This is a genomic window from Gilliamella bombicola (genome assembly GCF_900094945.1).
In the GTDB taxonomy this organism is placed as follows: Bacteria; Pseudomonadota; Gammaproteobacteria; order Enterobacterales; family Orbaceae; genus Gilliamella; species Gilliamella bombicola.
The window spans coordinates 123,231-238,573 of sequence record NZ_FMAQ01000002.1 but is presented as its reverse complement, the minus strand read 5'-3'; the positions used below and the strand labels follow the sequence as shown (position 1 = coordinate 238,573).

The following is a 115,343-nucleotide window of genomic DNA, read 5'->3' as shown; positions in this document are numbered from 1 at the left end:
GGCTACTTTACATTGATTCGTAACTATTATCGCTTTGGGTGGGTTATTCCTTATTTGTTTGGATCATCACCATCGATGTGCTCCTCATTTATTCAAGATCCACAAAAAGCAAAAGCCTTTATTGAACAAACAAATGGTAACTGTTATTTGCCTTACGCAACCTCTTTAAGGTTAAGCGATATTGGGTATACTAATAATGCACAAAAACAACTAGGCATTACTTTTAATCATTTAGATAGTTATGTTGAAGGATTAAAACGAGCAACGCATACAAAATCAGCGGAATTTGCTAAACTGGGTATTAAAGTTGATGGTCATTATCGTCAATTAAACGATAATGTATTGCAGATTGAAAATGAATTTTATGGGCCAATTCGACCTAAAAGAGTCACAATGACTGGGGAGTCGCCGTCGGATGCACTTTTACGTGGCGGTATTGAATATATTGAAGTACGCGCATTAGATGTTAATCCATTTTCACCGGTGGGGATTACTGAAGAACAGATACGATTTATCGATCTATTTTTAATTTGGTGTGCACTAGCACCTGCGCCTGAAATGAGCAGTCAAGAACTTGAGTGTGCCAAGTTAAATTGGAATAGGGTAATAATGGAAGGACGAAAACCAGGGCTTGAGATCGGTATAGGTTGCAATAGCTATCGAGAACCTTTGGCCAAAGTTGGACACCAATTATTCAAAGATTTATTACGTGTTGCTGATGTTTTAGATCATCAAGATGACAAGCAGGGGTACCGTAATGTTTGTGAGCGTTTAGACTTAATGTTTGATCAACCTGAATTAACTTTATCAGCAAGAACACTACAAGCAATAAGTGATTTAGGTACAGCAAAATTTGGTTTAGCTTTAGCAAGCCAATATAAAAAACAGCTTATGGCAGAGCCCTTAGCATTATTAACAGAAGGTGATTTTGTTCAACAACGCAATTTATCTATTGAAAAACAGAAGAAGAAGGAGCAGAGTGATACTTTAACTTTTGATGAATATTTGCGGAAAATTGAACGATAAAAATGTTTAAAAAACGATATTATACGTTACGATATCAGGCAAGCAGCGAAGTTGAGTTGATCTTGCCTAATCAACCAATAATAGGTAATAAACCGTTAATTGAACATACATCATTTTCGATTTTAGTTTGGAATATTTTTAAACAAAAAAGATCTGATTGTATTGATATACTTCAACAATATGCTGATAAAGCCAAACTGATATTGTTGCAAGAAGCCCAAACAACACCACCATTACTTAATTTTATTTCACAATATAATAAAATTGCGGATCATGTCCCAGCATATTGTTTTAACGATATCTATGCAGGCGTAATGACAATTTCTGATTCATTACCCACTTCACTTTTTTCTTTTAGAGAAAAGGAACCACTTATCCGAGTTCCTAAATCTGCTTTGATTACTATTTATCCTATTAATCATTCCAAGCAACAATTATTAGTTGCGAATATTCATGCTGTAAATTTTAGCATTGGTATAAAAATATACCGGCAACAAATACGTATGCTATTAACTCGAATAAAAGAGCATAATGGCCCAGTTATTTTGGCTGGGGATTTTAATGCATGGAGCAAACAGCGAGTTGATTTGTTGTATAATCTTGTTCGTTCAATTGAACTTAAGCCTGTTAGTTTTTCTGTTGATATTCGAAAAAAATTTATGGGTAGGCCACTTGATTTTGTTTTTTATCGAGGATTACGACTTGATACAGCAGAAATTATTAGCACAACCACATCAGATCATAATCCTCTATTAGTAAGTTTTAGATTGGATTTGCATCCACAATATTAATCGTCAAAATATCACCTTCTTGGACACGAGCGTTTTTCAGATTATTCCATTGAAGTATGTCTGTTATTTTAACCCGATAATTTTGTGCAATAGAATATAAATTATCGCCAACTTTAACCTGGTAGGTTATCTGTTTTTTACCATTAGATTTTGCATTAGCTGTTAAAATAGAGTTTGTTTTTCTATTATCAATTGCACTATATTGAATGCTTGTCGTTGATTTAACTTCAAATGGCATATTGGTATGCGGTACATCTTGTAAAAGCTCGGTAACTTGATTTACCACTAAGTTTTCTGCTTTCAGTTTTTTAAATAACTCTTGAGCATGAATATATGGTACTAGTAAATGAAACGGACCATTGACTTTTTGCTGAACATAACCAGCGTTATATGTCATTAAATCATTCAACGGTAGGCCCGTATACTTAGCTACCTTAGCTAATGAGATATTTTTTGACATATCAATACGAACAAGCGAATTTTCATAATTACAATCAGGCAACTTAATACCATATCGTTTGTTATTTTTTACAACATCAATAATGGCTAAAATTTTAGGCACGTAGTGCATTGTTTCAGTTGGTAAATCAAGTGACCAATAGTTTGTCGGTAAACCATTCGCTTGGTTTTTTTCGATAGCTTTTCTGACTCGACCCTCACCAGCGTTGTAAGCCGCTAATGTTAATAGCCAATCGCCATTAAAACGATTGTTCAAGTTTTGCAATAACGAAATAGCTGAACTTGTTGAAGCAATAAGATCTCGTCGTCCGTCAAAATAACTATTTTGTTTAATTCCATACTCTTTAGCGGTAATTGGTACAAATTGCCACAAACCAGCCGCTTGCGCAGGTGAAGTTGCCAATGGATCGTAAGCACTTTCAATCAATGGAATTAATGCTAATTCAACAGGTAAATCGTTTTTTCTTAATTGATTAATAATGTAATAAACGTAAGGTTCCGAACGTAATGCAACAGTTTCAAATCCTTGTGGATTACGTAACAACCGCTCTCTTTCTGCTTTGATGCGATTATTTTCAGGTACTTTCACATCGATTTGAGTTAGCATGAATTGCCAAGGGTTTTGCGTGACAGAAGTGTGACTAATGCCACCACTCTTAATGCTACTAGTAACTATTGATTTTGAGTTAGATTTTTTATAGACGCTATTATTGTATTGATAGCCATGGTTCTGACAGGCGCTCAAAGATAAACATAACACTGTAAATATTAATAACTTTTTCATTAGTTTGTGATTTTTACTCAAATTAAGCTTGGCATTATACCTAAAAAATGTCTTTTTGGCTTCTAAAAAAAAGCAAAGAAATATAATTAATTGTTAAATTTAAATCTATTTTTTACTAATATTTATGCATTGTAAAAATAAGCTTATTTCTTTTCTTTAGACAAAATAGACAGTAATGTTACTGATTTTGTTGAAACCAAATCTAAATAGTCTTTAATGTTTTTATCATAGGGTAGCATTTGAGTTGCAAATGCTAAATTTAATAAGATATATTCATTAACTATGTAAATTAAAATATCGCCAGAAAAAATAAGCACGACTAAAAGCGTTGTGCTTAGGTACCGCTATTACGTCAAAGTTAAAATTACCAATAGAGGCTTTATCTTAATTAGTAAAATAATTAATCGGTATCATTGGGGGCGAAAATATCGGTGTTTAGATATTGTACTTTTTATTCACATTCCCCGTTTGTGGAATCAATATGGTGATAGTCAGTAAAATTTCAAGGGGAATATTTTATGTTTGTTAATATGATTAATCTTATTTCTGGCTTCTCAAAATTCAATAATATTAGCTAAATTGGTTAAAATTCAAATATAATTATCTTTAAAGCTAAAATGCAATAGATACATATTACGTTTTAGCTTTATTTAGGAAGAACCTACTTTAGAAGTAGATAAACTTATAAAAGTTGCATAAAAAAATTTTTTCATTAATTAATCTTGTATAGATTGTTCAAATACTGTGTCTTGCAAAGTAGGGGATTGAGCTTGTGTTTTTGCCATAATATCACAACGTTCATTTTCAATATGGCCGGCATGACCTTTAACCCAAATCCACTTAATTTTGTGAATTTGTACTAATTCATCAAGCTTTTTCCATAAATCGATATTTTTTACTGGTTGTTTGCTAGCTGTTTTCCAACCATTTTTTTTCCAACCGTTTATCCAATTGATAATTCCATTTCGCAAATACTGACTATCGGAATAGAGTTCAATTTGACAAGGTTGTTTTAATTGTTCTAAAGCAACAATGGCAGCTAATAATTCCATACGATTATTTGTTGTTTTAAAAAAGCCTTTCGATAATACTTTTTCGGTTTGCTTATATTTTAATATAGCAGCATAACCACCAGGACCAGGATTACCAAGACATGAACCATCAGTATATATTTCGATTTTTTTTAACATTTTTTATTTCTTTTATAACTATTTTAATTTATTTCGTATTCCAATTAAACGATAAATAGTATCACTCTAATTTATTTATAATTACTCTATAAATAAGTAAAATTGGTTGCTACTTTCACTTATGTAGGTATCAACATTAAAAGATTTTAGTGCTAGACTATATCATTAAAAACGTTTTTCCCCAATTGTTGATATAAAAAGAGAAGAAAGTGATACATAATTCTGCGCGACAAATTGTCTTAGATACTGAAACAACAGGTATGAATCAAAGTGGCAATAATCACTATGAAGGACATAAGATTATTGAAATTGGTGCCGTTGAAGTCATTAATCGTCGTTTAACTGGTAACCATTTTCATGTCTACATTAATCCAGAACGCTTAATTGATGAAGGTGCTTTTAAAGTTCATGGTATCAGTGATGAATTTGTTAAGGATAAGCCAATATTCAAAAATATAGCACATGATTTTATCAAATTTATTGATGGTGCTGAATTAATTATTCACAATGCCTCGTTTGATGTGGGATTTATGGATTATGAGTTTCGTCTTTGTGGACTGGATTTTAAAACTTCGGATCATTGTCTTGTTACTGATACCTTAGCTATGGCAAGGCGTCTGTTTCCAGGAAAACGTAATAACTTAGATGTATTATGTGAACGCTACCAGATTGATAACTCTCACCGAACATTGCATGGCGCATTATTAGATGCCGAAATTTTAGCCGAAGTTTATTTAGCAATGACTGGTGGGCAGACAACTTTATCTTTTAGTTCAGAGGATAATAACTCATCTACATCCGAATCTAATGTAATAAAAAGAGTTGAACGCCATGGTGTGCCTTTAAAAGTAATTAAGGCAACAGAATATGAACTTTCTGAACATGAATCGGTTTTAAAAAAAATTGATAAAAAATGTGGTGGAGCATTGTGGAATTTGAATTAATGATTGTTTTATATTCAGTTGAACATTTATTTATAGAATTTTATTGACGTGAATAAAAATAATCTTTAATATCATGCCTACTTTAATGCTCTAACATTAAAGCTATCAAAAAAGCGGAGCGGTAGTTCAGTTGGTTAGAATACCTGCCTGTCACGCAGGGGGTCGCGGGTTCGAGCCCCGTCCGTTCCGCCAATTCATTAAGAATATCAATCAATTAAAGCACTCCGTGAAAGTGCTTTTTTTATTGTAATACTCTTTGTGTCAAATTTGTGGCACTTTCTGATAACGCATTTTCCGAAGCTACTAGTAAATGCCTAGAAGATAAGTGGGCATATCTTCTAACTGTATCAGCTTTACTCCACGCCCCTAAATCCTGTAGCGCGTGTGGATGAGTGCCATTCATTGAGTGTCTGCTTGCCCAAACATGCCTTAAATCGTGAAATCTAAGATGGGATAGGCCAGCTCTTTTACGAGCGTTTCTCCATGCTTTTGAATTAGCACGTTTTATTGGATTACCTTTGTAAGTAAAAACATTGGTTGGGTGTTTGCCTTGCAAATTTTCTAAAACATACAATGCAACGCTGTTTAATGGAATACCAATCCCTTTAGTTTTTACTTTACCGCTACCGATGTTAACCCATGCATGACGATTTTTAATATCGACATTTTCCCACAAAAGACCTGTGATATTACTCATCCTTAAACCTGTTGCTAGTGCAAAAATAACAATAGGTATTAAATGATCAGGTAATTCATCAACAAGCCTTTTTTCCTGATTCGGTGTTAGCATAACTTGTCTTGGTGGTGGTTCTGGTAACATTTTTATAGCGGGTACTTTATCAAGCATATCATTCTCATATGCGCAATTAAGTACGCCTCTAATTTGTTGCAGTACGCCGTTAACAGTTCTGTTTTTTACACCTGTTTCCTGTTTTTCTTTTTTGATAAAGTTTATTAAATTGCGATCAATTTCTGAAATACATTTATTAGCTAAATATTTATCCAGCCAAATTAGATCGTAATTTTTATTTTCCTTTCTTTCTGGTTTCTCGTTTAACCAGACAACAACAGCTTCTATCCAAGTATATTCTGGTCGTTCCCCTAATTTTGCCACTCGCCAGCTTGTATCATATTCACGAGCAGCTAGCTCTAATGCTTTTTGCTGATCGCTAGTCCCAGAGCTTTTGCGTACTCTTCCGGTACCATTCGGTGAGCTGTACGCGTAGTGCCAGATTTCGCCCCGTTTGTATAATTTAATTGGTTGCTTTGACATTTTTTTAACTCCTCAAACTCATTATGTCGCAGCACCTCTTGCGAGGTGTCATTTTGATTTCTTTTTATGTAATTATCAAGATCTTCTTTCTCAAAAAGCCAGTGTCCTTTTTTACCGCTACGTTTGTATCCCTTGATAATTCCTTTTGATGCTTTAGCTCTTACATTAGTTGGATGTTCTTTTAAATAACTCGCAGCTTCTTTTGTTGTGTAATACATAATTTTTTATCTAAATTTAATATTTTCACCAAATTTGGCGTTAATTCATTAGAGTTATCCCCCATTGGAGGGGGATATTGCCTAACATTCTTCTATTTTTACGTCATTTGGGCATTCAATTGTTAAAGCAGGGCTGTAATTGTGCCCATTAATTAACTGAATATTCCAAGATGGAATTGGTATACCCTCATTTACTGGGGCAACTCCAATCATCCAAACACAGGGAGTAACGTACTCACCGATGACGTAAAGCTGATTTTCGCCAGAACTAACTTTATATCGCGCTAGTTTATCGAAACAGTCGATTTCTTCGACAGGTTTTCCGTCGATTGATACACTAAAAATATCGTCGCTGTGACCGATGAAAGTTAATTGTTTAGTCATAATTATTCTCCTCATTTAACTGTTACTATCACGCCGTTTTTTATTACAGCACGCAAACCAATACATTTAACTGGTATAGTTCCGTCCCCCAGTTTTGTATAAACTGGCAAAATCTCAGCAATTATTTGCTCGTGTATTTCACTCAAATTTACGCAAAACATGCGCTCTAATATTCTAATTGTTGCGTGTTCGCTAACTATTAGTTTGTTATTGCGTGATAGCTCATTTATCTTTGTTTGTACGTCGAGTATTTCATTTTTGATTGAGTTGTAGCGTTGCTGACAATCTGTTAATTCTGTTTTGATTACATTCTGCTTTGCTTTTAATTTTTGTAATTGAGTTTGATATTTTTTCAGTGTGTTACTGTTCATCACTCGTCGCCTCATTCTGTAATACAAACATAGACATTACCCCAATACTCAACATTACATACCCATCACGCAAATACTCCGCATCATCTAAAATATGAGAGATAATAACGTCACATTGATTACCTGTTCGATTGCCGTGCCCATCAATTTCATGCAAAACAAGGAAATCTCCAACTTTGTAATTTCGGTCGTTGTAACGAATTTCAGCCTTTTTTATGCCTTTTACAACATTCATAAAATGCTCTGATTTAATTTTTAGTTCGTGTTTTGCCATGATTATTTCCTTTAAACATTAGTTATCGCACGCCAATAATCAGCGTGAGAATATTTGTAAAATTAATAGAATAGGGTGGTTGTTCAGTGAGTTATTAACAGATATCAGGTATAAACCGCTTATATAGCGGTTAACGATTAAACTAAAATGGTATATCGTCCGGCTCAATTTCTTCATGCTGAGCCTGAGCAGTCGTTTGCGGTTTAGGTTGTTGATGACTATCGCTATCACGACTGCCTAAAATTTGTAAAGTGCCACCAATTGGGTTGATCACAACTTCTGTCGTGTAACGATCCTGCCCTGATTGATCTTGCCATTTTCGCGTTTGTAGTTGTCCTTCAAGGTAAACTTGTGAACCTTTTTTACAGTATTCGCCTGCAATTTCAGCTAATTTACCAAATATAATAACGCGATGCCATTCAGTACGATCACGGGTTTCATTCGTTTGTTTATCTTTCCATGATTCTGATGTTGCAATACTAAAATTAGCAACAACGTTACCATTTTGCATATAACGAACCTCTGGGTCTTGCCCCAAATGCCCTACTAAAATCACTTTGTTTATTCCTCTATTTGCCATTTTCTAACTCCTGTTTCTCGATAAATTTTTTCAAATATTTAATAACACAATCATCACAAATAATTGCGTTTGTCACCCATTCGTAAGAAAAATTTATTTTTAGGTCCAATTTAATTGAATCTGGATGCTGGAAATGGAAAATATTTAAAATATCAGACGGGGCTTTGTTTGACTTTTTTTGACACATGTCACATTGATATGTGTATTCAGTATGAGTGTGTATCACCATTTTCTTGCTCCAGTTGTTTTAAATTCTCATCAATTTGATGCTGTATTTTTTCAATGTGTACTTTTAATCTAAAATTCACGGCTTGCGTTGCGTTGTTCAAATTCGAATGCAATAAATAGCTCTTTTTATCAATTTTTTTCTTGTCACAATAAACACTATTTTCGGTTATTTTTGCAATTATGAGGTTTTGTGGTTTTAATGCATGTTGATCTGCATACCAAATAACATCCCCAGACTTTAAATTTTTCCATTCTTCATCTGTAATCATAATTACTCCGTTTTTTTCGCTTTAGTGACATCGAAATTTTTATGCATAAACTCAAAAATGGACGCTAAAACAATTTTTTCCATGTCAGTTGATGTGCCTATTTCATTAAATTTAAAACTGACTTCTTTGTTTTCTTTTTCTTCTATTTTTAAAATGATCATAATCATTCCTCTGGTAGAGGTATTTCACTTAAATAAACCCAATATTTAACCGTGTCGTCACCATGTGCCCATTTTTTTGTAGCACTACTAATCCAATCTTTTCCAAAGATTGGTCTGCCTTTATAAAACAATAATGTCAAGCACATCACGGGGAGACCATCTTCATCAGCACCGGCAGGTAATTCTTTGCTAGCATCACGCCAATTTAATTTAGCCATTCTTATCAACCCGCATTATTTCAATCGTTTCGTCTCCTCCAACAGATAGATACATATAACTACCACTATTAATTAATTCCTTCGCTTTTAACTTAGCTTCTGATTTAGAGTTTGCTTCAATTTCAATTTTCTGACGTGATTCTGTAACTACTTTTGCTAACACATAATATTTATTCATTAGTTAAGCTCCTCTGGGCATAAGTTAATTATTGTGCCACTCTGTCGCCAACGGCGTGTCTACCGTCTGGAAATGGGTTTAGGCTTGTATATTTCAAATTAGTGGGCTAACTGCAATTGCGGACAGTGTCTCTGCTAACACTAATCATCAACGCATATACCAGACGTTATTTTTAGCTTGCTGTTATGCTTCGACTACAGAAAAATCAGCATCTAAAATCATTTCATTATCTTGACTTATGCCAGCTTCCGCTTTTTCATCCAAAATTACAGCTTGTTGGATTTCAATTGAAACAGGTAAATACTTAAATAATCGTCGAATGACTGTTTTCTTTGCCATTTCTTCCCAGTGAGTTATCCAAGGTCCTTTATCACCAGCTTTACTTTGTTTGCGAACCGATTCGATTTGGTTGAATGTCATTACTTCAAATTGAGAACCGCCATCTTTCAAGCGGGCAACAGCATAAACATAGGTGATTTGTGCTGATTCGTCGGCTTTGGGAGTGTGTTTTAAATCTTCATTTAAACCATACTCATAATGAAAATCATCGCCTTCTCGAACGGTTCTTGCTGATATGCTGATGATTTGCCCTGAACGTCTGGCAAGATCAATCATGCCTCTATAGCCAATAATTAACTGTACGTTAGATTTTCCATCCTTTGCTTTACCGTTACCAAATGGGAGTAGGTAGGCATGCCCAAGAGCTCCTCCTGGTTCTAAACCTAGTTGCGAGCATTGAACAACTGCTCCTAAAAAACTTTGAATGTTTGAGTCTGCTAATGCTGGCGTTTTCCGAATTTCTGTTGTAACGATTCTTGCCATTCTGTCAGGGTTCATGTGTTTTGGTAGTGCCATGGCAAGTTGGTTTTTAATTTTTTGCGAGTTAACTAATTCAGCTAATGTTGCTGGTTTTTTTTCTTGATTTGTTAGTTGAGTTTTTTCTAAGTCAGATTTAGCAATAGGAGGTTGATTTTGTTCACTCATTTTTTAATTCCTTAGCCCAATAAGGCAACGATAATGTTTGAAGTGCTGGAAAATTGTTATCTTCTGTGCATTGTTTGAATCTAAATAAATTAGCTTTATAAGCTTGACGACCAATGTTTTTAGCGGCCTCATCTAACATGAAAGTTTTTACAGGGTATCTACCACAATTGATTGTTGTGCTAACTACCAAGAAAACAAAAGTAGGTTTTTCTCCAGTGATAGATTGAACACCGTCGCTATAAAACGAGTCTTGCACATGATAACGATAGTCATATGAATGAGCATAAAAGCGATCAATATCAGCAGATGTTTTTATATCCGCTACCCAGTTAAATTTTTCTATAAATTTATCAGGTCGGCATCGGCATAAAATATGTGTATCAATATCATTCCAATATATAGATGATTCTGTATGCCCTTGTTCTTCAATAATCCATTTCGCTAATGGATGAGCCATTGCACTATCACGCATTAGAAGCAATTTTTTATAATCCTCACTGGTTATAATTGTTTGATTAGATTCTTCTGCCTGTTTAAGTAACTCTTGGTACTCAGATTTTCCTGCATTTGTTCTTAAATTGATTGGTTTAGGTATTATGAAGCGATTTTTAAATTCATCTGGCTCTAATAGTAGACAATGAAAAGCTGTCCCCATATCCAGTGATGACATTTTACTTTTATCAACTGGCGCATTTTTTACCCACTGATAAAGAGCGGGACTTTCTTCAATAAAATCTAGTTGCGATTTACTAACACCCTCGCCACCATGATAATCTTCGTTAGATATATCGTAATAAATACCTTGCTTCATTAGCTTTACTCCGTCGCCACTTCTAACATCCAGCGAATCAACATAAACAACCCACCAAATGTCACAATTAAGACACAAAAAAGGGCGTATATTTGCTCGCCCTTGTTTAGTTTGTAATTAATATTAAATCGGTCTGTGTCATGTACATTACAGCCGACATAATCAATCGGTATTGTGTTCATGCTATTTCCTCAATTCTTCGAAAAACCAATCTGTTATGTTTTCTAAATCAGAAGCTCTCAGCGTCAAAATACATTAGGTCATCCCAAAAAAGCCCTCAAAAGAGGGCAAACGGATGTAGTATGTGCTCGTCTTTCCGAGCTGTCAGAATCTCTTGCTATACTCAGTTTTTGCTTGTGAATAACATATGTCGGTTATAAATTGGTCATAGATTTTTTTGTCGATTGTTTTGCTTTCTAGCTTTATTTTTAGTAGCTCTACAATTTGCCAATCATTGTCGTTACCGAAATTTTTGATTAATTCTTCTGCTCTAGTTTCAATCCAATTATCTTTAGCGTCTTGCATTTCGACATCGTTCATCATTTTGCAATATGCTTTTTCGTAACCGCTCTCTACAGCTCTATCTAATTGCATAATTCACCTCGAAATTTGGCTGTTTCAATTCATAAATTCACTCGTAAAGTGCTTATGAATGTTAAAAAGATTTATCAATAGGTAATAAAAAACCGCTATAGAAGCGGTTAGGTTTTGGTGGGATTAAAGAGAATTAATCTTTATTTATTAATTTAAGACAATTAATCAAATCATTTTTATTAATTGGTTTATAATGAATGCACATAAGCGCCCAAAAGATACTATAAAACAAAAAACATGGAATATATAACGAAGATATTTTAAATAGTGATATATCACTAATTGTATATCTATAATAAAGGGCACTAACAATAATTATTGTTCCGAAAAAATATGCCAACAAACCAATAAACCATCCAATGTGATAAGAACGATTAGCTCGTTTATAAAATTCTTTCAAGTCATTTCTAAATATTTTAATGGAATTATTATGAATGTAAGATGATTGAATTAATTTTCTCAACAAAAATGAGTTAACCTTTTCTTTGTGTTCACAAAGAATATTGAAGTAAATATTTTGTTGTTCAACATTTTGAATCTTTGTTAATTTAGCTAATGATAATTTTTTTATCTCGCCATCAATATGATTATTAATTTTGTCTGAATAAAACTTGGAATATTTTTCTTTATATGTAAGATATTTTTTTAGCTTTATATTTGATGGTGTAGCTTCAATAAAAAAAAGAAAAACCTTTTTTATTGCAACAATAATTGCTGTAATTGCAGTGATTGTTGCAACAGCATATTCAAAATATTCTATTTTCATTTTGAACCAAAAAGTATTAATAAGTAATTAGTTGAAATTACAATAAGAAAATAAAATATTCAACTTTTAATTAAAAATAAAAAAAACAAATTTAAAAAAGTACAGATTGCGCCAAAGCGAATTGCTTCATAATCACTAATACTGATCCCCAATATAATTAGAACAGAACTGAACACTATCCCTATCAGAGATAGTACTAATACTAGTCTTTTCATTTTTTATTTCCTTGCTTCAAACTAGATAGCTCTCATTGAAAGACATTTAGTTTGAATGTTAGGCGCAGACCTCTCAGCCTGCTTGGTGGTTTACCTGCACAATTCATCCAGTCACCCACTAGGCGGAATCAGCAACCAGTAGCCGCCTCTAATCTCTGGTTACTATATAAAATTAAGCAATCTTCTTACTAAAGAACTTGATGGCCAGTCGGTCTCTGTCGAGGCTGGGAGTGATTAAGTCGCTCACCCGATGCATACTGCTGTGATTGCTTTCAAAACCGCTGTACTTTCATATGCTCCAGCTAGCTACTTGAATCTCGCTTAACTAATTAAGTAACTCGTGGTATTGCTTAATTGTTTTGTTAAGTTGATTTGTTTTGATGTGTATATACTACTGCAAGTAGTTTAAAAATGCAACTAAAAGTAGTATTTATTTTTAATAAAACACTACTTAAAGTAGTATGTTTATGTTTTTTAATTGGTTTATTGTTATTCGTTTGCTTGTTTTTTAATCAATAAGGTGTTTTAAAGTTGTGGGATTTTAGGTGTGAAAAAGCCCCGAAAGGGGCTTGTTATTTTGGGGATATATTAAGCGACTTTAGCTATGCTTAATGCAAATTTATATCCGTCATTGTATGCGGTAAAAGCATCTTTATGCCTGACGCTACCTGCTTGACTGTACGGAATGCTATCTAAAACTGAATCATCAATCGCTTTAGGTATCCCATTTACTGCATGAAAATACCCTAACTCAAATGCACAGCCTGCGCATTTATGTCGGCTAAATGTACCTTGATATTCAGGCAGTGACTCGAAGTGAGCATCGTAACGGTGTGCCTTATGGCATATAGGTGAATAACCCATTTTTAATACCTCTTTAAATGGTAAGCATTAAATAGGGCTTTACTTAAAAAGAAAACGAATATAGAATAACTATCGAGATCTCGCAATAAAGCCCATAATGCTTTATTTTTTTGTATTAGCCCGATATTAGCGTATCGGGCTTTCCCATATCTAGTAGTTTATTATGTTGCCAACCACTAAATATAGATCAAATTATACCCAATAAAATAAAAAGCTTCAATAAAAAGATCAGCTTAAAGCAGTCTATTATCAATAATAAGGCTATTTTTTATTTTTTGCTGAAAATGGTGTGGAAAATAAGAGACATCCTTAGAATGCGATTGATGAATGATTAGCGGTATGTAAAAAAGTACAGTTAATTTTTAGATAAGTATGAAAAAACCCGCATAAGCGGGTTAATTGGGTTTTAATAATTTTAATTACCAAGAACATGGTAATTCCAGTAATAAATATTTTTTTGGTCTATCTTCGATCTGAGAGGTTTTGAAAGAAGCGTTAACGTAAGAATTTAAATGTTTATTTATGAGTTCTGGATCTTTAATTTTTTTGTCTATACTTGCTACATAAACATTATCATCTCCTACAAGTTTAAATTCACATTTTCTTTTATTCGGTAAAACCCCTAAAAACATTACATTTAATATTTCATCTATATCTGATTTTTTTGCTATATCTAGATGAGATAATGCTGTTTTAACTTGATTGTTGTTTTGGAATGAGAATGAATGCTCATTAAAATTAATTGCACATACAGCTTTATTTTTATCCAAGATTTCAACAAAATCTTTAATTTTATTTATTGAATTAAGATCGAGTTCAATTATATTTTCAATTAATTCGTTTGAATCAGAGTTACTTGCGAAACCTAGAATTTCTTGAAGTTTATTAATAGCTATATTTGAGGATTTGTCATCTTCAGGCAATAAAGAAAAAGATTGATTTCCAATATCCTCAAGAACAAAACCGAATGATCCTTTAGCTATATCTGTAATCATTAAATTGGCATTTTCACTTTTACCCACATTAAGAGATTTAAGAATACAATTTATTGCATCAGTTAAAGCTTTTATAGCAATAGTACCGAAGTTGCTTGAAATACCTGTTGTACCTAATACAGGAGCACCTCGAAAAGTTATCTTTAATTTTGAGGGAAAGTGCAAGAAATCTTTATCAACTCTTTTTAATTTATTTTCTACTTCCTCCAATCTTGAATTTAAACTCATTTTCTCTAATTTAAATTGAAAATCATCTGGAGTTTTTGATATTAAATTAATTAATGTATTTTTTTCACTCATAAGAGAGAAATATTCATTTCTATTCATTTATTTCACCTCTCTTATTTGCGATTAATTCTTTGGCGTTATTATAATTAACAACATCAAAATTGTCTAATTCTATAAAACCTTTCCAGTCACAATCTCTTGTATGTGACCAGAAGCTACTCCAATAGACTATTTTTTCTATAAATGCATATTGATGTTCTAAATTTGCGTAGCTAGGTGGGATTAACACAAAATAAGAATCAGTTTTGAATGCGTTTTTAACATTATTTTTATTTAATATTAAGTCAAAATTATTCTTTAGTAAATTTTCATCAATAACTGTATAGAATATGACTGCATCTATATCGTTTGGGGGTCTTTTTCTTAAAGTCTCACAATTCTCACAAAAACTACCATCTATCCATATTTTATGAATTTGCACCCCTGATTCTTTTACTATTTTTGTATAATCAACAAATTTATCCAATATATCCAATCTTTGAGTATTAAAACCAAAAATATTAATAAAATTAATGATATCAGTTTTATATGGATATCTATTTTCTATTTCTAAACCATTTGCGCCGAAAGGCGGTAATAACCCTCTACTATCCCAAATCTCAGAAGCCATTCTTTAGCCTTATTTAGCTTATCTGTTTTGTTATATTCAAAACCGCTGAAGCGGTTAGCCGTGTTTTCTTAATAACATTGATTGACTTAGCATTACTTTGCCGTGTATGTATAGCTGATCAAACTCATCTTCATGTATTTCCCACGAGTCGTACAGTTTATTGTCGGATTTTACTCTAATAATATTTTTGATTATCTGTAATCTTTTGACATATAAATTACGTCCAAATGTGAACACATAAATACCATCCCCCTCAAACGCTCGCTTTGACACATCAACATATATAGCATCACCACTTTCAAAGGTTCCTTGCATACTATCCCCGCTTACATTGATAACTTTTAAATTATTTGCATTAACCCCTTTAAATAATGTCTTTGCTTGCTCTGAATCATATTCCACTAATTTAATCACTTCCATCACATCCGAATTTAGATAACCAGCACCTGCACTAGCAGTAATATCTAATACTTCAATGTAGAATGAGTTTTCATTTTTATTAGTGATAGTTTCTTTTACGTTGCTATCTCCATTACCAAAAAGCAACCAACTTTTATCAACTTTCAAAAATTTAGAAATCTTATCTAAATTAGAGTTTCTCGGTATAGCAGTACCCTGCGCATATCTGCGAATCATTTCGTAGTTTATGCCTGTCCCTTTACTCACGTCACCCATTCCCAAGCCTTTTTCCATCATTACTGAATGCAGCCTGTCTTTGAATTTATTATTTATAGTCTCGTTCATGTTTCTTTCCTTTTACTACTTTTAGTAGATTTTAATGCTAAAAAAAATTTGCGCAACACTATTTAAAGTAGTATTATTTTAATAAAAATACTACTTAAAGTTGTTTGGAGGTTGAATGTTACCAGTTCAAAGAGCATTTAAAATTTTAGGAAATGAAAAAGGGCGAGGTGGAATATCAAGGTTAGCTAAGCATTTTGGCATAACCCCTTGGGCTGTTTCGCGGTGGCAGGAGCTTGGTGTTCCCGCTGATAGATGTCCAGATATAGAATTTTTGACAAATGGAGCAGTTAAATGCGAAGAACTCCGCCCAGACGTAAATTGGTCCGTCATTCGAGGTCGCGCATGAGTACATTGAACAATGAAAATCTATTAAAGCCAAAATCACAACAAGAGCGTGTTATAGCTGTTTGTAGTGACGGTAAATATCGAACATTAGACGATATCCAGCGTGAGATTAAGAAGCGTTTTAACCAGTTTGATACAACACCAGCGATTAGCGCAAAACTTCGGGAGACTGGTCGATTATTCAAATATGGCTATGTGAAAGATAAGTATCACAAAATCAATGAGAAGACTAAGAAAGCTTGTTATTACTACACGTTAAAGAGGGTAAGCAATGAACGCAGTTGAAACATTAAAACTAATAGGGCGTCCGAATGCCTATTACCCTAAGCTGGCTAAGCCACTGGGGGGTGTGAGTCCTGCTGTTTTATTCTCACAATTATTTTATTGGCAAGATAAGGCTACATCTGATTTGGGTGTGTATAAAACACGTGATGAGCTTGAAGAAGAAACTGGTTTATCTCATAACGAACAAAGAACGGCTATTAAAAAACTAAAAGAAAAAGGCGTGTTAATTGTTACAGAAAAGAGGTTAGAGCATAAGACTTTTTACAAGATTGATAATGAAAAAGTTAATCAAGTTTTGAGCGATTTCGCCAACTCTATAACTAAATCATCACGACAAATGAAAAGTAGTTGCCCCGATCTCTACAATGTAGATGTCGAGACGACTACAAAATCAAGTTCGTTATATCAAGAGAATACTACAAAGACTACTACAGAGAATACTACAAATAATATTGCGGATAAATCGCAACAGCCAAAGCGACCTTGTCAGTTTCCTGATGAATTTAAACCGAACGATCATCATCGAGATATAGCGATGAATGAAAACATCAATCTGGATAATGAGTTTGTTAAATTCAGGGATTATTGCTTGGCGAATGGCAAAAAATATATTGATTGGAATGCGGCTTTTAACAACTGGTTACGCAATGCTAACGGTTATAAAAAATCAAATAAACCACCAGCTAAATTCATGACCCTTGCCGAGCGTAACAGGGCAGTTTTAGAGAGTATGAGGGCTTAACCATGGCAAAGATTACAGATGAATTTTTAGCGGTTATTGGTGGGTTTCTTGAAGTTTACGGGCAGCAAGCAAGCACTGTCAAGGTCAATATTTACTGGTCAACACTTGGGCAATATCCGATTCAATCGTTAAGAGCTGCCGCTAATGCTTGGGTACGTAAAAGCCAGTTTATGCCGAAACCTGCGGATTTAATCAAGCTAATGGGCGGTTCAAGTAATCATTTATCACCAGATGAAGCATGGTCGATTGCAATACTTGCTAGCGATGAAACCAATACCGTTGTTTGGACTAATGAAATAGCAAAAGCATGGTCACAAGCTGAGATTGTCTACCGAAATGGCGACAAAATTGGAGCAAGACGAACGTTTATTGATGCATATGAGCGAATGGTTGATGAATCGATGATGTATGGGCGTACCGTTGAAGTGTTTGTTTCGCTAGGTAGCGATAAAGAAAAACGTACTGACGCTATAAACCATGCTGTTTTTACAGGACTATTAACGCAAGAGCGAGCTAATCATTATCTACCAAAACCAGAGAATACGTTTGAAATGTTGGAATGTAAAACCGAGCAGGGAGTATCAAATAACAGCATGATGCATATTGCTAGCATTAAACAGATGTTAAAAACGGGTAGAGCTTGTGTTGCGGAGAGTTAACCACTGCCCACTCGGTCTTAATCACATGCTCGACAAAATAGCGTATGACTTGATTCAACAATTCAAGCGTCGGCAGATAACAAGGCAAGCAATAGAAGCAGAGATAGAAAAGCAAAGCGACAAAGAGAAGTTTAAGGAGTATTTGAACAAATGGCTAGTGGTGAAATAAAACAAGTATGGTGCGTTAGAAATGATGTAATTAAGAATAATTTAATCAAACAGATTTTAGATTTACCAACTGACGATATTAACTATTGTGAAGTTGTTATCAAAAACAAAACCAGAACTCTTCCTCAAAATAATAAATTTCACGCCATTTGTAGTGATGTTGCTAAATCAGGGTTTGAATGGGCAGAGAAACCACGTAATAGCAAAGAATGGAAAGTGCTATTTGTTAGTGGGCATTCTATTGCCACAGATGAACCAACAGAACTTGTAAAAGGTTTAGAGAGTGAATTAATTAATATCAGAGAATCCACTGCACTTATGAGCGTTAAAAGGGCAAATAGCCTTATTGAGTATTCCGTAGCCTTTTGTGCAGAAAATGGCATAAAGCTAAACGACACTTATGGCAAATATGGTTGGTGAGATGAATAACAAGCACAATGTTAAGATGAAAAAATGCAAGGCGTGCGGTAATAAATTTACTCCATTTAACTCGCTCGCTCAAGTGTGTTCGGTTGATTGTGCTATTCAGTATGCAAAAGATAATAAAGTTCAAGAGCGAGTTAGAAGAAAGTTAACACAGATAGCAAAAGAACGCATAAAAACTCGCTCAGAGCATTTAAGAGAAGCGCAAACAGCATTTAATGCATTTATTCGAGAAAGAGATAAAAACGAGCCGTGCATTAGCTGTGAGCGATATCATAACGGGCAATATCACGCAGGGCATTATCGAAGTGTCGGAGCTTGTCCAGAGTTACGATTTTGTGAGTTAAATGTGCACAAGCAATGTTCAGCGTGTAACAACCACAAATCAGGGAACATCATTGAGTACAGAATTAATTTAGTGAAAAAAATAGGTGCAGAAAAAGTTGATTGGCTAGAGGGTCATCACGAACAAAAAAAATACACGATAGAGCAAATAAAACAGATTAAAGCTGAATATAAGCAAAAATTAAAAGAGTTAAAAAGGGTAGGTAACAAATGCTAGCAGAATATGTATACATTGATGATGAGCCAGATGTTAAGCAATTTGAAAATTATCTCAATAGTAAAAAATTATTTATTGAGAGAGCTAATGAGAACAATTTATTAGCCAAAGCTATTGATTTACTAAAAATGTGGGGTAAATGTAATTCATATTCTAGTAAGTGCGGCTATAAAAATGTTAGCTCAATGTTTTCTGAGTTATACCCGAAAAAAAATTATGTATATGTTGAAAATGAGCTTGAGTTTATTGATGAATGCATGAAAGAGGCGAAAAACTCAAAAGATGCAGCAATGAGAGAGAAGCAAGAGCTGGCCGAGCTGTATTATCGAGGTGTTGATGTTGTTGCTGGGGGTACAGATTGGAGCGAAAGACTAACATTAAGAGATATCGCACACATGAAAGATATGTCTAAAAATTCAGTTGATAGAAGACTAAAATCTTTTGAAAGTTTTATTGTTGCTAAATTATCAAAAAGAAATGATATTTTTTATTAAAATGTGTTGACGTGGGACAGAAACTGTACTAAATTAACCATGATAGGATTTTTGTATATAAAGCTCGCAAATGCGGGCTTTTTTATTATCTGCTAGAAGTTAAATATGTTTAGAGATGGAATTATTTAATTATAGCAAAAAAATCTTGATTTCTTAAGAGAGCGCTGGTATAAAGTACTCAGACTGGAATTTTTGTATCTAAACTGTATTTAGATAGAAGCCCGACTTTAATAAGTTGGGCTTTTTTGTTTTCATTTTGTAATTTTTTATATTAAACTGCGTAATTTTTAAACGCAGGTAATATTAAATTATGAAAAAAATTGCTTTAATTTTAGTTTTATTTTTATTATTTCCATCGATTTCAAATGCTAAGAATTGCAGAAAAGGCATACCGTGCGGCAATTCGTGCATATCAGCGTCTAAAACGTGTCGGATCGGAACATATTCAGTAACACCGACGATACCACAGCCCAAACCAAAACAGTCTCCGACACCAGCTCAAATTGCAATTAGTAAGCAAAATTTTGACAATGCGAAAACTCAGCTTACTAAATTGTATAAATCAAATTCAACACAAACAGAATTTTACTGCGGGTGTGATATTTCATGGGCAGGTAAAAAAGGTGTTGTCGATTTTGGTAAATGCGGATATGAGCCAAGAAAAAATAAAGATAAGGCGTCTCGTATTGAGTGGGAACATGTTATGCCTGCCGAGAATTTTGGACGTCACTTGCAGTGCTGGCGTGATGGTGGGCGTAAAGCGTGCAAAAAAGATGTTACTTTCAATCAAATGGAAGGCGACATGCACAACTTGCAACCGGCTATTGGTGAAGTCAATGGCGACCGCTCTAACTATCGTTATTCTCAGTTTGCGGATAAATTTAATCAATATGGGCAATGTAAAACGGCTGTAGATTTCAAAGAAAGAAAATTTCAGCCGCGCGATGAAATTCGCGGGATGATAGCGCGTACATATCTCTATATGTCTGATAAATACAAAATTAATTTATCTAATCAAGAAGAAAAGCTGATGACGGCATGGGATAAAATGTTTCCACCTGAAAAATGGGAATGCGAACGCAATCAACAAATTAAACAAATTCAGGGTAATGATAATAGATTCATTACTTCACAATGTAATTAATTTAAGCCGACGAAAGTCGGTTTTTTTATAAAGTCAAAATTCTTCCTTTAAAGCAACTGAATACTACGGGTTGGCTAAGATTGATGAAAAGACAAATGTAGTTTTATAAATATATTTTTTTGTATTATACTGAAAGGAAAATTAATAATTAAGGTTAATATGTGTCTAATTGAGGTAAAAAGAGAATTTCATCCTGTTGGTCAAGGTGCTTTTTATTCAGAAACATTCACGAATGTTTATGATAAAGAAGAAACTTTTAGAATGGTTTTTGATTGTGGTAACGATTTAAAACATAATGATAATGATAATGATAATAAAGTTTCCGTTGATGATTATGTAAAAAAAGAGCTAAAAGGTGAAATAGATTTATTATTTATATCTCATTTTCATAAAGATCATATTAGATATCTAGTAAAATACAAAGGACACTATAAAGTCAAAAATGTTGTTATTCCTACTATTAATGATCATGAAATATCTTTATTATTATTAGGTTTTAAACTTGAAAAGAGTGATATCAATTATAATTCATACATCCAACTTGTGACGAAACCAAAGCGATTTTTTAAAGATGCCAATATTATTCGTATAGGAAGTAATGAGAATAACATTCCAGAAAATGTTTTAAAGACATCTAACGAATCTTATAAGTTGACATATGAAAAAGAATGTTTTTCTTTATCGTATCATGATAAACCAATATGGCAGTATATTCCTTTTAATTTTATAAATAGTAAGAAGAAAGTAAAAGCATATGAAAAATTTTCAGATTACTTTAAAAAAAATGGCTTAACAGGAAAAGAGCCAATTGAAGATGTAAAAGATATGTGCAATAACAAGATAGGAAGTATCTCCTTCAAAGATTTAACTTCAATTTATAAAAAAATATCTTATGATTTAAATAAACTTTGTATTGGTGTTTTATCTCTTCCTACTAAATCTGTCTATAATTTCCTTTGCCGCCACCATTATTGCCACCATTACTGCCACCATTACTGCCACCATTATCAATATTTTTTCAGTTGTTTATATACTGGAGATATGCCTTTTGAGCCAGAACATATATCAAAAATTAAAAAGATTATAAGTGGAAATGAATTTTCTAAAGGCGTAAGTATAGATACTGTGCAAATTCCTCATCATGGGAGTGGGGGAGAATATTTTGATGAATCTTTTTTTGAATTGAATTTTAAAAATGCTGTTATGTGTTTTGGTTCAAAAAACAAATATGATCATCCTAGCAAAGATTTATTGATAACTTTAGCATTAAAAGAAAAAAACATAAAAATTATTACTGAGGATAATAAAACAAAATTGTTATATGAATTTATATTTTATGTTTAGTGTAGCAATTCTTGATTGTCGCAACATATAAAATGCTTATATTGCCGTTTTTACATCTAAATTAAACCCTGACCTAATAAGTCGGGTTTTTTATACCCAAATTTTGAGTATTCACTCAACATCGCATCGACAGCAAAGCTAGACACACACATAACTAACATTTAGCTAGTACGCTGTCACATCATTAACTAACAAGAATATTCATTATGGAAAAATACACTTCACCGATTTCGTATTTCTGGGGAGCTATATGCACTTTATTTGGTGCGCTCAGTTTGAATGATATTGCTATTGTTGTTGGTATTATTTTATCAATAGCGACGTTTATTATTAACTGGGTATATAAACGCCGAGATTTTCATCATAAAAAGAATTTGAGAGAGCAATACTATGAAAAACACAACAAGAATAGCGACGAGTGCGATTTGTAGTGTTTCAGTAATCATCGGTATTGTTATTGCTAATTACTCAGATGAAATCAGAACGAGCAAAGCAGGGCTTGAAATAATCGGTAACGCTGAATCATGCGTACGAGAGCCATACTATTGTCCTGCTAATGTATTAACAGTAGGTATCGGCTCAACGGGTAACATTCAACAAAAGGTCTATTCAGACGAGGTAATAGCTCAGCGTTGGGTTAGTGATATCAAAACTGCGGAGCGGTGTGTCAATCGCTACGCTAATGGTTTTCATCTGCCGCAACCTGTTTTTGATTCCGTTACTTCGATTACTTTTAACGTTGGATGTTCAAAAGTGCGCACTTCAACAATGTATAAACATCTGAACAACGGTGATTATAAAGCGGCTTGTAATGAGTTTCCAAAATGGAATAAAGCAGGCGGTAAAGTACTGAATGGCTTAGTAATCAGACGAGAAAAGGAGAAGGCGTTATGTCTATCTTATGCTTTATTATCGCTTCAATAATGGCGGTTAATGATGTCAACGGTTGGGGTTGGTTTTTATTTGTATCGTTATTATTGAGTGATTTATCATGTTCAAATTGTCTAAGGTAAATATATCAAGCATAGCATTAATCATTATCGGCTTTGTTTTTACTATCTATTTCGGTTACAACAATTATCAAAATAAGAAACAGCTACAAAAAGATAACGCTGAACTATCTGAAAAAATCGAACAGTTGAACCAGAGCATCGCTAAAAACAATCAAATCATAGCTGATAACGAGCAAAGTAAGCGCGAGTTAGAAAATCAATCACTAGAACGTCAGGAGCAAATCAATGAGCAACTCAAGAATAATGACTGTGCTAATCAGTTTGTGCCTGTGTCTGTTTCTAACAGCTTGTACAACAGAGCGAAAGGTTTACGTCAATCGACCGATACCAGCCAATCTATTAAGTGATTGCCTACCAAATTTACCGCCTCAATCAATGACATTCGGCTATAGTCTCAGGTATAACGAGCATTTGCTAAATGTTATTGAGAGGTGTAATGGCGATAAAAGGGCGATAAGGGAAATTAATATATCAGATAAGTGACAATATATAGAAATAATTGGAGAAAAAATGAATATAAATCATTCTAAAATTCAAAATAACATTTTATTATTTCTAGCGAAAAAGAATAAGTTACAGGTTAACATTTCTGATATTTCAGCTATACTTGGAATTCGTTATCTTGCTGTAAAGCATGAAATAATTAATAGTGAACATTTTCCAAAACCAATTGTAGATGATGAGATTCCTCTATTAAAGAAATGGCTTCTTTATGATATTTTGGTGTGGGTGTTTAATAAAGAGTAAGAGGCCTGTATGGTTGTTAGTGCTAGTGCTTTGAAATCAAATATTACCAAGCTTAAGTCTAAAATTGTTGATATAGATCGAGATGAAATAATATGCATTCAAGCTCTCAATGATTTATATGGATTAGTGGAAAGGTTAAATAATTTAGACGCCGACATTCTGAAAGAACAAGAAATTATTTTAGCGCAAGGGTTTGCTAACAGATTTATAACAAAAACAAATAGAAACAAATTAAGTGCTAATGAATTAAGTAACCTTGGTTTATTAAAAGATATTTTGATGGCAACTTATATCATTAAGATTACTTATCAAAATATAGTTGAACCAAGTTTTAGAACTGAAGCAGAATTAACACATCTTTCGGAGGATATTGATAATTTAAAAAGGCAAAAAAATGAATATGAAGACTTGTTAAAAAAGGCTGATCGACTTTTAGCTTTAGAGAGTGTAATTGTTCATGCTGAAGATACTATTGAAAAAATATCAGAAATAAGTTCTGAAGTTGAAAGTTATAATAGTAAAATTTCGTCTCACTCACAAGAGGTGGAAGATATTATTGATAAAATATCAAATAATAAAAATTTATCAGATAAATATATTGCAGAAATAAATGCTACTAATGAGAAAATTGATGCTCAAATTGAACTGATTGAACAAAATGAACGAAAGTATCGGGAAACATTTAATGATTTAAATCTATTTATTAATGATACTAAAAATCAATTTCAAGAACAAAAAAACGAAATCCAAAAAATTATTGAAGATGCCAATAGGGCTAGTATGGCAGGCTCATTTCAAAAGAGAAAAACAGAAATAACAAATTCAATACGATTTTTAGATTTATGCACTTTTGTGTTTTTAGGAGCAATTGTATGTATTTTATGGTATATTTTTTCTAGTAGTTACAACCAAGAGATATTTTCTCCAACCCTATTTTTTTCGAGAACACCAATAACTTTACCGTTAATTTGGTTGGCTTGGTTGGCAAGCAGGAGAAGTACATACTTAACCAGAATAAGAGAAGATTACGCTTATAAATACTCTTCAGCAATGGCATTTGAAGGTTATAAGAAACAAGTACAAGAAATATCTCCAGAATTGCAAGAAAAGTTACTTGAAATTGCTGTCAATAATTTAGGTGATAATCCAACAAGATTATATAAAGATAAAATAAAACATACTCCAATTGATCTTGAATATTTCCTTGATCTAATAAAGTCATTACCGAAAGAAAAGATAGAGGAATTATTGAAATTAATTTCTAATTGGAAAAAATAAAGTACAATCTTTCTCCATTTATTAATACTATGAGAGGAAGAAAATGAAACAAGAAAATAATTTTTTATTTAATTTAGCTGAAAATGTTATTAATATTTTTAATAAATTATTTAATTTATCTTTTATATTAGCTCTATTCATTTCGTTGTCGGAAATTCTGGATAATAAAAAATTATACGTTTTAGCTATATTAATCTATGTTTTAATTGCATTTTATATAATCCATTCTAGCTATTGTTTATACGCAATAAAAGAAAAGAAATTAAACTTTAAAGGTTTTATCAAAAGCGTGAGAGAACATTTTAGAGAGTTTTGTGGTTTTCTTTTATGCACATTTTTCAGCATATCTCTTTTAAGTTTAACCTTTTCTGCAACAGCTTTTCTCAATATGCTATCTTTTAACTCATAGCGTTTTAATGTTGCTAATATAAAATTTACTAAACCGCCTCGTGCGGTTTTTTTATGTCTATTTCTTTGAAACACAACAAACCCAATTCAATTTTTAATTACTCATAATTATCCCTAGTTGTAAATCTTAGTTTTACAAGTCGAATAAATTCAAATCAATTTTCAATCAATCATAATGCCATCACACGGCGAATATTAACCAAGAGCTTTACAGAATGAGCCTGAGAGAATGACAGCTAATGTCTTAACTCTTGGGGCTGTTTATTCTGTGTGACTTAGGCTCATTCTATAAAGGACATAATATGAATATTATTAAATTTGACTTTAAAGGTCATCAAGTTGGTTTCAATGATGATGGATGGATTAATGCAACAGAAGCAGCATCAAGATTTGGTAAACGTCCAAATGACTGGCTAATTCTTCCTGATACAGTTAATTATATCAATGCTTTAGAATCTACATACCAGAAAATCCCGTATGTAAAAACTAGCCGAGCCAGAAAGGATCGCGGTGGTGGTACTTGGATTCATCCTAAATTAGCGGTTAGGTTTGCACGTTGGTTATCTGTTGACTTTGAGATATGGTGTGATGAGCAAATTGATAAGCTTATTCGTTCTCGAGTTGTTACTTATACTGATGAACAAGTATTAGCAATACTAACTTATAGTCAACCGCAAACGTGGGAAAAACGATTCCAACAACCTTTTTATCAAGCATTATCAAAGATGACTAACTTGCCATTCAATAATCATGTTGGCGGTTGTCCATCATTATTTGGACTGATAACTCAAAAGTGGGTTTATGGTGTCGTACTACCTAAAAAGGTTTATCAAAGTATCAAAGAGTGCACTAAGAAAGGTGAAAAAATTCACCAGTTCTTAAAGCCAGATGCACTAAAAGCAGTAGAAGACCAGTTAATAGCAATAACAACCATTGCGAAAGGTTGTATTGATTACAAAGATTTTGAAGCTAGGTGCTCGACAATATTTAATACAAAAGGTCAGATTAAATTTATTCTGGCTGCATAAAAGGAAAGATTATGAAAAAGGGCGAAAAGAAAAAAGTGGGTCGCCCAAGCGAACTAGCCGAGTGTTTAATTAGGGCTAAAGAATACTTACTTGGGGGCTACGAAACATTTGGGGATGTAGTGCCAAGTGTTGCAGGCTTAGCTTGTTATCTCGGTAAGCACAAGTCATCAATGTATGAATACGCAAAACAAAACAAAGAGTTTTCCGACACGCTAGAAGCAATTAAAACACTACAAGAGAATAAACTAATAAATGGTGGGCTAACTAGCTCATTCAATCCAACTATTACAAAGCTGATGCTATCTAATCATGGCTATAGCGAAAAACAAGAAATAGACCATCAATCATCCGACGGCTCGATGTCACCAAAACCAACACGAATAGAGTTAGTCACACCCGCAGAGTAAACGTTATGACCACAGCACAAATACAGTTACCCAAAAAATTGATATCTGTTTTTGTAGCCGAAAATGTCAGGTATCGAGGAGCGTACGGCGGTCGAGGTAGTGCTAAAACTCGTTCATTTGCATTAATGACAGCAATTAAGGGCTATCAGTTTGCAGAAGCCGGTGTAAGTGGTGTAATACTGTGCGCACGTGAGTTTATGAACTCGTTGGCTGATTCTTCAATGGAAGAAGTGAAGCAGGCTATTCGCTCAGTTGACTGGTTAGCTGATTATTACGACATCGGTCAAAACTACATCAGAACCAGAAATGGATTGGTTAGTTATGTGTTTTGTGGTTTACGTCACAACCTCGACAGCATTAAATCAAAAGCACGCATATTGCTATGCTGGGTTGACGAAGCAGAAAACGTATCAGAAATTGCATGGCGAAAGTTAACCCCGACAGTTCGTGAGACCAATTCCGAAATATGGGTGACGTGGAACCCTGAAACCGAGGGCAGCCCAACAGATATAAGATTTAGGAAAAACACACCAGATAACGCTATTATCGTTGAGATGAATTATAACGATAACCCTTTTTTCCCAGACGTTTTAGAGCAAGAACGATTAAACGACTTAGCCCGATTGGATTACGCATCATACGCTTGGGTGTGGGAGGGTGCTTATCTTGAAAACTCAGATAAACAAGTTTTAAGTGGCCGATATGTTGTTGAGGAATTTGATGACAACCTGCACAAACAAGCAGACCGTTTATTGTTCGGTGCTGACTTCGGCTTTGCTAATGACCCGAACACATTAATTCGCTCATTTATTCTTAATGATTGTCTGTACATCGAATATGAAGCGTACGGCGTTAATATCGAACTCGACGAAATGTCAACTTTTTATGATTCAGTACCAGAAGCGAGAAAATGGCCAATCAAGGGTGACTGCTCACGACCTGAAACTATTAGCCATATCAAGCGCAAGGGTTTTAATATCTCAGCCGCAAAAAAATGGCAGGGTAGCGTTGAGGATGGTATCGCATATCTGCGAGGGTTTAAGAAAATTATTATCCATCCTCGTTGTAAACACACCGCAACAGAAGCACGATTATATAGCTACAAAACCGATAGGGTAACGAGTGAAGTGTTGCCCATTATAGAGGATAAAAACAATCATTGTTGGGATGCTGTTAGATATAGCCTAGATGGTTATATTAAACATAAACGCTCAGCAGGATTATTTATGAGGTAACAATGGGTTATTCGAATTTAACAGACACGCAGTTATTAAACGCTGCTCAAACCGCAATTAATAGCAATCAGGATATAAGCCGACAACGGTTAGCGTATGCATCACAAGGATTGGTTAATAACACCAAGAGGGCATTTATCGATCGCGAGTTTGGTTATCCAGAAAATCTCACTTTCTCAGATTTCTATAAACTATATAAGCGAAACAGTGCAGCCCGTGGCTTTGTTGAACGATTAAGTGATATTTGTTGGCTAGATTACCCTAAATTTATTGATGGCGACATCCGAGAGCAAGATTCAAAGCTAACAACGTGGGAGCAAATAATTACTGATTTATTTAACGATAAATTGTGGCCAGCTATCACCGAGGCAGATAAGCGTGGAATTGTCGGTAGATATTCAGGACTCATTATTCAATTACGAGACGGTAAAAAATGGGAAGAGCCAGTTGATACGGTCGTATTGAATCGGCTTGAACCAAAAGATGCCATTGTTAAGCTAATCCCCACTTGGGAAACCCAGTTAACTGCTTGCGAATGGAATAATGACGAAGCTGATGAAAACTATGGCCAAGTCACAATGTACCAATTTAATGAAATAGCGGTAGGTGACAAGTCAGGTAAGCCCAATATCTCTCGCAGAATACACCCAGACAGGGTGATCATACTCAATGAAACATCCGTTATTAATTCAATGGATGATGGCGAATCACAGCTTGAAGTTGGCTATAACGATTTAATCGACATGATGAAATACTCTGGCGGTAGCGCTGAGGGCTTTCTCAAGAATGCTAGTAGACAGGTTCATCTAAATTATGACACTGACACTGATATGGAGGAGCTGGAGCGAGAGTTAAGAAAGCGAGGTTTTGAAAAGCCCGCTGATGCATTGAATAAACAAATCGCATTGTTAAATTCGGGCACTGATAGCGCATTAATCACTGCTGGCGCTACGGCTAATATTCTATCGGTTGCCCCTGCTGATCCAAGTTCAGGATGGTCAGTATCCGCAAATAGTTTTGCTGCCTCTGTCAGAATGCCATTTACAATTGTTTTTGGCCAACAAACAGGGAGGTTAGCATCAGATGAAGATAAAGCTGATTATGCAAAGCGCGGAATGTCACGTCGTAATGGTTTTTTGAGCGCATTGATAAAAGAGCTTGTTAATAAGCTTATTAAGCTAAAAGTTATCCAGCCATTAGTTAACGGTACACTTACTCTTAAATGGTCTGACTTATTAGCACCAAGTCAAGCTGAACGAATTGAGCTTATGCTCAAGATGTCAGACGTTAATGTTAAAGCACAGCAATCGATGGGTATTCCTGTATTTACACCGAACGAAATACGAGAAGCTGGCGGCTATGAGCCCGATCCTGATTTAGAGGATATCGATATTGAAAAGACCGACGATAATAAAGCCGATTCCAAAGAATCCGATACTACCGAAAAGCAAGAATAACCCTACACTCACCAACAAACAAATCCTCCAAATGCGTAGCGAAATACAAAAACGCTACAAAACAATCAAACAATCAATTATTGAGCATATCGAATTAAGTTTAAGTTGCTATGTCAAAGAGCCGACTAAAACAGCGATATTCGTTGATAACACGCTCTATGTCGTTAACGCCAGTGTTAATTACACTGTTGATGGCAATCAGCTTGCTAGGGTGTTAACTCGTATTCAAGAAATTGTTGACGAAAGCTTAATTGATGGTGGTATTGACAGGTTTTGGGCGGGTAAGTTTGTTGCTGATATGTATCAGATGGGTACTAATCGAACGTTTCATAACTTATCCGCCCAATCACCACTATATTCACAAGCTACATCACTGGAATCTTTGTTATTTAGTGATGCTTACATTCGTCGAATAGGGCTTGCGTATACAGCAACATTCAACGACTGGAAAGGACTTGCGGATAACCTAAAGAGCGATTTAGGCACGGTTTTAAGTAGCGCTGTTGCACGAGGGATTAACCCAAGAGAAACAGCCGATATTATTAGTAAAAGGATTGATGTTTCATATAGCAAAGCTAAGGCTATCGCTCAAACCGAACAAGTAGGCGCACTTCGTCAAGCAACATGGGACGAAACTAAACGCACTCAAGAGGAGTTAGGGTTAAAGACAGGCTTATTACATATGTCTGCTTTAAAACCCACTTCAAGGGCCACGCACGTTGATAGACACGGTAAGGTTTATACTGTTGAACAAGTGACAGATTGGTATGAAGAGAATGGTAACCGATTCAATTGTTATTGCGCTCAAATAACGGTACTGCTTAATGAAAAAGGTGAGCCGTATAATCAAGCTAGTATTGATAGGTTATTGAAAGAATCTGATGACTGGCATGAGCAAAATAGACCGAAACAGCAGCAGTTAGCTACTGTTGAAGAAGCTAATGAATGGGCAAGAAAAAATATTACTGAAACTTCAAACTTACCAAGTGATATTGATACTAAAGAGTTAGCACCATGCCTGAAATTGGTATCGGAAATTCAAGAACGATTTGATTTACCTCAATTTAGATACGCGGGCTCGATAACAGGGGATGTTTATAAATATAGAGAGCCTCCTAAAGAAATGTTGGCTGCATACTCACACGAAGCTAAAGCGCTTCTTATTACATCAGATAGTGTTGATAAAAAAGCATTGCTAGAATCTGACTTACACAGTAAAACTAAAGGGTATAAGCGAAGTTCTATGCTGATGGCCATAAAAGGTAAGAATGAGCAATTAGCTAAAATAATTCACGAAATGGATTATATGCCGTGGAGTGCAGTATCCACACCAAGAGGCATTTATGCTCACGAGATGGGACATGCATTGCATTATCATTATCGAGAGAAAATTGATGATATCATCAGGAAAGCATGGGATCGCGGTTGGGCGCATGCGATTAGTAAGTACGCCCAATATAATAAAATGGAGTTTGTTGCTGAGTCGTTTTCGTTGTATATTGAAAATCCATTTGAAGCAAAAAAACGTTTATATCCAGAATTATTTAAGTTTTTTGAGTCATTAGATAAGGGGTTAAAGTGAAAGACGATGAATCATTAGTAGATATTGCCACTGAACTCATTAATATAGATCCACTTCCAGATGACGCCGAGGAACAATTAAAGCGTTTAATTGAGCAGGCAAGCACTAGTTATGGAAGATATCAACTAGGCTGTTTAGCGGAAGCGCTTTTCGTTATAAGGCATTCATAACCTAATCATTCAACCCGCTTCGGCGGTTTTTTTATATCTAAAATCCACGTGAGGTAAAGCATGACACTCAAGAGTGTAAATGTTTTATCTGTCGTCAATAGTAAATCCAAAATATCTACACAAATCATCGATGGTAAAGAACACATTGTTATTAATGATGTTGTACCCATCGTGGATGATATTGTCATGAATGGGATTTTCTATCCGGCAGATGAAATTAACAAATCGTACATGACATTGAATGATAATTTAATGCCACTTGACCATCCGCGAATAAATAACGAGCACGTTTCCGCATTAAACCCTCAAGCCATTAATAACTTCTATATTGGCGCTTGGGGTAGAAATGTTCGCAAATCTAACGATAGGGTGCTTATGGATGCTTATATCGATAGAAAATTTGCAGAAAGCACTGAAAAAGGTCGAATGCTTGTGAATCGACTTGATGACATGATGAGCGGGAAGAACACCACACCAATTCATGTGTCAACTGGGCTAACTTATACACCTGATAATCAATCAGGAACATCAAAAGGTAAACGGTACAAGTCAATAGCTCGAAACATGAAGTTCGATCATGTCGCAATACTTCCAGATAAGCAAGGTGCAGCCACGCCAGATGACGGGGTCGGTATTTTTGTTAACTCTAATGGTGAAAAATCGCCAATTGAAAACGTAAGTCTTGTTGAGTGTTCAGAAGATTCAATAAGCAATGTAATTAGTAAAACCATTAAAGAGGTTTTAAGCGTATTTAAATTTAATCAAAAAGAGGAAGAAGACTTAATGAAAGAAAAAATCTTACTAGCTCTAAATGCTGCAGGTATTAAGACTGACGGCTTATCAGATGAGCAACTGTTAAAAGCTTATAACGAGCAAACAGCCAAAGAGGCGATTGAAAAACAGAAAACTTCTGAGGAAGAAGAAAAGAAAAAAGCTGAACAGGATAAGAAAAACGCAACTAATGCCGAAGATGCGCCTGCATGGGCAAAGACATTGATGAATAAGGTTTCAAGTCTGGAATTAGCAGTAAATGCCAACACAGAAAAAGAACTCTCAGTTAAGCGAGAAGCAGTAAAATCCAAGTTCAACATGACACAAACTGCGGTAAATGCGCTATCTGGTGAGCCATTAGATGCCTTATACGCACAGTGCGTTAAAACAGCGCCTATTAGCGGCGGTTTTGCTAATAATTCAGATAATTCACTATTAAATATGGAGGCTCCAGAGTAATGATTCGATTTAAAACCGTGATTGGTGGTCCTGCACGCAAAAACGACCCGCAAACAATTGACTTAAAAACAGGTGAAGCGATTGCGCCATGCTCTTTGGTTGCCGTGGTTAACAATAAGTTAATGAAACATTCGGCAGTAGGTGAGCAAACCCAAGCTTTAGTCATCACAAATGATTATTTGGGTGGACATGATATTCGCGACAACGTACCTAATGACACATCAGGCATCGCCATTATTTGTGAAGATGATGTTACTTACCATGTTTTAGTAAAAGCAGGTGAAGTGTTAACAGTTGGCGACAAATTAACATCTAACGGTGACGGTACACTAAAAAAAGCAAGTGGTACTGATGCGGTGCTGTTCTATGCATTTGAAACGTACACCGTTGGCGCAACCGCTGAACAAGTTCGAGTTCGTAAAGCTTAAGGAGCAATAATGAAGAACGAAAAAATTATTTTTAGTAAAAAATTAATTACCAATTCCGCTCAAGTAGCACAGGCTTGGAATCAGTTAAAAGCAAGCCGTCAAATCTTTAACAACGCTCAAAATCAAATGAGCGCAACACACGGCAATGCTATTGAGGTTAATCAAGCCGCAATCTTAACCCAAGATTACTGGCGTGAAGTGGATAATGTAACTACCCGTGTTATCCGTGATGATGAGGGCGCGCCATTACTTGATGATTTATTATCATTAGGTACACCTATCTCCATTGGTAAAACAGCAGCATTATACCGTGTTTCAAGCGATGCAGGATATGTTAATCGCTCAATGTCAGGGCAAGAGCCAGAAACGCTAGATAAGGTTGTTTATGACCATTACGGCGACCCTGTGCCAATCTTTAAAACAGGTTATGCTCGTGAATGGCGTGAATGGTTAGGTTTGCAAACTGAAAACATCGACGCAATGTCAGATGACCAAGAGGCAGCAGTGGCAGCATTACGCCAAAATATGGCGCAATATATTCTTTACGGTGATGAAAAAATCAAAGTACAAAACTTTGAGGGTAAAGGTATCACTAATCATCCACACACCAATCAAGTGGATTTAAGTGCGTCTGGTTTAAATATTGACTTAACTTCAATGACGGCAAGCAATGACGATATCATCAATTTCTTTGCAAAAGACTTCCCGGTTATTCTTGATGCCAACCTTGTTTCTGAACAGTTAAAAGTCTTTATTTCTCCTGAAATTGAGCGCCGTTTAAATCTTCCGTACTCTAATTCAAATGGATTTAAAGAGGGAACAGTAAAAGACTATATCTTACGATACTGTCCTTACATTGCTTCATTTACCAAGACATTTGAGCTTAAAGGTAACCACTTCCTTGGTTACGTTCGTAATGCTCAGTACATTAAAACCCGCATTGCTGCTCCGATTGGCTCGTTCATGAAGCAACGAATCAACCCTCATGATAACTATCAAACACTGGTTTGGTCAGCATTTGGTTTACAAATCAAACGTGACTTTAACGGTAAAAGCAAAGTCTTTAACGCTCGGGGGTAATTGATGAAATTACGGGTAACTAAACGCGGCTGTTTCGGCCGCATTGATGGTGCAGTGGCTGAACTACCTATCGGGTATGAGTTTTGCGCTACAGACATTCCTACCGCTTTTATTGGGCGTGTAATTGTGTTAGAGCAGCAATCTGTTGAAGTTGAAGCAGACAAAAAGAAAAAGGGTAAATAATCATGTCAGTACAGGTAACCGCAGAAGACGTTAATCAAATGTTATCAGAGCTTGGTTATTCTGTACCGAGCATTGTTATTGACGCAATCCTTAATAAGGTGAATTCAATCAGTGATTGCTTGGTTGCTCATAATTATTCAGAAGCCGACCAACTTTTGATACTTATTTACTCAGCTTGTTTACTGGCTCAAATGCAAGGAGTAAGAAAAATCGCATCACAATCAGCACCAAGCGGTGCGTCAAGGTCATTTAAATATGATGATGTGGGCTTTAAATCCATGTACTCATTGTTAAAAAATCTTGATGTCCACGGGTGTACTGATTGCCTAGGTATTTCTTGCTCAAAGAAACCATTTTTTTTAGTTGTGGGAGGTAGGGATGAGTAATACCGCGAATTGGAGCTATACAAATGTTGCAACCGTATATCCTCACATGGGATACGACGGAGAAAACAATGTTGATACTTACGGTCAACCTTATTTGGTGAAATGCACATGGAAAGATGAAGCGCCAAACGCATTGGGTGCTTACATTGATTCTTTGGGTGTTGAAAGAGTAAGAAAAACAACTTTTTACACCGAAGACAGCCGAATTAAACAGGGCGACTTCATAGCAAAAGGTGATAAAACTTCATTATCGTTAGAAGCCTCAAACGCTGAAAAAGTGGAGTTTGTGCTTGAATATGATATGAGCGCTTTTGGTGAAATCCCTGATTACGAGGTGGTTACATAATGGCAGTTAAAGGCGTTTCAAAGGTGAATAGAAATATTCACAGAATAACTAATGAAATTGCCAACATCAAAACTCAAAGGATTATCCAGCAAGTTATGATTGTTGGTATGTCTTTTGTTGCTCCAATCACACCTAGAGACACTTCAACGCTAATTAATTCGCAGTATAGAGAACTAAAGCCAATACCAAAAGGCTGGACTGGTCGAGTTGGCTATACCGCTAATTACGCAGCATTTGTTAATAATGCCAAAGGTACAGCAAAAGGTAAACGTACCGGTAAGAAATCTCAGGGGGATTATTGGTCTCCCAACGCAGAACCTCACTTTGTTGAAAAGGGTTTTGAAAGGGACGGAAAGCAGGCTATCGAGCAAGTGATTAAAGATGGTTACAAAATATGATTTCTGATACATATAACTCAATAAAAAGCTGGCTGAATTCACATAATTTACTTGATGATTACATTTTACAATTTCGGAAATGGGTTGAAGTAAAAAATACAAAATCCAATAGATATATTGTGATTGTCCCCGCTGGAGGAGGTAATGCTAGTGAGGCGATAACGCGAGATTATTTTAGGATTGTAATTATTTCAGCAATTAATGATTCGGACGTTGTAGCGGTTAATGATAAAGCAGATGAAATCAGGCAATTTATGCTAGATGATTTTGAATCCAACAATGTTATTTCAATGAGTCCAGTCGGAGGAATAACCCAAGCAAATACAGAAGAGGGGCGGTTTATTTTCGAATTTACCGCTCAAATGATTATATCAAGATAAGAGGTACATTATGGCTAAAAGTAATGCAGGAACAGGACGGAAAATTGCCGTCTATTACAAAATAGGTAACCCTGATACAAGACCGTCGGAGGGGGATTATAAGCGACTAGGGATGATTCGGGGTAAATCTCGTGGCGTGAACTGGAACACTATTGATGTCACAGCCGACACGTCAGAAGACGGTACAACTGAATCAATGGTCACAACCAAAGAAAAAACAGTATCGTTTGATGGTGTATCCCGTGGTGATGACATTCAAAACCAAGGTATTTTGTTGGACCACATCGAAAGCCCATCGCAAGATACTGACGGACAGCCTTACGTTTGGATTAAAATTGTGAATCCTATTATCAACAGGATAATTGAAGGGTGTTATTTGCTGTCTTCATTAACGGAAGAATACCCGTACGATGATGTTTGCACATGGTCAATTGAGGGCACAAGTGCAGGCAATGTAACAAGAACCGTTATACCAGAAGTAGTATCAAGGAAAGCGTAGATGAAACCAGTAATAACAGATGTCGGGGAGTTTGTAATTCACACCGAAAATGTTGATTATTTATTTGTTCCGTCATTTCTGAACATGACAAAGCTCGGTAAGCCAGATGAAATAGTTGAGATTTTTTCTATGCTTTTTGGCGAAATAAATGATGGCAATTTCGCATCTGTTATAGAATGCGCTGACAAAATACTTGAGGCGTGTTGCACAACGGATTGTTCTGTTATTACTGGTTATATTAAAGGTGAGGATGAACTAGTTAATGTCGAAGCGGTGATACCTGTTGAAGATAAATTAATCCTATCTCAGCATTTATTAAAACACGGCTTAATAGGTGATGTTCCGCCTAAAAAAACTAGCGAAGATGCAGACTATAGTAATGAATTTCATGCCAAAAAATTTGTTTATCTAGCCGTGGCCCATTTGGGGATGAGAGAGCTTGACGCGTGGAATATGTCAATGACAGCATTTCAAGAGGCGATGGAAGCAAAGTTCCCAGCTAACGATAAAGATATCATCTCACAAGATGATTACGATTCTGCCATGTCTTATGCGGATTCAGTTGTCGGATTAGTCAGCTAATAATAACTGTCAAGCCGCTTTTGGTGGCTTTCGCGTTTAGATTTCTATAAGAGGTTTTTATGTCATTTGAAGCAGGAAGTATATATTACACAATTGATGCTAAAACAGGGGCTTTATTAACAGCCGATAAACAAGTGTCTAGTTTTAACAAAAGAGCGCAGGAGGGGTTTGAACGAACAGCGGCGTCAATGAGCAAGCTAACACAGATTGCCAAAGCTGTATCTGCTGCTTTAGTCTCTAGCCAAATTATTTCTTATGCACAAAGCTGGAACGAGCTAGAAGACCGTATACAGAACACGGGTGCTACAGCGTCACAAACTAAAGACATTTTAGACCAGCTCCTAGCAACTTCTGACCGAAACGGTCGCACCATTGAAGAAACATCTGAGCTATATATTCGCCTTTCAAATTCAATGGGCGAGCTAGGTTATAGCACGCAAGGCACGATATCTTATATTGATACACTATCTAACTTGATGACAATCAATAAAACAAGCGCAATCGGTGCAGAATCAGCTATCAACGCTTTAACTAAAGCGCAGATGAAAGGTAAGCTAGCCGGTATTGATGCAATGTCTGTTTTTAATGCAATGCCTAGCGTACTTAAAACCCTCGGAAAGCAGTTAAAGAAAACTGAGGCAGAAGTTAGACAAATGGCTTCTGATGGCAAGTTGTCTATGTCGGAATTTACCGATGCCATGATAGCTGCACAAGAAGAAACTGCTGCGCTTGCTGATAACATGCGAAATACTGTAACTGACGGTATTAACCGTGTTACAAACAACCTCAAAAAGTACTTAGGCGAACTCAACAACTCAACTGGCGCAACTAAGGTTTTAGTTGATTCGCTGATTCTAATGTCTCAGCATGTCGATATCTTGATGACTGGTGTCGGTGCTTTAGCTGCGATTTACGCAGGAAAATACATCACATCGTTAGCTAATGCGACTAAGCAAAGTGCTGAGAAAGTGATTAATGATATAAAACTTGCTCAAGCTGAAAAAGCGGCAGCACAAGCAGCGCTACAGCAAGCACAAGCGGAGGTTGTTCATTTAAGAGCTGTACAACAATCATTATCTGCACAGCTAAAACTAGCACAAACAGAAAAAACTAGAAACGCAATTAGAAAACAGTTAAAAGCTAACACTGACGCCTTGACTGCTGCTACAAATCAGCAAACAGCAGCGCAAGCAAGACTTGATGTAGCAATGAAAGCAACATCTTTTGCAGCAAAAGGTTTGCGTTCAGCCATGGCGTTACTTGGTGGTCCCGCTGGTATGTTGTTCTTAGCAGCTGGTGCACTATCAATGTGGTCAAGTAAAGCCTCTGAAGCTCGACAAAAAGCATTGGATTTTTCAGATTCTGTTGATTCAATGAGCGATTCATTAAAGAGTTTAACGTTAAATCAGTTGCTAGATAAACAGCAAGATTATTGTGATAACTTAGAAAATATTGAAGATCAGATCGATAGCGTTAAAAGTGAAATTAAGAATCTTAATCAAGAAATCATTGCGCAAGAGGCCACGCTTGGCGGTTCTATACAAATAATCGAGAAAAATCGAAAAAAAATTGTAAAACTAAATGCAACTTTAGATACATTAATACAGAAAAAAGAAAATGCTTCAAAAATAATTAGCTACATTAATACACTGTTAATAGATACTGGTGCTGGAACAGAGCAAGCGGCTACTGACGTTGACGGCTTTGCTAAAGCATTAGAAAAACTCGGCAAAAACAAAGTTGACGATAAAGTTAAAGCGCTTTCTACGCAACTAGAAATTTCAGAAATGAAACTAGATGGAAATAAGAAAGCAGCGTACATTTATGAAAATGCGTTAAATGAGCTTGGTGATGCTGGCGAGCAATATAAAACAACAATTCGAGGATTAATTGACGGCTCAATTGAGTGGGCTTCTGTTTCTGAAGAAGTTCGAAAAGTGCTACAACCATTATTTGAAATGTTAGGCAAAGTTTATGACGCAAACGAAAAGCTAAACGCAAGCAAAAAAAGGGGGAAAGGCACAACAAAATCATACGCCGAAGAAGTCAAAGAACTTAGCGACAGGCTAGAAGTGGCTAAACTCGAAGCTAAAGGCATGACTGTTGAAGCGGAATTGCTTGCTATTACTCAGAAAATGGGTAGCAAGGTTACAGCAAAACAGACAGAAGAGCTTAGAAAGTTAATCGAAACATCGCAAGCGTATAAAGCATTAAGCACTTTACAAAGCCCTATTGATATTGAAAAAGATTCATTCAAAAAATCGAAAGAATCGCTAGATAAACTACACGAGCTTGGCGAACTTAAACAAGTTGAATACAACGCTAAGCTTGAACAGCTTGAGCGACAACATCAGATAAACATGGCTAAAATCAAGTCTGATGCAGTCGTATCCAAAGTTGATGACGCTGTAGCACAAGTAGACCCTGTACAAGCGTTAGCCAATGAAAACGCTAGAAAACTCGCTTTGATTCAAGAATTCGAAAATCAAAAATTGATTACAGAGGAAAACGCAATAGCATTGCGTGAAGCGGCTAATCATCAGTACGAACAAAATCGTATCAATGCGCAGTGGGAAATCTGGCGAAATCAGAGTGATGCTAACGAGTTTTTGGCGTCATCGCTTGAAGGGCTTGCAAGTAGTGCGACAAGTACAATATCTGGGCTGATGTCTGGTACAATGACGGCGACACAAGCAATGCAGAACTTTGCTAATGTGATTTTGAACGAAGCAATCGGCTCACTTGTTCAAATGGGTATGCAATACGTCAAGAACGCAATTGTAGCAAAAACGACATCAGCAGCAACAACGGCGGCTCAAGTGGCGGAAGCGGCAGCACTAACAGCGGCATATACACCAGCGGCTATACAAGCCTCAATCGCAACTCAAGGAGGAGCAGCAACCACTGGCTCGACCGCATATATGACAGCTATGGGTACAATGAAAGCAGCAGCCATTGCAGGTGCGCGTAAAAACGGCGGTCCAGTAGATGCTAACTCAATGTATAGGGTTGGAGAGGGAGGAAAACCTGAAATTCTAGTTGCTGGCGGAAAGCAATATCTAATACCTGGCGAAAATGGGCGAGTACTCAGCAATCGTCAAATTACTTCTGGGAAAGGTGGCGGTTCAGTAATAAACATGACATTTAATACACCGATTCATCTAGACGGAAACGGTGGCATGTCAGAACAAGACGGACAGCAACTAGCTAAAAACATCGAGCAAGCTATCCGTGCGCAGATTATGAAAGAACAAAGACCGGGGGGATTACTAAATCGACGTTGATTTTATAGATGAATTTTCATACCATTAATTAAAATTTTAAAAGGGTTGATGGTATGAAAAGAATCTTGATAATTAGTTTAGTTAGTCTTGCTTTATTCGGTTGCGGTGATGATAAGGTTACTAAAGAGTATTTGGTGGGGAAATGGGATTGTAGCTTTAAAAAATATGAAAGTGAGTACGATCCAAAATTCAAAGAATATGATGAATATTCCTTGGAAAGCAGCGAGAACGTAAAACAATCATATAAAATTGTTGACGGCGTTTTAATGTCAAAAATAGCTAATAATGAGGCTGTTGAAGTTGACTTAGATAAGATTTATAAAAATTTAACTATTCAAGGTAAACAAGGTGATTGTGAATACACTACAAATCGAAACTTGATAAAAAATTCAGGCAATAAATTTACTTGGGAAATGGAAATGTTTTTTACTTGTTCAGATAAGGGTGGAGAGGTAACTAAATCGAAAACAAAAAGAGAAAGAATTTGCACAAGAATAAAATAATTACCTATTGACTACCAAAGCAATTTAATTGTATATTCTTTGACGAGGTGTCGAAACCTAAACAAAGCGGATTAATCGCCCCGTTAGCGTGATTTTTTTATGCTCAAAATTTATGCCGAGAGGGCGAGGAATAAAATACCTTAGGGGAATAACTCCAGCCTTTCTTTGTTAGGCTTTCGAACCTCTTGGCACCCAATTAAATAGGTTGGGGAAGTAATTTCGAAAAAAATAAACAAAGGATATAGTATGTCAAACACAAAATTAGAAACAATTCAGTTTCACAATCAACAATTAATCGTTCTTAATCACCAAAACAAACCTTATATTGCAATGAAGCCTGTATGTGAAAATATTGGGTTAGATTGGGCTGCTCAGCTTAAAAGAATCAAGCGACATCAAGTATTAAGCTCAGGTATGGTCATGATGACCACACCTTCAAAACAAGGTTTACAAGAGTACGTTTGCCTACCAATTTCGATGATCAACGGTTGGCTTTTTGGTATTGAAACTAGTCGAGTAAAACCAGAAATTAGGGCAACACTTGAACAATATCAGCTTGAATGTTTCGATGTACTTTATAACCACTTTATGCCAAAAGCGGCTCAACAATTCCCTAATACGATTTCGCCCGAGCAACAACAGCAAATCCAGCAAGCGGTAAACGAGCGAGTTTATCGAACGGGTGAACGACATCAAGCGGTTTATTCAAAGTTTCATCAGCAATTTAAAATTCCACGTTATCAGGATTTACCCGCTATTAAGTTCGACGAGGCTATTAAGTGGTTGGGTGGTGTGCATTCTCGAAGCGGGTTGTCTGATGAAGATTTATACAATTTGGCTTGGTTATATAAAGTAGCTGATAGAATGCGTCACCACATAGAGTTGGTAGAGCCTGCATTGCGTGCAATAGATTCACGTTTTACGGGAGCTTTTTACTCCATGGCTTATGATTATAAATATACGTTAAGACAGGCTAGAAAAGTTATTGAACGAGAAACGGCGCATATAATTACAAGTCATCTTACTACAAACTGGAATAAAGTATTGCCAATCATTCGAAATAACTAACTAAAAATCAGTCAGAAAAGGTATTGATTTTATTAATGTTTTTTCTGGCGTTTTTTGAGGGCAATTCTATAACCCTTTTTTTAATCGCTTTTTAATCCATTGAAAAATATAGATTAATTTTAGCGCTAGAAAAAAGGGTTATTTTTGGGAAAATGGCTAAAATTTAGTTAAAACAAAAGGCTATGTTTGATATAATCTAGTTTACCGCCGAGTAGGCGGTTTAGAAATCGCGTGTAGCACTCATCTGAAAAAATCTGACGTTTACCGCCGAGTAGGCGGTTTAGAAAGTGTAACGTTATTTTGTCTGCGTGATCTAACAGTTCACCGCCGCATAGGCGGTTTAGAAAAACTTCGTGTAATTATTGTCATGAAAAACCATTGATCAATCAAATGCAGATCAAATCATTAACGCTATTGATTAATAATAGCTTAATTATAACTGTATAAATGCTTTAAATTTAAAATCGTTATTTATTAATAAGTTAATCTTAGATCAAATATTATTAGATCCTAACCCGCTTCGGCGGGTTTTTTTATTAAAAATCTAACAGTTCAGGCTTGATTTGTAGTGCTTCGGCAATTTTAATCCGTGTTGCTTTTCGTAACTTTTGGCTTTTTTCATATTGAGAAATTGATAACCATAGTTGACATCCTAACAGTGTAAGATATAATAGTTTTAAATTAAAACAGGAATAAAGCATGATTACTGTAAGCTATACACCGCAAATGGAAAAATGGTTGAAGTCGCTTAAAGATAAAACTGCAGCAGCTAAAATTAAAGTTCGAATTCGTCGCATGCAAGAAGGTAATTTTGGTGATGTTAAGCCTGTAGGCAGCGGTGTATCAGAAATGCGTATTCACTGTGGAAAAGGGTATAGGGTTTATTTTGTTAACCGCAATAATGAAATTGTTATTTTATTGTGTGGCGGTGACAAGGATACACAACAAACAGATATTAAAATTGCTAAAGAATTAGCAAATAAATGGGGTTAATTATGACTACAAAACTAAAAACTTTTGATGTGGTTGATTTTTTAAATACTGATGAAGAAATGCAAGAATATTTAAATGCCGCAATAGAAGAAGGAGACCCTAAATTTTTATTTATTGCACTTGGTGATATAGCTAGAGCTAAAAACATCAGTCAGCTTTCACGTGATACAGGTATAAGTCGTGAGGGTATTTATAAAGCGTTATCAGGTGAGGGGAACCCCACTTTTAATACAATCTTTAAAATTGTTCAAGCATTAGGTTTGCAAATGCAGTTTTCCTCACAAAAACATGCTGATTGTTGTTAACTGAGTATGGAAAATCTAATGTAGATATACAAAATAAAATCAAACCTAAAGCTCGCTATTGCGGGCTTTTTTTATGTCTGGAGGAAAATTATGGAAACATTTCACTGGAGACCTCAAAACAGCTCCACGATTTCAGTATCACCGAAAGTAAAGGTAATTAAATTCGGTGACGGCTATGAGCAACGCATTCGGGACGGTATTAACAACGATTTGCGCTCATACAATGTAACATTTGTTGGATTATCAGAAGATATCGGCTTGATTGATGATTTTCTTAGCCGACACAATGCGGTTAAGGCCTTTTTATGGAGAGAGCCTAACACTCACAAAACGATCAAAGTTGTCTGCCGTTCTTGGACATCAACGCCCAACGGCGCAGCTAAAACGATTTCTGCTACATTTGAAGAGGTAGTCGCATGAGTTCACATGTACCTAATGACACAATCAAGCTTCTCTCAAAATTTGAACAAGGTGCAATACTTGATTTATATGACGTGGATTTATCAAAAATTGCAGGGGAAAAATTAATTTTTAGATTTCATGCAGGTCTCAATCAGTTAAGAAAGGCTATTGTTTGGCAAGGTAAAACGTACGAACCGTATCCTATTCAGGTAACAGGTTTCCAAAAAAATGGGCAGGGAACTAGTAACCGTCCGACAATGAGCGTCAGTAATGCAATGGGTTTTATTACTGGTCTAATAGCCGATTTTGATGGCTTACTTGGCGCAGTTGTAACACGTCACGAAGTACCAGTTAAATACTTAGACGCTGTTAACTTCGAGAACGGCAATCAATATGCCGATCCATTTTGTGAAATCATCTCAAATTATGTGATTGAGCAGGTAAAGCAACAAAATTCAATGGTGGTTACGTTTGAATTAGCGTTGCCGTGCGAGTCCGACGGTACATTAATTCCTGCCCGTGTCATCATTGCCAATACGTGCAGTTGGATATATCGCTCATCTGAATGTGGTTATACAGGCGGCGCAGTAGCTGATGAATTTGACCGGCCGACAAACGATATCACTAAAGATAAATGTAGCGGTTGTCTTACTGGTTGCAAGCTTCGTTTTGGCCAACACGGTATTCTTCCCTTTGGTGGTTTTCCAACTGCCGCTAAACTCTCTTAATTAAATTATGAAAACACAAATACTTAATCACGCTAAGCAATGCGGTGATGCTGAGTGCTGCGGATTTGTTATTGATAATAAAATTTATCTGCCATGTAACAACATCTCACCCACACCCACTGAAACATTCGAAATACCCCCTGATGATTGGATAAAGGCGGAAGAAAGTGGCGTTATAACTGCAATTGTTCATTCTCACCCCGACGGTTTGCCGATTCTTAGCGAGGCAGACCAATTTTATCAGCAAAAAACTGCCGTTGATTGGTGGTTAGTCTGTGATAACAAAATTCACAAATTTAGATATATGCAACCTTTATTAGGTCGTGAATTTAAACACGGAGTAACTGACTGTTACGCGTTATTTCGGGATGCATACCATTTGTGCGGTTTTGATTTCCCGAACTTTCACCGTGACGACGACTGGTGGCATAACGGGCAAAATCTCTATTTAGATTTGTTACCTAAAAATGAGTTTGAACAAGTGGATGACGTCCAAGAAGGCGATGTCATATTAGTTTGTCTTGGCTCAACGGTACCAAACCATGCTGCTATCTACATCGGCAATCAATTTATCTTACATCACTGCCCAAATCGCTTATCGAAAAGAGATTTATACGACGGTTTTTGGCTTAAATACACACATTCAATCTGGAGGCATAAAAAATGGCAATTGTTAGGCTTTACGGCAATCTTAAACAATATGGCGATAAGTTCAATATGAGCGTAGAAACGGCGGCAGAAGCGATGAATGGCTTGTATTGTCAAATCAAAGGCTTGAAAAAGCGGATTATGGACGGCTATTTTCGCGTTCGAATTAACGGCGTAGATATGAACGATGACAATTTACAGTTTGGTCTACACAGTCGAATTCCACAAGATGCCGTTATTCATATTGTCCCCCAAGTTGCTGGAGCTAAAGGCGGTATTTTTAGTTTTATAGCTGGCGCAGCGATGGTCGTTGCCGGTGTAGTAGTCGGTATAACAACAGGGGTAGGACTGGCTTTGGTGGCGGGCGGTGCTGGGTTAATGCTTGGCGGTGTCGCTCAAATGCTAACTAAACTACCCAAAACAGATAAGTTGACAGGCGATAAAAACAATAACACCTATTTTTCCAACTTAGACAACACAATCGGGCAGGGCGCACCTGTGCCACTTTGCTATGGTGTAATAAAAATAGGTTCAAAAGTTTTATCTCAAGGGCTGGAAACATTAGACGACGCAACGAATACAGATAAAAAACCAACAACACCAATTCCTTGGGATGAAATCATAAAGGGGAAGAAAAATGGGTAAAGGTTCAGGAAAAGCAAAAACACCAAAAGAAGCGCAGGATAATCTCAAGTCACACCAGCAACTGAGTATTATTGATTTACTGTGTGAGGGACAGATAGAAGGCCCAGTAAACGGACTACAAAGCGTATTTTTAAACGACACACCAATCCAAGCACCAGACGGCTCATATAATTTCAACGGCGTTAATGTTGAATGGACGGCAGGCATTCAAGCGCAATCACCGCTTGAGGGCTTTCCTGCTACTGAAAACGAAGTGCCCGTTAATCTTGAAGTAAAAGCAACAACGCCGATTGTGCGCACTATTACTGACCCAAACATTGACAGAGTGCGGATTACGGTTGGGGTGCAGTCGTTAAGCTCAACGGACAATAAAGGCAACATCAACAGAACATCTGTCAGCATGGAAATTCAAATCGGTGTGGGAAGTATCTGGAAAACAGTAAAAACCGTTGATTTAATCGATAAAAAAACACGCTCACAGTATCTAACTTCTGTTATTTTAGATGATTTACCACCCAAGCCGTTTAATATTCGTGTAGTTCGCAGAACGCCAGATAGTACATCATCATTATTAGTCAATAACACACTATGGAGTTCATACACTGAAATCTACGATACTAAATTTTCATACCCGAATACCGCAGTGGTTGGACTAAAATTCGATTCATCGCAGTTCAGCGGTGTACCTCGTCGCAACTATCTGATTAAAGGTTTGATTATCAAAGTGCCCGATAACTACGATCCTGAAACGAGAGAGTATAATGGATTTTGGTCAGGAAATTTCAAGCTTGCTTGGACGAACAATCCTGCGTGGATATTTTACGACATACTAACTAACACTCGCTACGGTATGGGCGCTAGGCTTGGCCAATTCGGTGTTGATAAGTTTGCGTTATACACAATTGCTCAATATTGCGACCAGTTAGTCGATGACGGTTTCGGCGGCAAAGAACCAAGATTTACATGCAACTGTTACATTACCGAGCAACGCCAAGCGTATGATGTTATCCACGACCTGTGTTCAATATTCCGAGCTATGCCAATTTGGGATGGTGCGCAGTATACTGCGGTGATGGACAGACCAAGCGACCCTGTAGCGATTTATGCAAATGCGAATGTTGTAGACGGGCAGTTTAATTACACATCAGCAGCACAAAAATCACGGCATACGGCTGTTCATGTGCGTTATATTGACCCTAATAACAATTGGGAGCCAACAACTGAGTACGTTGCAGATGACGAGTTAATCAAACGATTTGGGCTGAATGTAGCGCAAATCGATGCCTTTGGTTGCACATCACGAGGACAGGCGCATAGAGTTGGTAAATGGTTAATTCAAACTGAAAAGCTTGAAACACAAACCGTTACATTCAGCGTTGGCCGCGAAGGCATTCGTCATTTACCGGGCGATATTATTGGTATTGCTGATAATGATTTTGCAGGTACAACTATCGGTGGGCGAATTTTGGAGGCACATGGTAGCACGATTACGTTAGACCGAGACATTGACATTAAGAACATGAAAAGTGCATATTTAAGCGTGACTGATACAAATATGCAGCTACAAAAAGTCAAAATTCAAGCGCAAGTTAAACCCAATCAAATTGTTCTGGTGAATAGTGTTAATGTCGATGAATATTCGGTTTGGGGGTTATATGACAATAAAATCAAACCACGATTATTTAAGGCCATAACCATTGCTGAAAACAGTGATGGCACTTACTCAATCACCGCGTTACAACATGAACCGCAAAAGGAGGCGATAGTAGATAACGGGGCAAAATTTGAAGCGGAAAGTGGTACTATTTTCGGATGGTCAATTCCCCCTGTTGAACAACTACAAGCTGAAATAATCCCTGAATCTGACCTATACCAAGCTCGATTATCATGGTCCACGCCTCGCACGATTCAAAATCTGAAATTTGAAGTGAAAGTGTATCGTGATGATAAATTAATTAGTCGTGAAACTGTTAATGATACTGAGTATTATTTATCAGAATTACAGCAAGGCAAGTTTAGCGCAACGGTTAGAGGGGTAGCAGAAGACGGACGATTGGGCGATGAAACGACTATTGCTTTTTCGATTCTGCCGCCGTCTAAACCATCAGGCTTGGTACTCACGCCAAGTAGTTTTAATGTGGCTATTCGTCCCGTGATGACTTCTGTATCCAGTCTAGGCACACAATTCGAATTCTACAAAGGCACAACTAAAGCCGAAGTTGAAGCGAAGCGTAATTATCTTGGTCGAGCGATGATGTTAACTGATGTTGATTGCCAGCCAGATACTGAATACTGGTACGGCGTGAATGCGGTTAATGTTGTTGGGCGTTCAGAAATGTTCATTGCTAACACAAAAACATTAATTGCAGAAAATGGGGCAGGGGGATTATTTAGGATTCAAACTCACGACGGTAAATTCCCGACTAACAATGATGAGGCTACATTGATGTTTTATCGTGAATTCGGATTTTATCCAGCTCGCGATACCACATTAATTATCTACTCATTAGATGGTGCGGGGAAAGTTGCTCATTCGGAAGCAAGAATGTACAACGGTGCGCGATGGGTTGAGCCGGCAATGTTCTTGGACGGTGATTTAATTGCTACTGGCACAATGCGAGGGGATAGATTAATTGCTGGTACTGAAATCAAGGCACCGTTAATTACAGGTGGAAGCATGGTTGCAGGTAATGTTATCAGCTCAGGCAATCCGCCTGCTTTTGAATTACTAGAAGACGGCACACTAAACGCAAGACGGGCTAATATCACGGGTAATGTTTATGCTAGCTCAGGGCAATTAAACAACGTTGTGATTAATGAAAATTGCCAGATAAACGGAACACTAACGGCAATGCAGATTGTTGGTGACATTGTAAAAGTCGTGCAATTGGTTACTGGTCGAGAGCTAAAAATCCCTGCTGAGCCATTTACTCGTATTGTAAGTACATCTCAAATTTTTGTTTATGCAATTTACAACTCGAATAACAGTGGAATGTTGTCATCATATCAAATAGAAGTAGACAATAAATTGATTTTTCGTTTGCTCGCACAAAGCAATGATCAATTTCATCATACGGATGTCGAACAAGGGTGCATGATTTATGAAATTCCAGCCAACAAATCGATAACAATTAGAGCGACTAGCACAAAATATTGTTGCCCAAGCGCCGTTAATCTATATATCACTAAAAAATAATAAGCCGCTCTCGCAGCGGTTTTTATGTCTGGAGAAAATTATGGCAAAAATATCAGGTATTTTAACAGATGGTGCAGGACAAATTATTAACAATTGCACTATCGAGTTATACGCAAAAAAAACGACGGGTACAGTACTAACACAAACGCAGGCATTTCATGTTGCAAACAACGGTAGTTACATGATGAACGTTTTGCCATGTGACTATGAAGTAAAACTAATTATAAACGGATTTCCACCAAAAAGAATTGGTACTATCCAAGTGTTTTCTGATTCTGCTGATGGTTCATTAAATGATTTTTTATTGAATCCATCTGAGAGTGAGATTACACCAGCAATATTACAGCAGGTCATTGATGCTCGTAATGACGCAAACAAAGCAGCAAGTAACGCAGAAAAATCAGTAAAAAATATAAAAGAATTAGGGAATAGCATAGAATCTGTTGCGCAATCAGCAAAAACTAGTGCTGACAATGCAAAAGCAAGCGAAACTAATGCAAAAAATATAGCGCACTCAGTTGAAGGCTTAGTCGCTAATGCAAGCAACTCGGCACAATCAGCAAGCGAATCAGCTACGACAGCAACTAATGCTAGTACATCAGCTAAATCGTATTCAGATTCAGCAAAATCATATGCAGATAGTGCTAGTTCATCAGCTACAGCGTCACATAACTCAGCTCAGCAATCTAGTAATAGTGCAAATGCGGCTAGCTCATCTGAGAGCAATGCTAAAACATCTGAACAAAATGCTGCCAAGTCGGCAGATGATGCTAAAAATGCTGCGCTATCAATTGATACTACAGTTTTCATAAAAAAATCTGGTGTAGATAATCAGTCGATTAATGGCTCGTTAGATGTTAAAAAATTAACTGAACAAGGACAACGCGTCTACTCGCCGAATAATAAACCAACTGCTGATGATATCGGTGCTTTATCTGTTACTCTAAATAATGAAGATGGTAAAAAAGAGATCGATAGCTTTTTAAGATTTAAAAAAAGACCTGAATTTAATAATTCGGATATATTAACGAGAGATGATTATGTTGGATTATTGAATGAAAACGGTTATCAAAAATTACCTAGCGGACTAATAATCCAATGGGGCATTGCTAATAGTAGTTACACGAGAGGAGAAGTGATCCCCGCAATCGCTTTCCCAAATAGAGTTTTATCAGTACATTTCACCGACACTAATTCAGAACAAGCGACAAACAGCACCCCAATTTCTTGGCGTTATGAGTCAACAACAGTTAATAGATTAACGTGGTCAGCAAATGAACCCCCGGGGCTTTTCTCATTCTTTGCGATCGGGTACTAATCATAGGTATATAATTAATTTAATATATTTTTTATGCCTTCAATAATTAATCGAGGGGGGATAGTATTAATTAATTCCCCCTGTTGTGAAAAAATTTGAATTGATTTATTTGATGTTTTAGGTGACCATGCGTACTCATTAAAATGTAAGTAGTTTTCTATTTTAAAATTCTTCGGTAGTGCAGATGAATTAAAGTATTGCCATTTTAATTTTTGAAATCGAACATCCCAAAAAAACAATCCATACAGCCCTACGATTTTTTTATTAAATGCACTTGCTAAATGAACAGCGGCAGTATCAACTGAAATAACTAGATCACAGTACTTGATAATTGGGATAACATCTAATATTGAATGAGATGAATATTTATGAATACCCGCTGTATCCGGTATAGTATTTAACAAAGATTGCTCTCCAATTAATACAACCTCTAGATTGTTATAATCGAACTGCAGTGTTTTAGTTATATCAGCTAATTGTTCTAAAGACATATCTCGTTCTCTTAACGAGGCGAATGGATTGATAACTACTATTTTTTTATTATTTTTTCTTAAATTATCAATATAATTTTTTCCTTTTTCATCTATCATTTTTGACACAAATGCATCATACTCAAGCGAGTCATAATTTAAATTAAAAACTGAGTCCATGATCTCTTTCATTTTCATAGTGATATGATTTTTAGGGTTATTATAATTAATTGATACATCAAAACTAAAAAAATTAGACTTATTGAAGCCAACTAACCGTTTTGATCCTGTTAATATATTAAATAATATAGTTTTTGGTTCCAATTGTTCTCGCAAATCAATTGCTAAATCAAATTTTTCTTTTCGTATCAATAATATTTTTTTGAATAACTCAACATAATTCCAACTCCAATCCCAAACAAAAGTTTTATCAATATGTGGGTTGCTTTTAATAAATTCTATGGAGTCCTTTGTTGATATAACACTGACTTTATAGCCATTATTATGTAAATTTCTAATTAATGGAGTAGTGATAATCATATCGCCGATTCTATCTTGACGTAGTAAAAGTATTTTTTTTACTTTATTTAATTTTATTTTTTTTCTTATATTCCAATCAAAAATCAATTTAATTAAAAATAATTGGCGTTTAAATTGGTTAAATTTTTTATCTTTGTTTTTTGATTTGTACAAATTTATCCCTGTTTTATTGTACAGCCAACATCTAAATCCCATTTTATTTTCTCTTTGCTATTTTATTAATACTTCTTAAGTGATTGAGTTAACAGGCAATTAACTATTCTGGATAATTGCATTTGTTTTTTGCGTATAAACAGTGCAATTATCTGGAATATCTTTATTTACAAATGACATTGCACCAATCACGACATTATTTCCTATTTTTATTTTTCCACCTAATATACAGACATTAGCGCCAATAGTAACATTATCCCCCAAAATAAAGCACGCCCCCTCATCTTTACTGCCTATAGTTGTATTTTGTCGTATGCTTAGGTTTTTACCTGCTCTTATGTTGTCATAAAAAACTATTGATGAATAATGCGTAATAGAGAATCCTACATCAATAAAAGTCTTTTCTAATCCTATTTCTACAGCGTATCGCACTATTAAATATTTATTTATTTTTTGCTTTTTATTTCCATATTTTGCCATTTCACTAGCTAATCGCCACCACGCAATATATGTGTTTTCTTTTTCTATTAATTTTTTTAATAAATGTTTCCAGCTAAATTTTGATTTTTTTAAAAATTCAACGCGCCAACACTCTTTAAGAAAAGTCAAATCATGAGTCATTAAAAATTTAATTATATGTATATATTTCATAGCGCCACTCGATTCAATTAGATGATTGGAATATTAACAAACACACTATCAATCTTAAACTTACAATATTCAACAGCATCATGTAGCATCACAAAATCGACAATGCTACAGTTTTGACGCTGTGGCATATTTGTGTCAACACCATGCTTTATATGAATTTAAATTACTTTATATTGCGTCACAATTAAATATCGCAAGAGGTGCAACGCTTTGTTTTTAAATAAAATTACTTTTTAGCGTCCTGCCTGTCACGCAGGGGGTCGCGGGTTCGAGCCCCGTCCGTTCTGCCAATTCTTTAAGAATATCAATAGATTAAATCACCTCATGGAAGTGTTTTTTTATTGCAATACTTTTTTTATCTGTTTGTGGTGTTTTCTGATAATTCATTTCCTATGCTAGTAAGAATCTTGAGCGTTCTTTATTTCTGTGCTACTAAGCAAATATGAGTATTGGTTATAATTTTATTGTTAAACTATTCCTGATTATTTTAAATAAAAAACAGGGCATAGTGCCCTATACTAGAAATATTTATCAAATTAAAGATTCTTTTTGATTTCTATCGCAAGGAGCGGATTCCACATAGCACCAGTTGCACTCATAACCGCATCAGCACCACTTTTTATAAATTGATGATAATGTTCACTAGAACTAACACCACCAACGCCTACAATAGCAAATTTTAGATCCATTTCCTGACGATATTTAGCTAAACGGCTCACCATATCTAAACCAGCCCAACGGATTGCATCACCACAAACTCCACCTTCTTTTCTATTTTCGCCTAATGCAGGATGACCATGAGCATCAACTGGTTTTGCAGATAACGTGTTAATAGTACTTAAACCATCAATAATGGATCCTACTCGATTGAGTAATGATATAATTTTTTCATCATCAGCAAAATAAGCTAGTTTTAAAATAAGTGGACGATCGGGAACAGCCATTTTAATTTCATTAACAATTCGTTCAACTTTATCAATATCAAAGCAAAGTAATTTACTAGCCCCTTCATTCGGGCAGCTTAAATTTGCCTCAAGAATAGGTGCATTGGTTTCCCGAACTAATTTTGCTGCTAAAGCATAATCTTTTTCAATTTCACCGTTACCTTGTGTACCTTGAAAACTACCAATAACACATTGACCATGCCCTGCTGATTTGACGGCATCAGCCATATCAGGTTGCCAGACATCTGGAGCAAAAGAAGGAACGCCAAAAGAGTTAGTTATTGATAATGGTTGGCTGTAATTGGTATCAGCTAATACCGTATCTAAGTTACACGATAATTTACCGTTAGGGTGAACTGATAAAACATTAGGTAATGGATGGCATTTATGTAGTTTAGTTCTTACTGTTTTATATACACATAAGTCGAATCCATAAGCAAAAGCAGCTTTGATATAGTTTGCATTTAATAGTGGGCCTGCAGGTTGACCAAATGGTAAATTAACCTCAACATTTAAAAATTTTGAAGGTTTTATTGATACTTGTTGTGCTTTATCTAATTGCCTAAAAAGTCCAAATGGTCCTTGAGCATAATTTTCTTCGTAGCTTATACTTGGATCATAAAAAGGTGTTAAAGATTTCATATTGCCTCCTAACTGTACGTGTTCTCAACGTAGAATTGATTATTAACCTTGCAATGAAAATAGAAATAAAAAAGTTTTTTTAAACCAAAAAAAAATCCTCCATGAAGGAGGATTAAAAATAGGATAAATAGAAAATCGAAAGTTGATCTTAATCTGTTAGCTAGTATTACAAACATTACGATGTTCTCTTTGCCTTATATTTCGAGGTATTCTATCTCAATAAATTTAAAGTTCAACATAAAAATTACAAAAAAAATATAACTAAATGAAAAAGTTACAGTGTTTTTTTTTAGATTTTTAATGATATATCCGATACTTTAAAAACGATAAAATATCAAAAATCGGTAAAATCTTATTTTATTAATATCAATAATTTTCTAATTGATTAATAAAACTAAAAAATTTATGTCGAAAAAATGATACTTATCATTACTCAATACTAATGAAACTAATCTAAGTGGAGAATGACTATTGGTAATGTTATCATCGTTGATAACTATAAAGATTAAATGATAATGGTTAGGTATGAAAAAATGAGAAATGAAAATATTTTTAAGCCATTAACTTTGCCTAATGGTGTTGAACTTAAAAATCGCATAATGATGGCACCAATGACAACTTGTTCTGGTTTTTATGATGGTTCTGTTACGCATGACTTGATTGAATATTATCGAGCAAGATCAGGATCAATTGGCACCATTATTGTCGAATGTGGATTTGTTGATAATAAAGGGTTAGCATTTCCTGGTGCTATTGGTTTAAATAGTGATGATAAGATTGAAGGGTTAGCAAAAATAGCGCAAGCCATCAAAGAAAAGGGTTCGAAAGCGGTTATTCAAGTTTATCATGGTGGAAGAATGGTGGAGCCTAAACTTATCGGAGGCCAATCGCCAGTTGGACCTAGCGCTATTGCGGCCCCACGTCCAAATGCCCCCACTCCAATTGAATTAACAGCGGCAGAAGTAGACGACATGATTGATAAGTTTGGTCAAGCTGTACGTCGAGCGATTCAAGCTGGCTTTGATGGTGTAGAGATTCATGGCGCTAATACTTATTTAATTCAGCAATTTTATTCACCTAATTCAAATCAAAGAAATGATAAATGGGGAGGGAACCGTGATAATCGTACGCGATTCGCGCTTGCTGTTTTAGATATTACCCACAATATGGTTAAGCAATATGCAATATCTAAATTTATTGTTGGATACCGTTTTTCTCCTGAAGAATTAGAAGTTCCAGGAATTCGTTTTGATGACACAATGTATTTGCTTGAAAAATTGGCTGCAAAAGGACTTGATTATATTCATTTTTCAATGGGCGATACGCTTAGACCATCAATTGTTGATACACAAGATCCGACTCCATTAATTAAAAAATATGTGACAATGCGTTCTGCAACATTAGCAAAAATTCCCGTTGTAGGTGTTGGTAATGTAGTTAATCAAAGTGATGTGGATGATGCGATTGAGCATGGTTATGATTTAGTTGCTGTAGGACGTGCTTGTATTGCTTATCCTGATTGGGTTGACCGTATTGAAAAGGGGGAGAAATTAGAATTATTTATTAATAGTGATAAGCGTGAAACACTTAATATTCCAGAACCTTTATGGCGCTTTTCTCTTGTCGAGAGTTTGATTCGTGATGTGAATCTTAATGTAAAAAAATTCAAACCTGGTCATTATCAAGAAAAAGTTAATGATGAGGCTTATGAGTTTTTAATTAATGTTGAGCTAGGTAAAGATTTTATAAAAGATATGCAATTAATTAATGCCCAAAATTTTGATAATGAAGTTTTGGATAATTTTGCTGAAATTAAACATAGGATTATTGACTCAAATAGCTCACATGTTGATGCAATTTCTGGCGCAACAACACAATGTGAAGCGTTTAAAAAAGCCGTAACCAAAGCGATGGCAAGATCTAATAAAGAAGCGATTATTGCCGAAGGTGGTGATCCTAATGATCGAGCTTTTGATGTTGTGGTCGTTGGTAGTGGTGGAGCAGGGCTTACTGCTGCGATTCAAGCTCATGATCTTGGTGCAAGTGTCGTTATTGTTGAACAAATGTCTGTAATAGGTGGTAATACTAATAAAGCCTCAGCGGGTATGAATGCGGCTGAAACCAAATTCCAAAAACGAAAAGGGATTGTTGATAGTAAAGATCTATTTTATCAAGAAACCATGACCGGAGGTAAAAACAAAAATAATCCTGATTTACTTCGTTATTTTGTTGAAAATGCACCAGATGCGATTAATTGGTTAGATGATAATGACATTGAACTTAGTGGGATTACTACAACGGGGGGAATGAGCATTGATCGGACTCATCGACCAGAAAGTGGTGCTGCTGTTGGTGGTTTCTTAATTAGTGGTCTAGTTAAAAATATTAATAAACGAGGTATTGAAGTTATACTTGATACTGCTGTGACTAAAATTGTCACCGAGCATCATAAAGTGACAGGGGTTAAAGTTTCAGAAGAAGACGGTTCGATCCATTTAATAAAAGCTAAGGCAGTTATTATTGCAACTGGTGGGTTTAGTGCCAATACCGCAATGGTTGAAAAATATCGTCCTGACCTTAAAGGATTTGTGACCACTAATCATAAGGGTGCAACGGGTTCTGGAATTGTGATATTAGAAACATTGGGTGCAGGAACCGTTGATATGAGTGAAATTCAAATCCATCCAACGGTTGAACAGACAACGTCTTATTTAATTTCTGAATCCATCCGTGGTGGTGGAGCGATTCTGGTATCGAAAAAAGGTCAACGATTTGTTAATGAACTTGATACAAGGGATAAAGTATCAGCTGAAATTATTAAATTACCTGAACATTATGCTTATATTTTGTTTGATCAGCAGGTTCGTGATGAAAACAGAGCCGTTGAAGAGTATGTTGCAAACGAGCTTGTTATTCAAGCAAATACTCTTGAAGAATTAGCACAAAAGCTATCGATTGATGGCGACGCATTAGTTAAAACGGTTGAACGTTACAATCAGTTTACGTCAACTAAGCATGACCAAGACTTTGGCAGAATAACAGGCATGCGCCATCCGATCAAAAAAGGGCCTTTTTATGCAATAAAAATCGCACCAGGTGTGCACCACACGATGGGAGGGGTCACTATTAATACCCAAACACAAGTGTTGAATACTGATAAACATGTGATTCAAGGTGTATTTGCTGCCGGCGAAGTTGTAGGTGGTGTTCATGGGGCTAATCGTATTGGTGGCAATGCTGTCGCCGATATTATTATATTTGGTATGCAAGCAGGTAAAAAAGCGGCTGATTATATTAAAAACTAATTTTTTACAACTATTTTGAGCTTGTTTAGCATGGTAAATTTAAACTATGAATACACTCAACATTTGATAGGAACAACGGTTTCATTAATGCTTTTTGAGCCTAATGAAACCGCAGTGCAAGCTGTTTTTCAAACCATAAAAATGCTTGAGGATAAACTGACCGTTAACAGGTCATCATCAGAAGTTATGTCTATTAATTTAGCTGCGGGACACCACCCCGTTATAGTGAGCCGTTCTGTTTTTTCTTTGATTGAACAAGCGCAAAAAATAAGTCTATATTTTAATAGTTGCTTTAATTTTGCTATTGGTCCCTTAGTTAAACTTTGGAAAATTGGTTTCAATGGTTATCAAGTTCCATCTGCTAAGTTAATTAGAGAAAAACTGTTGTTAATTGATCCTAAAAATATTGAACTTGATGCAAATACATATTCTGTTTTTTTAAGAAAACCGGGAATGGAAATTGATTTAGGTGCAATTGCTAAAGGATATATTGCTGATGTTGTCAAATCAATTTTACACCAACATCAAGTGTACAAAGGTATCATTAACTTAGGTGGTAATGTATTAACATTAGGCTCATCTTTAACAGATGGTAACGGCTATTGGCACATAGGATTAAGAAAACCATTTTCCACTAATGGAAAACTATCTGGAATTATAAAAGTTAAAGATAAATCAGTTGTCACATCGGGCATTTATGAGCGTTTTTTTATACAAAATTATCGTCTTTATCATCACCTATTAAACCCTCAAACAGGTTATCCATTAAATAATGAATTAGAAAGCGTAACTATCATTTCAGATTCTTCATTAGAGGGTGATATTTACTCAACCATCTTTTATGGATGGGGAGTTGATAAAAGCAGACAATACTTGCAAAAGCATCAAAACTTGTCGGCTATCTTTTTGTTAAAAAATAAAACAGCCATATTAGTAAACCCCGATAACTTTATTTTTCAACAAATTGATACTCAATATCAAATAAAAACTGATTAAAATTAAATTTTTGATTAAAAATGTTTCAGAAAAAATACTGATTTTATTGATATTTTTTCCTTGGATTTGTTTAATGCAGTTTAATAAAAATCCGTCAGAAAAGGTATTGATTTTATTGAAGTTTTTATACTGATGTTAGTGCGATAAATTTGGCCAATAATAGTATGAAGAGTAGCATAATTGTAACAGAATTAAATCTTAACTTATTAAAATATTTAAATTTAAAAGGAAAATACTATGAATTTAGTAAAGAAACCTCCAGTGAAATGGCCTGCGCTCATCATTATTGCGGCAATTTCCGCGTTACTTTGGTTATATGTCTCACCACCAGAAGGTATTAGCCAAGAAGGTTGGCAAACGAGTATTATTTTTGTTGCTACCATAGCTTGCATTGTGGCTGAAATAATGCCAATTGGAGCAATTGGTTTATTAGCAATTACCGTTTTTGCCGTATTAAGACCATCTGGTGCAATCTCCGCAACTGAATCGATAAAAATCTCGTTAAGCGAATTAAATAGTAGTCTTATTTGGCTGATTGTGATTGCTTTCATGATCGCTCGTGGTTTTATCAAAACTGGTTTGAGTAAACGCATTGCATATTATCTTGTTAAAATGTTGGGTAAAAATACATTGGGGCTTGCTTATGGTTTATCTGTCACTGATATTGCATTGGCACCAGCTATTCCAAGTACCACGGCGCGTGCAGGTGGTGTAATATATCCAATAGCAGAGGCTTTAGCCATTAACTTTAATTCAAATCCTAAAGATGAATCAAGAAATCGTATTGGTACCTTTTTAATGCTAACAATTAGTCATATGAATGACATCACCTCAGCAATGTTCTTAACGGCATTTACTGGCAACTTATTAGCCGCTAAATTAGTCACCACATCGCTAGGTATTACACTAGGGTGGGGGCAATGGTTTGTAGCAGCTATTGTGCCATGTTTAGTTTCATTTGTTGTGATTCCTTTGGTAATTTATTTTCTAACTAACCCAGAACTAAAAAGAACTCCAGAAGCACCAAAATTAGCTGCTGAAGAATTAAAAAAAATGGGGTCAATTACAGTTAAAGAAATCATTATGGGGAGCACTGTTTTTTTATTATTAGTACTTTGGATTTTTGGCAAAAATATTGGTATTGATTCAACAACTACAGCCTTTATTGGTTTGGCCATTTTAATCTTAACTGGCGTATTAAGTTGGGATGATATAAAAGGTGAAAAAGCGGCTTGGGACACATTAATTTGGTTTGCGGCATTACTTATGATGGCAGCCCAAGTAAATAAATTGGGTGTAACTAAATGGCTTGGTGACACAATAGGTAGTGCTGTAAAAGGTCATCTAGGCGAAAGTAGTTGGGTGTTGGTCTTAATTATTTTATGTGTTGCTTATGTTTATTTACACTACTTTTTTGCGAGTGGGAATGCTCATATTGCCGCACTATTTCCCGTATTTTTATCTGTTTCCATTGCCCTAGGTGTACCACAACTCATCGCCATTTTTGCATTAGTTATTTGTACTAATTACTTTGGTTCAATTACTCAATTTGCAAATGCGAGAAATCCATTATTATTTGCAGAAGGCTTTGTGCCAGTAAAAACATGGTGGAAAGTGGGGTTCATTTGTAGTGTTGTGAATCTAGTAATTGTCTTTACTGTCGGTATTTTGTGGTGGAAGATCATTGGTCTTGGTTAATAACAAGTAGATAATTTTATTCTTAATATTGTAATACCGCCACCCTAGTTGGCGGTATTTTTATGTGTTTCTATTGTTAACTAATTACAATCGATAGTTTCCAATCATTGACGGTTTTCCAATATTTTTGTTCTTGCTCCAAATCAAGCAATATTAATTTGTTATTTTCAACAAAATCTTGATTAATTTCTAAAGTCACATTAGTGAGTTTATTTTTTAATAATTTTAATTGAAATGCCTGTAAATCAATTTCAGGATTTCTTTGATTATTGATTAGTATAGACAATCTTAAAATCTGCATTAACGATATGATATGCTTGTATTCAAATAAACTAAAATAAGGTATTGCATCAATATTTATCGACTTTCTATGGTAACGGACAAGAGTAGATAACAGTAACTGCTGTTCTTCATTAAATCCAGGTAAATTACTGTTTTGTAGGATATAACTTGAATGCTTATGGATCGAAGAAAAGTTGATTTTTAATCCAACTTCATGCAACTGAGCAGCCCAATATAAAATAGATTCAAGATTAGGGGGAATAGTCATTGATGCTTGTTGTTGCCATTGTGAAAATAAATATTTTGCAGTTTTAACCACTTGCTTAGCATGACGTTTATCTATGTTGTAATGCTCAGAAAGCGATTGTGCGGTATTTTGCCTAATATCTTGGTAATTAGGGCCGTCGATCAATTCGTAAAATACGCCTTCTCGTAATGCACATGGGCTAAATTGTAAAGTCTCTAATCCAAGTGCATTAAAAACACCACTAAATATAGCCAGTCCGCTAACAAATACGTTTTTTCTTTCTTTGGAAAGTGAAGGATAGTCAATATCATAAAAATAATCGAATTCTAAAACATAACTAATTAAATCATCTAACCTTTTCGGTGTAATAATGCCATCGCTAACACCAAGATCCAACAATATCTGATAAATTGATTTTATGGTTCCTGATGTGCCAAATGCGGTAGTAATATTCAATTTTTTTATTGCATTAATCATACCTTCAATTTGTTGTTCTGCAGCAAGTTTTGCCTGTTGAAAAGAAGCGGCGTTAATTTTTTGTTCATGAAAAAAACGCTTTGTATAAGTGACACATCCCATGGGACGGCTAGCGACGATCACGGGGTTTAAATCATTTCCTTTTCCTATTGCAATTTCAGTCGAACCACCGCCAATATCGATGACAAATTTTGTATCAGTTGACGATGTTGATTCAGCTGTCATTGTACCTAAATAAACAAGACGAGCTTCTTCTTGACCTGAAATAATTTCAATAGGAAAAGGGAATACCTTAGCTGCAGCTGTTAAAAATTCATTTCTATTTTTCGCTACTCTTAATGTATGAGTTGCAACGACCCGAACATGTTCAGGAGGGAATCCATTTAATCGCTCAGCAAATAATGAAAGACATTCCACACCTCGCATTATGCTTGATTCACTCAGTTTGTTATTAGCATTAAGCCCCGTTGCTAAGTGGATATTTTTTTTATTTTTATAAATAATCTGTATTGCACCATTAATGATCCGGGCAATTACCATATGGAAGCTATTTGAACCAAGATCGACTACCGCATATTCATTGAATTTATTCATTTTAAAGTCCTTATGCAAATGATTCTAACTGCTTCAAATAATCATAAATGGCATATTGGGCTCTAATTTTTTTCTTATTCCCTCTTTGCACATAATTATTTGTTGCATCTTTATCAATGATGCGTGCTTTGACATTATCATTGCACTGTATGTCAAAAATACTATGGATAGTTGATTTTATTATTGAGTCAAAGATTTTTACGCCCACTTCAATACGATTATCGATATTACGAGGCATCCAATCTGCAGAGGATATGTAAGTGTCTTTTTTTCCTTCATTTTCAAAAATATACACACGAGCATGTTCTAAAAATTGATCCACAATACTGGTCACATAAATATTTTCACTTAAATTAGGTATTTGTGGCACTAATACACAAGTACCGCGCACAATTATTCTAATTTTCACACCAGCACAAGATGCACGGTAAAGTTCGTCGATCATTTCTTTATCAGTAATTGCGTTAAGTTTTAGATAAATTCCTGACTTTTTACCTGCTTTGGCATTGCTTATTTCGCGTTCTATAAATTCATTGAATCGTAATCGCGTATTTTGTGGTGAGACAAGTAAATGATTGAAAGCGACTGGTTTAAATGGATTTTCAATAAAATTAAAGACTTTTTTGACTTCTTCGGTAATAGCAGGATCTGCCGTTAACAGTGAAAAGTCTGTATAAATTCGTGCAGTTCTTTCATTAAAGTTACCTGAACCGATATGAGCATAGCGAACAATTTCATCGTTTTCTTTACGATCGATCAAAAATAATTTCGCGTGAATCTTGAGTTTTGGTTGTGAATAAATAACTTTAATACCACTACTAATTAGTCGTTTTGCCCATTTTATATTGGCTTCTTCGTCAAACCGTGCTTGTAATTCGACAACTACGGTAACTTTTTTACCATTATTGGCCGCATTAATTGCAGCGTGAATAAAGCGTGAGTCTTTGGCTACTCGATAAATGTTCATTCGAATATGTGTAACTGAAGGATCAAACGAGGCTTGTCGCATGATTTCTAGAACATGGCCAAAAGAGTAGTAAGGGTAATAGAGTAATACATCTCGATCTTTAATCGCATCAAATGCATTACGAAATTGTTTAAATCGATTATAACTTAAGTTTGGAATTTTTTTATTTAATAGGCTCTTTTGTCCAAAATCAGGGAATTTAACAAGATCTTTAAAATTAGGATAACGCCCTCCAGGCATTGCATCTTGTTCAGTTAATCGTAATTTATTGATCAATAATTCAAACAACGCTTTGGGCATGTCTTTTTGATAAGTAAAACGTACTGGCTGTGCGGTTAAGCGTTGTTTTAGGCCTTGGGACATCAGTTCAAGTAAACTGTCTAACTCTGTATTTAATTCGTATTCAGCATCTCTATTGATGTTAATTGAATAAGCATTTAATTCTTTAGCATCAAAAAACACTTTAAAAATATCGGATAAACAGTAGCGCAGTATGTTGTCAAGAAAGATGATGGACTTATTTTTAGTTGATACTTCTGACGGTAATAATACAAAACGAGGAATATTATCTGTCGGTAGTTCAAGTAGTGCATAACTGATGCTATCCTCACAAATAATTTCTACAGCTAAATAGGCATGATCATCTTTTAAAAATTGAATAAGTTCAGTGTGACTATCAAGTAAAATAGGGGTAATGTATTGTCTAAGATTTTGTTTATAATAATTTTTTATCCAATTTTCTTGATATGATGAGAGCTGTCTTTCGTTAATCAAAAAGATTTGATTTCTAGCCATTTCCAATAACAATTCATTATAGAGTTGGTCAAACTGTAATTCTAATTGTATAACTTTTTGATTTACTTGGCGCAATAAGTTTTTAGCATTAGAAGAATGAGCTTGTTCTTGTTCTATAAGTACATATTTTTTTAAGTTAGCAAACTGTACTTTATAAAATTCATCAAGGTTACTTGAGTATATGCCTAAAAAATGTATTCTCTCAATAAGAGGATTACTCTTATCTGCGGCTTCTTGTAAAACTCGCTGATTGAAAGATAACCAGCTAAGCTCTTTAGGTAAATGGACTTTTTCTTCAATCATGTTAGTCTTTTAAATTTTATTAACAATATTTTATACAGAATAACTTATGTGAAAAAAAAAGCTAGCAGATAGCTAGCTTTTATTTTATATAGATTGGAAATTTAATGTTTAGATACGGTGGACTGATGTTGTGTTAGTGGTTCCACTCGGTACTAGCGCACCAGAAACCATCACAATGATATCGCCCTGTTTTAAGCCACACACTTTTAAAGCCATCTCTTTACCTAAACGATAAAAATCGTCCGTTGAGTTAATTGAATCAATCAAAATAGGTTCCACGCCTTTAGTAACTGCTAATTGATTTACCGTTTTTTGACTTGATGAAAGCGCTAAAATCCGAGCTCTTGGGAAGTAATGACGAACTTCACGAGCTGATTTACCACTACGTGTTGCAACAACAATTAATGGCGCATTTAAACGTTCAGCAATTTCTACAGCACCACAGCATACAGCGGCTGTTATGCTTAATTTCTCTTCTTTGGATGTTAATTCTAATGAGGCAGGAATTGTTTTATCAGTGCGTTTACAGATAGTTGCCATAACATTGACTGTTTCAAGTGGATATTTACCTTTAGCACTTTCACCAGATAACATCACAGCATCAGTTCCATCAATAATTGCATTAGCTACATCGCCAGCTTCAGCACGAGTAGGACGTGGATTTTTGATCATTGAATCGAGCATTTGTGTTGCAGTGATAACTGGTTTAGAAGCTTTATTACATTTTTTGATCATCATTTTTTGAGCAAAAATAACCTCTTCAACTGCAATTTCAACACCTAAATCGCCACGAGCAACCATTATACCATCAGAAGCTTCAAGAATTTCATCAAAATTATCTAAACCTTCTTGGTTTTCAATTTTAGAGATGATTTTTATGTCTTCTCCACCATGAGCTTTTAAGTGAGCACGAATATCTTCAACATCAGAACGTTTCCGAATAAATGATGCAGCAATAAAGTCAACGCCTTGTTCACAACCAAAAATAAGGTCGTTTTTGTCTTTTTCTGCAAGTGCTGGTAGCTTAATTGAAACACCCGGTAGATTAATACCTTTATTTTCACCTAGATCACCATTATTTAAAACTGTACAGATAACTTCGTTACCTTTGATTTCTTTAACATCCATGGCAATTAAGCCATCATCAACAAGCACACGATTACCTGGTTTAAGGTCATGGGCAAATCCTTCATAAGTGACGGCTACTCGTTGAGAATTTCCAACAACTGTTTTATCTGTTGTAAAGGTAAATGTTTGGCCGGCTACAAGTGATACATCATTACCGCCTTCTAGTTTAATTGTACGGATTTCAGGTCCTTTAGTATCTAGCATTATAGCTGCTTTTAAACCTGTTTCTTGCATTACTTCTCGTAAGTTTTTTATACGGTTGCCGTGCTCTTCATAATCACCATGTGAAAAGTTTAAACGCATCACATTCATGCCTGCATTTAATAATTTTGCTAACATTTCTTTTGATTCAGATTTTGGCCCGATGGTACAAACAATTTTTGTCTTTTTCATAATAGTATCTACTTAGTAATTTATTTAATGTTAAAGTTTTTAATCAATCTAAAAATTCGATAAACCAGTATTACGCAAAAAAAAAACCAATGACAAAGCATTGGTAATATTATTGGTAAAAGAATTTTTTGTAGCTTTAAACCGCTACCCAAGTTGCACAAGTCATTTGAAGAATATAATAATTTCATCAATAAGTTAAATCCTTTAAAAATTGCTCTTATTATATTCTTAACGGTATTTTAAATAAAGGTTTTTATCTTAAATTTATTTTATTGTTTTGTAAAATAATTGAATTCTAGCAACTTAACAAAACGATTTGTGTCTAATATATTAAAAAAAACGAAACATTAGAGTTACATTAGATCCTTAAGTTGGTAGATTAGCTCGTTTTCGTGGTTCTTTAAGGTCAATTGATTATTGCTTAAATTGATTTCAGCACCACTAGTAATTAATTGATCAATAATATAATCTAATTGATTTAATTGATCATCATTACAAAGCATTTTGGTCATTGCAACTGTGCCTTTAATGTTGTTTTTATCTAAAATAACTTGACCTGAAAACTGGTTACACATTTTGCCTGTGATAGTCATTTTTTCACTGAATATAAGCTGGGCTTGCTCATCTAATGGAATATGCTGACCATTTGCACTAATTAATACAAAACGATGATGCATAAGATCAGTATCTTGTATCTTACTCGATTTATGGCATCCAGACATAACCAAAGCAACAGTAAATAGCGAAATTATCAATAATGTTTTTTTCATATGAACTCCTAATGATAGGTTAAATTTGCTATAATTAAATCTAATTATGACGTTAATTAAAAATATCTGATTCTCTATGTTACCTCAAGACCGATTAAAATACCTTGATTCAATGACTTTCTTAGATAAGCACAAAATAATAAAAATTGCCCAAAAAAGTCAAACTATAGCTAATATAGATTCTGCTATACAAAATGCTAAGTTACATTACCAAGCTAGAATAGAATCATTACCAAAGAACATTGATTTTCCAGATAATCTACCTGTTGTTGAAAAAAAACAAACAATTTATGACGCAATTAAGCATCATCAAGTGGTCATAATCGCAGGCGAAACAGGTTCAGGAAAAACCACGCAAATTCCTAAAATCTGTCTAGAGTTGGGTTTAGGCGTCAAGGGATTTATAGGTCATACCCAACCAAGGCGGTTAGCCGCACGTTCAGTAGCTAATCGTATTGCAGATGAGTTGAAAACAGAAATAGGGCAATTAGTTGGTTTCAAAGTCAGATTTTCTGATCATGTTAGTGAAACAACACTGATTAAATTAATGACTGACGGTATATTGCTTGCTGAAATTCAAAAAGATAAACTTTTATTACAATACGATACCATTATTATTGACGAAGCGCATGAACGTAGCTTAAACATTGATTTTATTTTAGGCTACCTTAAGCAATTATTACCTAAACGTCCAGACTTGAAGGTTATAATTACATCGGCAACGATTGATGTGGAACGTTTTTCTAAACATTTCAACCAAGCACCAATTATTGAAGTGTCTGGTCGTACCTATCCAGTTGAAGTTAGATATCGTCCTTCAATATTAGATAGAGATGATACTTGCAACGATAAAAATAGTGATTTTCAATCCATCGTAGATGCGATTGATGAACTTTCAGCTGAAAGTGATGGTGATATACTTATTTTTCTAACTGGTGAAAGAGAAATTCGAGATCTTGCCGATACACTTAATAAATTGGATCTTCGTCATACTGATATCTTACCATTATATGCAAGATTATCAGCATCAGAACAAAATCGAATTTTCCAATCGCATACTAAAAGGCGAATAGTTCTAGCAACAAATGTGGCAGAAACATCGTTAACGGTGCCTGGAATTAAATATGTTATCGACACGGGTTTAGCTAGGATTAGCCGCTATAGTTATCGCACTAAAGTTCAACGTTTACCGATTGAACCAATATCTCAAGCTTCAGCTAACCAACGAAAAGGGCGTTGTGGACGAACTTCAGATGGTATCTGCATCCGGTTATATGATGAAAAAGATTTTTTATCTCGTCCTGAATTTACCGATCCTGAAATTTTACGTACTAATTTAGCATCAGTAATATTACAGATGACTTCGTTAGGGTTAGGTGACATTGCGGCATTTCCTTTTGTTGAAGCACCTGATGCAAAATATATTCGTGATGGCATTCGATTATTAGAAGAACTTGGAGCTGTTTTTACCAGACATCATCGATATCATTTAACCGAAATAGGGCGAATTTTAGCACAATTACCTATCGATCCAAGATTGGCGAGAATGCTGGTTGAAGCTAGACGATTAGGTTGTACTAAGGAAATCATGATAATTACAGCTGCATTATCAATTCAAGATCCAAGAGAAAGACCGTTTGATAAGCAACAAGCTTCTGATGAAAAACATCGTCGTTTTATTGATAAGGAATCCGATTTTATTTCTTTAATCAATTTATGGAATTATATTAAAGAACAACAAAATATACTATCCGGAAATCAATTTAGACGATTATGCCAAAAAGATTTTTTAAACTACCTTCGAATTCGGGAATGGCAAGATGTTTATACACAAATTAGACAGACGATTAAACAATTAGCATTTCCTATTAATAGTAAAGCGGCAGATTATAATTCATTACATATTTCGTTACTAAGTGGTTTACTATCCCATATTGGAATGAAAGAGCTTGAAAAGCATGAATATATAGGTGCACGTAATATTAAATTTGCAATTTTTCCTAATTCGGCACTTTTCAAAAATCAACCTAAATGGTGTATCGCAAGTGAACTGATAGAAACCAGCCGGCTATGGGGAAGGACGGTAGCTAAAATTGAAGCGGAATGGATTGAGCCCATAGCAAAACATTTGGTGAAATATAGTTATAATGAACCAAAGTGGTCTAAAAAACAGGGGACAACTATTGCAAATGAAAAAGTGACATTATTTGGTTTACCTATTGTTGCTAGTCGAATGGTGAATTATAGTAAAATAGATCCTGAATTAAGTCGTTCTCTATTTATTCGTCACGCTTTGGTTGAAGGTGATTGGTTTACCAACCATCAGTTTTATAAAAAAAATAAAAAATTGATTAATGAAGTTGAAGATCTTGAGCATAAATCTCGCCGGCAAGATATTTTAATAGATGATGATGAACTTTTTAATTTTTATGAAAAGCGAATAGATAAATCGGTTGTGTCATCTAAACATTTTGATGTTTGGTGGAAACAAAAACAGAAATCAGATCCTGATTTTCTTAATGTTGAGAAAGAAATGCTGATCAAACAATCGGCACAACAGGTTAATTTAAATGACTTTCCTGATTTTTGGAATCAAGATAATTTGAAATTAGCACTAAGTTATCAATTTGATATCGGACATAAACGTGACGGCGTCACGATAAAAATACCTCTTAATCTATTAAACCAAATCAAAAATAGGGGATTTGATTGGCTAGTACCTGGTTTTAGAAAAGATTTAATTATTGCATTAATTAAATCATTACCTAAATCATTGCGCCGAAATTTTGTTCCAGCACCAAACTATGCTGATGCATTTTTGAGTAAAGGTATTTCAACGAATCAACCTTTACTTGAAAGTTTAGAAACCGAATTTCACAAAATGACAGGTGTAAAAGTTGCCCCTGAAGATTGGCAATTGGATCAAATTCCTGACTATTTGAAGATGACTTTTAGCATTGTTGATAGTAATAATAAAGAAATTGCTGTAAGTAAAGACCTAGTTTTACTAAAAGAAAAACTCAAAAATCAACTCCAACAAGCATTTTCATCTTTAACAATTAAGAAAACGGTTCAAATTGAACAAAATAATTTAACAGAGTGGAATTTCGGCTCTTTGCCTAATATCTATGAAGAAAATCATAAAAATTATACGATTAAAGCTTATCCAGCAATCATTGATAATCAACATTCTGTAAGCATTAAGTTAGTCGATAATCAAGATGAGCAACAAAGACTTACAAAACTAGGGCTAAGACGCTTGCTTATACTCAATATACCATCACCAATCAAGTACTTACATGAAAAATTACCAAATAAATCTAAATTAGGCTTATACTTCAATTCTTTTGGTACGGTACTGAGTTTAATTGATGACTGCATTGCTTGTGGTGTTGACTATTTGATTGAAAAAAATGGTCAGGTAATTCAAAACCAAGATAATTATGAGGCATTATTGGATTATACCAAAAGTCATATTAATGATGTTGTGGTTGATATTGCCAAAGCAGTTGAGTCCATTTTGACTTTATATTACAACATCGGTAAAAAGTTAAAGGGGCGAATTGATATATCATTAGCTTTTGCTTTATCTGATATAAAAAAGCAAATGGATCATCTTATTTATAAAGGCTTTGTTGCACAATCAAGCTATAAGAGACTACCAGATATCAATCGTTATTTATTGGCGATTGAAAAAAGAATTGAAAAACTAATGTTGAATACCACTAAAGATAGGCAGTCGATGAATATAATTGATGAAGTTGAAGTTCAATATGAAAAATGGGTGAATAGCTTATCAGAAAACTTAAAATCACAAGAAAAAGTAACAAATATCCGTTGGATGATTGAAGAACTTAGAGTGAATCTATTTGCTCAGCAGTTAGGTACTGCATATCCAATTTCAGTAAAACGTATTAAGCAACAAATCGACAAAGTAAAATCTGAGCTATAACTATTAATTGAATGAAGGTCTTTGTGCGATAAAAAATAGGGCGCTTATGCGCCCAGTTATCTAGAGTTTATCGATAAAGATCGACAAAAACAGTTATATTCGGACCATTTGAATCATGCGCTACTCTAGCAATATGATAATACTTGGCTCCAGCATCAATAGCCCGTTTACCTGCTTGATAAGAAATTTCCTGATCGGTGACATAATAACCTCTGAATTTAATTGTATCAAATGCCACCATTTTAGCCGCAGTTGCATCATTTAATTCTTGAATTTTTCGTCCGTCTGATAGGGTGACAGTGTAACGATTAACGCGTTGAGGTTCAGCTGCGACCTTGGTAACTTCAGATTCATGAATACTGGTTGCAGCAGAAGTTTTCATTTTATCAGTAGATTGATCAATAACTTTTACTTTATTATTAAATTTATCTGCATAAAACTTTTCATTAAACGCTGATGGAGAATAATATCCTGGTTTTTCAACTTGCATTGCAGCATCACCACCTTTAGCTAGAGCTTGTTGGCCTGCTTCAGAATCATAAGGAATAGCATCTTCTGGTTGTAGTTTACGTTCAGGTGCATCCTTTTTAAATAAATAGGCTGCAACTTGTATATTACTACCTAATTCAGAACGTGAATCAATATAAAAGGCGTAAGCACCTTTAGCAGAGGCTTCTTTAGCAATCGCTTGATTCATATCATATTCATTAGGAAAATAGCCACGAATACGCACAATATTAAAAGGCTCTAAACGAATTGCTTTAGATTTTGGATATTCATAGACACCTTCAAATTTGCGCAAATTTTCAGTTTGTTCTTCAGCTTTAGGAGCATCCGCTTTATATAATTTAGCGTAAACAATACGCAAAGTATCATTAGAAGGGCTAATATTGGTGGTGGTTATGAAAAAAGAAACTGCACCTTCTTTATCTGCCGCTTTGGACATAGCTAAAACATAATCATTATCAGTATAAAATGCTCCACGAATAGTTATACTTTTAAATGACTGTAATTCTTTAGCTTGCTCCTCAGTTAGTTGTTGAGCAGCAAATGAGGAAAGAGGGAATAAAGCCATTGTTACTACAATAAATGTCGTTTTTAAACTTGCCATATATTAAGACCTTACAATAAATTATTGTGATTATTTTAACATAAATAAATTTAATTGCCTAAATCTATCAAAGCATTTAAGTTTTTAATAAATATATATTTTCCTCTAACTGATAAAATGTTTTTTTCCTGAAGCTTTGATAAGTTTCTACTGATAGTTTCGATTTTTAAACCTAAATAGTTAGCAATATCAGCTCGACTCATCATAAGTTTAATATTTAATGAAGAATGACCTCGTTGTTCATAGTGTCGATAAAGCGAATATATAAAAGTGGCTAGTCTCTCATCTGCTTTTTTCTGTGAATAGCATAATACTAATTTTTGATAATTATTAATACTAGAACTTAGTAAATTAAATACCATATCTCTAACATTTTTTTGAGTATCAACTAGTGACATAAGTTCGTCATAATAAAGTTCACAAACAAGTGTGTTAGTAAGTGATTGAATATTATTGTTGTATATTTTAGTTGAAATAGAATCTAAACCAACAATATCACCAGGTAAATAAAAGCCATTAATTTGTTGATTATTATCTGGAGTTGTCACAAAAGTTTTTAATGCTCCAGAATGAATAATATAGAACTTTGTAAAAGGAGTATTTGCTTTGACTATAATTTCATCTTTAGCATAAGACATTTTTCTGTCTAATATATTATCTAACTTATTATTGAGTAATATAGGAATACAAAGAGATCCGATACTACAGAATTCACATGGGACGGAATAACTTTTTGAACGTAATGTCTTAAAAATATTTTGCATATTAACAGAAAAAATAATCATAGTTCGTTGATTGATTAGATTATCATATTTTATAAATAAAACAAAAATTAGTAGAAAAATAACAATAAAGTGTTCGTATAGATCAAGCAAAATATACTTAAATACATTATTTAACATAATATACATTATGCGCACCACGATAAACGTACGTGAATTCTGTGGATGTAAGCCATAAATCATGCCGTCAATTTAAATTAAGCCACCAAACCCACTAACCCTATTATTAATTTAAAAATTAATAATATATAAACAATAAAACCAATAAAATCAATGCGTTAAAATAATGTATATTATGTTAAATTATTTTCATTATTGCGAACTTTGTTGTCTATTTCCTACCAAATTATTTATCTAAATTTTATAATATTCTTTTAAATATTTTTAACTTTTGGTTATTAAAATAACATCACTTCCTGCTAATGGTAATTTTAAAATATGATTTTTAATTTTACCCCAAACTTGCATTTCGCAGGCTTTACAGTTGAATTTTAGTAATAATTCTTCGTTATTTTGAACTAATTTCATTGGTGTTACTTTAGTTTTAACACCTTGAATTCCTTTAGCCTGTTTAGGGCATAAATTAAATGCAAATCGTAAGCAATGTTTGGTTGTCATTAATGGTACATCATCTTTAACTTCGTGTGCTTCATAAGCACTTTCGATTAATTCGACCCCATGTTGTGTATAAAATTCTCTTGCCTTATGATTATAAACGTTGGCCAAAAAGCTCAAATGATTTTCAGGGTAAATTGGAACTGGTTTTTGTTCTGGTTTACGTTTTTGAGGATGATAATTTTCTAATCTTGCTATAGTTAATTTATCAATAGTGTCTCTTCTAAGTTGGTTTAATTGGCTACTTGGAATAAAATAAATTTCTGATAAATTCGCTGTGAAGCCAGTTAAGTGATATATGGTTTGTCCTAGCTTTGATAAATTATCTTTAATGTTTTTTAGTGATTTATCTGGTTGTGTTGCAAGATCGAAATAGCCATTTAGTTCTGTTTTGACGCAAATGCCCTCTTCACTTTTCGCTACTAGCTCAACGCCATTTCCTATATTATTCAATTGAAATGACACACCAATACGACGGTTGCTTGACTCTTTTAGTAAATTTTGTTGCCAGATATGATCGAGATTTCGATTAACCAAATAAGGTAATTTGACTGAAAAAAGCGATTTAGGGATTTCATTTGGATAAATTCGATATAGATTAATCGAAAGCCTTTCAACTTTATCGGCTCTAAAACCAACAATTTCTCTTTTTATTAGTATATTTAAACCATCACCATTAGTTAATGTACTTTCAGATTTGATATCAATAGTTTGAGACGTAACCTTGGTTATTTCACCAATTTGCAAGCCAATAAATTTAGGTGAATCAAATGCTCCAATATTTGGTTTTCTACCATTAATAAAATAATCTGTACTTCCTCGGTGGAATGTTCGATTAGGATCAGGGGTAAAGAAGTGTTCAGTCTTACCGCTTGATGCTGAGGATAACTCAGATGATTCAGATAAAATCTTATCTAATTTTTGGCGATAAAATGCTGTGATATTTTTAACATAACTTATATCTTTATAACGTCCTTCTATTTTAAACGATGTTACACCGGCTTTAATTAATTCAAGCAGATTGTCAGATTGATTATTATCTTTCATTGATAGTAGATGTTTTTCATAAGCAACAACACGACCTTGCTCATCTTTTAAAGTAAAAGGGAGACGACAAGCTTGTGAACAATCCCCTCGATTAGCACTACGTCCAGTTTGTGCATGAGAAATATAACATTGTCCTGAATAAGCAACACAAAGTGCTCCATGAATAAAAAACTCGATTTTTGCATCAACCTGTTCACTAATTTGGGTTATTTCAGCTAAATTAAGCTCACGAGCCAGTACTATTTGTGAAAAACCAACATCGGATAAAAATTTAGCTTTTTCAGGTGTTCTAATATCCATTTGAGTACTAGCATGCAAATCTATGGGGGGAATGTCCATATTCAAGATCCCCATATCTTGCACAATTAATGCATCAACACCTGCATCGTAAAATTGCCAAATTAGCTGCCTTGCAGGTTCAAGCTCATTATCGTGAAGTATGGTGTTTAAAGTCACAAAAACTTTTGCATAATAGCGATGAGCAAATTCAACTAATTGGGCAATATCATTTATCGAATTGCCAGCATTATGCCTAGCACCAAAATTTGGTCCACCAATGTATACGGCATCTGCACCATGTAATATCGCCTGCTTTGCAATTTCGATATTTTTAGCTGGGCTAAGTAATTCTAATTTATTCTTGGAGCAATGATATGGTGGCATTATAAACTCTTTAGGATATAACTAGTTGATAGATTAAACTTTTTTTGACAATTATTATTGTTAATTTAATAATAATTGTCAAAATCTTCAGGAAAACAATACTTTTTATTCTAAAACGTGTATTAGTTTTGGTAAGTTCTATTTCGTAAAGCTTCTATACGTTTTTCTAACGGTGGATGAGACATAAACAATTCGGAAAATTTCGCTTTTTTTGCACCATTAATACAAAATGCTAAGATGGAAGCATCTTCATTTGGTTCATAACTAGTTTTTAGTTTTTCTAAAGCTGCAATCATTTTTGTACTGCCAACTAATTTAGCTGAGCCAGCATCTGCGTGAAATTCTCGATAACGAGAAAACCACATAGCTATAAGGCTTGCTAAAATACCAAATACTGTTTCAAAAACCATAACTATCAAGAAATACGCTAACTGTGATAAACCACGATTGCGGTCATCCAATGCTTGCGCTACAACAGATGCTAAAATTCGAGAAATAAAGATAACGAAAGTATTAAGCACACCTTGTAATAAAGTCATTGTAACCATATCGCCATTAGCAATATGGCTCATTTCATGCCCAATCACCGCTTCAGCTTCATCTTGAGTCATAGCATTTAACAAACCAGAACTCACTGCAACAAGTGATCTATTTTTAGTAGCACCAGTTGCAAAAGCATTAACATCTTGAGCATCATAAATAGCAATATCAGGCATTTTTATATTAAGATCTGCTGACAAACGACGAACTACATCAAATAGCCACTGTTCTTGATTATTACTTGGTTGAGTAATAATTTGCCCTCCTACTGATCTTAAAGCCATTCGCTTAGATAAAAGAAGAGATATAAACGATCCTCCAAAACCAAATATTGCTGCAAAAATAAGTAAACCTATCGTACTATGTGAATCAACACCTAAAATGCTTAAGATAATTCCAAATACAAACATAACGGCTAAGTTAGTTAGAATAAATAACCCTACTCGCATCATAATTTTTCTCTCTTTCGGTATATATCAATTTTTGAATAATTAAATGAAATCTTAATATTTTGATTAAAAATACGTAGTGTATATGATCGCAAAAATAAATCATAGATACAACTATAAATATAAGTATATTTTAAGATTAAATAGGACTTGTTGGTTTATTAAACACAATCCAAATAATATTTAGATAATAACAGAGAGGTTTGGAGGAGACCCTATCAGCCACATCCCACACACATATTTTTTACTTTGGCTGCTTCCTTCCAGACCTGACCTGATGAGCAAAAAAATGTTGCAAGAGGACCCATAGAGACTCCATTGAGGAGGAAATATTATGCTTTATTTAAGAAATTAATACAACTATTTTTATAAAAAAAGAAACTAGCCTTTCTAATATTGCTAATAAAAGAAAGGCAATTACATTGAGTAACGAAAAATATAACTTTAGTAATTTAAATAACTAAGTTCTTTTCTACTCGTTCTCTAAATTTGATTCCAGGTCTAAATGTAACAACGCGACGAGCTGAAATATCTACACTTTCACCTGTTTTTGGATTACGTCCAGGACGTGAGTTTTTATCACGGACTGCAAAGTTACCAAATCCAGATAGCTTTACTGGTTCCCCTTTTTCTAAAGCCACACGAATCTCTTCAAAAAAGAGTTCAACAAGGACTTTAGCTTCTTGACGATCAATGTTAAATTTTTCGGCAAGTCGATCTGCAATATCTGCTTTAGTTAATGTCATATTATTATTCTCTTAATAGGGCTTTAAAACGATTTTGTAAAGCAATGATGCACTTGCTTACAATGTTTGTTATATCTTCTTCTTCAAGTGTACGCGATTTATCTTGCAAAATCAAACTGATAGCAAGACTTTTTTGATCTTCTTTGATATTTTCACCTGTATAAACATCAAAAAGATTAACCTTGATAAGTTGCTCACCACCTGCTTTTATACACTCTGAAATAATATCTGCTGCAGGTGTTGTTTTTGAAACAATAATAGCAATATCTCGTTTATTAGACGGATATTTGGATAAGTCATGAGCAACAGGTACTCTTTTTTGACTAATTTTAGCTAAATTTATTTCAAAAACAAGCGTTTTACTATTTAAAGATAATTTTTTTTCAATTTCTGGATGTAAGACGCCAAAATATCCTATTGGCTCCTCATTTAAATAAATCGCTGCGCTTTGTCCTGGATGTAAGGCTGAAAGATTTGCTCTTTTAAACTGTACTTGCTCGGTATTGCCTAAAAGAGAAAAAATTGTCTCAAGGTCACCTTTAAGATCGTAAAAGTCCACATCCTTTTTAGGAAGTTGCCAATGTTCTTCATATAAAGAACCAGAAACAACACCAGACAACGTTAGTTCTTGTCGTACACCAAATTCACAGTTTTCATCAGGTATAAAACGCAAACCTGTTTCAAATAATCGGATACGTGTTTGCTGACGATTTTGATTATATAAAACTGCATCTAATAACCCTGACCATAGTGATAAACGCATAACTGACATTTCACTTGAAATTGGATTAGGTAATTTTATTTCAGCTTGCTCAGGATGAAGGATTTGCTGAATTTTCGGATTAACAAAGCTATATGTTACTGCCTCTTGATATCCCTTATCAACTAATAAGTCTTTTATTCTTCGTAACGATATTTGACTTTCTGGTTTAGGTTTCATGACTGATTCAATTTTAAGGTTAGCATTTGGAATATTGTTATATCCATAAATACGGACAACCTCTTCAACTAAATCTTCCTCAATGTGTAAATCAAATCGCCAACTTGGTGATTTTACAATCCAAACATTATTATTATATTCAACTTCACAACCAAGTCTAATTAAAATATCACTGATTTTTTTTGTTTCTATTTCATAACCTATGAGACGATCAATTTTATTACGATGTAACTCAATAGTTGCTTGTGTAGGAAGCTCATTTTGATGCGTTATATCTATAATTGGACCTACTTCGCCACCACAAATATCAATTAATAATTGGCTAGCTCTTTCCATTGCTGTAAATTGTAACAAAGGATCAACACCTCGTTCATAACGGTGTGAAGCATCTGTATGCAAACCATACTCTCGAGCCCTGCCTGTTATGGTTAATGGATTAAAAAAGGCTGACTCAAGAAATACATTTTTAGTCGATTTCGTCACGCCTGATTTTTCTCCACCCATAATCCCTGCTAACGCTAAGATTTTTTTGTGATCAGCTATAACTAAAGTTTTATCATTAAGTTTAACTTCATTACCATTTAGTAGAACTAATTTTTCATTTTCCTTTGCATAACGAACAACAATTCCATTTTCTATCTGAGCCAAATCAAATGCATGCATTGGATGTCCAAGTTCTAATAATAGATAGTTAGTAATATCAACCACTGCGTCAATTGAACGAATTCCACCACGTCGAAGTTTTTCTTTCATCCAAAGAGGTGTTGTTGCATTAACATTAATATTTTTAATGATTCTACCTAAATAGCGTGGTGCTGCTTTTGGTTCATCAACCTGAACTGGTAATGTATCGGTAATCGTTGCTGGTACACTGTCGACTTTTAGTTCTTTCATAACAACATTGTTAACTGCTGAAATATCTCTAGCAATACCAACAATACCAAAACAATCCGCGCGATTTGGTGTTACACTAATATCTATTATAACGTCATTAAGCTTTAAATAGTTGCGAATATCCATACCTAAAGGTGCATCATCAGGTAACTCAATAATTCCATTATGCTCATCTGAAATTCCTAATTCAGAATAAGAACAAAGCATGCCTTCTGATGGTTCACCTCGTAGTTTAGCTGCTTTAATTTTAAAGTCGCCAGGCAAAACAGCTCCCACAGTTGCACAAGCAACGGTTAATCCTTGACGGCAATTTGGTGCACCACAGACGATATTAAGTGGTTCTGCTTTACCTATATCGACTTTTGTAATACGTAGTTTATCGGCATTAGGGTGTTGCATACATTCAACGATTTTACCAACAACCACACCAGAAAAGTCACCAGCAACCTTTTCAATATTATCAACCTCTAAACCAGCCATTGTTAATTGTTCTGCTAGCGTACTGCTACTAATTTCTGGATTGATCCATTCACGTAGCCAACTTTCACTAAATTTCATGTTTTGATCTCCAGAATTAATTAAATTGTTTTAAAAAACGTAAATCATTTTCAAAAAAAGAACGCAAGTCAGTGACACCGTAACGCAGCATGGTTAATCGTTCTATCCCCATACCAAAAGCAAAACCACTATATACTTCAGGATTAATACCTACATTACGTAGAACATTGGGATGAACCATTCCGCAACCTAGTACTTCTAACCATTTGCCATTTTTAGCTTTAATATCAACTTCAGCTGAAGGTTCTGTAAATGGAAAATAACCGGGTCTAAAACGAATTTCCATATCATCTTCAAAAAAGCAATGTAAAAAATCATGTAATAGCCCTTTTAAATGAGTAAAACTGATATTTTTATCAACAAGTAAACCTTCCATTTGGTGAAACATTGGCGTGTGAGTTTGGTCGTAATCATTACGATAAGTTCTCCCTGGAGCTATGATTCTGATTGGAGGTTTTTGATTTTCCATTGTGCGAATTTGTACGGTTGAGGTTTGTGTTCTTAATAGTCGTTTTGCGTCAAACCAAAATGTATCGTGATCAGCGCGGGCAGGATGGTGAGCAGGAATATTCAGTGCATCAAAATTATGGTAGTCATCTTCAATTTCTGGACCAGTTTCAACAACAAAACCAAGTTCACCAAAGAATTCGACTAATCGATTAATTGTTTTTGTGACTGGGTGTAGTCCACCTAATTCAAGTGACTTTCCTGGCAACGTAATATCAATTGTTTCATTAGCTAGTTTTGCATCAAGAGCCTGACGCTCTAAAAGATTACGCTTTTGATTTAATATTTCAATGACTTCTTGTTTTGCATCATTGATTTTTTGACCGACAGATGGACGTTCATCGGCAGGAACATCACGTAATGAAGCCATTTGCATTGTAAAATAGCCCTTTTTACCAAAATATTCTACACGAATTTGTTCGATCGTATTAATGTCATTAGCACTTTCAATAGCGGATTTGGCATTATTTACCAGTTCAACTAATTGAGACATACAGTTCTCCTGCTTATTGTTCATTACATAAAAAAAGCCTCTCTTTGAGGCTTTTATAATCATTTTTTGTTTTTTCTTTGCCTCACGAATTAGTATTATTAAAGAAGCCAAAAAATAAACAAAAAATAACTAAATTCATGATCAAATTACTCTTTATAATAAAAAATTAAAACTTAAAATGATAAAAGCCGAGATAACTCGGCTCTTATAAAGCTTATTACAGTGCAGCTTTAGCTTTCTCGACTAATGCGGCAAATGCATTTTTGTCAAATACAGCAATATCAGCAAGAATCTTACGATCTATTTCAATTGAAGCTTTCTTTAGACCATTGATAAAACGGCTATATGAAAGACCACATTGACGTGCTGCAGCATTAATACGTACAATCCATAATTGACGGAATTGACGCTTACGTTGACGACGGTCACGGTAAGCATATTGTCCAGCTTTGATTACAGCTTGGAATGCAACACGATATACACGTGAACGAGCACCATAATAACCTTTTGCTTGTTTTAAAATTTTCTTGTGACGTGCACGAGCAATAACACCACGTTTAACACGAGCCATAAACTATATCCTCTAAATAATTAACCATGAATTAAGCGTATGGAACACACGCAGTAACTAAACCTAAATCGCCTTTTGACACAGTTGTCAAACCACGTAAATGACGTTTACGTTTGGTTGATTTTTTAGTTAAGATATGGCTTTTGTTAGCTTGTTTATGCTTAAAGCCGCCAGAAGCTGTTTTTTTAAAGCGCTTTGCTGCGCCTCTTACAGTTTTAATTTTAGGCATTTTATTAATTTCCACTTCGCATTGTTAATAAAAATAAAATAATGGTGTAATTTTCAATAATTTAAAAATTCACTTGTAGAACCATTACTTTTTCTTCGGCGCAAGTACCATGATCATTTGGCGTCCTTCAATCTTAGTTGGATAAGATTCAATAATCGCCAAATCAGCTAAATCTTCTTTAATGCGATCAAGCATTTCAGAACCTAACTGTTGGTGAGCCATTTCACGACCACGAAAACGTAATGTGACCTTGGCTTTATCGCCATCTTCAAGAAAGCGAATCAGGCTGCGGAGTTTTACCTGATAGTCGCCTTCGTCTGTACCAGGTCGGAACTTAATTTCCTTAACCTGAACAACCTTTTGCTTTTTCTTCTGTTCTTTTGTTGCTTTACTCTTTTCATAGAGGAACTTGCCATAATCCATAATTCGACAAACAGGTGGCTCCGCATTAGGGCTTATTTCAACTAAATCTAAAGTTGCTTCTTCAGCTTGTTTTAAAGCTTCATCTAAGCTTACTATACCGAGCTGCTCACCATCGACGCCGGTTAATCTCACCTCACGAGCGGTAATTTCATCGTTGATCTTATGTGCTCGTGTTGACTGAATTCGTTTACTGACTTTAATATCTCATTCCTCCAAATTAATTTATCATTAATTCATTTGTTCTAATGAACGACTATGAATTTCGTTAAGCAACAATTCTATAACATGTTTCACTTCAAAGCTACCAAGATCTTTACCTTGACGAGTTCGAACTGAAATTGTTCCTGATTCCATTTCTTTGTCTCCACAAACAAACATATAAGGAACACGTTTAAGAGTATGCTCGCGAATTTTAAACCCTATTTTCTCATTTCTCAAGTCCGCTTTTGCTCTAATCCCAACTTTTTGTAGTTGTGCGGTTAATTGTTTTGCATATTCAGCTTGATTATCGGTAATATTAATTACTGCAACTTGCAATGGAGCAAGCCATGTAGGGAAAAATCCTGCACAGTTCTCTGTTAAGATTCCCATAAAGCGCTCCATTGAACCTAAAATAGCTCTATGAATCATAACTGGAACATGACGTTCGTTATCTTCACCAACATAAGTTGCATCTAAACGTTCTGGCAGCATAAAGTCTAGCTGAACTGTACCACATTGCCATGCGCGACCTAAACAGTCATGTAGGGTAAACTCGATTTTTGGACCATAAAAGGCACCTTCACCAGGTAGATATTCAAACTCAATACCATTTTCTGTTAAACATTCGGCCAAATCTTTTTCTGCAAGATCCCATGTTTCATCTTTACCAATGCGTTTTTCAGGGCGAGTAGATAACTTAACAGTAATATCATTAAAGCCGAAAGTACTATAAGTATCATAAACCATTTTGATACAGCTGTTTACTTCACTGCGAATTTGGTCCTCAGTACAGAAAATATGTGCATCATCTTGGGTAAAACCTCGAACACGCATTAATCCGTGTAAAGATCCAGATGGCTCGTTTCGATGACAACTACCAAATTCCGCCATACGTAATGGTAAATCACGATAAGATTTTAAACCTTGATTAAAAATTTGCACGTGTCCTGGGCAGTTCATTGGTTTAATACAATATTCACGATTTTCAGATGAAGTGACAAACATTAACTCTTTATAATTACCCCAATGTCCTGTTTTTTCCCACAAAACACGATCCATCATAAATGGACCTTTTACTTCCTGATAATCGTACTCTTTCAATTTTGTACGAACAAAAACCTCTAGTTCACGGAAAATAATCCATCCATCATTATGCCAAAACACCATACCCGGTGCTTCTTCTTGCATATGATAAAGATCGAGCTGTTTACCTATTTTACGGTGATCACGTTTAGCCGCTTCTTCTAAAAATTGTAAATAGCTATCAAGTTGTTTTTTATCTGCCCATGCTGTCCCATAAATACGTTGTAACATTTTATTTTCACTATTACCACGCCAATAAGCACCTGCAACTTTTTGCAATTTAAAATGGTGGCAAAAACGCATATTAGGTACATGAGGTCCACGACACATATCAATATATTCTTCATGGTGATAAAGAGCTGGTTTTGAATCTTTAGCGATATTCTCATCCAAGATAGCAATTTTATATGGTTCACGTCGCTCCCAAAAGACTTCTCGAGCTTGTTCCCAACTAACTATTTCTTTCTTTACTTCATAATCTTTTTTAGCCAAATCATGCATCCGTTTTTCTAATGCATCAAGATCCTCCTGCGTTAGAGAGCGCTCTAAATCAACATCATAGTAAAAGCCATTATCAATTGTTGGACCGATTGCCATTTGTGTATCAGGCCATAGCTGTTTAATAGCATGACCTAATAAATGAGCACAAGAATGGCGAATAATTTCAAGTCCATCTTCATCTTTAGCGGTAATGATGGCTAATGTTGCGTCTTGATCAATAACATCACAGGCATCTTTACGCTCACCATTTACACGCCCAGCTATACAAGCTTTTGCCAGCCCTGCACCAATACTTTGTGCAACTTCTAAAACGGTAACGGGTTTATCAAATTGGCGTTGACTTCCATCAGGAAGAGTAATAATTGGCATAATAAATCCTTATAACAGTGGTGCGCCACACGAAAGCGCACTTGCGTACTAAATAAATTGGTCCGATATACTACCACTTATCATCAGGATTTTGAATAGAAAAATAACTATTATATCACTCTAAATAAATTCAAAAAATAAACTAAAAGGCATATTCATTTAAACATTTGATAAAAATAAATAGTTGTTTTTTAGAATAATAGTTATAATTGCTAGCTATTAATAATATAGATATAGCTGCTATGAATATTTGGATTGATGCTGATGCATGCCCTTCTCCAATTAAAGAAATTTTATATCGTGTAGCTAATCGCAAAGCAATTTATACAACATTGATTGCTAACCAACGATTAACAATCCCTTTCTCACCTTATATTAAAACTTTACAAGTTGAAAAAGGATTTGATATTGCAGACAATAAAATTATTGAGTTAGTCAAAACAAATGATTTAGTTATTACATCTGACATTCCGCTTGCTTCCGATGTTTTAAATAAAGGTGCTTTCGTACTTACGCCTAGAGGTGAAAAGTATACGCTTGATACAATTAAAGAACGATTAACTATGCGAGATTTTATGGAAACTATGCGTGCCAGTGGTATACAGTCTAAAGGCCCAACTATGTTTACCAATAAAGACCGAGAAAAATTTGCAAATCAGCTTGATATATTAATTAATCAAGTTTCTAATAAAGTTTAACTAAAAGTTATTTTTAATAATTTAAGATCCTAAATTTTTAGAAATAACTCTCTACTTTTAAAAGGTTTAGACCCTACATAAGGCTTTAAAGCCATTCTAGTAAAACGCTTAGCTGCTTTTAACGTATTTTCATTATTAAATTGACGTTTTCCTAAAGCCAAAACTTGTTCACCTGTAAAACTAGTACTATTTTGCAATAAACTGCTCATAAAACCTTTTTCTGATTGATATTGATAATACATAGATTTGACAACATCATCACCAGTAATATAACAATGGAAAAAATCAATGTGATAACCTAAATTTTCTAATAACGATAATTCAAATGTTCGCAATACATTTTCAGCTGGTACTTGTTGAGCTAGTTGTTGTAAACTTTTTAAATAGTCATCAAAAAGAGTTGGTATTTCAGTTTCTGCAACTAAAACTCGATGTAATAATTCATTTAAATAAAATGCGCTATATAAAAAAACAGATACCAACGGCAATGCCAGCGACATAGCTTCAACTTGCCGCAATGTTTTTATTTCACCTTGGCCTGAGTATTGTACAATGAGTGGAGTAAAAGGTTGTAACATGCCTTTCAATGCTGAACTCTTTCTCCTAGCTCCTTTTGCTAATACTGTTACCTTTCCGACATTTTCAACAAAAAGATCGGCTAATAAACTGCTTTCTGTATAAGATCGGGTATGTAGTATAAATGCTCTTTGCCAATTTTCCATTCAAAATGCCTTTTAATTACATCACTATTTTTTGATTAATAATTGCATTTGACCAAAATTTAAATAATTCTATGAAATTTTCACCTGAAATTTAACTAAAGATCCGATATAATCAATGCAAACAATAGGATTATAGGATAAATAAAAGACAAGCTATGGAACTTTTTTCAATAATTTTACTTCTAGTGTTAATTGTATCACTTTCTGGTGTCGTTGTTAAAATGTTACCAATTCAAATTCCACTACCATTAATGCAAATATTATTAGGTTGCATATTGGCGGCGTTTAACGTTTATGTAGAATTTGATCCAAAACTATTTCTTGTTTTATTTATTCCGCCTTTACTTTTTGCTGATGGACGCAAAACATCAGTAAAAGATTTCATATACAATGGTAGAGAAATTGTCGGATTGGCTTTAGTTTTAGTTGTTATCTCTATTATAGCATTAGGTTATATTCTTCATTGGATATTACCAAATGTTGAATTAGCTGCAGGTTTAGCTTTAGCTGCGGTGTTATCTCCAACTGATGCTGTTGCATTAAGTGGAATTGTTGGTAAAGGGCGTATTGAAAAAGAAAAGATGGAAATCATTGAAGGTGAAGCATTAATGAATGATGCTTCAGGTTTGGTGTCTTTGAATTTTGCTATTGCTATTGCAGTTGGTGATGCAGTATTTAACATCTTTGATATTAGCGTACAATTTTTTATAGTTGCTATTGGTGGCTTGGCTATTGGCGTTTTATTTACTTGGTTATATGCACGTATTTTGCGTAAAATAAATCAACTGACTCACAATGACCCTGCAATCCAAATCGTATTATTATTCTTACTTCCGTTTGCCGCTTATATTATTGCTGAGGAATGTCATTGTTCTGGTATTTTGGCTGCAGTAAGTGCAGGTATGACGGTTAATCATTCTGGTATGATGCGAAATGCTCCTTTAACTGCGCGTTTACAATCAGATAGTACATGGTCAATGTTAACGTTTGTCTTTAATGGTTTTGTATTCGTGTTATTAGGTATTCAATTACCAAGTATTCTTCACAATACTTTTGCTGAAAATCAGATCGATACCTCGATTGAAGTATGGCAATTATGTTTAATTGTTCTATTTGTTTTTGCAGTATTAATGGGAACTCGATTTGCTTGGTTATGGGCAATGAAGCATATGCCTATAATGCCATTTGGAACCAAACGACCTCTTGCATTCAGATCCTATTCAAACCGAGACCTGCTTATTTCAACATTTGCTGGAGTTCGAGGTGCCATCACTTTAGCTGGTGTATTGTCTATTCCAATGACAATTGGCGGTCGTTATCAGCTTGTTTTTATTGCAACCGGTATTATTTTAATTTCATTGGTTGTTGCAGTAATTATATTGCCTATCTTATTAAGAGGTAGTGTTATTTTAGATAATTCAGAACAAACCAATGAAATTTTAACTGTAAAAGGTCATATGGCTGAAGAGGCAATTGTAAGCCTGGAAAAAATGCAAAATAATTTGTTGCAAGAAACAGCTGAAGACCGAGTAGATCAAGAAATTATTCATGAAGTCGGCTCACGTGTTATCGGTTCGCTAAGGCGTAGAACCGGTCTTAAAGATTTAGAGCAAAAAGCTCTTGAAGCAGAAAATTTAGAAAGACGTATGCGTTTAGTTGCTATAGGTGCAGAACGTACTGCTCTTTTACAAATGAAAGTTCGTAATGAGGTTAGTGAAGAGGTTTTTGAACATTTAAATACCGATTTGGATATTTATGAGAAAATGATTTCTGGGGATGCATAAATGATTGGAGAAAAAAAACAAATCTTAAGCAAGATTCATTCACAGTTTGTCAATAATGCGCCCCATGTTTTGGGGCTTACCTTGCGGTGCATTCCTTTTAGTATCAAAAAACAAGCCATAGAACAATTATTACATTTACAATTTGAACATTCCCTAGAAGATGGTGATCTTGATTTTTTAGAAAATCGTTGGCTTAAAATTGAAGTTACAGATCTAGGACTTATCTGGTTTGTAAGCCTGATCGAAAATAAACTAGTTGTTAGTCGAGAAGAAATTTCTGATGTGAGCTTTATCGCTAATGCTAATGATTTAATTATGATAGCAACTAGACGTCAAGATCCCGATACCCTATTTTTTCAACGCCGCTTAATTGTTGAAGGAGATACTGAATTGGGACTTTATGTAAAAAACCTTATGGACTCAATTGAATTAGAAACCATGCCCAAATTTTTAAGACTAACACTTGAAAAGCTGGCAAATATTATCGAAAGTGTGCCTATCAACTAGTAAAAAATAAAGTAAGGTCTTCTAAAATCGAATATTCAGGTAAAATCTCCTTAGTACCATATCTGTGTTCAAGAATAAACATAACAGCTTCTGGAATAGAGTAAAATAATTACGAGCGAAATCACACAATGAAAAACGATCAAGAACAACAGACTTTTTACTTCCACGATTATGAGACTTTTGGCGTTAACCCTTCTTTAGATAGGCCAGCACAGTTTGCTGGCGTCCGAACTGATAAAGATTTTAATATTATTAAAGAACCATTAATTATATATTGTTCACAAGCCCAAGATTATTTGCCTAACCCAGAAGCAGCACTAATTACAGGAATTACCCCGCAAGAAGCCAATCAAAAAGGTGTTTGTGAAGCAGAATTTACTCGCCTAATCCATCAAGAATTTAGTGTGCCCAATACCTGTATTTTAGGGTATAACAACATTCGTTTTGACGATGAAGTAACACGTAATATTTTATATCGTAATTTTTATGATCCTTACGCTTATAGTTGGAAAAATGGAAATTCTAGATGGGATCTTCTTGATGTAGTTCGAGCTTGTTATGCACTAAGACCAGAAGGAATTAATTGGCCAATCAATGATGAAAATCTACCAAGCTTTCGTTTAGAACATTTATCAAAAGCAAACAATATCGAGCACGAACATGCGCATGATGCGATGTCTGATGTTTATGCAACTATTGCAATGGCCAAATTAGTAAAAGAAAAACAACCTAAGCTTTTCAATTATTTTTTTACATTACGCAATAAAAATAAAGTAGCAGAACTTATTGATACCGTTAATATGACACCCATTGTTCACGTATCGGGTATGCTTGGTAGCTATCGCGGTAATATGTCATTAGTTTGCCCTATAGCTTGGCATCCATTACAAAATAACGCCGTAATTGTTTGTGATTTAACTGGTGATATCAATTCAATTATTGATTTGCCTGTAGAAAGAATTAAAGAAAAGCTTTATACCAAAACAGAAGATCTTGAGCTTAATGAATCACGAATTCCTTTAAAACTAATTCATATTAATAAATGCCCTATTGTTGCCCCGATAAAAACACTACTACCTGAAAATGCAAAAAGGTTTAATTTTGATGTAAACCACTGTTTGATCAATCAACAACAATTATTTCAGCACAAAAAAATATTACAAAATAAAATGAGAGAATTATTCATAATAGATGATAATTACTCACATCATTCTGATGTTGATTCTCAAATATATGCTGGCTTTTTAAATAAACAAGATAATTTACGTTGTGAAAAGATTAGAACAACACCAATTAATTTATTAGATACTTTATCGCCAACGTTTGATGACCCTCGCTTAGCAACCCTATTTTTTAGATACAAAGCACGGAATTATCCACAAACACTAACAGAACAAGAACAAATAATCTGGCTAGATTATTGTCGTGATAAACTCAATACATCAAAAATACAAGATTACTTATTAACATTAGAACAACTTGCCGAAACTTATATTCAAAACCCCAAAAAATTAGCAATAATTAAAGAACTTTATAACTATTGCCATTATTTAGTTGGATAATTAATCTTAGCGGGCGTATCATATAGACAAATATAGTCTACTCTAACGTAGGCATAATCATCATAATTAAAGATTAAGATAATTAGCATTTACATAATGAAACATTTTTTAGCTAAGCACGCCACAATCAAACATCGACTTTATTCTTTCTACTATACTGCTTTTAGTTATGGTCGAGGTTTACTCGTTTTAACTCTCTGTTTATGGGCGGGTAATATAATTTCTAAATTATTACCAATAATGATTCCTGGCAGTATTATTGGACTACTAATCCTATTTTTTTTATTAGCTTTTCAGTTAATCCCAACTTGTTGGATTAAAAATAGTTGTAATCTTTTTATGCGCTATATGACATTACTTTTTGTTCCTGCTGCTATGGGGATTATGGATAATTATTCTCTTTTATTGCAAAATTGGATTCCAATTATATTTGGCTGTGTTGGTGGTACTCTTATCGTATTACTTTTTACCGCTTTTTTAACAGAATATTTTCATAAAACAGTCCCCCAAAATTCAATTGAATCACAAAAAAATGAGGATAATCAGCCATGATATGGATGTTGCCATTAACGCTTTGTGTTTTTCTCATTGTTCGAAGAATGTCGTTTAAAATAAAAAATCCGCTATTTAATCCCTTAGTAGTTACGGTTATTGTTCTAATCCCAATTTTGCTAATAACTAAAACGAATTACACCAAATACGTCCGTAACGTACAAATCATTAATGAGTTATTACCTTATTCTGTTGTTGCCTTAGCCTATCCTTTATATGAACTTATTCCACAAATTAAAGCGCGATGGAAATCAATAATGATTATTACATTTACCGCTTCACTTGCATCAATGATAACTGGTGTTTGTATTGTATTTTGGTTAGGAGGAAATATCGAAATTGCTGCATCAGTACTACCAAAATCAGTTACTACAGCCATTGCGGTCACAATTGCAGGTAGCCAAGGTGGTGTTCCATCAATAGCTGCATTATGTGTAATATTTGTCGGTACACTAGGTGGTATATTTGGGCACCAGATATTAAATTTAGCAAAAATAAAGTCAGCACCTGCAAGAGGATTATCTATTGGCGCTGTATCACACGCAGTTGGTACTGCTCGTTGTATTGAGGTGGATTATAATGAAGGTGCGTATAGTTCGTTATCATTAGTTTTATGTGGTGTCATGACATCGTTGACAGCTCCGTTTTTATTTCCAATAATGGTACTTATTTTTAACTGGTTTTAGCATGAAATTAAAAAAGCTTATTGCTTGTATTGCTAGTTTCAGCTTAATTTCGATGATTGCAATTGTCAGTTTAGATTATTGGATCAGTTATAAAACTGCACCTTATATTTACCATGATGAAAACAAACTCCCCTATCGAGCGATTGGTGTTGTTCTTGGCACATCAAAATATGTTCGAGGTGGTGGTTTAAATGATTTTTATCGCAATCGTATTGATGGCGCAATCAATCTTTATTGGCAAAATAAAGTTGATTATCTATTACTAAGTGGCGATAACGCTCTTTTAAGTTACAACGAACCCATCACCATGAAAAAAGACTTAGTCAAAGCAGGTATTCCTAGTGATTCAATTGTTTTAGATTATGCAGGATTCCGTACTTTTGATTCAATTATTCGAGCGAATAAAGTTTTTGATGCAAATGATTTTACTATCATCACTCAAGAATTTCATTGTGAACGAGCCATTTTTATTGCTCTTGCACAAGGCATACAAGCACAATGTTTTGCCGTACCTTCTCCTAAAAGCATGAAGCTAGTTCGCATTCGTGAAATGTTTGCTCGCGTTGGCGCTTTTATTGATCTTTACGTTCTAAAAAAAGAACCTAAATACCTTGGTCCCGTAATTCCGATTCTTTCTACTGTTCAATAAACATTCTTAGAAAGAAAAATTTTGTAAAAAAAATTTCAAGAAAGTTGTGTTTAAGCATAAAAACAGAGCAAAAAAACTTATAGTCTAATAAATTAGATTGCATTATTATGCAAAAAAATGTAATATTTAATCAATTATCGCATCAAAAAAATGTATGACTAACAATGAATATTGAATTAAACCATATTAACTGTTTTTATGGTAAACATCAGGCCTTAAATGATATTTCTCTCTGCTATCCACTTGGTGAGACTATTGTATTACTTGGTCAGAGTGGTGCTGGAAAAAGCTCTTTATTAAAAGTTTTTAATTTACTTGAAATACCGACATCTGGACAGATGACTATCGCCAATTCACATTTTGATTTTTCTGAAAAAATCAGTGAATCAACAATTCGTCATCTTCGTAAAAATGTAGGAATGGTGTTTCAAAACTACAATTTATGGCCACATTTGACGGTGCTAGAAAACTTGATTGAAGCACCTTGCCAAATATTAAAGTTATCTAAAAAAGAAGCTAGCGATAAAGCAATGGCTATTTTAAACAGATTACAAATTGATGATATGGCAAAGCGTTATCCTCTTCATCTTTCAGGCGGTCAACAGCAACGTGTCGCTATTGCTAGAGCATTAATGATGGAACCTAAAATATTATTATTTGATGAACCAACGGCTGCATTAGATCCAGCAATTACATCACAAATAGCTGAAATTATTAATGAACTTTCTGAAACAGGTATTACGCAAATTATCGTTACGCATGAAGTCGATTTTGCACATAAAGTTGCTTCGCAAGTCATTTATATGGAGCACGGTAAAATTATTGAACAAGGACAACTGGAGTGTTTTGCTCATCCTCAAACTGAAGAGTTTAAAGCTTATTTGTCACATTAATTAAAATAAATTTAGGTGGATATATGAAAAAAACGTTACTAGCCATTTTTCTTGCAGGAACAGCGTTTGTAGCTCAAGCAACAGACACTTTAACAATTGGCACAGAAGCAACTTATGCGCCTTTTGAATTTACTGATGAAAAAAATGAAATCATTGGTTTCGATATTGATGTGATTAATAAAATTTGTGATGAAATAAAAGCTTCTTGCAAAGTTGTCAATCAATCATTTGATGGCTTAATTCCTAGTTTAAAAACTCGTCGAATTGATGCAGCTATAGCTGGAATTGATATTACACCAGAACGCCAAAAGCAAGTTGATTTTACCAAAATTTATTATGATGATAGCTCAATTCAATTCATTACATTAAAAGATACATTGACTGACCTTGAACAATTAAAAGGTAAAACTGTAGGTGTTCAAAAAGGAACAACTTATCCAAAATATCTAAATGAAAAATTCCCTGATATTAAACAAGTTAGTTACGATAGTTATCAATTTGCTTTTTTAGATTTAAAAGCAAAACGAATTGATGCAATCGTATCAAGTTCAATTGTTGCTGGTGAGTGGCTAGGTAAAGATTCTGATATTGTACCATTAAGTGATAAAATCACTGATCATGAATTTTTTGGTGAAGGTTTAGGTATTGCAGTTCGTAAAGGCAATGATCAATTACTAAATCAATTTAACCAAGCTCTGGATAAACTCAAAGCAAATGGTGAATTAGATGTTATTTATAAAAAATGGTTTAATAAATAATTATTAAACAGTAAAACTCGACTTCGCTATGATCTCGCCGCATATTTTGCGGCGAGTTTATTTTTTAATTTAACAACGGTTTTTTTATGTCAGACTTTCTAACAAATGGAATAAACTGGATTCTATCTTTGATGGATGGATATATCTTGCCACTAATGCAAGCTACATTAATTACATTATCATTAGCTTTGGTATCGTTAGTTGTAGGAATGTTTTTTGCCTTTATTTTTACGCTATTAGAATCGGCTCCATTCAAACCTGTTGCATGGTTAATGTCTCTATTTAATTTAACGATTCGTGCTTTACCTGAACTATTAATTGTCGTCGCTATTTATAACGGATTACCCTTATTACTCATATTATTAAATGATGGTTTTACAGTTAATCTTTACTTTACCTCATTGACAATACAACTAGATATTCAAGATTTTAATATTAACCCATTTTTATGTGGTGTTGCTGCACTTTCACTATTATATGCAGTCTATGCATCACAAACGCTTCGTGGTGCATTTAAGTCAATTCCAAATGGACAAAAACAGGCGGCTCAAGTACTTGGACTAAGTAAATCTCGTACATTGTTTCGCATTATCATGCCACAAATGTGGCGTCATGCTTTACCTGGATTAAGTAATCAGTGGTTAATTTTGTTAAAAGATACAGCATTAGTTTCGACAATTGCAATTAATGACTTAATGATGCAAACTAAAACGATTATTGCTCGGACCAACCAACCTTTTTTATGGTATGTGATTGCAATGATTATTTATCTAATCATTTCAATTATAAGCCAAAAAATAATATCCCGAATAGAAAAACGTTCAACTTATTTTGAACAACCAACATCAGTAAAAAGTTAATAAGGTCGTATTATGTCTGATAATTTTATTTATTACCTTAAAATCATACTACAAGGTCTACCTAATACTTTAAGCTTAGGTATTTTGGGAATTCTATCGGCAGGTTTACTAGCAGTTGTTTTAACATGTTTATTATCATTAAATTCAACTGTATTAACTAAAGTTATTCGTACTTATATTATTATATTTACAGGATCACCACTGCTTGTGCAACTATTTTTAATTTATTACGGGCCTTCGCAATTTAGTGATACGTTAAGTAAAATGCCAGCCCTTTATGAACTTATTTCATCATCTTGGTTTTGTGCATACTTAGCCTTAACACTCAATAGTGCAGCTTATACGACACAAATTTTTTATGGTGCACTAAAATCTTTACCTCAAGGACAATGGCAAGCTTGTCAAGCGCTTGGTATGAATAAAAAACAAACATTAAAAGTTGTCATGCCATATGCATTAAAACGAGCTCTTTCAACTTATTCAAATGAAGTCGTTTTTGTAGTTAAAGGTACTGCATTAGTATCAATGATCCAAGTAATGGACATAATGGGATATAGCAATCAATTAAATGGTGATTACTATGATTTTTCTATTTTTGTGGTTGCAGGGCTAATATACCTCTTGATAAATGGCTTACTGAGCACCATTATGAGAGTTATAGAGAAAAAAGCCCTCACATTCGAAAACTAATATGAGCCAATTTGATTCAACATCCTTTTTGAAAACTGTCCCACATAAACCGGGAATTTATCAGATGTTTAATGATAAAGAGACGATTATTTATGTGGGCAAGGCCAAAGATCTCAATAATCGCTTAAAAAGCTATTTTAATAGCAGTAAAAAAACACTAAAAACAGATATGCTTGTTAGCCATATCCATCATGTTGAATTTACAATTACCAATACTGAAATTGAAGCCCTGCTACTTGAACAGACATACATCAAAAAGCATCAGCCACGATATAATGTACTTTTAAAGGATGATAAAAGCTATCCGTTTATAAAACTAAGCAAAGAGAGGCATCCTCAACTATCCCTTTATCGTGGAGCAATTAATCGTAAAAAAGATGAATTTTTTGGTCCCTACCCTAGTGGTTATGCAGTTAAACAGATATTAGCTCTGTTGCAAAAAACATTTCCGATAAGGCAGTGTTTAAATACAACGTATCGAAATCGAACTCGCCCTTGCCTGCAATATCAAATCAAACGTTGCTTGGGTCCTTGTGTTTCTGGATTAGTCAGTGATGCAGACTACCTAGAACAAGTTAATTATGTTAGATTATTTTTATCGGGACAATCAGATCAAATACTACAAGAAATAACCGAAGATATGCAAAAAGCCAGTAGCGAGCTCAATTTTGAAAAGGCTGCGGTTTTGCGCGATCAACTACAAGCAATAAAACATATTAATGAAAAGCAAGCTATATATAATAATAATGATAATCTTGATGTCATTGGTTTCCATTATGAGTCAGGCTTGGCTTGTATATATGTCTTATTTATTCGAAATGGCCAAACTTTTGGGCATCGATCTTATTTTCCTAAAGTGCCATCAAATACCGAACTAGAAGAAGTTATTGAAACCTTTTTGGGACAATTTTATCTGCAAGGCAATCAAAATAGAAATATCCCTAAAAAGATTTTACTTAATTTTTCATTGTCTGATAAACAACCAATGGAAGAGACACTGTCACTTATTGCTGAGCATCAAGTTAAACTTGTTGATGAACCCAAAGGTGATAATCTTAAATTACTCAATATTGCAACTGTGAATGCTCAAACTGGGGTTAAAAATAAACTACTAGCAAACTCAACAATTAAACAACGTTACGATGCATTGAAAGCCTTTTTAGGGATTGACAAAATTAATCGAATGGAATGTTTTGATATTAGCCATTTTATGGGTAAAAATACCATTGCATCTTGTGTTGTGTTTGATGATAAGGGACCGGTTAAATCTGAGTTTCGACGCTACAATATTACCGGTATTACACCTGGTGACGATTATGCAGCAATGGAACAAGTATTAACTCGCCGTTATAATAAAAAAGATCTACCAACTGAAAAAGTGCCTGATATTATTTTTATTGATGGCGGTAAAGGACAACTTAACCAAGCTCTACAAGTATTTGAACAATTGGATGTTAATTGGAACAAAAATCACCCTATTTTAATTGGCGTAGCTAAAGGCGCTGAGCGCAAAGAAGGATTAGAAACCCTCTTTTTTGAAGCTCATGGCACGGGATATTACCTTGATGACCATTCCCCTGCACTATTGCTCATTCAACAAATTAGAAATGCATCACATGATCATGCTATTGTAGGTCAACGTAAAAAAGGAACAAAGCAACTTACTGACAGTGCATTAGAGCATATCGAAGGCATTGGTGCCAAAAGACGTCAAGCACTACTCAAACATTTTGGCGGATTAAGAGAGTTAAAAAGTGCCAGTATTGACGAAATAGCTCAAGTGCAAGGTATATCAAAATCATTAGCTGAAAAAATTTATCTAAATTTACAACAATAACACATTGAAAAAATAACATATTTCAGGCAACATAACCATTAAGAAAAGACTGTTTTTTATCAATCTCTAATACATTGATTAATAAAATAAAAAAAGAGTTTATGTCACATGAAAATTAATTTTCCAACAGCCTTAACACTATTTCGAGTTATTTTAATCCCTTTTTTTGTGTTGGCATTTTATTTGTTTCCCCATGAATGGTCTGGTTTTTTTTCTGCATTGATCTTTTTAATTGCAGCTGTGACTGATGTATTAGATGGTTATCTTGCCCGTCGCTTAGGTCAAACAACTAAATTTGGCGCATTTTTAGATCCAGTCGCCGACAAAATCATGGTAACAATTGCACTAGTTTTAATTACCCAATATTACCAAGCATGGTGGATCTCAATTCCAGCAATTATTATCGTTTCGCGCGAAATTATAGTATCGGCCTTACGCGAATGGATGGCTGAAATCGGCAAACGCAACAATGTAGCCGTTTCGTCAATTGGTAAAATCAAAACGATAGCACAAATGACAGCGCTAACTTGGCTACTTTGGCGCCCTTGTGACATTGTTATTTACGCAGGTCTTGCAGCATTATTTATTGCAACAGTATTAACGCTATTATCAATGTTACAATATTTATGGATAGCACATAGCGATTTATTAGAAGAAGAATAACTTTTGGTTAACATCTTAATATCTTTTATATGAGTAGTTTTGTTCAAAAAGTTCGTATAAACAAAATTACTCATCCCCTTTCAAATTCAAAATACTGCATTTAAAGTGATAATCAGTCAAACATTGAACAATTAAACGATTAATTTAAAATTTTTATTGACTGAAATCATAAGATCGGTAAAATGCACTGCATTCAAAACGAATTACTTCTTAGTAATCAGCTTTGAGCCCGGGTGGTGAAATCGGTAGACACAAGGGATTTAAAATCCCTCGGCCTTTTTGGCCGTGCGAGTTCAAGTCTCGCCCCGGGCACCACTTCTCACCTATGCGGGAATAGCTCAGTTGGTAGAGCACGACCTTGCCAAGGTCGGGGTCGCGAGTTCGAACCTCGTTTCCCGCTCCAATTCATGATGTATAAAGCCGTACTAAAATATACAACTTAATGATTTTTAATTAATATTTAGTTGTTTTTCGTATACTGAGATGTACCCAAATATACCCACAGGCGCTCAAATTTAGTACACTTCGAGTTCGAGCTAGTACACTTTTATCTTTTAAACAAACCTCTTATTTTATATATGCCTTTTAGTTTGATTTCTAAAGGAGAGTTTTATTATGGCTTTAACTGAAATTGCCGTTCGTAATGCCAAACCAAAACAAAAAAGATATACCCTCAATGATGATGAAGGTTTAAGCCTTTGTGTCGTCCCTTGTGGCGGTAAATATTGGCACTTTCGATTCAGTTGGCAAGGGAAACAACCGAGAATTTCTTTAGGCACCTATCCAGAACTGTCACTGAAAGAAGCAAGATTGAAGCGTGATGATTACCGCGCTGATATTGCCAAAGGAACAGATCCCCGTCCAGGGCACCGTCGTGCTGCTCAAGCTAAAATGGAAATCTTGGACGAAGAAGGATATGAAGCACATCATAACACTTCATTGACATTGGGAATGTTTATCCCAAGATGAAAAGCCCTAAAATTTAAAAAGTTGGGCATTGATGACCCTAAACGTCGTAATTCGACTAAAACTTAAATTGAACGTTATTTAAAAAAAGATATATTACCGACACTGGGCATTATTCCTATTGAGAAAATCACCCTGAGAGATATTCAGCAAGTGTTACGTAAAGTAGAACGTGGTGCATTGTCGATTGCTGAGAAGCTGCGATGTTGGCTAATTGATATTTTCCGACATGCCATGCTCGATGGGTTAATCAAAACCAATCCAACCACGGATATTGTTTTTTTAGCTCTCCCTAAACCAGCCCAAAAAAATAACTCTCACTTGGAGATGCAGGATATTCCTCGGTTTTTAATAGCGTTATCTCGTTATCCGGGGGATATACAAACTAAACTGGCACTCAAGTTGTTGTTATTAACTGGGGTTAGACCAGGTGAGTTAAGGTTTTCAAAACCAGAACAATTTGATTTAGATAATCAGGTATGGACGATCCCCGCAGGGGAAATTAAACAATCTAAGCGTTTAGTCAACGCCGGGCACGTTATTCCAGATTATGTCATTCCGCTATTAAGACAAGCCGTCAATGATGAGTTAACTTGACAGTACCGCAATCAGAGGTGCTTTTAAAGCACCTTTTTATTTCAATTGATAAAACTGATCGATTATTCAATTTATTTACTTAGGACTTTAGGTATGTTAAAAATCTCGAGTAAACAAAGAATACTTTTAAATTAAGAAAGTCGATTTATTTTGAAGATAGACTCGGCGATAATTTCGTTGCATTAAACAACGTGTAGTCAAAATCTACGAGGTCATAAATATAAAAAGGATCATTTTTCATAATATCTTTTGCTTCTTCAATCGAATCACTCATTACTAAAATTATACCGCTTGTTTTACTCTCTAAAAGTCCAGATGCCAAAAATTTATTTTGAGCGAAATAATTATCTAAAAACACATTATGTTCGTCCAGTTTTGCAAGAATTTCAGGCATCGGTTTTTTAAACTTTAGGGCTGCAATTATCACTTTATTCTCCTTGTATAATAAAAACTAAATTTAACGTAGTAGGTTTCGTATCTCAAAAAAATCACCAGAATTTACGACAGTGCTCCTTGACAGGAATACCGACTTCAGCTTCTTTTAAAATAGATACAATCTGTATGTTCAGTCATTTTTTCCATAATTAAATCCCCTTTTACTTTTATCATAGAGAATTTTCTACTTTTTTGCTGTACTATTTTAGGGGATAGTTACAGTTTTATTTAAACGATAGAGAAAAAAATGAATAAATTATTTAGATATTGTTTATTGATAGTCACTCAGTTTTTGTTAATATTTTTGCCTGCGCTTGCTGTTTATTCTTTCATTAAGGCTCGTAAACAGAATATTAAAATTAGAGATAATTTACAACATATTGGTCAACATTATTTTCTTACTTCTTTGTTTCATCGATGGAATAAAAAGAATTGTATAATGATTCATGCAATATCTTTAGGAGAAGTTGATGCAGCAATTAATTTAATTAATTCATTTGAACCAGAATCAAATGAAAATATTATATTAACAGTAACATCTATTCAGGCTTATAAAAAACTACATAAGAATAAACTGAATTTGAAAATATTATATTTTCCTTTTGATTCATTAATTCATCAAACTTTGTTTCTTAGTCACTTTCATATCAAAAAAGCAATCATTATTGAGCATGATTTTTGGCCAAACTTTCTTGCAGTAATGAATATGCTAAAGCGAGAGGTGATACTTTTAAATGGTCATATTTCAGATAAAACAATACAACGTCTTAGTAACAGGTATTATAGAGAGTTAATGTTTTCGCCAATTAAAAATGCTTATGTACAAACAGATGACCTTAGAACAAAACTGCTACATATAATGCCAGATATTAATGTGTCGGTTGTGCCTAGCTACAAACTTCCCTTAAATATTCGCGTTAATGGTGTTGAAAATATCACTTCCGAAAGGAAAGTAATAGCAATTTCTAATTTTCATCCCAATGAACTTGATACTGTTAATATTCTTTTATCTAAATTAATTCATCTTGATTATAAAATAATACTTGTGCCCAGACATATTAATTTTTTTGATGATTTTATTCAGGTACTTAAAAAGCAATATAATAATCAAGTAGAGGTTATATCGGAATGTAGCGATATTGAAAATATATTGTCAGATATTGTTTTTGTAAAAAGTTATGGAGTTTTGAATCGCATTTATTCTATGTCACACGCATCGATTGTATTTGGTTCTTTTGACTCCTCTTTAAAAGGACATAGTTTATTTGAACCACTTCTTCATGGTGCTATGGTTTATTACGGACCCCATTTTTCTTCTCAGAAATATATGGATGAACTATTACATTCTTTTATACCAGATATACAACATGACATAAATAGTATTTTTCAACAGATAGAAAGTCTGACGACTCAAGATAGACTTCGTATTTATAATAGTTTTGTTAAGACCGTAGAACAAGAGGCAGTTATATTAATTAATCACTTTAGGGAGATAGAAAAATGGATAAGAAGCTAGATAATTTAAGTAGTAGTTTGATTTTTGATGCTCATAAACTGATCCTCGCCAAAAAAATGGACAAAAGTTGCCTCTATGATATAAACAAAAATCATAGGAGACAAATATCATGGTCAAAAAATTTAGTATCTAATTTAAACAACAATCAGTGGATTATGCGTTATCCCATGCACACCTTTCTATCAACGAACTTGCCAACCATCTAGGTGTGGGTAAATCAACCCTAGATAAATGGATTAGGCAACTTTCCCCGAATAAAACCAGCCGTCGAGAGTTAACCACTGAGCAACAGCGGATAATGGCGTTAGAAAAAGAGATTAAAGAACTGAAAATGGCCAATGATATACTAAAAAAGGCGCATGTGTACTTCATCAACAATCCAAGTCGGTGAAGTACGCTTATATGAAAAATCATTTAACCTGCTATCCCGTTACTAAGATATGCTCATTACTTGGTGTCAGTTCATCGGGTTATTATGCTTGGTTAAAAAGAGCAAACAAATCAGCCAAACTCAGCGAGTATATTAAAAAGCAGTATTGGCAACATAAGGCCCGTTTGGGTGCGCCAAGCCTGCTTCATGATGCTAGGGAAGCGGGCTATCAAGTTTCAGAAAGGACAATTAGCCGTGTTTTGCAATAATTAGGATTACGGAGTAAAGCAGCACGTAAATTCAAGTATAAAACAGACACTGCTCATCGCAATATTGCGCCCAACACGTTAGATAGGCAATTTAACCCTGATAAGCCGAATACGACATGGGTAACCGATATTACTTATATTAAAACGGGTGAAGGTTGGTTATATTTGTCGGTGATTATCGATTTATATGGACGAAAAGTGATTGCTAGGCAAACCAGTCGCTACATAGACCGTCATTTAGTGTGTAATACATTAAAACAAGCCTTATTTCGGCGTCATTTTCCTAAAAATGTACTCATTCATAGTGACCAAGGAAGCCAATATTGCAGTGCTGATTTCAAGCAGTTATTGTTACAATATGGACTAAGGCAAAGCATGAGTCGAAGAGGAAACTGCTTTGATAATGCGGTTGTTGAAAGTTTTTTTCATACACTCAAAACACATATTATTCATGACTGTTACTACAAAACGAGGAAGCAGGCTAATAAAGCACTATTTGAATATATTGAAATCTATTATAATCGGATACGCCGTCATTCAGCTAATGGCTGGGTATCACCTGAACAATATGAACAACAATATTACCAATATGAAAAAATGATAGAGGTGGGCACTGTCTAATATTTTGGCGAGGATCAATTTATTTTTATAGATTATATTGATAATTATCAATTTATTTTCCACAATTTTTAATTTTTACCGATAGCTGTTATAAAACAATTGATTGCTGAGTATAGAGGGCTATAGGGGATGGTATATTTTTTATCGTATAAAATATAAATACATTAAAAACTGATGTAACTTTTGAATCTAATGACTATTTTTAAATTATTTATCAAAAATATTAAAATGGATAACGATAAACACGTTGGTTAGATGTATATATAGCATTTTAATTTATTTTAGATTGGAAACAAACCCATACAGTGAATTGAATATTTTTTGTATCCATGCATAAATTATTTAACGATCTGCAAGTACACAATAATTATTTCAAAATTCAAATAAAATTTACATTATTATAATGAGTTTCCGCACAATATAAGCACTGAGCAAATCATTAGATTAGACAAGCTCAGTTTTGTAAGTATATCAGCTGGTTCTTTCTTGTGACCAATTTTCTGGAACAAGTACAGGTAGTTTAGCCCACGGTTCTTCAACTAAGGCATTCTGAAACTATTGTTCGCTTAGATTTGCATATTTTATAACGATCAGTTGAAAACTAGGAACATCTTCCTTAGTAAATCTAAGTAACAATTCGAATAGGCGACGCACGGCATTAAGATCGGCATCAGAAGTTTAGGTTCAAAGCAATATCATTTATTACTTGCTGTAATAAATGATATTACAGGCAGAATAATGATCTTTTCTCAAAAAAATATTATAAAGGTTAATGAACAATAATAAGCAAAACAAGGCTGGCTTTTATGAAAGAGAATAGAATAGAAAATTATAAATACACATTATATTTATTAATTACAGTGCTAGGTTGGGGGATTATGTATCCGGCCTCAAAACATGCTGTATCATCTGGTATAGATGGTTACTATCTGACTTTTATTCGCTACGTTCTTGGTGCACTGCTTGTAAGCACTGTTCTGCTTCTTATAGAAGGCAAAAAAAGTTATCAAACGGAAGGAAAAACTTTCCAGTTATGGTTTTTTGGTACGATAGGTTTTGCCGGATTAAACTTCCTTACTTTTATCGGCATTGGTTTTTCTTCTGCCGAACATGCAACAATTATATTAGCATTAATGCCAATGTTATCAATTATTCTGTCATCCATCCTTACTCGCAATATACCTAATATTAAAACAATTTTATGCACGGTATTAGCTTTTGTAGGAATTGTTTTGGTTATAACAAATGGAGATTTCAATAATTTGATAGCCTCATCAAATTTTGTTGGTGATTTATTATTGTTAGCCGCTACAACTTGTTGGGTTATTTATACCTATTTTGCAAATACGATAATTGCAAAATACAAGTGGAGTGCATTAAGAGTAACCGCATTAAGTTCTTCTCTTGGCGTAATAAGTATTATCGCAATTACTTTAACTGCGTCTTTCTTAGGCTTTGCAAGTCCTCCAAGTTTGGATGCATTAACCTCAAGTGGATTTGATATTTTTGTGCTTGTTACCACAACATTAGTAATCATTACTTGGAATGCTGGTATCAATGGTCTTGGTGCTATCAATGGTATTCTTTTTGTAAATTTAGTACCTGTCATTTCTTTTATTATTGGCATCTATCAAGGCCATACCATTTCATATACCGAAATTATAGGAGCGATAATCACTATTATTGCACTAATTCTTAATAATATTTTCATGAGATCAATTAAAAATAAGAAATAAAAAACCCACTTAATAAAATTAATAAATTCATTAAATTTAAAACAAGGAACACTTCGATGAAAAATATATTATTTGTTGTTACTTCTATTCATCATATTGCTGAGATAGATCGTAATACAGGGTTAGAGAGATGCAAAAATATGAAACATTTACATCTGACGAGATATGTATAGCTGATTTAGTACTATACAAGAATTATATGCTTAGAAACACAGATGCCATGAATGAGTTTTCATTTATTGTAGGTCAATTTCAAGATATTGAAAGACAACTTAAAGAGCAATATAAATTGATGTTTACGGTGGCTTTGAGCTTAAAACACCATCTGGTAGATCATATACACCTCATAGAAAAGCATCAAATTAATAACCCAGTTTATCAAGAGCAACAATTATTTTTTATTTTAAAAAAAATAGTATAAGGAATTACATATGCCATTAATCGATATTTATTATACAAATAACAATTTTGAATCTAAAAGAAAAATCATCGCCGATACTGTATATAGCTCACTCCCGAGCAACTTTGGGATATTAGTTATAGCAATAACTTTATTTTTATCAAAATTACAATGAATAAGGGGCGAACACAGCAAAGTAAATTACAATTGTATTACAAAATAGCGGAACAAATATCTCAGCAACTAGATATATCTATAGATGATGTCGCTATTTGCTTAATAGAGAATGAGCCTGTAAATTGGTCTTTTGGTGGCGGAAAGATGCAATTTGTAGCATAAGCTATTGTATTTACATTCTTTGTAATTCATTATGTTGGTTACAAGGAAGTTTTTCTTGTGATCAATTAATCCAAATTATAAAATATTCCGATAGTAGCTATTTTTCGTAAATCAAGGCAATTCGATGAAAAAACAGTTTAAAACTATGCATATCGCTAGCCTTGAGTTATTTTTAGTAGCAGCAGAAAATGAGAATTTTTCAGTTACTGCTGAATACTTAAATATTACTCCCGCTGCTGTTAGTCGTTCTATTAAGAGACTTGAAGAAAGAATCGGATTTGATTTGTTTTCACGTAGTACACGCCAAGTCAAACTGACTCAGGAAGGGCGTATCTATTATAAAAAATGCTCTGAAATACTAGATATGCTAATTAATGCTGGACACTCTATCAAAACTGAAAAAAATACAATAGAGGGTAAATTAAAAATAAGCGTACCAGAGACCTTTTTTAACTATAAAATATCTCCTTATCTAGCTAATTTTTCCGAAGAATATCCTAATTTAAAACTTGATTTTCATGTAACTAATAGAAATATTGACTTCGTTGCTGAAGAATATGATCTCTCAGTTAGGCTAATACAAGAAAATACAAGACTAGAAGCATTTCTAATTAAAAAAAATTTGTTTGTCGCTACAACTGGATTATATGCTAGCCCAAATTATCTTACAAAAAATGGCATGATTGTTTGTCCTGATGAGCTAATAAATCATAAATGTATCAATTTTAGCTCTAGTCAAAATAATAAACGATTTCAATGGGCATTTTTGAATAAAAATATATGCAAAGACAATATTGAAAATAGCCAAATACAAATCTTTGATAGTATTCAAGCGACTAAATTTTTAGCCTTAAACGATGGTGGTATAGTTCAACTTTTTAGTTTCTCTGTACAAGAAGAGTTAAAGAGAAAAGAATTAGTTGAAATTTTGTCTGAGTATAATAAAGGAAATACTTGGGAGTTTTGTTTTCTTTATCCTTCAACATATAAAAATTCAATGAAACTTAAAGTATTTATCGATTATTTTACTAAAAAAATTAGTTGATAATACAGGCTTTTTATATAATCGCAGATATTCTACTATTTGCAAAAAAGGCGAATTAACCTATCAAAATTTTTTCTTACCTATTGCGCTTATTGTGATTGTATACATATTTTACTTGATTTAATCGAAGTACCTCAGCGTTTTAAAAAACGGTAATAAAGATAACAGATTAATTGAGTTTAACAAAATATTTTAAAATAGCGGACGCTGCTTAACTGTATTGATTATTTTTGTAATATCGGATCATTACTAGGTAAACAAGATTTATGTAACACGGTCAAAACGATCATTTTCTTGTTGTCTTGAATAAAATAAATAATATGACTTTGACTGGGAAAATAGCAAATATCCTTTTCATATTGCATGGCAATACTTGGCGACTGAACAAGCAAAGAGATAGCTTTATGCAAATTGGAAATATACTCTTTTGCTTTCTCTTGGCTCCAATTTTTTATGGAATACTCATAAATATGTTTTAGCTGTTTGGCTGCATGTTGAGGGTAGCACGATTAGTCCTTTAACAGATTCTTAAAGAAGGTATCGGCATCAATTGCTCTACCCTCTTCAATATCTTTTAAGCCTAGCTTAATTTGTGTATCAACATGGTTCTTTTTCATCGTTTCAAATAGCTGATATTCATCCATCGATATCATCACTAACACGGGCTTACCGTTTTTAGTGACAGTCACAGGTGAAGCTTGTGCACTAAGCACAGCTTCACCAAATCGGCTTTTCACCTCATAGGCGGTTAGAACTTTAGTGGGTATTTTATTTCTCCTTTCTAGCTAAAATAGCTATTTTGTCTAAATTTTACCTGTTTTAAAAATTATAACAATAGTTACTTTATGGTATTAATTCGAAAATCTTAAAAAGATAGACTTATCTGAGATATTGTTTTTTACTCTGTATCTGTTATTATTTCACAGCGTTATAAATTTAGTACACTTTTTAGTACACCAAATTATATAGTGTAAATAATATGCATTAATAACAGCAGGTTACATATAAAGTTCGAGTCTCGTTTCCCGCTCCAATATAAAATCGATCTTAGTCCATTAGAATTTATAATATCAATGTTTAAATGTGATTTTACTTTCCAAGATAGAACAGAGTAATTCAGTGATACTCAAAAAATTAGCCCACAATTCATACTAAACAATTTCTAAGTTTTTGGGGATGTAATAATTTAGCAATAAGAAAACGCCGAGTTGTTTACACTTCATGATTCAAATAATCCTTTAAAAACGCATAAGGCGTTTTTCCTGCAATCGCTTTATGCGGTTTAACGGTATTATAATAGTTAATAGATTGCTTAAGTTTTGTTGCCTATCTTTTGAATTGCTAAATATTGGCTGATGATGCCACATCGCAATTCAAAGTTCGTATCACTCTTTCCGCTTTGCCAGTCGTTTGTGAGCAGGCTGGTTTGGTAACTTTTTGATTGATATTATAGTTTATTACCTGTTTTAACAAATAGGTGTTTACTTATGCCTTGACATTCACGTCCATTATCGGAATAAATACATTAAATAGTATATTATTCTTCATCAATAAAATTTATTAACTCATTAAATTTAAAATAATTTCACGTTGAAACGGTATAGACTCCTGAATATTTTTAACAAAAATTGTGCTTTTTTTAATAAAGAAATACCTTGTTTTATTGCTAACTATGTTATAACTATAAGAAATTTAAAGATTAATTGGTAGAATAAAAAAAGCGCCATATTCTCTATTTTATTTTTAATATTAATTTAATAAAAACAATGTATTATAAAATAATTGTTATTTTAAGAATAATTAAAAAAGTTGGTAGAAATTTAAACTAAAATATTTTAATTATAAAACAAAATGTTATAATTGGTCTGTTCCCTATGCACATAGGGATAAACCGCAGATCGTCCTTATGCTGGTGGCGGTAAGATAGAATCTAAATCTAAAGTAATGAGAAAAATTTCGTTTGAAATTGATGAAATTCAATATGAAGAATTAGAAGATATTGCAATAAAAAATAAACGTGCAAAGTTGCCTTTAAAAACAATATCTGATTTACTGCGGTTGGCTGTAAATGCTTTCTTAATAAAGCACAATAAAACTTAATAATATTAACCAACGATTATAAGGAATTTATATGAAAAAGATACTAATATTAATTACTACTATGTTTTTATTCGGATGTAATGAGAAGACATATACTGTTTCTGACTTTGAAAATAACAAAGAACTACGAGATGAATATAATAAAAAATGTCAAAATGGCGAAATTGATGGAGATAGTCTAAACTGTAAAAATGTATTTGATGCATTAATAAGTATAGAAACACCAAAACACAACCCTCACGCGTGGGATTAATTTTATCATATTTTTAAATCTCTATCTGTGATAAGTTTATAGACTTGCTAATCTGATTCTTATTCATCTGTTCCCTATGCACATAGGGATCGCTGCTGTGCTCGGTAATATGGAAAAAATTAGACTGTTCCCTATGCATATAGGGATAAACCGCACGAATGATGTTGATGTAAATACCCCAAACTTAGTACACGATTCACGTAGAAAATTATGCTGCTTGTTTTAGTGTTTTATACTCAATGGGTGTCATGTTATTTAATGCCTCATGTGGTCTTTCGGTATTATAAATCGTTAACCATTCTTCGGTTATTCTCCTTGCTTGTGCTAAGTTGTTAAAAAGATATAAATCAAGTACTTCAGTACGATAGGTACGATTAAATCGTTCAATATAGCCATTTTGATAAGGGCTACCGGGCTCTATATAATCAATGGTTATATCATGCGATTTAGCCCAGTTTATAAAGGTTTTTCCTGTAAATTCTGGTCCATTATCGACTCGTATTTTTAATGGATACCCATGATATTCGGCCAGTTTATCTAAATAACGGATAACTCTCCCTGCCGGTAAGCTTACTGCAATATCAATGCCTAGCGCCTCACGATTAAAGTCATCGATGACATTGAATGTCCTAAAGCGACGCTGATTACGACTACTATCACTCATAAAATCCATTGACCAGCATTCACCTTGTTTATTAGGAACCAATAGCTTTTCTGGTGTTCTTGGGGGGATACGTTTTTTACGCTTTACCCTGAGATTAAGTTTCAACTCACAATACACCCGATACACACGTTTATGATTCCATTTATAGCCAAGCTTTTTGATACGATTAAAGCATTTAGGAAATGCCCCAGCGTAAATGCCGGTCTGTGATAGCATTCAACATCGAAATAATCACCGAATCATCCAGTAACTTGGGTTAATAATAGTAAGCACAACGGCTTAAGCCAACAATGGCACAACTCATAGCAATAGTAACTAAATGATTTTGTTGTAGTTGCTGTGCCTACGTTTTACGTGCCTTTGTGGGCACTAAAGCTTTTTATAATTTCTTCCTGAAGCTGGGATTTTAAGCTCAGTTCGGCAAACATCTGCTTAAGCTTGCGGTTTTCGGCCTCCAACTCCTTTAAGCGTTTGATGTCCGAAGTTTCCATTCCGCCGTATTTTTCCCGCCATTTATAGAAAGTTGAATTCCTCATGCCCTATTTACGGCAGAGCTCCTTGACAGGAATACTGGCTTCAGCTTCTTTTAAAATAGATGCAATCTGATGTTCAGTCATTTTTTTCATAATTAAATCCCCTTTACTTTTATCATAGAGAATTTTTTCTTTTTTTACTGTGCTATTTTAGGGAATAGCTAAAAATGTGGGGGATTAAAGTGTTTTCGATAATTTGCACGCATAATGCGAGCGATTTTTTAAGTAATAATTAATCGTATTTTAGCTATTACAATCGCTTAATATCTCATTATGTAGAATCGCATTGCATAATAGAAATTAATTATCGCAATCAAAGCAATAATCTTATAACTTGTTTAAATTTTAGAGTAAAATACAATCAATAAGTTATATTAATAATCATACCCAATTTTAGTCATAAAACAGATACATATTGATTATCAATTAAATAAAAGCTATACCAGTTTTATATAAATTGTTATCCGTTTCGATACAGAAGTTTCTATTGATTTTGCATTTGGAATTGTAGTTCAACATATAATGTTTAGCTTGGAGGAAGGACATGTATTTATTAGAAATGGCACCAAAATTTTTATTAGCTATATTTATTTTACTTATTTATGTCAAATTATCAGGAAAGAGTCAAATTGCGCCAATGTCGCAGCTCGATCAGGTTGGTAGTATGGTCATTGGTGCGCTAGTTGGGGGCGCGTTGCTTAGCCCAACAGTGTCACCTTGGGAAGCGTCTGGATTAGTTGCAATTTGGGCGGGTTTGCTTGTTTTAATTCGATTTATCAAATCTAAAAACTCACGTTTACGTGACACAATTGATGGTAAACCAATTCAATTAGTTAAAAATGGCCATTTAATAACGGATAATTTTATTAAAGCAAACTTACCAGTAAGGGATTTTGAAACATTAGTTAACATTCAAGGCATTCCTTCATTTGGTGACTTAAAAGAAGTTTGGTATGAACTTAATGGTTCTTTAACCCTTATCAAAAAAGGTGATAAAGATATTGCTGTGCTCATTATTGAAAATGGTGCAATTAGTCAGGATAATCTTAAACAGCTTAACAAAGATGAAGATTGGGTTAAACGTGAGATCACCAAACAAGGTTACGAAAAAATAGAAGATATTTTTTGCGCTGAATGGTTTGATAATAAGTTGATTATTTATCCTTATGATGCGGTTCGTGAAGGTAACAAATAATTATTTTTAGGGTGGATTGAGGTCCACCCATTTTCAACTCAATTACTTTATATCCACTGACTAATTAACGCAGTTGGCTATCTTTACTGCCACGGCGATTATATAGGCTTGATGCTTTGGTTAATTGCTTATCGATTTCTTGTTGGCACGACAGACAATATTGCACTCCGGGTAATGCTGCTTTTCTGGCTTCGGCAATAGGTTCTCCACACTCAATACAAAAATCAGCGCTAGTGGTACCGTGATTAAGTTGTCGTCTTGCGATTGCAATAGCATCAGCAATGGTGCCTTCAATTTGTTGATTAACCGCATCGTCAGATGCCCATCCACTTGCCATAAACAACTCCCCCTATAACTGAAATAGCTAATGAAAGAAATGGTGTTTTTTTATACTTTTTCAAGTAATATGCTAGCTAATGGCCGATCATTTTAATGTGAATGATAAAGCCGGTGTTAAGCAATACATAGATATATTGTTGAACATTATAAAACACCATAAATTCAGGAGGTTATTATGCAACAATATGAACAAGCAACGTTTGCCGGTGGTTGTTTTTGGTGTATGGTTAAACCGTTTGATCAGTATGACGGGGTTATTGATGTGGTGTCGGGGTATACGGGAGGAAATGTCGTCAATCCAACCTATCAGCAAGTTTGTGCTGGTCATACTGGCCATACCGAAGCGGTACAAATCACGTTTGATCCTAAAATAATCACTTATAAAAAGCTTCTGGATATCTTTTGGCGTCAAATTGATCCGACCGACTCGCAAGGTCAATTTGCTGATAGGGGTAATTCTTATCGTCCAGTTATTTTTTATCATAACGAATTTCAGCACCAATTGGCATTGGCATCGAAACAAGCTTTACAAGAAAGTGGATGTTTTGATAAACCAATTAAGGTAGCCATTGAACCTGCAACTGCTTTTTATTTAGCTGAAGATGACCATCAAAATTATTACATTAAACAGCCACAACATTATAATCGATATTACCAATTATCAGGGCGAGCCCATTTTTTGTCTGAGCATTGGACAAATAATAAATAATAGGATGACTCCATCATGCAAAACTATCCACAATATAGCAGTAAACAAAAATGGATTCATTGGTTAACATTGGTATTAATTGTATTTGTTTTTTTGCTAGTTACGTTTAAGGTGACGTTGTCACCTTATTTAGGGGGGATGGTCAATGTTTATTTATTACATAAATCCTTTGGTGTGCTGATTTTGGGCATCACATTTTGGCGTTTGGTAGTGATTAAGCGGCAAGGGGTACCTGATGTGTTGCCAAAACATCATAAACTACAGCGAATTTTGTCAAAATCAATACAAGGAGTTATCTATCTTTTATTAATGATTGTGCCGCTTTCAGGTTATTTAATGAGTAGTCGATCACTCAATGTCTTTGGCATTATCTCTATTCCTGCTATTGATATGCCCAATGAGGCTTATCAGGCATTTCACCAAACCCACACTGTGAGTGCATATTTTCTTGCTGTTTTACTTATCGTACATATAGCTGGGGCTTTGTTTCATTATTTTTGGATTAAGGATAAAGTATTACAGTCAATGTTAAGCCGTAATTAATCTAAATAAATTAAAAAATAACATAAAATAATGAAGGTGGTTTATGGAAAATACAATGAAGCAAAAAGCACTCTCAAAATTAACCCCCATGCAATACCATATTACGCAACGTAATGGCACTGAACCTCCTTTTGACAACGAATTTAACGCCAATTATCGGGAAGGGATTTATGTTGATATCGTATCGGGCGAACCGCTATTCAGCTCGTTAGATAAATTTGATTCGGGGTGTGGTTGGCCGAGTTTTTCTAAACCGATAGAGAAGAGCAACATTGTTGAAAAAAAAGACACCAGCTTTGGTATGCGCCGAACTGAAGTTCGATCGGTTAGTGCTGATTCTCATCTTGGTCATGTTTTTAATGATGGACCAAAAGATTTAGGTGGACTGCGCTATTGCATCAACTCGGCTTCGTTACGGTTCATTCCAAAAGATGAGCTTGAAGAAGAAGGTTATGGACAATATTTAAAGCTGTTTGATAAATCATAAATAAAAGGCGACAAAACAATCTCATAAAATAAAGAATCCTATCATCTCAGCAAAAGATGATAGGATTTTTACATAGTTAGATTAATTCTTTCGTTTAAATAAAATATAACTGATTAATAAAAACGCAAAACTAGTGATAAGTGATCCAATAACAGGATAAATGCCCATCACAATACTGACTTGAGCAAACAAATTATCGGCAATGTAAAACAAGAAACCAAAGCTAATGCCAATCAGCACACGAATCCCCATCGATACGCTACGTAACGGACCAAAAATAAACGACAAAGCTAACAACATCATCACCGCCACCGAAACTGGCTTGATAATCTTTTTCCAAAATAGCAAATCGTAATACTTAGTATCTTGCCCTGAGCTTTTAAGGTATTGCGAATATTGATAAAGCCCCGAAGCCGACAATGATTCAGGATCAAAGGCGACAATACTGAGCTTATCGGGAGTAATATTCGTCTTCCAAGGCGTGGATACCATATTAACGCCTACTACTTTATTTGGATCTGTTAGCTCACTTTTTTCTACTTGCGACAAAGTCCAACTATCGTTTTCATAAACACCATAGGCGGCGTGGGTAATGGATAGTAGCTTATTTTCATCGACCGAATAGATAGAAATATTTGAAATCGAATTATCGTTATTTACATGCCCAATATACACATAATCATTACCATCTTTAGCCCAAAGACTGCCTTGTTCAGCCATCAACGAATTTCCATACAGTTTTTCAGAACGCATATTACGTGCAGTTTGTTCGCTAACTGGCGCAACCCATTCACCAATCGCCATGGTAATTAACACTAATGGTAAGGCTGTTTTCATCACTGCAAACGCAATTTTAAAACGGCTAAAGCCCGAAGTTTCCATTACAATTAGCTCACTGCGTGACGCCAGCAAGCCCAAACCAATTAAAGCACCTAACAGTGCTGCCATAGGAAAGAACACTTCCAAATCTTTTGGCACCATTAATAGGGTATAAATACCTACAGAAAACGCATCATAATCAACTTTAATTTTTCGCAGTTGATCAATAAAACGAATAATACCCGACAAACTAATAAGTAAAAAAAGGCTAACACCAATGGTGCTTAAAATAGTTTTACCGATATAACGATCTAGAATCGAAAACACGCTTTTCTCCTTAAGATGCCGTATATTTTAAGCGAAGTTTACGCATAAATAGGTTATCCCAACAATTCAAAATAAGCGCTAACACAAAATATCCTAAATTCAAAATATAAAACCATAATTCGGGATCTAAACGGCTTTTACCTGCATTGGCCTTAATAGAACTGGCCGACAAAAAGTAGACTAAATACAGCAGTAAAGCAGGTAAAACTTGCGCAAGTCGCCCTTGGCGAGGGTTAGACACGCTCAGTGGAATCACTAAAAATGCCATTAATGGCACTGAAATAATCAAAGTTATTCGCCAATAAAATTCAGCCGTAGCTTTTGGTGTATTGGTGCTTGCTAGCTCAAATAATCCCAATTGTTGAACATCAGTTTTATCTGTATCCTCGTTGGTTGATAACACCTTGGGTTTAATAATGCCTAAATAATTATGAAAGTTTGAAATTCGAAAATCCTTTAATTGCGCTGTGCCTTCATAACGATTGGCATTTTCAAGAGTGATGATTTGATTACCTTCATCATCATGTGCAGTCTTTCCCTTATTAGCAATAATAATGGAAGGGCGTTGATTGGTTTTTGGATTGATTTGAGCAATAAACACATTTTCTAAATTATTATTATCCACATTACCAATATAAATCACCGAATTACCATCAGGTGTTTGTTGAAATTGCCCGGCTAACAATCCTGCTAAACTAGGGTTTATTTTAGCATTAGCAAGAAGCTGATCTTGCTTAGCATTAGACCAAGGACCAAACCAAAGCGAATTGAGTGCTGTTAATATGCAGGTCAAAATACACAGAAAAAGTACTACTTGATAAGTCAAATTCTTCTTAACCCCACAAGCATGCATCGCTACCATTTCGCTGTCAGAATAAAGCCGTCCAAAAGTTACCAAAACGCCAAGAAACAGGCTCAAAGGTAAAATAAGATCGGCCATATTTGACACGCCTAACACCAACAACGGCATAATTAATTCATGCGGGATCGAACCATCAATCGCACTTGATAAAATTCTAATTAATTTTTGAGAAAAGAAAATCAACAATAAAATAAATAAAATTGCCCCTTGGGTTTTTAATGTCTCTTTAACTAAATATCGACGAATTATCACAATTTACCTATATATGTTGGTACAAAATCGGGTTATTATAATCTGATTTGCTTAGTTTTAGTTATCTTTTTGTTGCTATCCAATACTGAACCGATAAAATATTGACAATCCCCATCAATTCATAAACGAGAAGCACCATGGAATTTCAAATAAAAAACAGCACTATTATAACCAAACAAAAATCAGAGTGTTTAGTTATTTCAATTGATTCAGGAAAAAGTCAGTCAGATTTTGTTAAAGAAATCGACAAATCAACTAACGGTCTAGTGAGCCAGCTTATCAAATCAGGCGATATCAGCCACGAATTGGGCAAAACTACATTATTATATGCAACTAGCAGCAATCTAAAACAAAAACTCTTATTTGTTGGGTGCGGCAACGCTAAAGCATTTGACTTAATGCAAGCCCAAAAAGTCATTCAGGCTGTCATTAAAGAACTGCTTGCCAAAAAAATCAAAAGCATCGCGTGGGACTTATTGAATGTTAATCACACAAATAGCCTACAAATTGCCAAACAGCTACCGCAAATTGTTAGCGATATAACCTATCAGTTTGACGAATTCAAAACAACTAAAACTCCGGCACCAAGTCTAACAAAAGTGACATTATTGGTTAGTGAAAAAAGTATGTTAACAAAATTAACTAACAACTTATTACAGGGTGAAATTATTGCTAATGCTATTACCGCAACTAAAACTATTGCCAACATGCCATCGAACGTTTGCAATGCAAAATATTTAGCTGAGCAAGGCAAACAACTTAGCAAAGTACATCCATCACTCAAAGTCACCTGCCTTGGTGAAAAAGAACTGGCAAAATTAAATATGAATGCCTACTTAGCTGTTGGGCGCGGATCGCAAAATGAATCGATCATGACCATTATTGAATACCAAGGCGCTAAAGACAAAAAAGCCCAGCCTTATGTGTTAGTTGGCAAAGGGCTAACGTTTGATTCGGGTGGTATATCTATCAAACCTGCTGCAGGCATGGACGAAATGAAATACGACATGTGTGGTGCTGCAACGGTTTATGGCGTTATGCAAGCTGTTGCTGAACTTAAATTACCGATCAATGTTGTGGGCGTTATGGCCGGCTGTGAAAACATGCCTGATGGCAATAGTTACCGCCCAGGTGACATACTCACCACTATGTCAGGCACCACGGTTGAAGTGATTAACACCGATGCCGAAGGACGCTTGGTATTGTGCGATGCTTTAACATATGTTGAACGCTACAATCCAAAAACCGTCATCGACATTGCCACCTTAACAGGCGCTTGTATTGTTGCACTTGGTCATCACTATACAGGTGTTATGGGCAACAACGACAAATTAGTTGCACAATTGGTTAGCGCATCGCAAAAAGCTGGCGACAAAGCTTGGGCTTTGCCAATCGACAATGAATTCCAAGAACAGATCAAATCCACATGCGCTGACATTGTTAATGCCGGTGGGCGTGATGGTGGCACGATTACTGCTGCCTGTTTTCTATCACGATTTACTGAAAAGTACCAATGGGCACATTTAGATATTGCCGGCACTGCGTGGAAGTCTGGCTCCCAAAAAGGTGCAACGGGACGCCCTGTTGCTATGTTGATTCAATATCTACTTGACCAATAAATCGAGCCAGTATTTATGAAAAAAGTGATCTTCTATCTACTCGAAAACCAAACCGAAGCCAACGAATCAGGCGTGCTTTATTACGAAAAACTAGCATGTCAAAAAATTGTCGAAGCATGGCAAGCTAATTTACGTGTGCAAGTTGCATGTCAAGATCAGGCTCAAGCCGAGCGAATAGACGAATACCTATGGCAATTGAGTACCGACAGCTTTGTACCACACAATTTAGCCGGTGAAGGTATGAAAGGGGGATCACCAGTCGAAATCAGCTGGCCACAAAAACGCAGCAGCGGCCGCCGACCGCTGCTTATTAATTTACAAGAGCAGTTTCCTGAATTTGCCAATGTTTACCATGATATTATTGACTTTGTTCCAGTTGGAGAAGACTTAAAGTCCCTAGCACGGGTAAGGTATAAATGTTATAAAGAGGCAGGGTTTAACCTTAAAACTATATCGGTCACATGTGACTAAGGTGAAGTCGTTTTTAACCAAAAACACACCAACAAAAGCTCACTCCTCTATCATTAACAAAACTTCACAAAATTTTAACAAAAAAACTAGCACATCATTAATCAACCGGTTATAATTTAACCGCTTTCAAAGCAAGGAAATGCTCGCTAGTTGGGCGGTTAATTATATAAAATTGAAATAAAACAAAAATTTACTTGACAGGATAATCGAAATGCGCTATCATAATCGGCATCTGGCATCTGGCATCTGGCATGCCAAACCTATGTTCTAAATCTTTTTCAATATCATCGTAGTCAAAATCAGACTCCATTCTTATTTTTATCACCGAAGTTATCGAAATCATCAAGCTTTGCAAACTCGCTGAGTTTATTTGCAAGCTTATCATCAAGGTCTAAAATTTTATCCTTCTTATCAAGGTCTTTATTGGTTTTTGCTACGTTGTTGTTATTGCCGTATTCGCAAAGTTCTTTGGCATTAACGGCTTATACCTCAAGAGTGATTCAGGGTAGTGCGCCGTATTTAACGTTTGATGGGGGGCGAACTAAAGCAACAACGACTGACACATTATTAGCTATTGAGTTGCCAGATGGTAGAACCATCACGCCGTCAACTAACACATCAAGTTCGACAAATCCGATAAGGTTAGTTAATGGAAGTACTTTTAATGATATACA

General features: G+C 34.6%; 122 protein-coding genes, 3 tRNA genes, 1 other RNA gene and 5 pseudogenes (1 of these 131 only partly in view). 82 read left to right on the top strand and 49 right to left on the bottom strand.

Features of this window, described 5'->3' with window-relative positions; translation table 11 throughout:
- Nucleotides 1-1,026, top strand: the 3' portion of a protein-coding gene (gene gshA / locus GA0061081_RS03290; protein ID WP_091347035.1) for a glutamate--cysteine ligase. It extends 534 nt beyond the left edge of the window; the window shows 1,026 of its 1,560 coding nt (coding positions 535-1,560); its start codon lies beyond the left edge, outside the window; the stop codon is at nucleotides 1,024-1,026.
- Between the two features lie 2 nt (nucleotides 1,027-1,028).
- Entirely contained in the window at nucleotides 1,029-1,817 is a 789-nt protein-coding gene (locus GA0061081_RS03285) for an endonuclease/exonuclease/phosphatase family protein (protein WP_091347032.1), read from the top strand.
- Here the strand turns inward: GA0061081_RS03285 and GA0061081_RS03280 are convergent.
- Nucleotides 1,789-2,883, bottom strand: a complete 1,095-nt coding sequence (locus GA0061081_RS03280; protein WP_167349288.1) for a transglycosylase SLT domain-containing protein — start codon at nucleotides 2,881-2,883, stop codon at nucleotides 1,789-1,791. The genes GA0061081_RS03285 and GA0061081_RS03280 overlap by 29 nt on opposite strands.
- An 893-nt stretch (nucleotides 2,884-3,776) precedes the next feature.
- Nucleotides 3,777-4,250, bottom strand: a complete 474-nt coding sequence (rnhA, locus tag GA0061081_RS03275; protein WP_091347028.1) for a ribonuclease HI — start codon at nucleotides 4,248-4,250, stop codon at nucleotides 3,777-3,779.
- 209 nt (nucleotides 4,251-4,459) lie between these two features.
- On the opposite strand from rnhA, the gene dnaQ reads away from it, so the two are divergent.
- Both dnaQ and GA0061081_RS03265 read left to right on the top strand, forming a co-directional pair.
- Nucleotides 4,460-5,194 carry a DNA polymerase III subunit epsilon gene (dnaQ, locus tag GA0061081_RS03270; RefSeq protein ID WP_202983810.1) on the top strand — a complete coding sequence of 245 codons (735 nt, stop codon included), beginning with the start codon at nucleotides 4,460-4,462 and terminating at the stop codon, nucleotides 5,192-5,194.
- Nucleotides 5,195-5,309: 115 nt separating this feature from the next.
- Nucleotides 5,310-5,386, top strand: a tRNA-Asp gene (locus GA0061081_RS03265).
- Between the two features lie 49 nt (nucleotides 5,387-5,435).
- On the opposite strand, the gene GA0061081_RS11305 is transcribed toward GA0061081_RS03265, so the two are convergent.
- The 19 genes from GA0061081_RS11305 to GA0061081_RS03175 form a co-directional block, all read right to left on the bottom strand.
- Nucleotides 5,436-6,428, bottom strand: a complete 993-nt coding sequence (locus GA0061081_RS11305; protein ID WP_425337779.1) for a tyrosine-type recombinase/integrase — start codon at nucleotides 6,426-6,428, stop codon at nucleotides 5,436-5,438.
- The gene (locus GA0061081_RS11200; protein WP_091347024.1) at nucleotides 6,344-6,685 is read right to left on the bottom strand and encodes a helix-turn-helix domain-containing protein; all 342 of its coding nucleotides are present in this window, start codon (nucleotides 6,683-6,685) and stop codon (nucleotides 6,344-6,346) included. The genes GA0061081_RS11305 and GA0061081_RS11200 overlap by 85 nt, the downstream gene beginning before the upstream one ends.
- 81 nt (nucleotides 6,686-6,766) lie before the next feature.
- A complete protein-coding gene (locus tag GA0061081_RS03250) occupies nucleotides 6,767-7,069 on the bottom strand; it encodes a hypothetical protein (RefSeq protein WP_091347022.1) in 303 nt (100 codons plus the stop codon).
- 11 nt (nucleotides 7,070-7,080) lie between these two features.
- Nucleotides 7,081-7,440, bottom strand: a complete 360-nt coding sequence (locus GA0061081_RS03245) for a hypothetical protein (protein WP_091347021.1) — start codon at nucleotides 7,438-7,440, stop codon at nucleotides 7,081-7,083.
- The gene (locus tag GA0061081_RS03240) at nucleotides 7,430-7,714 is read right to left on the bottom strand and encodes a DUF3850 domain-containing protein (RefSeq protein WP_091347019.1); all 285 of its coding nucleotides are present in this window, start codon (nucleotides 7,712-7,714) and stop codon (nucleotides 7,430-7,432) included. The genes GA0061081_RS03245 and GA0061081_RS03240 overlap by 11 nt, the downstream gene beginning before the upstream one ends.
- Before the next feature lie 142 nt (nucleotides 7,715-7,856).
- On the bottom strand, nucleotides 7,857-8,294 hold the full coding sequence (ssb, locus tag GA0061081_RS03235) for a single-stranded DNA-binding protein (RefSeq protein WP_091347017.1): 438 nt from the start codon (nucleotides 8,292-8,294) through the stop codon (nucleotides 7,857-7,859).
- A gap of 206 nt (nucleotides 8,295-8,500) precedes the next feature.
- Entirely contained in the window at nucleotides 8,501-8,791 is a 291-nt protein-coding gene (locus GA0061081_RS03225; RefSeq protein WP_091347013.1) for a hypothetical protein, read from the bottom strand.
- Nucleotides 8,792-8,793: 2 nt separating this feature from the next.
- Nucleotides 8,794-8,952: a hypothetical protein gene (locus GA0061081_RS11075; RefSeq protein WP_167349287.1), complete on the bottom strand. Its 159-nt coding sequence runs from the start codon at nucleotides 8,950-8,952 to the stop codon at nucleotides 8,794-8,796.
- 2 nt (nucleotides 8,953-8,954) lie between these two features.
- Nucleotides 8,955-9,170, bottom strand: coding sequence for a hypothetical protein (locus tag GA0061081_RS03220; protein ID WP_091347011.1), 216 nt, complete (start codon nucleotides 9,168-9,170; stop codon nucleotides 8,955-8,957).
- Nucleotides 9,163-9,348 carry a hypothetical protein gene (locus tag GA0061081_RS03215; RefSeq protein ID WP_091347009.1) on the bottom strand — a complete coding sequence of 62 codons (186 nt, stop codon included), beginning with the start codon at nucleotides 9,346-9,348 and terminating at the stop codon, nucleotides 9,163-9,165. The genes GA0061081_RS03220 and GA0061081_RS03215 overlap by 8 nt, the downstream gene beginning before the upstream one ends.
- Before the next feature lie 183 nt (nucleotides 9,349-9,531).
- Nucleotides 9,532-10,332 (bottom strand): recombination protein RecT, encoded by an 801-nt coding sequence (gene recT, locus GA0061081_RS03210; protein WP_091347007.1) that lies wholly within the window; start codon nucleotides 10,330-10,332, stop codon nucleotides 9,532-9,534.
- Nucleotides 10,325-11,143 (bottom strand): PD-(D/E)XK nuclease-like domain-containing protein, encoded by an 819-nt coding sequence (locus GA0061081_RS03205; protein WP_091347005.1) that lies wholly within the window; start codon nucleotides 11,141-11,143, stop codon nucleotides 10,325-10,327. The genes recT and GA0061081_RS03205 overlap by 8 nt, the downstream gene beginning before the upstream one ends.
- A 5-nt stretch (nucleotides 11,144-11,148) precedes the next feature.
- On the bottom strand, nucleotides 11,149-11,325 hold the full coding sequence (locus GA0061081_RS11070) for a hypothetical protein (RefSeq protein ID WP_167349286.1): 177 nt from the start codon (nucleotides 11,323-11,325) through the stop codon (nucleotides 11,149-11,151).
- Between the two features lie 142 nt (nucleotides 11,326-11,467).
- The gene (locus GA0061081_RS03200) at nucleotides 11,468-11,737 is read right to left on the bottom strand and encodes a hypothetical protein (RefSeq protein ID WP_091347003.1); all 270 of its coding nucleotides are present in this window, start codon (nucleotides 11,735-11,737) and stop codon (nucleotides 11,468-11,470) included.
- Between the two features lie 133 nt (nucleotides 11,738-11,870).
- Nucleotides 11,871-12,503, bottom strand: a complete 633-nt coding sequence (locus tag GA0061081_RS03195; RefSeq protein ID WP_091347001.1) for a hypothetical protein — start codon at nucleotides 12,501-12,503, stop codon at nucleotides 11,871-11,873.
- Between the two features lie 803 nt (nucleotides 12,504-13,306).
- Complete coding sequence (locus GA0061081_RS03190; RefSeq protein ID WP_091346999.1) at nucleotides 13,307-13,582, bottom strand: hypothetical protein; 276 nt, start codon at nucleotides 13,580-13,582, stop codon at nucleotides 13,307-13,309.
- Between the two features lie 419 nt (nucleotides 13,583-14,001).
- Nucleotides 14,002-14,904 carry a hypothetical protein gene (locus GA0061081_RS03185; protein WP_091346997.1) on the bottom strand — a complete coding sequence of 301 codons (903 nt, stop codon included), beginning with the start codon at nucleotides 14,902-14,904 and terminating at the stop codon, nucleotides 14,002-14,004.
- Entirely contained in the window at nucleotides 14,897-15,475 is a 579-nt protein-coding gene (locus tag GA0061081_RS03180; RefSeq protein WP_091346995.1) for a DUF6932 family protein, read from the bottom strand. The genes GA0061081_RS03185 and GA0061081_RS03180 overlap by 8 nt, the downstream gene beginning before the upstream one ends.
- A 54-nt stretch (nucleotides 15,476-15,529) precedes the next feature.
- A complete protein-coding gene (locus tag GA0061081_RS03175; protein ID WP_091346993.1) occupies nucleotides 15,530-16,219 on the bottom strand; it encodes an XRE family transcriptional regulator in 690 nt (229 codons plus the stop codon).
- Between the two features lie 115 nt (nucleotides 16,220-16,334).
- On the opposite strand from GA0061081_RS03175, the gene GA0061081_RS03170 reads away from it, so the two are divergent.
- The 43 genes and pseudogenes from GA0061081_RS03170 to GA0061081_RS02965 all read left to right on the top strand — a co-directional run bounded on the left by GA0061081_RS03170 (nucleotide 16,335) and on the right by GA0061081_RS02965 (nucleotide 50,312).
- Entirely contained in the window at nucleotides 16,335-16,565 is a 231-nt protein-coding gene (locus tag GA0061081_RS03170; RefSeq protein ID WP_091346991.1) for a transcriptional regulator, read from the top strand.
- Complete coding sequence (locus GA0061081_RS03165) at nucleotides 16,562-16,849, top strand: hypothetical protein (RefSeq protein WP_091346989.1); 288 nt, start codon at nucleotides 16,562-16,564, stop codon at nucleotides 16,847-16,849. Before GA0061081_RS03170 ends, GA0061081_RS03165 begins: the two co-directional genes overlap by 4 nt.
- A complete protein-coding gene (locus GA0061081_RS03160) occupies nucleotides 16,836-17,591 on the top strand; it encodes a helix-turn-helix domain-containing protein (RefSeq protein WP_091346987.1) in 756 nt (251 codons plus the stop codon). The genes GA0061081_RS03165 and GA0061081_RS03160 overlap by 14 nt, the downstream gene beginning before the upstream one ends.
- Before the next feature lie 2 nt (nucleotides 17,592-17,593).
- Nucleotides 17,594-18,250 carry a hypothetical protein gene (locus GA0061081_RS03155; RefSeq protein WP_091346985.1) on the top strand — a complete coding sequence of 219 codons (657 nt, stop codon included), beginning with the start codon at nucleotides 17,594-17,596 and terminating at the stop codon, nucleotides 18,248-18,250.
- Between the two features lie 150 nt (nucleotides 18,251-18,400).
- Nucleotides 18,401-18,838 (top strand): recombination protein NinB, encoded by a 438-nt coding sequence (locus GA0061081_RS03150; RefSeq protein ID WP_091346983.1) that lies wholly within the window; start codon nucleotides 18,401-18,403, stop codon nucleotides 18,836-18,838.
- A gap of 1 nt (nucleotide 18,839) precedes the next feature.
- Nucleotides 18,840-19,403 (top strand): recombination protein NinG, encoded by a 564-nt coding sequence (locus GA0061081_RS03145; protein WP_091347248.1) that lies wholly within the window; start codon nucleotides 18,840-18,842, stop codon nucleotides 19,401-19,403.
- Nucleotides 19,397-19,897: a hypothetical protein gene (locus tag GA0061081_RS03140; RefSeq protein ID WP_091346982.1), complete on the top strand. Its 501-nt coding sequence runs from the start codon at nucleotides 19,397-19,399 to the stop codon at nucleotides 19,895-19,897. Before GA0061081_RS03145 ends, GA0061081_RS03140 begins: the two co-directional genes overlap by 7 nt.
- A gap of 310 nt (nucleotides 19,898-20,207) precedes the next feature.
- The gene (locus GA0061081_RS03135; protein ID WP_091346980.1) at nucleotides 20,208-21,041 is read left to right on the top strand and encodes an endonuclease; all 834 of its coding nucleotides are present in this window, start codon (nucleotides 20,208-20,210) and stop codon (nucleotides 21,039-21,041) included.
- A 159-nt stretch (nucleotides 21,042-21,200) separates the two neighbouring features.
- The gene (locus tag GA0061081_RS03130) at nucleotides 21,201-22,385 is read left to right on the top strand and encodes a ComEC/Rec2 family competence protein (RefSeq protein ID WP_091346979.1); all 1,185 of its coding nucleotides are present in this window, start codon (nucleotides 21,201-21,203) and stop codon (nucleotides 22,383-22,385) included.
- Between the two features lie 206 nt (nucleotides 22,386-22,591).
- Complete coding sequence (locus GA0061081_RS11300) at nucleotides 22,592-22,816, top strand: phage holin family protein (protein WP_091346977.1); 225 nt, start codon at nucleotides 22,592-22,594, stop codon at nucleotides 22,814-22,816.
- Nucleotides 22,776-23,309 carry a lysozyme gene (locus GA0061081_RS03120; protein WP_091346975.1) on the top strand — a complete coding sequence of 178 codons (534 nt, stop codon included), beginning with the start codon at nucleotides 22,776-22,778 and terminating at the stop codon, nucleotides 23,307-23,309. Before GA0061081_RS11300 ends, GA0061081_RS03120 begins: the two co-directional genes overlap by 41 nt.
- Before the next feature lie 67 nt (nucleotides 23,310-23,376).
- Complete coding sequence (locus GA0061081_RS03115; RefSeq protein ID WP_091346974.1) at nucleotides 23,377-23,745, top strand: DUF2570 domain-containing protein; 369 nt, start codon at nucleotides 23,377-23,379, stop codon at nucleotides 23,743-23,745.
- Entirely contained in the window at nucleotides 23,642-23,881 is a 240-nt protein-coding gene (gene lysC / locus GA0061081_RS11295; RefSeq protein WP_091346972.1) for an Rz1-like lysis system protein LysC, read from the top strand. Before GA0061081_RS03115 ends, lysC begins: the two co-directional genes overlap by 104 nt.
- Before the next feature lie 27 nt (nucleotides 23,882-23,908).
- Entirely contained in the window at nucleotides 23,909-24,145 is a 237-nt protein-coding gene (locus GA0061081_RS03105; protein ID WP_091346971.1) for a hypothetical protein, read from the top strand.
- Between the two features lie 9 nt (nucleotides 24,146-24,154).
- Nucleotides 24,155-25,423 carry a coiled-coil domain-containing protein gene (locus tag GA0061081_RS03100; protein WP_091346969.1) on the top strand — a complete coding sequence of 423 codons (1,269 nt, stop codon included), beginning with the start codon at nucleotides 24,155-24,157 and terminating at the stop codon, nucleotides 25,421-25,423.
- A 43-nt stretch (nucleotides 25,424-25,466) separates the two neighbouring features.
- Nucleotides 25,467-25,832, top strand: a complete 366-nt coding sequence (locus tag GA0061081_RS03095; RefSeq protein ID WP_091346968.1) for a hypothetical protein — start codon at nucleotides 25,467-25,469, stop codon at nucleotides 25,830-25,832.
- A gap of 301 nt (nucleotides 25,833-26,133) precedes the next feature.
- Nucleotides 26,134-26,859 carry a KilA-N domain-containing protein gene (locus GA0061081_RS03090; RefSeq protein WP_091346966.1) on the top strand — a complete coding sequence of 242 codons (726 nt, stop codon included), beginning with the start codon at nucleotides 26,134-26,136 and terminating at the stop codon, nucleotides 26,857-26,859.
- 11 nt (nucleotides 26,860-26,870) lie between these two features.
- Nucleotides 26,871-27,266, top strand: coding sequence for a DNA-packaging protein (locus tag GA0061081_RS03085; RefSeq protein WP_091126023.1), 396 nt, complete (start codon nucleotides 26,871-26,873; stop codon nucleotides 27,264-27,266).
- A 5-nt stretch (nucleotides 27,267-27,271) separates the two neighbouring features.
- A complete protein-coding gene (locus GA0061081_RS03080; protein WP_091346964.1) occupies nucleotides 27,272-28,501 on the top strand; it encodes a PBSX family phage terminase large subunit in 1,230 nt (409 codons plus the stop codon).
- Nucleotides 28,502-28,503: 2 nt separating this feature from the next.
- Entirely contained in the window at nucleotides 28,504-29,958 is a 1,455-nt protein-coding gene (locus GA0061081_RS03075; RefSeq protein WP_091346961.1) for an anti-CBASS protein Acb1 family protein, read from the top strand.
- Nucleotides 29,894-31,540 carry a phage minor head protein gene (locus GA0061081_RS03070; protein ID WP_167349285.1) on the top strand — a complete coding sequence of 549 codons (1,647 nt, stop codon included), beginning with the start codon at nucleotides 29,894-29,896 and terminating at the stop codon, nucleotides 31,538-31,540. The genes GA0061081_RS03075 and GA0061081_RS03070 overlap by 65 nt, the downstream gene beginning before the upstream one ends.
- On the top strand, nucleotides 31,537-31,710 hold the full coding sequence (locus GA0061081_RS11065) for a hypothetical protein (RefSeq protein ID WP_167349284.1): 174 nt from the start codon (nucleotides 31,537-31,539) through the stop codon (nucleotides 31,708-31,710). Before GA0061081_RS03070 ends, GA0061081_RS11065 begins: the two co-directional genes overlap by 4 nt.
- A 60-nt stretch (nucleotides 31,711-31,770) precedes the next feature.
- On the top strand, nucleotides 31,771-32,940 hold the full coding sequence (locus GA0061081_RS03065; protein WP_091346957.1) for a DUF2213 domain-containing protein: 1,170 nt from the start codon (nucleotides 31,771-31,773) through the stop codon (nucleotides 32,938-32,940).
- Nucleotides 32,940-33,368, top strand: coding sequence for a hypothetical protein (locus tag GA0061081_RS03060; RefSeq protein WP_091346955.1), 429 nt, complete (start codon nucleotides 32,940-32,942; stop codon nucleotides 33,366-33,368). Before GA0061081_RS03065 ends, GA0061081_RS03060 begins: the two co-directional genes overlap by 1 nt.
- Before the next feature lie 9 nt (nucleotides 33,369-33,377).
- Entirely contained in the window at nucleotides 33,378-34,448 is a 1,071-nt protein-coding gene (locus GA0061081_RS03055; protein ID WP_091346953.1) for a major capsid protein, read from the top strand.
- A gap of 3 nt (nucleotides 34,449-34,451) precedes the next feature.
- Entirely contained in the window at nucleotides 34,452-34,631 is a 180-nt protein-coding gene (locus GA0061081_RS03050; protein WP_091346951.1) for a hypothetical protein, read from the top strand.
- A 2-nt stretch (nucleotides 34,632-34,633) separates the two neighbouring features.
- Complete coding sequence (locus GA0061081_RS03045; protein WP_091346949.1) at nucleotides 34,634-35,017, top strand: DUF7370 family protein; 384 nt, start codon at nucleotides 34,634-34,636, stop codon at nucleotides 35,015-35,017.
- On the top strand, nucleotides 35,010-35,363 hold the full coding sequence (locus tag GA0061081_RS03040; protein WP_091346946.1) for a hypothetical protein: 354 nt from the start codon (nucleotides 35,010-35,012) through the stop codon (nucleotides 35,361-35,363). Before GA0061081_RS03045 ends, GA0061081_RS03040 begins: the two co-directional genes overlap by 8 nt.
- A complete protein-coding gene (locus GA0061081_RS03035; protein WP_091346944.1) occupies nucleotides 35,363-35,761 on the top strand; it encodes a hypothetical protein in 399 nt (132 codons plus the stop codon). The genes GA0061081_RS03040 and GA0061081_RS03035 overlap by 1 nt, the downstream gene beginning before the upstream one ends.
- Entirely contained in the window at nucleotides 35,758-36,141 is a 384-nt protein-coding gene (locus GA0061081_RS03030; RefSeq protein WP_091346942.1) for a phage tail termination protein, read from the top strand. The genes GA0061081_RS03035 and GA0061081_RS03030 overlap by 4 nt, the downstream gene beginning before the upstream one ends.
- Before the next feature lie 10 nt (nucleotides 36,142-36,151).
- The gene (locus GA0061081_RS03025; RefSeq protein WP_091346940.1) at nucleotides 36,152-36,640 is read left to right on the top strand and encodes a phage tail tube protein; all 489 of its coding nucleotides are present in this window, start codon (nucleotides 36,152-36,154) and stop codon (nucleotides 36,638-36,640) included.
- Nucleotides 36,641-37,222: a DUF6246 family protein gene (locus GA0061081_RS03020; protein ID WP_091346938.1), complete on the top strand. Its 582-nt coding sequence runs from the start codon at nucleotides 36,641-36,643 to the stop codon at nucleotides 37,220-37,222.
- Nucleotides 37,223-37,281: 59 nt separating this feature from the next.
- Nucleotides 37,282-40,506 carry a tape measure protein gene (locus tag GA0061081_RS03015; RefSeq protein ID WP_091346936.1) on the top strand — a complete coding sequence of 1,075 codons (3,225 nt, stop codon included), beginning with the start codon at nucleotides 37,282-37,284 and terminating at the stop codon, nucleotides 40,504-40,506.
- Between the two features lie 53 nt (nucleotides 40,507-40,559).
- Nucleotides 40,560-41,009, top strand: a complete 450-nt coding sequence (locus GA0061081_RS03010) for a hypothetical protein (protein WP_091346934.1) — start codon at nucleotides 40,560-40,562, stop codon at nucleotides 41,007-41,009.
- 246 nt (nucleotides 41,010-41,255) lie between these two features.
- Nucleotides 41,256-42,077 carry a phage antirepressor N-terminal domain-containing protein gene (locus tag GA0061081_RS03005; protein ID WP_091346932.1) on the top strand — a complete coding sequence of 274 codons (822 nt, stop codon included), beginning with the start codon at nucleotides 41,256-41,258 and terminating at the stop codon, nucleotides 42,075-42,077.
- Between the two features lie 699 nt (nucleotides 42,078-42,776).
- Nucleotides 42,777-43,070, top strand: coding sequence for a type II toxin-antitoxin system RelE/ParE family toxin (locus GA0061081_RS03000; protein WP_065561130.1), 294 nt, complete (start codon nucleotides 42,777-42,779; stop codon nucleotides 43,068-43,070).
- 2 nt (nucleotides 43,071-43,072) lie between these two features.
- Entirely contained in the window at nucleotides 43,073-43,375 is a 303-nt protein-coding gene (locus GA0061081_RS02995) for an addiction module antidote protein (protein WP_065561131.1), read from the top strand.
- Between the two features lie 90 nt (nucleotides 43,376-43,465).
- Nucleotides 43,466-43,795 carry a phage tail protein gene (locus GA0061081_RS02990; protein ID WP_091346929.1) on the top strand — a complete coding sequence of 110 codons (330 nt, stop codon included), beginning with the start codon at nucleotides 43,466-43,468 and terminating at the stop codon, nucleotides 43,793-43,795.
- The gene (locus GA0061081_RS02985) at nucleotides 43,792-44,505 is read left to right on the top strand and encodes a phage minor tail protein L (RefSeq protein ID WP_091346927.1); all 714 of its coding nucleotides are present in this window, start codon (nucleotides 43,792-43,794) and stop codon (nucleotides 44,503-44,505) included. The genes GA0061081_RS02990 and GA0061081_RS02985 overlap by 4 nt, the downstream gene beginning before the upstream one ends.
- Before the next feature lie 4 nt (nucleotides 44,506-44,509).
- Nucleotides 44,510-45,226: a C40 family peptidase gene (locus tag GA0061081_RS02980; protein WP_091346925.1), complete on the top strand. Its 717-nt coding sequence runs from the start codon at nucleotides 44,510-44,512 to the stop codon at nucleotides 45,224-45,226.
- The gene (locus tag GA0061081_RS02975; RefSeq protein WP_091346923.1) at nucleotides 45,169-45,798 is read left to right on the top strand and encodes a tail assembly protein; all 630 of its coding nucleotides are present in this window, start codon (nucleotides 45,169-45,171) and stop codon (nucleotides 45,796-45,798) included. The genes GA0061081_RS02980 and GA0061081_RS02975 overlap by 58 nt, the downstream gene beginning before the upstream one ends.
- Nucleotides 45,799-46,051: 253 nt before the next feature.
- Nucleotides 46,052-48,683, top strand: a pseudogene (locus GA0061081_RS02970) (TipJ family phage tail tip protein); the annotation flags it as partial.
- Between the two features lie 351 nt (nucleotides 48,684-49,034).
- Nucleotides 49,035-50,312 carry a prophage tail fiber N-terminal domain-containing protein gene (locus GA0061081_RS02965; RefSeq protein ID WP_091346919.1) on the top strand — a complete coding sequence of 426 codons (1,278 nt, stop codon included), beginning with the start codon at nucleotides 49,035-49,037 and terminating at the stop codon, nucleotides 50,310-50,312.
- A gap of 14 nt (nucleotides 50,313-50,326) precedes the next feature.
- Here GA0061081_RS02965 and GA0061081_RS02960 read toward each other — a convergent pair whose 3' ends face one another.
- From GA0061081_RS02960 to GA0061081_RS02950, 3 genes are all read right to left on the bottom strand, one after another.
- A complete protein-coding gene (locus GA0061081_RS02960; RefSeq protein WP_209435349.1) occupies nucleotides 50,327-51,475 on the bottom strand; it encodes a glycosyltransferase family 9 protein in 1,149 nt (382 codons plus the stop codon).
- A 99-nt stretch (nucleotides 51,476-51,574) separates the two neighbouring features.
- Nucleotides 51,575-52,126, bottom strand: coding sequence for an LbetaH domain-containing protein (locus GA0061081_RS02955; RefSeq protein WP_091346915.1), 552 nt, complete (start codon nucleotides 52,124-52,126; stop codon nucleotides 51,575-51,577).
- A gap of 536 nt (nucleotides 52,127-52,662) precedes the next feature.
- Entirely contained in the window at nucleotides 52,663-53,712 is a 1,050-nt protein-coding gene (locus GA0061081_RS02950) for a beta/alpha barrel domain-containing protein (RefSeq protein WP_091346914.1), read from the bottom strand.
- 533 nt (nucleotides 53,713-54,245) lie between these two features.
- On the opposite strand from GA0061081_RS02950, the gene GA0061081_RS02945 reads away from it, so the two are divergent.
- The 3 genes from GA0061081_RS02945 (at nucleotide 54,246) to GA0061081_RS02935 (ending at nucleotide 59,711) form a co-directional block, all read left to right on the top strand.
- A complete protein-coding gene (locus GA0061081_RS02945; protein WP_091346912.1) occupies nucleotides 54,246-57,017 on the top strand; it encodes a flavocytochrome c in 2,772 nt (923 codons plus the stop codon).
- 30 nt (nucleotides 57,018-57,047) lie between these two features.
- A complete protein-coding gene (locus GA0061081_RS02940) occupies nucleotides 57,048-58,013 on the top strand; it encodes an FAD:protein FMN transferase (protein WP_091346910.1) in 966 nt (321 codons plus the stop codon).
- A 237-nt stretch (nucleotides 58,014-58,250) separates the two neighbouring features.
- Entirely contained in the window at nucleotides 58,251-59,711 is a 1,461-nt protein-coding gene (locus GA0061081_RS02935) for a DASS family sodium-coupled anion symporter (RefSeq protein ID WP_091346908.1), read from the top strand.
- A 76-nt stretch (nucleotides 59,712-59,787) separates the two neighbouring features.
- Here GA0061081_RS02935 and GA0061081_RS02930 read toward each other — a convergent pair whose 3' ends face one another.
- From GA0061081_RS02930 to GA0061081_RS02915, 4 genes are all read right to left on the bottom strand, one after another.
- Nucleotides 59,788-61,311, bottom strand: a complete 1,524-nt coding sequence (locus GA0061081_RS02930) for a Ppx/GppA phosphatase family protein (RefSeq protein ID WP_091346906.1) — start codon at nucleotides 61,309-61,311, stop codon at nucleotides 59,788-59,790.
- A gap of 10 nt (nucleotides 61,312-61,321) precedes the next feature.
- Nucleotides 61,322-63,376, bottom strand: a complete 2,055-nt coding sequence (gene ppk1, locus GA0061081_RS02925; RefSeq protein WP_091346905.1) for a polyphosphate kinase 1 — start codon at nucleotides 63,374-63,376, stop codon at nucleotides 61,322-61,324.
- A gap of 108 nt (nucleotides 63,377-63,484) precedes the next feature.
- Nucleotides 63,485-64,897 carry a pyruvate kinase PykF gene (gene pykF, locus GA0061081_RS02920; RefSeq protein WP_091346902.1) on the bottom strand — a complete coding sequence of 471 codons (1,413 nt, stop codon included), beginning with the start codon at nucleotides 64,895-64,897 and terminating at the stop codon, nucleotides 63,485-63,487.
- Between the two features lie 353 nt (nucleotides 64,898-65,250).
- Nucleotides 65,251-65,667: an META domain-containing protein gene (locus GA0061081_RS02915; protein ID WP_091346900.1), complete on the bottom strand. Its 417-nt coding sequence runs from the start codon at nucleotides 65,665-65,667 to the stop codon at nucleotides 65,251-65,253.
- Between the two features lie 76 nt (nucleotides 65,668-65,743).
- Here GA0061081_RS02915 and hrpA point away from each other — a divergent pair, with 76 nt between their 5' ends.
- Complete coding sequence (gene hrpA / locus GA0061081_RS02910; RefSeq protein ID WP_091346898.1) at nucleotides 65,744-69,619, top strand: ATP-dependent RNA helicase HrpA; 3,876 nt, start codon at nucleotides 65,744-65,746, stop codon at nucleotides 69,617-69,619.
- Between the two features lie 67 nt (nucleotides 69,620-69,686).
- On the opposite strand, the gene GA0061081_RS02905 is transcribed toward hrpA, so the two are convergent.
- The 12 genes from GA0061081_RS02905 to thrS all read right to left on the bottom strand — a co-directional run bounded on the left by GA0061081_RS02905 (nucleotide 69,687) and on the right by thrS (nucleotide 82,341).
- Entirely contained in the window at nucleotides 69,687-70,730 is a 1,044-nt protein-coding gene (locus tag GA0061081_RS02905; protein ID WP_091346896.1) for a YdgH/BhsA/McbA-like domain containing protein, read from the bottom strand.
- Between the two features lie 50 nt (nucleotides 70,731-70,780).
- Nucleotides 70,781-71,368, bottom strand: coding sequence for a helix-turn-helix domain-containing protein (locus GA0061081_RS11060; RefSeq protein WP_167349283.1), 588 nt, complete (start codon nucleotides 71,366-71,368; stop codon nucleotides 70,781-70,783).
- Between the two features lie 528 nt (nucleotides 71,369-71,896).
- A complete protein-coding gene (locus tag GA0061081_RS02895) occupies nucleotides 71,897-73,837 on the bottom strand; it encodes a peptidase U32 family protein (RefSeq protein ID WP_091346892.1) in 1,941 nt (646 codons plus the stop codon).
- Nucleotides 73,838-73,959: 122 nt separating this feature from the next.
- Nucleotides 73,960-74,829, bottom strand: a complete 870-nt coding sequence (htpX, locus tag GA0061081_RS02890; protein ID WP_091346891.1) for a protease HtpX — start codon at nucleotides 74,827-74,829, stop codon at nucleotides 73,960-73,962.
- Between the two features lie 210 nt (nucleotides 74,830-75,039).
- Nucleotides 75,040-75,135: signal recognition particle sRNA small type (gene ffs, locus GA0061081_RS02885), an RNA gene on the bottom strand.
- A gap of 143 nt (nucleotides 75,136-75,278) precedes the next feature.
- Nucleotides 75,279-75,572, bottom strand: a complete 294-nt coding sequence (locus GA0061081_RS02880) for an integration host factor subunit alpha (protein ID WP_065637551.1) — start codon at nucleotides 75,570-75,572, stop codon at nucleotides 75,279-75,281.
- A 4-nt stretch (nucleotides 75,573-75,576) separates the two neighbouring features.
- On the bottom strand, nucleotides 75,577-77,964 hold the full coding sequence (pheT, locus tag GA0061081_RS02875; protein ID WP_091346889.1) for a phenylalanine--tRNA ligase subunit beta: 2,388 nt from the start codon (nucleotides 77,962-77,964) through the stop codon (nucleotides 75,577-75,579).
- A 16-nt stretch (nucleotides 77,965-77,980) separates the two neighbouring features.
- Complete coding sequence (gene pheS / locus GA0061081_RS02870; protein ID WP_091346887.1) at nucleotides 77,981-78,964, bottom strand: phenylalanine--tRNA ligase subunit alpha; 984 nt, start codon at nucleotides 78,962-78,964, stop codon at nucleotides 77,981-77,983.
- 217 nt (nucleotides 78,965-79,181) lie between these two features.
- Entirely contained in the window at nucleotides 79,182-79,535 is a 354-nt protein-coding gene (rplT, locus tag GA0061081_RS02865; protein ID WP_024496189.1) for a 50S ribosomal protein L20, read from the bottom strand.
- Nucleotides 79,536-79,566: 31 nt separating this feature from the next.
- Entirely contained in the window at nucleotides 79,567-79,764 is a 198-nt protein-coding gene (gene rpmI, locus GA0061081_RS02860; RefSeq protein ID WP_025315575.1) for a 50S ribosomal protein L35, read from the bottom strand.
- 84 nt (nucleotides 79,765-79,848) lie between these two features.
- Nucleotides 79,849-80,388: a translation initiation factor IF-3 gene (infC, locus tag GA0061081_RS02855; protein ID WP_065587350.1), complete on the bottom strand. Its 540-nt coding sequence runs from the start codon at nucleotides 80,386-80,388 to the stop codon at nucleotides 79,849-79,851.
- A 27-nt stretch (nucleotides 80,389-80,415) separates the two neighbouring features.
- The gene (gene thrS, locus GA0061081_RS02850; RefSeq protein WP_091346886.1) at nucleotides 80,416-82,341 is read right to left on the bottom strand and encodes a threonine--tRNA ligase; all 1,926 of its coding nucleotides are present in this window, start codon (nucleotides 82,339-82,341) and stop codon (nucleotides 80,416-80,418) included.
- A gap of 242 nt (nucleotides 82,342-82,583) precedes the next feature.
- Between thrS and GA0061081_RS02845 the strand changes: the two genes are divergently transcribed.
- A complete protein-coding gene (locus GA0061081_RS02845; RefSeq protein ID WP_091346884.1) occupies nucleotides 82,584-83,039 on the top strand; it encodes a YaiI/YqxD family protein in 456 nt (151 codons plus the stop codon).
- 29 nt (nucleotides 83,040-83,068) lie between these two features.
- Here GA0061081_RS02845 and recO read toward each other — a convergent pair whose 3' ends face one another.
- Nucleotides 83,069-83,761: a DNA repair protein RecO gene (gene recO / locus GA0061081_RS02840; protein ID WP_091346881.1), complete on the bottom strand. Its 693-nt coding sequence runs from the start codon at nucleotides 83,759-83,761 to the stop codon at nucleotides 83,069-83,071.
- A 155-nt stretch (nucleotides 83,762-83,916) separates the two neighbouring features.
- Between recO and GA0061081_RS02835 the strand changes: the two genes are divergently transcribed.
- The 16 genes from GA0061081_RS02835 to GA0061081_RS02760 all read left to right on the top strand — a co-directional run bounded on the left by GA0061081_RS02835 (nucleotide 83,917) and on the right by GA0061081_RS02760 (nucleotide 96,765).
- A complete protein-coding gene (locus GA0061081_RS02835) occupies nucleotides 83,917-85,545 on the top strand; it encodes a Na+/H+ antiporter (protein WP_091346879.1) in 1,629 nt (542 codons plus the stop codon).
- A 21-nt stretch (nucleotides 85,546-85,566) separates the two neighbouring features.
- Nucleotides 85,567-86,052 (top strand): ubiquinone anaerobic biosynthesis accessory factor UbiT, encoded by a 486-nt coding sequence (gene ubiT, locus GA0061081_RS02830; protein WP_091347246.1) that lies wholly within the window; start codon nucleotides 85,567-85,569, stop codon nucleotides 86,050-86,052.
- A gap of 128 nt (nucleotides 86,053-86,180) precedes the next feature.
- On the top strand, nucleotides 86,181-87,614 hold the full coding sequence (sbcB, locus tag GA0061081_RS02825; protein ID WP_091346877.1) for an exodeoxyribonuclease I: 1,434 nt from the start codon (nucleotides 86,181-86,183) through the stop codon (nucleotides 87,612-87,614).
- 96 nt (nucleotides 87,615-87,710) lie between these two features.
- Complete coding sequence (locus GA0061081_RS02820) at nucleotides 87,711-88,166, top strand: CidA/LrgA family protein (protein WP_091346875.1); 456 nt, start codon at nucleotides 87,711-87,713, stop codon at nucleotides 88,164-88,166.
- The gene (locus GA0061081_RS02815; RefSeq protein WP_091346873.1) at nucleotides 88,163-88,852 is read left to right on the top strand and encodes a CidB/LrgB family autolysis modulator; all 690 of its coding nucleotides are present in this window, start codon (nucleotides 88,163-88,165) and stop codon (nucleotides 88,850-88,852) included. Before GA0061081_RS02820 ends, GA0061081_RS02815 begins: the two co-directional genes overlap by 4 nt.
- 1 nt (nucleotide 88,853) lies before the next feature.
- Nucleotides 88,854-89,501: an ElyC/SanA/YdcF family protein gene (locus GA0061081_RS02810; RefSeq protein ID WP_091346871.1), complete on the top strand. Its 648-nt coding sequence runs from the start codon at nucleotides 88,854-88,856 to the stop codon at nucleotides 89,499-89,501.
- Nucleotides 89,502-89,665: 164 nt separating this feature from the next.
- On the top strand, nucleotides 89,666-90,394 hold the full coding sequence (artP, locus tag GA0061081_RS02805; RefSeq protein WP_091346868.1) for an arginine ABC transporter ATP-binding protein ArtP: 729 nt from the start codon (nucleotides 89,666-89,668) through the stop codon (nucleotides 90,392-90,394).
- A gap of 23 nt (nucleotides 90,395-90,417) precedes the next feature.
- Nucleotides 90,418-91,152, top strand: a complete 735-nt coding sequence (locus GA0061081_RS02800) for a transporter substrate-binding domain-containing protein (RefSeq protein WP_091346866.1) — start codon at nucleotides 90,418-90,420, stop codon at nucleotides 91,150-91,152.
- A 131-nt stretch (nucleotides 91,153-91,283) separates the two neighbouring features.
- Nucleotides 91,284-92,012, top strand: a complete 729-nt coding sequence (artQ, locus tag GA0061081_RS02795) for an arginine ABC transporter permease ArtQ (protein ID WP_091346864.1) — start codon at nucleotides 91,284-91,286, stop codon at nucleotides 92,010-92,012.
- Between the two features lie 12 nt (nucleotides 92,013-92,024).
- Nucleotides 92,025-92,702: an arginine ABC transporter permease ArtM gene (gene artM, locus GA0061081_RS02790; RefSeq protein WP_091346862.1), complete on the top strand. Its 678-nt coding sequence runs from the start codon at nucleotides 92,025-92,027 to the stop codon at nucleotides 92,700-92,702.
- 1 nt (nucleotide 92,703) lies between these two features.
- A complete protein-coding gene (gene uvrC / locus GA0061081_RS02785) occupies nucleotides 92,704-94,539 on the top strand; it encodes an excinuclease ABC subunit UvrC (RefSeq protein ID WP_091346860.1) in 1,836 nt (611 codons plus the stop codon).
- 108 nt (nucleotides 94,540-94,647) lie between these two features.
- Nucleotides 94,648-95,202, top strand: coding sequence for a CDP-diacylglycerol--glycerol-3-phosphate 3-phosphatidyltransferase (pgsA, locus tag GA0061081_RS02780; protein WP_091346858.1), 555 nt, complete (start codon nucleotides 94,648-94,650; stop codon nucleotides 95,200-95,202).
- A gap of 227 nt (nucleotides 95,203-95,429) precedes the next feature.
- A tRNA-Leu gene (locus GA0061081_RS02775) sits at nucleotides 95,430-95,517 on the top strand.
- 12 nt (nucleotides 95,518-95,529) lie between these two features.
- Nucleotides 95,530-95,605, top strand: a tRNA-Gly gene (locus GA0061081_RS02770).
- A gap of 212 nt (nucleotides 95,606-95,817) precedes the next feature.
- On the top strand, nucleotides 95,818-96,171 hold the full coding sequence (locus GA0061081_RS02765) for an Arm DNA-binding domain-containing protein (protein WP_085248691.1): 354 nt from the start codon (nucleotides 95,818-95,820) through the stop codon (nucleotides 96,169-96,171).
- Nucleotides 96,172-96,237: 66 nt separating this feature from the next.
- On the top strand, nucleotides 96,238-96,765 hold the full coding sequence (locus tag GA0061081_RS02760; RefSeq protein ID WP_425337778.1) for a tyrosine-type recombinase/integrase: 528 nt from the start codon (nucleotides 96,238-96,240) through the stop codon (nucleotides 96,763-96,765).
- Nucleotides 96,766-96,910: 145 nt separating this feature from the next.
- Here the strand turns inward: GA0061081_RS02760 and GA0061081_RS02755 are convergent, their stop codons facing one another.
- The gene (locus tag GA0061081_RS02755; protein WP_065586252.1) at nucleotides 96,911-97,192 is read right to left on the bottom strand and encodes a YciI family protein; all 282 of its coding nucleotides are present in this window, start codon (nucleotides 97,190-97,192) and stop codon (nucleotides 96,911-96,913) included.
- 255 nt (nucleotides 97,193-97,447) lie between these two features.
- On the opposite strand from GA0061081_RS02755, the gene GA0061081_RS02750 reads away from it, so the two are divergent.
- Both GA0061081_RS02750 and GA0061081_RS02745 read left to right on the top strand, forming a co-directional pair.
- Entirely contained in the window at nucleotides 97,448-98,716 is a 1,269-nt protein-coding gene (locus GA0061081_RS02750; RefSeq protein ID WP_091346854.1) for a 3-deoxy-D-manno-octulosonic acid transferase, read from the top strand.
- A gap of 148 nt (nucleotides 98,717-98,864) precedes the next feature.
- A pseudogene (locus GA0061081_RS02745) lies at nucleotides 98,865-99,976 on the top strand (IS3 family transposase).
- A 471-nt stretch (nucleotides 99,977-100,447) separates the two neighbouring features.
- Here the strand turns inward: GA0061081_RS02745 and GA0061081_RS11290 are convergent.
- Nucleotides 100,448-100,651 (bottom strand): annotated as a pseudogene (locus GA0061081_RS11290) (DUF3732 domain-containing protein); the annotation flags it as partial.
- Nucleotides 100,652-100,782: 131 nt separating this feature from the next.
- Between GA0061081_RS11290 and GA0061081_RS02735 the strand changes: the two are divergent.
- From GA0061081_RS02735 to GA0061081_RS02720, 4 genes are all read left to right on the top strand, one after another.
- Complete coding sequence (locus GA0061081_RS02735; RefSeq protein ID WP_091346852.1) at nucleotides 100,783-101,712, top strand: DMT family transporter; 930 nt, start codon at nucleotides 100,783-100,785, stop codon at nucleotides 101,710-101,712.
- Nucleotides 101,713-101,842: 130 nt separating this feature from the next.
- Nucleotides 101,843-102,133: a hypothetical protein gene (locus GA0061081_RS02730; protein ID WP_091346850.1), complete on the top strand. Its 291-nt coding sequence runs from the start codon at nucleotides 101,843-101,845 to the stop codon at nucleotides 102,131-102,133.
- A gap of 111 nt (nucleotides 102,134-102,244) precedes the next feature.
- Nucleotides 102,245-102,451 carry a tautomerase family protein gene (locus tag GA0061081_RS11285; protein ID WP_370737814.1) on the top strand — a complete coding sequence of 69 codons (207 nt, stop codon included), beginning with the start codon at nucleotides 102,245-102,247 and terminating at the stop codon, nucleotides 102,449-102,451.
- A gap of 124 nt (nucleotides 102,452-102,575) precedes the next feature.
- Nucleotides 102,576-103,496: a LysR family transcriptional regulator gene (locus GA0061081_RS02720; RefSeq protein ID WP_085246537.1), complete on the top strand. Its 921-nt coding sequence runs from the start codon at nucleotides 102,576-102,578 to the stop codon at nucleotides 103,494-103,496.
- A 224-nt stretch (nucleotides 103,497-103,720) separates the two neighbouring features.
- On the opposite strand, the pseudogene GA0061081_RS11280 reads toward GA0061081_RS02720, so the two are convergent.
- Together GA0061081_RS11280 and GA0061081_RS02710 are read right to left on the bottom strand one after the other, a co-directional pair.
- A pseudogene (locus GA0061081_RS11280) lies at nucleotides 103,721-103,978 on the bottom strand (type II toxin-antitoxin system RelE/ParE family toxin); the annotation flags it as partial.
- Nucleotides 103,979-104,005: 27 nt separating this feature from the next.
- Entirely contained in the window at nucleotides 104,006-104,263 is a 258-nt protein-coding gene (locus tag GA0061081_RS02710) for a type II toxin-antitoxin system prevent-host-death family antitoxin (protein ID WP_091346846.1), read from the bottom strand.
- Nucleotides 104,264-105,627: 1,364 nt separating this feature from the next.
- Here GA0061081_RS02710 and GA0061081_RS02705 point away from each other — a divergent pair.
- Nucleotides 105,628-105,849, top strand: coding sequence for an EexN family lipoprotein (locus GA0061081_RS02705; protein WP_091346844.1), 222 nt, complete (start codon nucleotides 105,628-105,630; stop codon nucleotides 105,847-105,849).
- Nucleotides 105,850-106,057: 208 nt separating this feature from the next.
- Here GA0061081_RS02705 and GA0061081_RS02700 read toward each other — a convergent pair.
- Nucleotides 106,058-107,139, bottom strand: a pseudogene (locus GA0061081_RS02700) (IS3 family transposase).
- Nucleotides 107,140-107,590: 451 nt separating this feature from the next.
- Between GA0061081_RS02700 and GA0061081_RS02695 the strand changes: the two are divergent.
- Entirely contained in the window at nucleotides 107,591-108,241 is a 651-nt protein-coding gene (locus GA0061081_RS02695; protein ID WP_091346843.1) for a DUF421 domain-containing protein, read from the top strand.
- Nucleotides 108,242-108,305: 64 nt separating this feature from the next.
- Here GA0061081_RS02695 and GA0061081_RS02690 read toward each other — a convergent pair whose 3' ends face one another.
- A complete protein-coding gene (locus GA0061081_RS02690) occupies nucleotides 108,306-108,578 on the bottom strand; it encodes a DksA/TraR family C4-type zinc finger protein (protein WP_091346840.1) in 273 nt (90 codons plus the stop codon).
- Nucleotides 108,579-108,755: 177 nt separating this feature from the next.
- Here GA0061081_RS02690 and msrA point away from each other — a divergent pair, with 177 nt between their 5' ends.
- Genes msrA through msrB form a run of 3 tightly spaced genes read left to right on the top strand, consistent with a single transcriptional unit; the run spans nucleotide 108,756 to nucleotide 110,319 of the window.
- Nucleotides 108,756-109,289: a peptide-methionine (S)-S-oxide reductase MsrA gene (gene msrA, locus GA0061081_RS02685; RefSeq protein WP_091346838.1), complete on the top strand. Its 534-nt coding sequence runs from the start codon at nucleotides 108,756-108,758 to the stop codon at nucleotides 109,287-109,289.
- A gap of 15 nt (nucleotides 109,290-109,304) precedes the next feature.
- Complete coding sequence (locus GA0061081_RS02680) at nucleotides 109,305-109,832, top strand: cytochrome b (protein ID WP_091346836.1); 528 nt, start codon at nucleotides 109,305-109,307, stop codon at nucleotides 109,830-109,832.
- 55 nt (nucleotides 109,833-109,887) lie between these two features.
- Nucleotides 109,888-110,319, top strand: a complete 432-nt coding sequence (gene msrB / locus GA0061081_RS02675; protein ID WP_091347245.1) for a peptide-methionine (R)-S-oxide reductase MsrB — start codon at nucleotides 109,888-109,890, stop codon at nucleotides 110,317-110,319.
- An 81-nt stretch (nucleotides 110,320-110,400) separates the two neighbouring features.
- Here the strand turns inward: msrB and lptG are convergent, their stop codons facing one another.
- Together lptG and lptF are read right to left on the bottom strand one after the other, a co-directional pair.
- The gene (gene lptG / locus GA0061081_RS02670) at nucleotides 110,401-111,465 is read right to left on the bottom strand and encodes an LPS export ABC transporter permease LptG (protein ID WP_091346834.1); all 1,065 of its coding nucleotides are present in this window, start codon (nucleotides 111,463-111,465) and stop codon (nucleotides 110,401-110,403) included.
- 10 nt (nucleotides 111,466-111,475) lie between these two features.
- Complete coding sequence (lptF, locus tag GA0061081_RS02665; protein ID WP_091346832.1) at nucleotides 111,476-112,579, bottom strand: LPS export ABC transporter permease LptF; 1,104 nt, start codon at nucleotides 112,577-112,579, stop codon at nucleotides 111,476-111,478.
- 137 nt (nucleotides 112,580-112,716) lie between these two features.
- Between lptF and GA0061081_RS02660 the strand changes: the two genes are divergently transcribed.
- The 3 genes from GA0061081_RS02660 to GA0061081_RS11055 form a co-directional block, all read left to right on the top strand.
- Nucleotides 112,717-114,198 (top strand): leucyl aminopeptidase, encoded by a 1,482-nt coding sequence (locus GA0061081_RS02660; RefSeq protein ID WP_091346830.1) that lies wholly within the window; start codon nucleotides 112,717-112,719, stop codon nucleotides 114,196-114,198.
- A 15-nt stretch (nucleotides 114,199-114,213) separates the two neighbouring features.
- Entirely contained in the window at nucleotides 114,214-114,669 is a 456-nt protein-coding gene (locus GA0061081_RS02655; protein WP_091346829.1) for a DNA polymerase III subunit chi, read from the top strand.
- 423 nt (nucleotides 114,670-115,092) lie between these two features.
- On the top strand, nucleotides 115,093-115,343 hold a 251-nt coding region (locus GA0061081_RS11055), incomplete at its 3' end, for a hypothetical protein (RefSeq protein WP_167349281.1).

Coding starts and splice junctions, on each gene's coding strand:
- GA0061081_RS03010 (WP_091346934.1), top strand. CDS start 40,560: ATGAAAAGAATCTTGATAATTAGTTTAGTTAGTCTTGCTTTATTCGGT.
- GA0061081_RS02975 (WP_091346923.1), top strand. CDS start 45,169: ATGGCAATTGTTAGGCTTTACGGCAATCTTAAACAATATGGCGATAAG.
- GA0061081_RS03245 (WP_091347021.1), bottom strand. CDS start 7,440: ATGAACAGTAACACACTGAAAAAATATCAAACTCAATTACAAAAATTA.
- recT (WP_091347007.1), bottom strand. CDS start 10,332: ATGAGTGAACAAAATCAACCTCCTATTGCTAAATCTGACTTAGAAAAA.
- GA0061081_RS03130 (WP_091346979.1), top strand. CDS start 21,201: ATGTGTCTAATTGAGGTAAAAAGAGAATTTCATCCTGTTGGTCAAGGT.
- GA0061081_RS03000 (WP_065561130.1), top strand. CDS start 42,777: ATGATTACTGTAAGCTATACACCGCAAATGGAAAAATGGTTGAAGTCG.
- GA0061081_RS02845 (WP_091346884.1), top strand. CDS start 82,584: ATGAATATTTGGATTGATGCTGATGCATGCCCTTCTCCAATTAAAGAA.
- htpX (WP_091346891.1), bottom strand. CDS start 74,829: ATGATGCGAGTAGGGTTATTTATTCTAACTAACTTAGCCGTTATGTTT.
- GA0061081_RS02955 (WP_091346915.1), bottom strand. CDS start 52,126: ATGAAATATATACATATAATTAAATTTTTAATGACTCATGATTTGACT.
- msrB (WP_091347245.1), top strand. CDS start 109,888: ATGAAGCAAAAAGCACTCTCAAAATTAACCCCCATGCAATACCATATT.
- GA0061081_RS03200 (WP_091347003.1), bottom strand. CDS start 11,737: ATGCAATTAGATAGAGCTGTAGAGAGCGGTTACGAAAAAGCATATTGC.
- GA0061081_RS02810 (WP_091346871.1), top strand. CDS start 88,854: ATGAAATTAAAAAAGCTTATTGCTTGTATTGCTAGTTTCAGCTTAATT.
- GA0061081_RS02930 (WP_091346906.1), bottom strand. CDS start 61,311: ATGAATAAATTCAATGAATATGCGGTAGTCGATCTTGGTTCAAATAGC.
- GA0061081_RS02965 (WP_091346919.1), top strand. CDS start 49,035: ATGGCAAAAATATCAGGTATTTTAACAGATGGTGCAGGACAAATTATT.
- GA0061081_RS02690 (WP_091346840.1), bottom strand. CDS start 108,578: ATGGCAAGTGGATGGGCATCTGACGATGCGGTTAATCAACAAATTGAA.
- GA0061081_RS03165 (WP_091346989.1), top strand. CDS start 16,562: ATGAGTACATTGAACAATGAAAATCTATTAAAGCCAAAATCACAACAA.
- GA0061081_RS03175 (WP_091346993.1), bottom strand. CDS start 16,219: ATGAACGAGACTATAAATAATAAATTCAAAGACAGGCTGCATTCAGTA.
- sbcB (WP_091346877.1), top strand. CDS start 86,181: ATGAAAAACGATCAAGAACAACAGACTTTTTACTTCCACGATTATGAG.
- GA0061081_RS03025 (WP_091346940.1), top strand. CDS start 36,152: ATGGCTAAAAGTAATGCAGGAACAGGACGGAAAATTGCCGTCTATTAC.
- GA0061081_RS03190 (WP_091346999.1), bottom strand. CDS start 13,582: ATGGGTTATTCACCTATATGCCATAAGGCACACCGTTACGATGCTCAC.
- GA0061081_RS03065 (WP_091346957.1), top strand. CDS start 31,771: ATGACACTCAAGAGTGTAAATGTTTTATCTGTCGTCAATAGTAAATCC.
- GA0061081_RS03285 (WP_091347032.1), top strand. CDS start 1,029: ATGTTTAAAAAACGATATTATACGTTACGATATCAGGCAAGCAGCGAA.
- GA0061081_RS03170 (WP_091346991.1), top strand. CDS start 16,335: ATGTTACCAGTTCAAAGAGCATTTAAAATTTTAGGAAATGAAAAAGGG.
- GA0061081_RS03035 (WP_091346944.1), top strand. CDS start 35,363: ATGGCAGTTAAAGGCGTTTCAAAGGTGAATAGAAATATTCACAGAATA.
- ppk1 (WP_091346905.1), bottom strand. CDS start 63,376: ATGATTGAAGAAAAAGTCCATTTACCTAAAGAGCTTAGCTGGTTATCT.
- GA0061081_RS03120 (WP_091346975.1), top strand. CDS start 22,776: ATGAAAAACACAACAAGAATAGCGACGAGTGCGATTTGTAGTGTTTCA.
- lysC (WP_091346972.1), top strand. CDS start 23,642: ATGACTGTGCTAATCAGTTTGTGCCTGTGTCTGTTTCTAACAGCTTGT.
- GA0061081_RS03135 (WP_091346980.1), top strand. CDS start 20,208: ATGAAAAAAATTGCTTTAATTTTAGTTTTATTTTTATTATTTCCATCG.
- GA0061081_RS03225 (WP_091347013.1), bottom strand. CDS start 8,791: ATGATTACAGATGAAGAATGGAAAAATTTAAAGTCTGGGGATGTTATT.
- msrA (WP_091346838.1), top strand. CDS start 108,756: ATGCAACAATATGAACAAGCAACGTTTGCCGGTGGTTGTTTTTGGTGT.
- GA0061081_RS03090 (WP_091346966.1), top strand. CDS start 26,134: ATGAATATTATTAAATTTGACTTTAAAGGTCATCAAGTTGGTTTCAAT.
- GA0061081_RS03150 (WP_091346983.1), top strand. CDS start 18,401: ATGGCTAGTGGTGAAATAAAACAAGTATGGTGCGTTAGAAATGATGTA.
- pheT (WP_091346889.1), bottom strand. CDS start 77,964: ATGAAATTTAGTGAAAGTTGGCTACGTGAATGGATCAATCCAGAAATT.
- GA0061081_RS03100 (WP_091346969.1), top strand. CDS start 24,155: ATGGTTGTTAGTGCTAGTGCTTTGAAATCAAATATTACCAAGCTTAAG.
- rpmI (WP_025315575.1), bottom strand. CDS start 79,764: ATGCCTAAAATTAAAACTGTAAGAGGCGCAGCAAAGCGCTTTAAAAAA.
- GA0061081_RS02915 (WP_091346900.1), bottom strand. CDS start 65,667: ATGAAAAAAACATTATTGATAATTTCGCTATTTACTGTTGCTTTGGTT.
- GA0061081_RS03205 (WP_091347005.1), bottom strand. CDS start 11,143: ATGAAGCAAGGTATTTATTACGATATATCTAACGAAGATTATCATGGT.
- GA0061081_RS03050 (WP_091346951.1), top strand. CDS start 34,452: ATGAAATTACGGGTAACTAAACGCGGCTGTTTCGGCCGCATTGATGGT.
- GA0061081_RS02705 (WP_091346844.1), top strand. CDS start 105,628: ATGAAAAAGATACTAATATTAATTACTACTATGTTTTTATTCGGATGT.
- artP (WP_091346868.1), top strand. CDS start 89,666: ATGAATATTGAATTAAACCATATTAACTGTTTTTATGGTAAACATCAG.
- GA0061081_RS03215 (WP_091347009.1), bottom strand. CDS start 9,348: ATGAATAAATATTATGTGTTAGCAAAAGTAGTTACAGAATCACGTCAG.
- GA0061081_RS03180 (WP_091346995.1), bottom strand. CDS start 15,475: ATGGCTTCTGAGATTTGGGATAGTAGAGGGTTATTACCGCCTTTCGGC.
- GA0061081_RS03085 (WP_091126023.1), top strand. CDS start 26,871: ATGAAAAAGGGCGAAAAGAAAAAAGTGGGTCGCCCAAGCGAACTAGCC.
- GA0061081_RS02905 (WP_091346896.1), bottom strand. CDS start 70,730: ATGGCAAGTTTAAAAACGACATTTATTGTAGTAACAATGGCTTTATTC.
- GA0061081_RS03160 (WP_091346987.1), top strand. CDS start 16,836: ATGAACGCAGTTGAAACATTAAAACTAATAGGGCGTCCGAATGCCTAT.
- GA0061081_RS02935 (WP_091346908.1), top strand. CDS start 58,251: ATGAATTTAGTAAAGAAACCTCCAGTGAAATGGCCTGCGCTCATCATT.
- GA0061081_RS02820 (WP_091346875.1), top strand. CDS start 87,711: ATGAAACATTTTTTAGCTAAGCACGCCACAATCAAACATCGACTTTAT.
- GA0061081_RS02660 (WP_091346830.1), top strand. CDS start 112,717: ATGGAATTTCAAATAAAAAACAGCACTATTATAACCAAACAAAAATCA.
- GA0061081_RS02735 (WP_091346852.1), top strand. CDS start 100,783: ATGAAAGAGAATAGAATAGAAAATTATAAATACACATTATATTTATTA.
- GA0061081_RS03075 (WP_091346961.1), top strand. CDS start 28,504: ATGGGTTATTCGAATTTAACAGACACGCAGTTATTAAACGCTGCTCAA.
- GA0061081_RS02730 (WP_091346850.1), top strand. CDS start 101,843: ATGCAAAAATATGAAACATTTACATCTGACGAGATATGTATAGCTGAT.
- GA0061081_RS02880 (WP_065637551.1), bottom strand. CDS start 75,572: ATGACATTAACTAAAGCAGATATTGCAGATCGACTTGCCGAAAAATTT.
- GA0061081_RS03045 (WP_091346949.1), top strand. CDS start 34,634: ATGTCAGTACAGGTAACCGCAGAAGACGTTAATCAAATGTTATCAGAG.
- GA0061081_RS02680 (WP_091346836.1), top strand. CDS start 109,305: ATGCAAAACTATCCACAATATAGCAGTAAACAAAAATGGATTCATTGG.
- uvrC (WP_091346860.1), top strand. CDS start 92,704: ATGAGCCAATTTGATTCAACATCCTTTTTGAAAACTGTCCCACATAAA.
- GA0061081_RS03250 (WP_091347022.1), bottom strand. CDS start 7,069: ATGACTAAACAATTAACTTTCATCGGTCACAGCGACGATATTTTTAGT.
- GA0061081_RS02765 (WP_085248691.1), top strand. CDS start 95,818: ATGGCTTTAACTGAAATTGCCGTTCGTAATGCCAAACCAAAACAAAAA.
- GA0061081_RS02800 (WP_091346866.1), top strand. CDS start 90,418: ATGAAAAAAACGTTACTAGCCATTTTTCTTGCAGGAACAGCGTTTGTA.
- GA0061081_RS11060 (WP_167349283.1), bottom strand. CDS start 71,368: ATGTCTTATGCTAAAGATGAAATTATAGTCAAAGCAAATACTCCTTTT.
- GA0061081_RS03055 (WP_091346953.1), top strand. CDS start 33,378: ATGAAGAACGAAAAAATTATTTTTAGTAAAAAATTAATTACCAATTCC.
- hrpA (WP_091346898.1), top strand. CDS start 65,744: ATGTTACCTCAAGACCGATTAAAATACCTTGATTCAATGACTTTCTTA.
- GA0061081_RS02895 (WP_091346892.1), bottom strand. CDS start 73,837: ATGCCACCATATCATTGCTCCAAGAATAAATTAGAATTACTTAGCCCA.
- GA0061081_RS03080 (WP_091346964.1), top strand. CDS start 27,272: ATGACCACAGCACAAATACAGTTACCCAAAAAATTGATATCTGTTTTT.
- GA0061081_RS02695 (WP_091346843.1), top strand. CDS start 107,591: ATGTATTTATTAGAAATGGCACCAAAATTTTTATTAGCTATATTTATT.
- GA0061081_RS03145 (WP_091347248.1), top strand. CDS start 18,840: ATGAATAACAAGCACAATGTTAAGATGAAAAAATGCAAGGCGTGCGGT.
- GA0061081_RS03005 (WP_091346932.1), top strand. CDS start 41,256: ATGTCAAACACAAAATTAGAAACAATTCAGTTTCACAATCAACAATTA.
- GA0061081_RS03040 (WP_091346946.1), top strand. CDS start 35,010: ATGAGTAATACCGCGAATTGGAGCTATACAAATGTTGCAACCGTATAT.
- GA0061081_RS03220 (WP_091347011.1), bottom strand. CDS start 9,170: ATGGCTAAATTAAATTGGCGTGATGCTAGCAAAGAATTACCTGCCGGT.
- GA0061081_RS02995 (WP_065561131.1), top strand. CDS start 43,073: ATGACTACAAAACTAAAAACTTTTGATGTGGTTGATTTTTTAAATACT.
- GA0061081_RS03155 (WP_091346985.1), top strand. CDS start 17,594: ATGGCAAAGATTACAGATGAATTTTTAGCGGTTATTGGTGGGTTTCTT.
- GA0061081_RS02940 (WP_091346910.1), top strand. CDS start 57,048: ATGGTAAATTTAAACTATGAATACACTCAACATTTGATAGGAACAACG.
- pykF (WP_091346902.1), bottom strand. CDS start 64,897: ATGAAAAAGACAAAAATTGTTTGTACCATCGGGCCAAAATCTGAATCA.
- GA0061081_RS11200 (WP_091347024.1), bottom strand. CDS start 6,685: ATGTATTACACAACAAAAGAAGCTGCGAGTTATTTAAAAGAACATCCA.
- GA0061081_RS03195 (WP_091347001.1), bottom strand. CDS start 12,503: ATGAAAATAGAATATTTTGAATATGCTGTTGCAACAATCACTGCAATT.
- GA0061081_RS02815 (WP_091346873.1), top strand. CDS start 88,163: ATGATATGGATGTTGCCATTAACGCTTTGTGTTTTTCTCATTGTTCGA.
- GA0061081_RS11300 (WP_091346977.1), top strand. CDS start 22,592: ATGGAAAAATACACTTCACCGATTTCGTATTTCTGGGGAGCTATATGC.
- GA0061081_RS03105 (WP_091346971.1), top strand. CDS start 23,909: ATGAATATAAATCATTCTAAAATTCAAAATAACATTTTATTATTTCTA.
- pgsA (WP_091346858.1), top strand. CDS start 94,648: ATGAAAATTAATTTTCCAACAGCCTTAACACTATTTCGAGTTATTTTA.
- GA0061081_RS02950 (WP_091346914.1), bottom strand. CDS start 53,712: ATGAAATCTTTAACACCTTTTTATGATCCAAGTATAAGCTACGAAGAA.
- GA0061081_RS03115 (WP_091346974.1), top strand. CDS start 23,377: ATGTTCAAATTGTCTAAGGTAAATATATCAAGCATAGCATTAATCATT.
- GA0061081_RS03020 (WP_091346938.1), top strand. CDS start 36,641: ATGAAACCAGTAATAACAGATGTCGGGGAGTTTGTAATTCACACCGAA.
- recO (WP_091346881.1), bottom strand. CDS start 83,761: ATGGAAAATTGGCAAAGAGCATTTATACTACATACCCGATCTTATACA.
- rnhA (WP_091347028.1), bottom strand. CDS start 4,250: ATGTTAAAAAAAATCGAAATATATACTGATGGTTCATGTCTTGGTAAT.
- GA0061081_RS11070 (WP_167349286.1), bottom strand. CDS start 11,325: ATGAACACAATACCGATTGATTATGTCGGCTGTAATGTACATGACACA.
- GA0061081_RS02990 (WP_091346929.1), top strand. CDS start 43,466: ATGGAAACATTTCACTGGAGACCTCAAAACAGCTCCACGATTTCAGTA.
- GA0061081_RS03095 (WP_091346968.1), top strand. CDS start 25,467: ATGAAACAAGAAAATAATTTTTTATTTAATTTAGCTGAAAATGTTATT.
- pheS (WP_091346887.1), bottom strand. CDS start 78,964: ATGTCTCAATTAGTTGAACTGGTAAATAATGCCAAATCCGCTATTGAA.
- GA0061081_RS02985 (WP_091346927.1), top strand. CDS start 43,792: ATGAGTTCACATGTACCTAATGACACAATCAAGCTTCTCTCAAAATTT.
- GA0061081_RS02835 (WP_091346879.1), top strand. CDS start 83,917: ATGGAACTTTTTTCAATAATTTTACTTCTAGTGTTAATTGTATCACTT.
- GA0061081_RS03015 (WP_091346936.1), top strand. CDS start 37,282: ATGTCATTTGAAGCAGGAAGTATATATTACACAATTGATGCTAAAACA.
- GA0061081_RS03140 (WP_091346982.1), top strand. CDS start 19,397: ATGCTAGCAGAATATGTATACATTGATGATGAGCCAGATGTTAAGCAA.
- GA0061081_RS03240 (WP_091347019.1), bottom strand. CDS start 7,714: ATGGCAAAACACGAACTAAAAATTAAATCAGAGCATTTTATGAATGTT.
- thrS (WP_091346886.1), bottom strand. CDS start 82,341: ATGCCAATTATTACTCTTCCTGATGGAAGTCAACGCCAATTTGATAAA.
- GA0061081_RS03280 (WP_167349288.1), bottom strand. CDS start 2,883: ATGCTAACTCAAATCGATGTGAAAGTACCTGAAAATAATCGCATCAAA.
- GA0061081_RS02720 (WP_085246537.1), top strand. CDS start 102,576: ATGAAAAAACAGTTTAAAACTATGCATATCGCTAGCCTTGAGTTATTT.
- GA0061081_RS02945 (WP_091346912.1), top strand. CDS start 54,246: ATGAGAAATGAAAATATTTTTAAGCCATTAACTTTGCCTAATGGTGTT.
- rplT (WP_024496189.1), bottom strand. CDS start 79,535: ATGGCTCGTGTTAAACGTGGTGTTATTGCTCGTGCACGTCACAAGAAA.
- artM (WP_091346862.1), top strand. CDS start 92,025: ATGTCTGATAATTTTATTTATTACCTTAAAATCATACTACAAGGTCTA.
- GA0061081_RS02750 (WP_091346854.1), top strand. CDS start 97,448: ATGAATAAATTATTTAGATATTGTTTATTGATAGTCACTCAGTTTTTG.
- ssb (WP_091347017.1), bottom strand. CDS start 8,294: ATGGCAAATAGAGGAATAAACAAAGTGATTTTAGTAGGGCATTTGGGG.
- GA0061081_RS03060 (WP_091346955.1), top strand. CDS start 32,940: ATGATTCGATTTAAAACCGTGATTGGTGGTCCTGCACGCAAAAACGAC.
- GA0061081_RS03185 (WP_091346997.1), bottom strand. CDS start 14,904: ATGAATAGAAATGAATATTTCTCTCTTATGAGTGAAAAAAATACATTA.
- GA0061081_RS03030 (WP_091346942.1), top strand. CDS start 35,758: ATGATTTCTGATACATATAACTCAATAAAAAGCTGGCTGAATTCACAT.
- artQ (WP_091346864.1), top strand. CDS start 91,284: ATGGATGGATATATCTTGCCACTAATGCAAGCTACATTAATTACATTA.
- GA0061081_RS11075 (WP_167349287.1), bottom strand. CDS start 8,952: ATGATCATTTTAAAAATAGAAGAAAAAGAAAACAAAGAAGTCAGTTTT.
- GA0061081_RS02655 (WP_091346829.1), top strand. CDS start 114,214: ATGAAAAAAGTGATCTTCTATCTACTCGAAAACCAAACCGAAGCCAAC.